This is a genomic window from Centipeda felix (assembly GCF_900186465.1).
Classification (GTDB): domain Bacteria; phylum Bacillota; class Negativicutes; order Selenomonadales; family Selenomonadaceae; genus Centipeda; species Centipeda felix.
The window spans coordinates 344,812-460,154 of the sequence record NZ_LT891958.1; the positions used below are offsets into that span (position 1 = coordinate 344,812).

The 115,343-nt window shown below is 58.1% G+C and carries 95 protein-coding genes and 1 pseudogene (2 of these 96 only partly in view); 26 read left to right on the forward strand and 70 right to left on the reverse strand.

The window, feature by feature from the left end; translation table 11 throughout:
* The 7 genes from rpsG to C1713_RS06180 all read right to left on the reverse strand — a co-directional run.
* Window positions 1-181, reverse strand: partial view of a 30S ribosomal protein S7 gene (gene rpsG, locus C1713_RS06150; RefSeq protein WP_006691183.1) — the beginning only. 290 nt of this gene lie to the left of the window's left edge; only the first 181 of its 471 coding nucleotides appear in the window; its start codon is at window positions 179-181; the stop codon falls past the left edge of the window.
* Window positions 182-209: 28 nt separating this feature from the next.
* Window positions 210-587: a 30S ribosomal protein S12 gene (rpsL, locus tag C1713_RS06155; protein WP_006691184.1), complete on the reverse strand. Its 378-nt coding sequence runs from the start codon at window positions 585-587 to the stop codon at window positions 210-212.
* A 104-nt stretch (window positions 588-691) separates the two neighbouring features.
* Entirely contained in the window at window positions 692-943 is a 252-nt protein-coding gene (locus C1713_RS06160) for a ribosomal L7Ae/L30e/S12e/Gadd45 family protein (RefSeq protein WP_009753870.1), read from the reverse strand.
* Window positions 944-1,070: 127 nt separating this feature from the next.
* Entirely contained in the window at window positions 1,071-3,083 is a 2,013-nt protein-coding gene (locus C1713_RS06165; protein ID WP_102493338.1) for an LTA synthase family protein, read from the reverse strand.
* A 62-nt stretch (window positions 3,084-3,145) separates the two neighbouring features.
* Window positions 3,146-4,330 (reverse strand): FtsW/RodA/SpoVE family cell cycle protein, encoded by a 1,185-nt coding sequence (locus C1713_RS06170; protein ID WP_009753868.1) that lies wholly within the window; start codon window positions 4,328-4,330, stop codon window positions 3,146-3,148.
* Entirely contained in the window at window positions 4,330-4,989 is a 660-nt protein-coding gene (gene trmB / locus C1713_RS06175) for a tRNA (guanosine(46)-N7)-methyltransferase TrmB (RefSeq protein WP_102493339.1), read from the reverse strand. The genes C1713_RS06170 and trmB overlap by 1 nt, the downstream gene beginning before the upstream one ends.
* A gap of 82 nt (window positions 4,990-5,071) precedes the next feature.
* Entirely contained in the window at window positions 5,072-6,736 is a 1,665-nt protein-coding gene (locus C1713_RS06180) for a ShlB/FhaC/HecB family hemolysin secretion/activation protein (RefSeq protein ID WP_102493340.1), read from the reverse strand.
* 245 nt (window positions 6,737-6,981) lie between these two features.
* On the opposite strand from C1713_RS06180, the gene C1713_RS12395 reads away from it, so the two are divergent.
* The 3 genes from C1713_RS12395 to C1713_RS06200 are packed head-to-tail and all read left to right on the forward strand — an operon-like array spanning window position 6,982 to window position 7,889.
* Window positions 6,982-7,107 carry a secretion protein HlyD gene (locus C1713_RS12395; protein ID WP_071586108.1) on the forward strand — a complete coding sequence of 42 codons (126 nt, stop codon included), beginning with the start codon at window positions 6,982-6,984 and terminating at the stop codon, window positions 7,105-7,107.
* 54 nt (window positions 7,108-7,161) lie between these two features.
* Entirely contained in the window at window positions 7,162-7,416 is a 255-nt protein-coding gene (locus tag C1713_RS06195; protein ID WP_170950785.1) for an RpnC/YadD family protein, read from the forward strand.
* Window positions 7,413-7,889, forward strand: a complete 477-nt coding sequence (locus tag C1713_RS06200; RefSeq protein ID WP_102493342.1) for a low molecular weight protein-tyrosine-phosphatase — start codon at window positions 7,413-7,415, stop codon at window positions 7,887-7,889. Before C1713_RS06195 ends, C1713_RS06200 begins: the two co-directional genes overlap by 4 nt.
* 84 nt (window positions 7,890-7,973) lie before the next feature.
* Here C1713_RS06200 and C1713_RS06205 read toward each other — a convergent pair whose 3' ends face one another.
* From C1713_RS06205 to C1713_RS06330, 26 genes and pseudogenes are all read right to left on the reverse strand, one after another.
* Window positions 7,974-8,600 carry a PBECR4 domain-containing protein gene (locus C1713_RS06205; RefSeq protein WP_102493343.1) on the reverse strand — a complete coding sequence of 209 codons (627 nt, stop codon included), beginning with the start codon at window positions 8,598-8,600 and terminating at the stop codon, window positions 7,974-7,976.
* Between the two features lie 350 nt (window positions 8,601-8,950).
* Complete coding sequence (locus C1713_RS06210) at window positions 8,951-20,416, reverse strand: YDG domain-containing protein (protein ID WP_245871007.1); 11,466 nt, start codon at window positions 20,414-20,416, stop codon at window positions 8,951-8,953.
* Between the two features lie 147 nt (window positions 20,417-20,563).
* A complete protein-coding gene (locus C1713_RS06215; RefSeq protein ID WP_102493344.1) occupies window positions 20,564-21,967 on the reverse strand; it encodes a flagellin N-terminal helical domain-containing protein in 1,404 nt (467 codons plus the stop codon).
* Between the two features lie 203 nt (window positions 21,968-22,170).
* The gene (locus tag C1713_RS06220; RefSeq protein WP_212669093.1) at window positions 22,171-22,500 is read right to left on the reverse strand and encodes an RpnC/YadD family protein; all 330 of its coding nucleotides are present in this window, start codon (window positions 22,498-22,500) and stop codon (window positions 22,171-22,173) included.
* Between the two features lie 110 nt (window positions 22,501-22,610).
* Complete coding sequence (locus C1713_RS06225) at window positions 22,611-22,988, reverse strand: biotin/lipoyl-containing protein (protein WP_102493345.1); 378 nt, start codon at window positions 22,986-22,988, stop codon at window positions 22,611-22,613.
* 51 nt (window positions 22,989-23,039) lie between these two features.
* The gene (locus tag C1713_RS12060) at window positions 23,040-23,177 is read right to left on the reverse strand and encodes a hypothetical protein (protein WP_006690222.1); all 138 of its coding nucleotides are present in this window, start codon (window positions 23,175-23,177) and stop codon (window positions 23,040-23,042) included.
* Window positions 23,178-23,195: 18 nt separating this feature from the next.
* Window positions 23,196-24,725: a methylmalonyl-CoA decarboxylase subunit alpha gene (gene mmdA, locus C1713_RS06230; RefSeq protein WP_009753858.1), complete on the reverse strand. Its 1,530-nt coding sequence runs from the start codon at window positions 24,723-24,725 to the stop codon at window positions 23,196-23,198.
* 68 nt (window positions 24,726-24,793) lie between these two features.
* The gene (mce, locus tag C1713_RS06235) at window positions 24,794-25,210 is read right to left on the reverse strand and encodes a methylmalonyl-CoA epimerase (protein ID WP_006690224.1); all 417 of its coding nucleotides are present in this window, start codon (window positions 25,208-25,210) and stop codon (window positions 24,794-24,796) included.
* 42 nt (window positions 25,211-25,252) lie between these two features.
* A complete protein-coding gene (gene meaB / locus C1713_RS06240) occupies window positions 25,253-26,194 on the reverse strand; it encodes a methylmalonyl Co-A mutase-associated GTPase MeaB (RefSeq protein WP_102493346.1) in 942 nt (313 codons plus the stop codon).
* A 129-nt stretch (window positions 26,195-26,323) separates the two neighbouring features.
* Complete coding sequence (locus tag C1713_RS06245) at window positions 26,324-26,719, reverse strand: cobalamin B12-binding domain-containing protein (protein WP_006690226.1); 396 nt, start codon at window positions 26,717-26,719, stop codon at window positions 26,324-26,326.
* An 85-nt stretch (window positions 26,720-26,804) separates the two neighbouring features.
* The gene (locus C1713_RS06250) at window positions 26,805-28,451 is read right to left on the reverse strand and encodes an acyl-CoA mutase large subunit family protein (protein WP_006690227.1); all 1,647 of its coding nucleotides are present in this window, start codon (window positions 28,449-28,451) and stop codon (window positions 26,805-26,807) included.
* Window positions 28,452-28,558: 107 nt separating this feature from the next.
* On the reverse strand, window positions 28,559-30,055 hold the full coding sequence (locus tag C1713_RS06255; RefSeq protein ID WP_102493347.1) for an acetyl-CoA hydrolase/transferase family protein: 1,497 nt from the start codon (window positions 30,053-30,055) through the stop codon (window positions 28,559-28,561).
* Window positions 30,056-30,721: 666 nt separating this feature from the next.
* A complete protein-coding gene (locus tag C1713_RS06265) occupies window positions 30,722-31,405 on the reverse strand; it encodes a redox-sensing transcriptional repressor Rex (RefSeq protein WP_102493348.1) in 684 nt (227 codons plus the stop codon).
* Between the two features lie 2 nt (window positions 31,406-31,407).
* Window positions 31,408-32,751, reverse strand: a complete 1,344-nt coding sequence (locus C1713_RS06270) for an O-antigen ligase family protein (protein WP_102493349.1) — start codon at window positions 32,749-32,751, stop codon at window positions 31,408-31,410.
* 5 nt (window positions 32,752-32,756) lie between these two features.
* The gene (locus C1713_RS06275) at window positions 32,757-34,058 is read right to left on the reverse strand and encodes a bifunctional folylpolyglutamate synthase/dihydrofolate synthase (protein ID WP_102493350.1); all 1,302 of its coding nucleotides are present in this window, start codon (window positions 34,056-34,058) and stop codon (window positions 32,757-32,759) included.
* A gap of 9 nt (window positions 34,059-34,067) precedes the next feature.
* The gene (locus C1713_RS06280) at window positions 34,068-36,731 is read right to left on the reverse strand and encodes a valine--tRNA ligase (RefSeq protein ID WP_102493351.1); all 2,664 of its coding nucleotides are present in this window, start codon (window positions 36,729-36,731) and stop codon (window positions 34,068-34,070) included.
* A 139-nt stretch (window positions 36,732-36,870) separates the two neighbouring features.
* The gene (locus C1713_RS06285; protein WP_245871008.1) at window positions 36,871-39,435 is read right to left on the reverse strand and encodes a sulfatase-like hydrolase/transferase; all 2,565 of its coding nucleotides are present in this window, start codon (window positions 39,433-39,435) and stop codon (window positions 36,871-36,873) included.
* 23 nt (window positions 39,436-39,458) lie between these two features.
* The gene (locus C1713_RS06290; RefSeq protein WP_102493353.1) at window positions 39,459-41,123 is read right to left on the reverse strand and encodes a formate--tetrahydrofolate ligase; all 1,665 of its coding nucleotides are present in this window, start codon (window positions 41,121-41,123) and stop codon (window positions 39,459-39,461) included.
* 12 nt (window positions 41,124-41,135) lie between these two features.
* Window positions 41,136-41,990, reverse strand: a complete 855-nt coding sequence (gene folD / locus C1713_RS06295) for a bifunctional methylenetetrahydrofolate dehydrogenase/methenyltetrahydrofolate cyclohydrolase FolD (protein ID WP_102493354.1) — start codon at window positions 41,988-41,990, stop codon at window positions 41,136-41,138.
* An 11-nt stretch (window positions 41,991-42,001) separates the two neighbouring features.
* Window positions 42,002-42,850, reverse strand: a complete 849-nt coding sequence (locus C1713_RS06300; protein WP_039981342.1) for a 4-hydroxybenzoate octaprenyltransferase — start codon at window positions 42,848-42,850, stop codon at window positions 42,002-42,004.
* 8 nt (window positions 42,851-42,858) lie between these two features.
* Window positions 42,859-44,319 carry a menaquinone biosynthesis decarboxylase gene (locus tag C1713_RS06305; protein ID WP_009753846.1) on the reverse strand — a complete coding sequence of 487 codons (1,461 nt, stop codon included), beginning with the start codon at window positions 44,317-44,319 and terminating at the stop codon, window positions 42,859-42,861.
* 54 nt (window positions 44,320-44,373) lie between these two features.
* Window positions 44,374-45,192 carry a twin-arginine translocase subunit TatC gene (gene tatC, locus C1713_RS06310; RefSeq protein WP_102493355.1) on the reverse strand — a complete coding sequence of 273 codons (819 nt, stop codon included), beginning with the start codon at window positions 45,190-45,192 and terminating at the stop codon, window positions 44,374-44,376.
* A 3-nt stretch (window positions 45,193-45,195) separates the two neighbouring features.
* Window positions 45,196-45,414, reverse strand: a complete 219-nt coding sequence (locus C1713_RS06315; protein WP_009753844.1) for a twin-arginine translocase TatA/TatE family subunit — start codon at window positions 45,412-45,414, stop codon at window positions 45,196-45,198.
* A gap of 81 nt (window positions 45,415-45,495) precedes the next feature.
* Window positions 45,496-45,920: pseudogene (locus C1713_RS12570) on the reverse strand (Sec-independent protein translocase subunit TatA/TatB).
* Between the two features lie 67 nt (window positions 45,921-45,987).
* The gene (locus C1713_RS06325; RefSeq protein WP_009753842.1) at window positions 45,988-46,953 is read right to left on the reverse strand and encodes a polyprenyl synthetase family protein; all 966 of its coding nucleotides are present in this window, start codon (window positions 46,951-46,953) and stop codon (window positions 45,988-45,990) included.
* 313 nt (window positions 46,954-47,266) lie between these two features.
* On the reverse strand, window positions 47,267-48,478 hold the full coding sequence (locus tag C1713_RS06330; RefSeq protein ID WP_212669094.1) for an LL-diaminopimelate aminotransferase: 1,212 nt from the start codon (window positions 48,476-48,478) through the stop codon (window positions 47,267-47,269).
* Window positions 48,479-48,734: 256 nt separating this feature from the next.
* Here C1713_RS06330 and C1713_RS06335 point away from each other — a divergent pair, with 256 nt between their 5' ends.
* From C1713_RS06335 to C1713_RS06345, 3 genes are read left to right on the forward strand one after another with little or no spacing between them, the layout of a single operon-like run.
* The gene (locus C1713_RS06335) at window positions 48,735-49,826 is read left to right on the forward strand and encodes a class II glutamine amidotransferase (RefSeq protein WP_102493357.1); all 1,092 of its coding nucleotides are present in this window, start codon (window positions 48,735-48,737) and stop codon (window positions 49,824-49,826) included.
* 33 nt (window positions 49,827-49,859) lie between these two features.
* A complete protein-coding gene (locus C1713_RS06340; RefSeq protein ID WP_212669096.1) occupies window positions 49,860-51,332 on the forward strand; it encodes a glutamate synthase-related protein in 1,473 nt (490 codons plus the stop codon).
* A 16-nt stretch (window positions 51,333-51,348) separates the two neighbouring features.
* Complete coding sequence (locus C1713_RS06345) at window positions 51,349-52,071, forward strand: GltB/FmdC/FwdC-like GXGXG domain-containing protein (RefSeq protein ID WP_102493358.1); 723 nt, start codon at window positions 51,349-51,351, stop codon at window positions 52,069-52,071.
* Window positions 52,072-52,408: 337 nt separating this feature from the next.
* Here C1713_RS06345 and C1713_RS06350 read toward each other — a convergent pair whose 3' ends face one another.
* From C1713_RS06350 to C1713_RS06390, 9 genes are all read right to left on the reverse strand, one after another.
* Window positions 52,409-53,887, reverse strand: coding sequence for a phosphodiester glycosidase family protein (locus C1713_RS06350; RefSeq protein WP_170950787.1), 1,479 nt, complete (start codon window positions 53,885-53,887; stop codon window positions 52,409-52,411).
* 75 nt (window positions 53,888-53,962) lie between these two features.
* Window positions 53,963-54,409, reverse strand: coding sequence for a rod-binding protein (locus tag C1713_RS06355; RefSeq protein ID WP_102493360.1), 447 nt, complete (start codon window positions 54,407-54,409; stop codon window positions 53,963-53,965).
* 14 nt (window positions 54,410-54,423) lie between these two features.
* Entirely contained in the window at window positions 54,424-55,536 is a 1,113-nt protein-coding gene (locus C1713_RS06360) for a flagellar basal body P-ring protein FlgI (protein WP_009753835.1), read from the reverse strand.
* 15 nt (window positions 55,537-55,551) lie between these two features.
* Entirely contained in the window at window positions 55,552-56,151 is a 600-nt protein-coding gene (locus C1713_RS06365) for a flagellar basal body L-ring protein FlgH (protein ID WP_009753834.1), read from the reverse strand.
* A gap of 39 nt (window positions 56,152-56,190) precedes the next feature.
* The gene (flgA, locus tag C1713_RS06370) at window positions 56,191-56,895 is read right to left on the reverse strand and encodes a flagellar basal body P-ring formation chaperone FlgA (protein WP_245871010.1); all 705 of its coding nucleotides are present in this window, start codon (window positions 56,893-56,895) and stop codon (window positions 56,191-56,193) included.
* Between the two features lie 56 nt (window positions 56,896-56,951).
* Complete coding sequence (gene flgG, locus C1713_RS06375) at window positions 56,952-57,746, reverse strand: flagellar basal-body rod protein FlgG (RefSeq protein ID WP_009753832.1); 795 nt, start codon at window positions 57,744-57,746, stop codon at window positions 56,952-56,954.
* An 82-nt stretch (window positions 57,747-57,828) separates the two neighbouring features.
* Window positions 57,829-58,629 carry a flagellar basal-body rod protein FlgF gene (gene flgF / locus C1713_RS06380; RefSeq protein WP_050341655.1) on the reverse strand — a complete coding sequence of 267 codons (801 nt, stop codon included), beginning with the start codon at window positions 58,627-58,629 and terminating at the stop codon, window positions 57,829-57,831.
* A gap of 79 nt (window positions 58,630-58,708) precedes the next feature.
* Complete coding sequence (mreB, locus tag C1713_RS06385; protein ID WP_102493362.1) at window positions 58,709-59,737, reverse strand: rod shape-determining protein; 1,029 nt, start codon at window positions 59,735-59,737, stop codon at window positions 58,709-58,711.
* Between the two features lie 18 nt (window positions 59,738-59,755).
* Window positions 59,756-60,229, reverse strand: coding sequence for a hypothetical protein (locus tag C1713_RS06390; protein ID WP_009753829.1), 474 nt, complete (start codon window positions 60,227-60,229; stop codon window positions 59,756-59,758).
* A 184-nt stretch (window positions 60,230-60,413) separates the two neighbouring features.
* Here C1713_RS06390 and C1713_RS06395 point away from each other — a divergent pair, with 184 nt between their 5' ends.
* From C1713_RS06395 to C1713_RS06430, 8 genes are all read left to right on the forward strand, one after another.
* Window positions 60,414-60,977 carry a GNAT family N-acetyltransferase gene (locus C1713_RS06395; RefSeq protein WP_102493363.1) on the forward strand — a complete coding sequence of 188 codons (564 nt, stop codon included), beginning with the start codon at window positions 60,414-60,416 and terminating at the stop codon, window positions 60,975-60,977.
* The gene (locus C1713_RS06400; RefSeq protein WP_102493364.1) at window positions 60,964-61,386 is read left to right on the forward strand and encodes a cytidine deaminase; all 423 of its coding nucleotides are present in this window, start codon (window positions 60,964-60,966) and stop codon (window positions 61,384-61,386) included. Before C1713_RS06395 ends, C1713_RS06400 begins: the two co-directional genes overlap by 14 nt.
* Window positions 61,367-61,735: a response regulator transcription factor gene (locus C1713_RS06405; RefSeq protein WP_009753826.1), complete on the forward strand. Its 369-nt coding sequence runs from the start codon at window positions 61,367-61,369 to the stop codon at window positions 61,733-61,735. The genes C1713_RS06400 and C1713_RS06405 overlap by 20 nt, the downstream gene beginning before the upstream one ends.
* The gene (locus tag C1713_RS06410) at window positions 61,732-62,175 is read left to right on the forward strand and encodes a hypothetical protein (protein WP_102493365.1); all 444 of its coding nucleotides are present in this window, start codon (window positions 61,732-61,734) and stop codon (window positions 62,173-62,175) included. The genes C1713_RS06405 and C1713_RS06410 overlap by 4 nt, the downstream gene beginning before the upstream one ends.
* Window positions 62,176-62,209: 34 nt before the next feature.
* The gene (locus C1713_RS06415; protein ID WP_102493366.1) at window positions 62,210-63,307 is read left to right on the forward strand and encodes a mechanosensitive ion channel family protein; all 1,098 of its coding nucleotides are present in this window, start codon (window positions 62,210-62,212) and stop codon (window positions 63,305-63,307) included.
* Between the two features lie 334 nt (window positions 63,308-63,641).
* Entirely contained in the window at window positions 63,642-63,926 is a 285-nt protein-coding gene (gene nrdD, locus C1713_RS06420; RefSeq protein WP_006690262.1) for an anaerobic ribonucleoside-triphosphate reductase, read from the forward strand.
* Complete coding sequence (gene nrdG, locus C1713_RS06425) at window positions 63,898-64,425, forward strand: anaerobic ribonucleoside-triphosphate reductase activating protein (protein WP_009753822.1); 528 nt, start codon at window positions 63,898-63,900, stop codon at window positions 64,423-64,425. Before nrdD ends, nrdG begins: the two co-directional genes overlap by 29 nt.
* A gap of 131 nt (window positions 64,426-64,556) precedes the next feature.
* Window positions 64,557-64,850: a hypothetical protein gene (locus C1713_RS06430; RefSeq protein WP_009753821.1), complete on the forward strand. Its 294-nt coding sequence runs from the start codon at window positions 64,557-64,559 to the stop codon at window positions 64,848-64,850.
* 68 nt (window positions 64,851-64,918) lie between these two features.
* Here the strand turns inward: C1713_RS06430 and C1713_RS06435 are convergent, their stop codons facing one another.
* Window positions 64,919-65,350 (reverse strand): EamA family transporter, encoded by a 432-nt coding sequence (locus C1713_RS06435; protein ID WP_102493367.1) that lies wholly within the window; start codon window positions 65,348-65,350, stop codon window positions 64,919-64,921.
* A 274-nt stretch (window positions 65,351-65,624) separates the two neighbouring features.
* On the opposite strand from C1713_RS06435, the gene C1713_RS06445 reads away from it, so the two are divergent.
* The 4 genes from C1713_RS06445 (at window position 65,625) to C1713_RS06465 (ending at window position 68,537) form a co-directional block, all read left to right on the forward strand.
* Window positions 65,625-66,122: an N-acetyltransferase gene (locus tag C1713_RS06445; protein WP_245871011.1), complete on the forward strand. Its 498-nt coding sequence runs from the start codon at window positions 65,625-65,627 to the stop codon at window positions 66,120-66,122.
* Complete coding sequence (locus C1713_RS06450; RefSeq protein WP_102493369.1) at window positions 66,119-66,745, forward strand: MBL fold metallo-hydrolase; 627 nt, start codon at window positions 66,119-66,121, stop codon at window positions 66,743-66,745. Before C1713_RS06445 ends, C1713_RS06450 begins: the two co-directional genes overlap by 4 nt.
* Window positions 66,742-67,785 carry a DNA polymerase III subunit delta gene (holA, locus tag C1713_RS06455; RefSeq protein WP_102493370.1) on the forward strand — a complete coding sequence of 348 codons (1,044 nt, stop codon included), beginning with the start codon at window positions 66,742-66,744 and terminating at the stop codon, window positions 67,783-67,785. The genes C1713_RS06450 and holA overlap by 4 nt, the downstream gene beginning before the upstream one ends.
* Before the next feature lie 197 nt (window positions 67,786-67,982).
* Window positions 67,983-68,537, forward strand: a complete 555-nt coding sequence (locus C1713_RS06465) for a biotin transporter BioY (protein WP_009753815.1) — start codon at window positions 67,983-67,985, stop codon at window positions 68,535-68,537.
* Between the two features lie 70 nt (window positions 68,538-68,607).
* Here C1713_RS06465 and sstT read toward each other — a convergent pair whose 3' ends face one another.
* From sstT to C1713_RS06485, 4 genes are all read right to left on the reverse strand, one after another.
* Complete coding sequence (gene sstT / locus C1713_RS06470) at window positions 68,608-69,861, reverse strand: serine/threonine transporter SstT (RefSeq protein WP_102493371.1); 1,254 nt, start codon at window positions 69,859-69,861, stop codon at window positions 68,608-68,610.
* Window positions 69,862-69,973: 112 nt separating this feature from the next.
* Complete coding sequence (gene rfbD, locus C1713_RS06475) at window positions 69,974-70,864, reverse strand: dTDP-4-dehydrorhamnose reductase (protein WP_102493507.1); 891 nt, start codon at window positions 70,862-70,864, stop codon at window positions 69,974-69,976.
* Between the two features lie 99 nt (window positions 70,865-70,963).
* Window positions 70,964-72,394, reverse strand: a complete 1,431-nt coding sequence (locus tag C1713_RS06480; RefSeq protein ID WP_039981333.1) for a sensor histidine kinase — start codon at window positions 72,392-72,394, stop codon at window positions 70,964-70,966.
* On the reverse strand, window positions 72,378-73,064 hold the full coding sequence (locus C1713_RS06485; protein WP_102493372.1) for a response regulator transcription factor: 687 nt from the start codon (window positions 73,062-73,064) through the stop codon (window positions 72,378-72,380). Before C1713_RS06485 ends, C1713_RS06480 begins: the two co-directional genes overlap by 17 nt.
* Window positions 73,065-73,271: 207 nt before the next feature.
* On the opposite strand from C1713_RS06485, the gene rsmI reads away from it, so the two are divergent.
* The 4 genes from rsmI to C1713_RS06505 all read left to right on the forward strand — a co-directional run bounded on the left by rsmI (window position 73,272) and on the right by C1713_RS06505 (window position 78,075).
* The gene (rsmI, locus tag C1713_RS06490; RefSeq protein ID WP_102493373.1) at window positions 73,272-74,135 is read left to right on the forward strand and encodes a 16S rRNA (cytidine(1402)-2'-O)-methyltransferase; all 864 of its coding nucleotides are present in this window, start codon (window positions 73,272-73,274) and stop codon (window positions 74,133-74,135) included.
* 101 nt (window positions 74,136-74,236) lie between these two features.
* Window positions 74,237-75,661, forward strand: a complete 1,425-nt coding sequence (locus tag C1713_RS06495) for an ATP-binding protein (protein ID WP_102493374.1) — start codon at window positions 74,237-74,239, stop codon at window positions 75,659-75,661.
* Window positions 75,662-75,742: 81 nt separating this feature from the next.
* Window positions 75,743-77,293, forward strand: coding sequence for a methionine--tRNA ligase (metG, locus tag C1713_RS06500; protein ID WP_102493375.1), 1,551 nt, complete (start codon window positions 75,743-75,745; stop codon window positions 77,291-77,293).
* Entirely contained in the window at window positions 77,290-78,075 is a 786-nt protein-coding gene (locus tag C1713_RS06505; protein WP_102493376.1) for a TatD family hydrolase, read from the forward strand. The genes metG and C1713_RS06505 overlap by 4 nt, the downstream gene beginning before the upstream one ends.
* 50 nt (window positions 78,076-78,125) lie before the next feature.
* Here C1713_RS06505 and C1713_RS06510 read toward each other — a convergent pair whose 3' ends face one another.
* From C1713_RS06510 to C1713_RS06520, 3 genes are read right to left on the reverse strand one after another with little or no spacing between them, the layout of a single operon-like run.
* Complete coding sequence (locus C1713_RS06510) at window positions 78,126-81,029, reverse strand: purple acid phosphatase family protein (RefSeq protein WP_102493377.1); 2,904 nt, start codon at window positions 81,027-81,029, stop codon at window positions 78,126-78,128.
* Window positions 81,030-81,033: 4 nt separating this feature from the next.
* The gene (locus C1713_RS06515; RefSeq protein WP_170950788.1) at window positions 81,034-81,858 is read right to left on the reverse strand and encodes a PI-PLC domain-containing protein; all 825 of its coding nucleotides are present in this window, start codon (window positions 81,856-81,858) and stop codon (window positions 81,034-81,036) included.
* Between the two features lie 2 nt (window positions 81,859-81,860).
* Window positions 81,861-83,249, reverse strand: coding sequence for an MFS transporter (locus C1713_RS06520; protein WP_102493379.1), 1,389 nt, complete (start codon window positions 83,247-83,249; stop codon window positions 81,861-81,863).
* 379 nt (window positions 83,250-83,628) lie between these two features.
* On the opposite strand from C1713_RS06520, the gene C1713_RS06525 reads away from it, so the two are divergent.
* Window positions 83,629-84,354, forward strand: coding sequence for a helix-turn-helix transcriptional regulator (locus tag C1713_RS06525; protein ID WP_138774478.1), 726 nt, complete (start codon window positions 83,629-83,631; stop codon window positions 84,352-84,354).
* Window positions 84,355-84,458: 104 nt separating this feature from the next.
* On the opposite strand, the gene C1713_RS06530 is transcribed toward C1713_RS06525, so the two are convergent.
* From C1713_RS06530 to C1713_RS06590, 12 genes are all read right to left on the reverse strand, one after another.
* A complete protein-coding gene (locus C1713_RS06530; RefSeq protein ID WP_170950789.1) occupies window positions 84,459-86,339 on the reverse strand; it encodes a protein-tyrosine phosphatase family protein in 1,881 nt (626 codons plus the stop codon).
* A 252-nt stretch (window positions 86,340-86,591) separates the two neighbouring features.
* Entirely contained in the window at window positions 86,592-87,551 is a 960-nt protein-coding gene (locus C1713_RS06540; RefSeq protein WP_102493381.1) for a phosphatase domain-containing putative toxin, read from the reverse strand.
* A 261-nt stretch (window positions 87,552-87,812) separates the two neighbouring features.
* Window positions 87,813-90,671 (reverse strand): purple acid phosphatase family protein, encoded by a 2,859-nt coding sequence (locus tag C1713_RS06545; RefSeq protein ID WP_245871013.1) that lies wholly within the window; start codon window positions 90,669-90,671, stop codon window positions 87,813-87,815.
* A gap of 60 nt (window positions 90,672-90,731) precedes the next feature.
* On the reverse strand, window positions 90,732-92,078 hold the full coding sequence (locus C1713_RS06550) for an MFS transporter (RefSeq protein ID WP_102493383.1): 1,347 nt from the start codon (window positions 92,076-92,078) through the stop codon (window positions 90,732-90,734).
* Window positions 92,079-92,269: 191 nt separating this feature from the next.
* A complete protein-coding gene (locus C1713_RS06555; RefSeq protein WP_102493384.1) occupies window positions 92,270-93,169 on the reverse strand; it encodes a DMT family transporter in 900 nt (299 codons plus the stop codon).
* Between the two features lie 50 nt (window positions 93,170-93,219).
* Window positions 93,220-94,635: a GntP family permease gene (locus C1713_RS06560; protein ID WP_102493385.1), complete on the reverse strand. Its 1,416-nt coding sequence runs from the start codon at window positions 94,633-94,635 to the stop codon at window positions 93,220-93,222.
* An 87-nt stretch (window positions 94,636-94,722) separates the two neighbouring features.
* Complete coding sequence (gene iolE / locus C1713_RS06565; RefSeq protein ID WP_102493386.1) at window positions 94,723-95,610, reverse strand: myo-inosose-2 dehydratase; 888 nt, start codon at window positions 95,608-95,610, stop codon at window positions 94,723-94,725.
* Window positions 95,611-95,633: 23 nt separating this feature from the next.
* A complete protein-coding gene (iolD, locus tag C1713_RS06570; protein WP_102493387.1) occupies window positions 95,634-97,586 on the reverse strand; it encodes a 3D-(3,5/4)-trihydroxycyclohexane-1,2-dione acylhydrolase (decyclizing) in 1,953 nt (650 codons plus the stop codon).
* 30 nt (window positions 97,587-97,616) lie between these two features.
* Window positions 97,617-98,408: a 5-deoxy-glucuronate isomerase gene (locus tag C1713_RS06575; RefSeq protein ID WP_102493388.1), complete on the reverse strand. Its 792-nt coding sequence runs from the start codon at window positions 98,406-98,408 to the stop codon at window positions 97,617-97,619.
* Window positions 98,405-99,439 (reverse strand): 5-dehydro-2-deoxygluconokinase, encoded by a 1,035-nt coding sequence (iolC, locus tag C1713_RS06580; protein ID WP_102493389.1) that lies wholly within the window; start codon window positions 99,437-99,439, stop codon window positions 98,405-98,407. Before iolC ends, C1713_RS06575 begins: the two co-directional genes overlap by 4 nt.
* A gap of 11 nt (window positions 99,440-99,450) precedes the next feature.
* Window positions 99,451-100,293: a class II fructose-bisphosphate aldolase gene (locus tag C1713_RS06585; protein WP_102493390.1), complete on the reverse strand. Its 843-nt coding sequence runs from the start codon at window positions 100,291-100,293 to the stop codon at window positions 99,451-99,453.
* 24 nt (window positions 100,294-100,317) lie between these two features.
* Window positions 100,318-101,481, reverse strand: coding sequence for an iron-containing alcohol dehydrogenase (locus C1713_RS06590; protein ID WP_102493391.1), 1,164 nt, complete (start codon window positions 101,479-101,481; stop codon window positions 100,318-100,320).
* Window positions 101,482-101,788: 307 nt separating this feature from the next.
* Here C1713_RS06590 and C1713_RS06595 point away from each other — a divergent pair, with 307 nt between their 5' ends.
* Window positions 101,789-102,583, forward strand: coding sequence for a DeoR/GlpR family DNA-binding transcription regulator (locus C1713_RS06595; RefSeq protein ID WP_102493392.1), 795 nt, complete (start codon window positions 101,789-101,791; stop codon window positions 102,581-102,583).
* On the opposite strand, the gene C1713_RS06600 is transcribed toward C1713_RS06595, so the two are convergent.
* Both C1713_RS06600 and C1713_RS06605 read right to left on the reverse strand, forming a co-directional pair.
* The gene (locus C1713_RS06600) at window positions 102,558-103,262 is read right to left on the reverse strand and encodes a hypothetical protein (protein ID WP_102493393.1); all 705 of its coding nucleotides are present in this window, start codon (window positions 103,260-103,262) and stop codon (window positions 102,558-102,560) included. The genes C1713_RS06595 and C1713_RS06600 overlap by 26 nt on opposite strands.
* Before the next feature lie 107 nt (window positions 103,263-103,369).
* Window positions 103,370-104,308, reverse strand: coding sequence for a YitT family protein (locus C1713_RS06605; protein ID WP_102493394.1), 939 nt, complete (start codon window positions 104,306-104,308; stop codon window positions 103,370-103,372).
* A gap of 172 nt (window positions 104,309-104,480) precedes the next feature.
* On the opposite strand from C1713_RS06605, the gene pfkB reads away from it, so the two are divergent.
* Together pfkB and C1713_RS06615 are read left to right on the forward strand one after the other, a co-directional pair.
* Window positions 104,481-105,389: a 1-phosphofructokinase gene (pfkB, locus tag C1713_RS06610; protein ID WP_040572425.1), complete on the forward strand. Its 909-nt coding sequence runs from the start codon at window positions 104,481-104,483 to the stop codon at window positions 105,387-105,389.
* Between the two features lie 307 nt (window positions 105,390-105,696).
* Complete coding sequence (locus tag C1713_RS06615; protein ID WP_102493395.1) at window positions 105,697-107,598, forward strand: PTS fructose transporter subunit IIABC; 1,902 nt, start codon at window positions 105,697-105,699, stop codon at window positions 107,596-107,598.
* 55 nt (window positions 107,599-107,653) lie between these two features.
* On the opposite strand, the gene C1713_RS06620 is transcribed toward C1713_RS06615, so the two are convergent.
* The 6 genes from C1713_RS06620 to scpA all read right to left on the reverse strand — a co-directional run.
* Entirely contained in the window at window positions 107,654-108,598 is a 945-nt protein-coding gene (locus tag C1713_RS06620) for a Dyp-type peroxidase (protein ID WP_102493396.1), read from the reverse strand.
* An 81-nt stretch (window positions 108,599-108,679) separates the two neighbouring features.
* Window positions 108,680-109,882: a type IV pili methyl-accepting chemotaxis transducer N-terminal domain-containing protein gene (locus C1713_RS06625; protein ID WP_102493397.1), complete on the reverse strand. Its 1,203-nt coding sequence runs from the start codon at window positions 109,880-109,882 to the stop codon at window positions 108,680-108,682.
* Window positions 109,883-110,159: 277 nt separating this feature from the next.
* Window positions 110,160-111,824 carry a methyl-accepting chemotaxis protein gene (locus C1713_RS06630; RefSeq protein ID WP_102493398.1) on the reverse strand — a complete coding sequence of 555 codons (1,665 nt, stop codon included), beginning with the start codon at window positions 111,822-111,824 and terminating at the stop codon, window positions 110,160-110,162.
* A 304-nt stretch (window positions 111,825-112,128) separates the two neighbouring features.
* Window positions 112,129-112,686, reverse strand: coding sequence for a peptide-methionine (S)-S-oxide reductase (locus tag C1713_RS06635; RefSeq protein WP_102493399.1), 558 nt, complete (start codon window positions 112,684-112,686; stop codon window positions 112,129-112,131).
* A 12-nt stretch (window positions 112,687-112,698) separates the two neighbouring features.
* Window positions 112,699-113,877: a methylmalonyl Co-A mutase-associated GTPase MeaB gene (gene meaB, locus C1713_RS06640; RefSeq protein WP_009753794.1), complete on the reverse strand. Its 1,179-nt coding sequence runs from the start codon at window positions 113,875-113,877 to the stop codon at window positions 112,699-112,701.
* Between the two features lie 292 nt (window positions 113,878-114,169).
* Window positions 114,170-115,343 carry the 3' portion of a methylmalonyl-CoA mutase gene (gene scpA, locus C1713_RS06645; protein ID WP_009753793.1) on the reverse strand. 1,025 nt of this gene lie beyond the right edge of the window, so the window shows 1,174 of its 2,199 coding nt (coding positions 1,026-2,199); its start codon lies beyond the right edge, outside the window; it ends in the stop codon at window positions 114,170-114,172.

Sequence of the window (115,343 nt, forward strand, 5' to 3'; positions counted from 1 at the left end):
CCTCGAGCGGATCCTGCCCCGTCTTCTCGCGAATCGTCTCGAACGCATCATAGACGACGCGCTGTGCGACGCTCTTCTTGCCCGAGAGCATAACCTTGTTGATAAACTTCGTCACCGTCTTGGAATGATATACCGGATCCGGCAGAACATCCCTCTTCGGCACAGGGCCCTTACGTGGCATAGCCCAACCTCCTTAACGATATACTGCCTTACTTCTTCTTCGCACGCTTCGCGCCGTACTTTGAACGCGCCTGTGCGCGATCCTGCACACCAGCGGTATCGAGCGACCCGCGAATGATGTGGTAACGGACACCCGGCAGATCCTTGACACGACCGCCGCGAATGAGGACGACGCTGTGCTCCTGCAGATTGTGCCCAATGCCTGGGATATATGCGGTCACCTCGATGCTGTTCGTCAGGCGAACACGAGCAACCTTTCTAAGAGCAGAGTTCGGCTTCTTCGGCGTGGACGTGTAGACACGCGTGCAGACGCCGCGCTTCTGCGGGCTGTTCTTCAGTGCTGGTGCTTTCGATTTCTCCTCAAGGCTCTTCCGGCTCTTGCGAATGAGCTGATTGATCGTTGGCATACTGCACCTCCTTCCTTTGTCGTCATTCCAATTCTTTTTGTATGAAAACGCAGATTCTGCGTTTTTACCGTAGGGACGCCGATACACCAGTCAAACTGGATGCATCAGTGCTTCCGTAAAATCGCCACCGCCGCAGCACTCACGTCAAGGCGGGCATGTTCGCCCAGCTCTGCCCGTGTCGCCGTACGGTTTGGCTCGATGCCCGCCGCCGCACACGCCGCAAGCAGCGCAGCAAGCACGCGATCATCCGCGTCCGATGCGATGAACACCGCCTCTGCCGCGCCGCTCTGCACGGCTTTACACACCTGATGGACGCCCGCAATACAGCGTGCTGTGCGCAATTTCTCCAGAGACATAGTTCACCTCCAAAAAGGGACTTTCACATAATATCATTCACAAAAACCCTTGTCAACGCATATTTTACAAAGTTTTACATTTACACTTTTCCTAGCGTATCTTTCTGCATCGAAAGCAAGAAAAAACTCAAAGATCCTCTTTCCTGATCAGCAGCTCCGGATGCCGCACATAGTACGCTGTCAGTTCGACGTACGCATCGCGCTCCTCCGTAAATCGCGCCGTATCGACCTGCCACGGCAGCGTTCCTGCCGTCACCGTCAGTGCCTGTGCCGTACGATCTTGATAGCGCCCGACCTCCTCCTGCGTCAGCCATGCGTATGGCGTAACGACATGGTCGAGACGCTCCGTCAGCGGTTTTTCAATGGAGTAGTAGGAGAACCCCTGCGGCGCAATCAGTTCGATCAGTGTCGGCAGAATGTTCATGTGCCCGCCGATCATGTTCCCCGCAAAATCCACTTTCGTCAGCTGCGGATGATGCATCGAGAACGAGGTCATCAGCCGCTCGCGCAGCAGCAGCTCTCTGCGTTCTGTCACCCCCGGAATCAACGGGAACTCTCCGCCCACATGATCACCCGTCACGATGAAGAGGCTGTCGGGATAAACCGCCCGCATTTCGTCAATAAAACGACAGAGTGCCTGATCGGCATACCATGCACAGGCAAGACCGCGATACTTCAGTGAGTCCTTCCGTACGCCGCGGTCTGTCAGTCGCCTCGCGTCGAATCCATACTCCTCAAACGGGAGCAGATACGGGCCATGATTCGACGTCGTATAGATGAAGTGAAACGATGGGACATCGTCCTCCGCGCGTATCCGCCGCCCCACCTCCGCGAGGAAAAGATGGTCGTAGACCCCGAGCCATGTGCGTGGTGCACCTGGCGGGCATATATCGGGGCCGCCGTACGCCGCATGGAAGCCAAGCGCCGGGATGAAATGCGTCAAGCTCCCCCAGTTCAGTCCCCCGCCATACCAGAAAGACGTACGATAGCCGAGACGCTTGAGGATGAGCGGCAGAGCTGTCGGCAGCGTGCACTCCCAGAAGAGCACATTTTCGTTCAGCTCCAAGTCCGCATCGTAGACACCGGTAAGCAGACTCGTGAGCGACGGCTGTGAGATCATGCCGCCCGAGAGAAAATTGTCGATGCAGACGGTATGCTCCTCCGCGCGGAATCGCGCCCCTGCCTCCATCAGCCCCAGCGCCGCGTACGATGCATCAAAATGCACCTGCCCGTAGCTCTCTGCGAGCAGAAAGAAAATGCGGCGCGGCGGTGTGATGACTGCGCCCCGTGCCGTCCGCGCAAATGCGCACAGAGGATCGGGCAGAAGCGGTGCATCAGAGGAAATAATGGCGGGCAGGATCGCCGCCGTATCCGCATCCGTGTGCCGCATCGCCGCATGAACAGTGCGCCGCCGCAGCAGTTTCAGTGCAATGAGGTCATCCATCGTCGCCTTGCCGAGGAACACATCCTCCTTGACCGTGACCGGTACCTCGTCCCACTCCGGCTTTTTGCGGTGACGCAGCGTCCCTCCATAGCGCAGCCAGTAAAAAAACACAATCGACAGTACGAATACACACGCGTTCGCTGCATACTGCCCCGTCCCATCCGCCAGTGTCGGATACGCAAACGGCGGCAGTGCCAAAAGAGCATTCCCTGCGGCATAGCAGAACGCCAGATAGGGCAGATAGCTCAGCAGCAGCCACGCGCCGTGGTTCTGATGAAAGAAAATATCCGCCAGATTTCGCTTGTCGGCGTTGCGTCCAAGCAGGAGAATTGGATTGAACGTATCGTGAAAATGTGAATAGAAAATCATCTTCCCGAGAAACGCCGTATAAAGGACAGCGGCGTAGAGGAGAAATACCGCCAGCCGCACGGTATCCCCAACGGCAAAGTACGCAGGAAAAAACGCTCCCGGCAGAGAGACGAGGAGCAGGAGGGCGAGATAGAGATATGCGTTGACATCCATCCCCCACCAGAAACCGTAGCGGAAGCATGTCAGCCATTTCCTCCACTCGCCGTACGGTGACTTCTTCGGACGATAGACCAAGATGAAGATCAGTCGGAATACGGCGCATAGCAGCGGCGGCAGGAGGAACATCTTCACATCCTGCTGCATCCCCAGAACAAAACTACTGAACATCACATCTCCTCGAAAAATGCTGCATGAAGGGTCGCCCCCTTATGCTGCAGCTGCATACTTTCCTATTGCACCACGTGTATCCTGCTCCGCCGCACCTCCGGCGGCTCATGCTTCTTTTTTTTCACGGGCGGTGCATCCTTGCTGCGGTCCGCGATGCCGAGCAGCATCCCCATCCCCGCCATCGTCACGATCAGCGACGAACCGCCGTAGCTGATGAACGGCAGCGGCACACCCACGACAGGGAGCAGTCCCGCGACCATTGCGAGATTGGCGAGTGCCTGTCCGACGACAAGGAAGATGATGCCGAGGGCGAGCACCTGTCCGAACGTATCCTTTGCCCGCGTCGCTACGCGAATGCTCGCGACCAGCAGAACGGCGAACAGGAAGAAGATCAACAGCACACCGAAAAAGCCATGCTCCTGACTGAAAATTGCAAAGGCGAAATCCGTATGCGCCTCAGGAAGGTACTCATATTTACTCACGCCGTCACCGAAGCCCATGCCGAAAATACCGCCCGAGCCGATCGTCGAGAGGGACTGCACCATCTGATAGCCCGCGTTCCGTGCATCCGACCACGGATCGAGCCACACCTCCATGCGCTTCATGCGATAGGGCTGCAGCGTTCCGATCGCAAGCGCCGCCAATGCGACAGGGATCAGGATCAGCACCCAGCGGCGCGGCGGAACGAGCAGGACGAGTGCCATAAAAAGCGGCACACCGAACACGATGCACGCCGTTCCAAAGTCCGGCTCACGATAGACGAGAAACGCCATGAGGAGAATCGCGCCAAACGGAATTGCAACACGCGGCCAGTCGCGGTCCATGCGGAACCGCTCCTTTGCGAGCACCGCCGAGATCGAGAACGAGCCCATGAGCACGCCCATGAGCTTGGCAAACTCCGCCGGCTGAAAGCTCAAGGGGCCAAGGGCGATCCATCGCTGCGCGCCGTTAATCGTCGTCCCCACAAAGAGCACCGCCACGAGCAGGAAGAGATTAATCCCCAGCCCGATGAACATGAGCCCGCGCAGTCGCTGATAGTTCATCCGCCGGCAGAGCCAGCAGGCAATCGTGCCGAGCAAGAGCCATTGGAGATGCCGCTGCAGAAAATAATACGGATTCTCGAAGTTCATCGCCGCCAGCACATAGCTCGAACTGAACACATTGATCGTTCCTGTCACGAGGAGAATCACCATAACAATGACGATTGGCTCCGTCTCGCTCTTAAAGAGCGTATACCGCGTGTGCATCACATATCCCCTGCGGGGCGATGTGCCACGAGCCGCCCGATCTTTGCGCCGCGTGCGCTGAACTTTCGCTCATACTCCGTCATGATATTGTCCGCCTCGCCGAGTGCATGGAGGTCGTGCGTCACATCCGTCAGACGCCACCCCTCACGCTCCATGGTCTCAAGCGAGTAGGCAAAGAGCCCCGTATTATCCGTTTTGAAACGAATCTCGCCGCCCTCCCTGAGCACCGTGCGGTAACGCGCGAGGAACACCTCGTTCGTCAGGCGGCGTTTCGCATGCCGCGCCTTCGGCCACGGATCGGAGAAGTTCAGATAGATGCGATCGACCTCATGCGGGGCAAAAAGCTCCGTCAGACGCGCCGCGTCGAAGACGAGCAGGCGGACATTCGTCAGCTCCCGCTCTGCGGCCTTACGTGCCGCGAAGTAAAGCACGCCCTGCTGCGCCTCGAGTCCGACGTAATTCACCTCGGGATGGCGTGCCGCAAGCTCCGTCAGGAAATCCCCCTTGCCGACACCGATCTCCACGTGAAGAGGCGCACTGCGTCCGAACTGCTCCGCCCAGTGCCCGGCTGAGCCCGTCCAGTCCCCGCCGAGCGGCGTGACAAACGCCGCATAGTCCAAAATCGCCGCGTCAATCCACGGCTTTCTCCTCAGTCTCATATCCCCATCCCGCTCCGCAGAAATAACGCGCCCCCGTCAGCGCAGCAAGCGCGCAGAGGGGGCGCATCGCATCAATCGCTGCTTACCATATCTTGCCCAGCTGGAACCAGACGCGGCCGCGTGCGTTATTCTTCGGTGCGACCGACGAATCCGAACCGATGCGCCGTGCATAGTCGAGACGTGCAAACCAGTCGCCCGGTGCGCTGTACGCTGCGCCGATTCCCCAGCCGCGCAGCGACACGTGGTTGTCTCCCTCGCCCACCGGGCTCTTGCTCACGCGCACGACGCCCGTATCGTAGAACGTGCTGAGCGTCAATCCGCGCACAGGCGTATGGTAGCGCAGCTCCGCTGTGCCGAGCACGCCCTCATCGCCCGAGCCCTCGCCCTGTGCGTAGGCACGCACGCCATTCGGGCCGCCAAGGTAGAACTCCTCCGAGCTGTCGAGATTGCGGCTCGCCTTCTGCCCCGACACCTTCACGAGGAAATCCGTCGCGTGCCCAATCTTCTGCACGGCCGTCAGGTCGGCCTCGAGCTTGGCATACGTCCCCTCGTCGACATTGTTGACCATGCCGAGCACCGTGCTGTAGAACGAATCATAGCTCAACGTGCCAAGCGTCACATTCGTGCTGTAGTCAAGACTCAGCCCGCCCGACTGCTGCGAACCGACCAGCCCCGCGTAGATGCTGTGCGTATGCTTCTTTCCCTCGAGGTCAAACGCCGTAATGTCGTCCTCCAGATCGCGGTAGTTGTACCCATAACGCAGAGCGAGACTGCGGTCCGTCTGATGGAAAATCGGCACGCGTCCAAAGATCGTCACCGTCGTCGACTTGCCCTCTGCGCCGATCTTTGCGAGCTGTCCGCCGACCTCGTAGTTCATGCGCGAAATGCCCACACCGAGGGTCGAGCCGCCGCGTCCGACCACCGTCTCATAGTTCGCGTAGAAATTGCGCAGACTCCCATTGGAGATCAGCCCGCCGACATTCACCTTGTCGCCTGTGCCCGACGGATCGTAGAGCGTCTCCTGCAGACCGTAGCGGTAGCGTCCTGTCGAGGGGCTGCCGTAGTTCTCCACGTAGAAAATCGTATTGGACTCCTTCGAGTCCTCGATGCGCACCGTCAGCTTGCTCGTGCCGAACTCCCTGCCGGGGCTCAGCACACCGACCGCGCGTGCGCCTGTCGCATCCGACACCGAGTAGAGCGCCGTCTCGAGCTTATCCGTCGTGATGATGTCATCCGCCTTCAGCGCCGCAATGATACGCTGTGCCACGGGCGTCTTGAGGCGGCTGCGATTGTCAATCGTGATCTCATCATAGCGTCCCGGGATGATGCGCAGGACGACCGTCCCGTCCGGACTGTCCTGCGGCGGAAGGTACGCCGCCGCGGCGGGATAGCCGTGGGTACGGCAGTATGTCGTCAGCGCATCCACCGTACGGCGCAGATCGGCAATCGTCTTGCCCTTGCCCATCCCCTCCTGCAGGAGCGTGACAAGCGGCGCCTTGTCTAGATTCAGATCGGGCGCCTCCAGAATGAAGTTCTCCACCGTAAACGTCGCATCATAGTGATCCTGCTGATACGTCGGCGTCCGATCCTCCACGCCGATCTCCGGCGCCAGCAGCTCACCTGCAATATCCGCCTCAGGCCGTGCAAGCGACGGTGCGGCATCTGCTGCCGTTCCCGCACAGAGCACCGCCGTGCAGAGCAGCGCCGCTGCGCCCCTATGCGCCTTCTTCCATCTGCGATGATACATTCCACTATGCACGATCGAACTCAACTCCTACATGATGCTGTCGAACACTCTTCCTCATCTGAGGTGCCATTGTACTAGACACACAAATCCATTTGTATTCTAACACCTTCATAAAAACATTTCAACTTTCGCAGTCCCGATTCAATACAGGATTCGTCAATAATATACGAAAGCTTAACATGTTCACGGTAAAACTTGGGAATTAAGGAATCGCTGATAAAATGAAGTCTGCCAGATTGGCGTAGATTTTTTGTCCGAACAAGGAGGAAAACCGGACGCATAGCAAAGGCTATGTGGAGGATTTTCCGCCGAAGTGCGGGCGAAAAAGATGCGTCAAGATGGTAGTGCTGAATTTATCAGTGCTTCCTTAAGCCATAATTTGCTATAATACGTATGGGAATATCTTCCGCCCGAACCCGGCAGAGATGAATTACAAAGAACTCGCTGATCGGACATCATTTTTCAAAGAACAGGAAAAGGGGGTAAGCTCTGTGTGTGAAATCATGGAAGAACTGATGGCAAGAGGTCGTCAGGAGGGACTTAGTAAAGGGCGCACGGAGGAGCGTCGGCATAATATCCTACGTATGCTGTCCAAAGGAAAATCAACAGCAGAGATCGCTGATCTGCTGGATATTCCCCTGCACGAGGTTGAGTCACTGGCACAAGGAAAATCTGCATGACACAAAAAACGAAAGACAAAGTAAATATTCTATTCGTCTGCCACGGCAACATCTGCCGCTCGCCGATGGCGGAGTTCGTGATGAAACATCTCGTTCGCGAAGCGGGACTGGCGGATCGCATCTGTGTCGCATCCAAGGCGCTCCATACGGATGAAATCGGCAGCGACACCCACCATGGCACGCGTGCTGTGCTGGACGCACACACCATCCCATACGAGAAACGCAGTGCGGCGCTCATGACACGCGCCGACTACGACACATACGACATCATCATCGGAATGGACGAGGAAAATATGCGCGACCTCGCCCGCCTCACGGGCGGCGATCCCAAAGGCAAGGTACACCGCCTCCTTTCCTACATCGGCGAAAACCGCGACGTTGCCGACCCGTGGTACACAGGGAACTTTGACGTGACCTACCGCGACGTGGATGCAGGATGCCGCGCACTGCTCGCGGAACTAGGGAAGTCCTGATAAACACCTGATTTTATCAGCGATTCCCTAGCAAAAGGGCGCCCCATCGACACAGTATCGTCGATGGGGCGCTCTTTATCGTATTCATTTCATCGCATCCCGTATATCCTGCGGAAGCACATCTTGATTGATTTCATGCACAATCTTCTCATCAACGTATACGCATACCCACGCTTCTTTTGTTCCAGCGCGCTTAGAATATACTGCATAGACCTTCCTCAGCACATCAACATTGTCCCGTACCGACTGATTCTTTAATGACACAGGAACATCTTTATTGCCTGTCTGGCGAATCCCCAAACTAAGGCGATTCTTTGTATCGCCAACAAAATAATCAGCATTGATGTACACATCGTTATGGAGTGATATACCAATCCAAAACTTATGATACAAAACGTCTGCCAGATAGGGAAGAACAGCCAGTTTCAGATGTGTTACTCCATCTTTTCTGAATTGAACTTTTGTAGGCGACAATCTATTGTTGCAGCACATCTGAAAGAACACCTTCGGCGTCACCTGCTCCGCATAGCAAACTCCCGTCAAATGCGTAAAATTACTCTCCGAAAAAACAATCCGTTTCCACGCCGTCCCCGTTCCTGCAGAAGAATCTTGATAAATGACAGCAAACACTCGTCCCGCGAGTTTCTCACGATAAGCAATACTCGACTCATGTAAAATTTTTACTGTTTCGTCGCGGGTAAATTTCTTCATCTTTGCGAAACCACCTGACTATAGAAATTGGGGGCATCCAAACGAATGCCCCCAACCATACCGATTTTACCGCCGCTCCCCGGCTTCCTAGCCCTCATGTCTAGGTCTTCTGTAGAGTTTTACCGTCGCTCTCCGACTTCTCAGCCCTTATGTCTGAGTCTTAATGTGGAGTTTTTCAGGTGTCGGCTCACCCTTTTCCTATATTATATAGCACACCAAGTCGTTTGACAAGAACGACTTTAGAGAAGCACTGATAAACACCTCATTTTATCAACGATCCCCTAGCAAAAGAACGCCCCATCGACACAGTATCGTCAATGGGGCGCTTTTTATTTTGTGTTTTGTAAATCTCAGCCGAATACCTCGTCAACGATGGTGTAGACCGTATCGTCAAGGACGTTGATATCGCTCCGCGTGATATCCTTTCCATCCCTCATCACATTGACGGCGGGCGGAACGGGATCAACCTGTGCCGACGGCTTGCGGCTATAGTGGTTCGTGCGGTCGAGCGACGCATTCTCATACGCGTATTCGTCCGGCGTCATCTTGCTCACCTGCGTCATCGTCTTATAGTACTCATAGTCGGGGATATAGGGTCCGATATAGAGTGCCGTTTTGTTTGCAGGGTCTTGGATGAAGCGGTAGTTCCGCGACACCGCGTCGCCGTCTTTTGCACCGTTCGGCGCATGGTACGTACCGTTCACGGCATAGTGTCCGACGCGCAGACGCGCATTCGGGGCGTCATAGTCGATCGTTCCCGGGAGCACCTCGCCCTGCAGAACCGCCGGAATGTCGTCATGGCCGAGGTTCGACCCGGACGGCGTTCCCGTGTAGCTTGAGGGAAGGCCCTCGTTGATCCAACGGCTCTGCGGATCTGCCTTCAGCACGATGTCCTTCGGCGTAATTTTGCCCTTGCCGACATACGGGTTCGCGAGGTTCACGGCATTGCCGTTCGCATCGACAATCTCATAGTTATTGGCGCCCGTGCCGCTGATCGCAAGGCTGTAGTTGACGTTCTTATCGCCGACCGTGCCGCGTCCCTGATTCCAGACGTTGCCCTGCCATTTGACATTGGGATCATCGTATACTGCCGTCGTGTCATTGCTGACATCGCCGTCCTTCCGGAACACGGTATCGAGGCCGCCGTCTGGATTTGTCGGTGTTCCGCTGTAGTGATGGAACTTGACGAGGTTATCCCCGCCCGCCGTGATGAGATTCCCCGCCGCGTCGTGCACGACAATCGCTGTCGTCCCGTCGTATTCCTTCGTCAGATAGTTCGTCGGGTCGGCGATCAGCCTGCGCTTTGTGATCTGTCCTGCATCGTCCTTGTCCACGATGCCGTCCCACGAACCGAGGTTAAAGTTCCGATTGTCGATTTTCACCCGATAGTCCACACGCGGATTGCCGGCATTCTTATCGCGATACGTGCCCGTCACCGACGCAACATTCTCATCAGGCAGTGTGCGTGCGACGCCGCCGATGGTAACGGTGCTGGCGGGCAGGAGATTGCCCCTCGGATTGTCAACCGCCGTCGTGCCGTCATACTCCTTCTTCGCCAAGCCAAAGTGAAGATCGAAGTTGGCCGCCGTCACATTCGCCTTATCAATCGACCCCTTTCCGTAGTAGTTCTCCTTAAAGTCGTAGTTGCCCGCATTCGTGCCGAGCTGCGAACGAAGCGCCGCGCCGACATTGCGGTACTGCACATCTTTCTCGCCTGCGTTCGCATCTGCTCTAAAGGTCGCATCCGTGCTGTTGTACCCGTAGTCGCTGTCGACATTCGTGGTCGTGAGGGTCGTAATGCGCCCGTTGATCACACCGACACCATCGTTCAGGAGCGTGCGTTCCGCCGCGGCATCAACGCGTGCCGTGACATGCGTATTATTCGTCGACGTCGTATCGTAGGTCTTTTCAGCACGATCAAACGTGATATTCAGCAGACGCTTCTTGATCGTATTGTCAGTCGTGGTCAGGCCGCCCGCAGGAATCGCATTCCCAAGCACATCCACCAGACGGTAGTTCGCGGCATCTGCCCCGGTAAGCTGCGGATTGTAGATCACGGTCTTGCCCGTGCCCGCATTCTTATCGGCATATTCTGCCGTCGATGCGTTCTGCACATCATCGCCCGCAATCAGACCGCCGTGCTCCAGCTCAACGACGCTGTCCCCGTTCGTGACCTGCGTCCCATGACGTTTGGTCACAGTCTCGGGATGCGCCGCATCATAGACGTAAGACGTCCCGTCATACGTCTTGACGAGCTGACCAAGTCCGGCGACACGGACATCCTTCGGTGTAATCTCACCGACGTCATCCTTGGTAAAGTCGGTAATGTTGAAGTTATTGCCCGTGTACTTCAACCCATAGGTGACAGTCTTGCCCGTACCCGCATTCTTATTGTCATAGTGCGAAGCATTCGGGTCAACGGCAAGATCGTCCTTGATATTGACCGTCTGCGAGCCGACTTGAACTGTCGCGCTCGTGAGATAGTTCCTGAGCGCATCAGAGGTGTTCTTCCCGTTGTACTTGACCGCACGCGTGCCATCATAGATTTTCCTGGCACCCGCCGTGTCAAATATCGTATTGATATTTCCCGGCGTGATCGTCAGCGGATTGATGCGGCCCTTCCCAGCGGCAGCGGTATAGTTCTTGGTGCCGCCATCCACGCGATAGTTCGCGGCAGTCGTATCGCGCGTCGCAAGATCCGCGAGAGCGGCATCCAGCCCCGTGTAGCTGACCGCCTTATCCGTTACGTTGCGGTTCGCATCGCGGCTGACCGTCGGGTCTGCATTTCCTGCGGCGTCGAGATATTTCCCGTTGACCAGCGAGAGCGCTGTCGAATCAAGAGCAAGCGTATCCCCCGCCGCAACACCGCCGAAGACAATATCTCCCGCCGTCAGCCCGGTCACTGCCGCCGTGCCGTCGTAATCTTTTTCCTTGCGCGCGACATCGACCGAGAGCGTCTTCTTGTAGATATCTGCCGCAAGCGTCGTCGGCGAGGTCCCAATCGTGTAGTTGGCGGTTGCCGCAGCGGGCCCCGAGAGGGTCAGCGAGTAGGTGACCGTACGTCCTGCCGTCGCAGAAGTACGTGCCTCCGCATCCGCCTTTGTCTCTGCCGAGGCGTTTTTGCTGTTATACGTCCCCGTCACATTCAGTACGATTCCCTTGTTGCGGTCTGCGGCAACAATTCCCTCCAGATGCTCACGCGTCATCGCATTGACAAAGTCGCGGTTCGTCTGATCGAACGTCGCCGTACCGTCGTACTCCTTGATGAGATGCTGCGGAAGCAGTGTCGCAAGGTCACGTCTGGTGATGGTGTCGCCCGTGTGATGGATGTTCTTGTTGCGCGTTCCCGAGAAATCGAAATTCGTCGTGTTGATGGTCACGTTGTAGTCAACGCTGTTCGCAAGCGCCACGTTCGCATCGTTGTACTGCGCACTGTTCAGGCTGATATCGTCAAGGTTGATCGGCACCGTATTCCCGCCGCCAAGATCCAAGGTACTGGTTTGGAAATGCTTCTTGACATGAGCCATATCCTTGTAGGACTTGCGGGTTACAGGGTCTGTCCATACGACATCTCGTGTGCCGTCGTACATCTTCGCAGCGGGGTCGATACTGAAGCTGAAGTCGTTCGCGGTGACCGTACGCTTGCGGATTGTCCCCTTGCCGTAGGCGGTATCTGCTACTTCATAGTTGCCCGCATACGGCTGAGCCGCAAGGGTATTGGCGAGATTCGAGTACTGCACATCCTTGCCGTTCGTGATGACGTTTCCGTTTGCATCCGTCACAACGTTGGGATTCTGCACGAACGTTCCGTCGGTATTGCCCGCACCGTAGAAACTCTGAACACCCGCCGTATTGAACGACGCGCTCGTGATGCCGTCCGCCGCAAGCGCTGCCGCACCGCGTCCGTCGCTGTTGCCCGCCGTCACGGAGGTAATGTTCTTCGTATTGTTGACTGCGGTCGTATCATACGGCTTCGACACATTGGCAAACCCGAGTGTGATCTTGCGCGGGGAGATCGTACCCGCCGCGTCCATATTGAGACCGTCCTCGGCGTTGGCCGTCGTCATGCCGTCGGAGAGCTGATAGTTGCGCCCGCCGTTCGCGGCATCGATCTTGACATTGTAGGCAATATCCTTCGCTGTCACATTGCCGCCGCCGTCGCGCACGACGTTCTTGTCCGCCGTACGGTTCGTGAGATTATCGACGTAGTTCGCCGTGATCGTCATCTTTGCGCCGTCGTTCACCGCCGCGCCGTTCGACGTCCGTACGAGCTTGTTGTCGTTGGTCGTCCCCGCTGCATAGACGACATTGCCGCGCGCGTCGTCATCGACAAATTTATCATAGTGACGCGATGCCGTATCGATGAGCTTCGCGTTCCCGTCATAGATCTTGTCGATGCCCGAATTCTGTGCAAGCCCCACATTCAGCACACGGCGGTCAATCGTGCCCTGTGCATCCTTGGTAAAGTCATTCGTTCCATTGACCGTGATATTATTGTTGTTCAGATGGAACTTGTACGTCACCGTATCGGGCGTGCCGTTCGTCGCATTGGGGCTGGAGTAACGCGTTCCCCCAAGATCCATCACAACGTCGCTGCTGAGATCAACCCAGTTTCCGTTCAGCATGACACCGATGGTTGTGATGTAGTTCTTCACATCATTCGATGCCGCAGATCCGTTGTACTTCACGGCACGCGTGCCGTCGTAGACCTTCGAGGCATTCCCCGCCGTAAAGGTCACATCGCTTGCATTGATGATTGCCTTGCCGATCGAGCCCTTGCCGTAGCCGTCCGTATCAAAGACGTAGTTCGCCGCATCACTGCCGAGGGTTGTCCCCATCGCTGCAGCGAGGCCTGCGTACTGTACATCCTTGTTCGTGCCCGCATTTGCATCGGGGGTAAACGTGCCGCCCGTCCGCCGTCCATAGTTGCTGACGATGCCGCCCAGATTGGTCAGCTTGTTCGAGCCGTTGACGAGTCCCGCGCTGTCGCGGTTCAGCACTGCTGCATCGGCAGCCGAAACAGACGGTGTAATCGACGTATTCGTCGGTGTACCGTCATAGCTCTTGCTGACATTGCCGAAGGTGACGTTCACCCTGCGTGCCGTGATCGTATTGTTCGTTGTTGTAATCGGTGCCGTGATGGCTGTCCCCATCGCGTCGACGAGGCGGTAGTTCCCGGCATTCATCGGATCGATCTTCACATCGTAGGTGATGGACTTGCTGCCCGCGCCAACATTCTTATCATCATAGGAAGCCGTCGACTGATTCGTCGCACCGTCCCCTGCGATGAGTCCCGTGAGGGAAACCATGTCGTTCGCCGTGCGTATCGTCCCGAGCGAGTTGCGCGCCGCACCGATCACATCGGTCGTTCCATCATAGACCTTCGTCATCGGTCCCTGAATCGCCGCCTTGACATCCTTCGGCGTGATGGTGCCGTCGCCCAATGCGTCAAATGTCGATGCGCCGGGAGCAAGCGCAAAGTTCCCGCTCGTTCCCGTATAGCGCATGTGATAGGTCACGCGGCCGACCGAGGCACCACCTGCCACATTCTTCGTATCATATTCCGCCGACTGCAGGCTGACATCGCCCAGGACACTCAGCGTGTTCCCGCCCACCGTCACCTGCGCATCGGTAATGTAGTTCTTTACATCATTGACGGCCGCCGACCCGTTCGTCCACTTGACCGTCCTCGTTCCGTCATAGACCTTCGTCGCAGGTCCCGTTGTCAGGAGCGTCACCGTCGAGGGGTTCAATTGGAGCGGCGTGATTTCGCCCAGCCCCTTTGCCGTCGCACTGATGGTATAGTTATCCGCATCCGCACCGCCGAGCGAGAGCCCTGAATAGTTGATCCAGTTCTTCTGCACCGCTCCGTCGATGACCGTCGTCGTCCCATCACCGCGCACATTCGGGCTCTGGAATGCCTCCGCATGCCCCGCGAGGCTGACCGAGTCTCCGCTCAGCACGGCGCCTGACGTGAATCCAACAGCGGTCGGATCAACATTTGTCGTGCCGTCATACACCTTCGTGATCTTTGTGAACGCATTGGAAAGATCCTTCGGCGTAATCTTGCCCGTCGCCGAAAGTTTAAGTCCGTTCTCCGCATCGATCGGTGTGCCGCCGTTGGCAAACGCATAGTTGTGTGCATCACCGCCCGAAATGTGAATATCGTACTGTATATCTTTGTCGATGACCGTGCCCGCCGACTTCGCGACATTCTTGTCATTCGCCGTGTTTCCGCTGTTGCGGTAGTTTGACTCAATATGGAAGGACGAGCCGTCATTGACGAGCTCCTTCGATCCCGCCGCGTACTTCACATTGCCGCGTGCATCCGTCTTCGTAAGCGCGTTCCAGTGCTTCGACGCCGTATCGATGAGTCCCGTCTGGCCGTCATAGACCTTGTCAATGCCCGTGTTCTGCACAAGGGCGAGATCGATGGTCCGGCGCGTAATCGTGCCGTCGCCGTAGACCTTCCCGCGGCCTTCTTCGAGTTTCTGCCCGCCGAGGGTATAGTTCTTGATCTTGATTGGGTCTCCGCTCGCCGCGACGTTGTACATGACCTTCGCCGCTTCGAATGCATTTGCCGTCGGGTTTTTCGCCGCCGTGGTGAACTTTGCGCCGCCGCTCGTAAGGCTGAACGTCACATTGTCGCCCGCGACGACGCCCGTCCCGGGACCGCCGCTCGGCACAATCGACCAGCCGGCAGGGACATTGTAGACATCCGTCCCGTCATACTCCTTTGTTGCATTCGCCACGGTGCCAAATGCATCAACGACGTGGAAGTCGTCCGGGTTAAGGTCGCGGCGGTTGATTGTCCCCTTGCCGTAGGCATCCGTGTCCACGGTGTAGTTGCCCGCCGTGGGTGTCCCAAACTCTGTGCCGAACGCATTCTTCATGTTCGTGTACTGCACATCATGCTGTACGCCGTTGCTCGCGTTGGGATTCGGCGTAAACGTCGTCCCCGCGAGGCGGCCGTAATCGCTGTGATAGTTCCCCGGTGACGCACTCATCTGCGTGTTGTACTGTGCGGTGAGGCGCGACGCCGTCACATTGTCGTCGCCCAGAATGGCGCCGATCACGGAGCTGTTCACCGTATCGGTGATCTCTGCTACGGTCGCGGACGTATTGCGCGTATCCCCATCATAGGTCTTTGACACATCAGCCATCTTGATCTTCAGCGCACGCGGCGTAATCGTCCCGGCATTGGCAACGGTCAGCGGCGCATTCAGCGTCACGGTCGTTCCCGCGCCTGTGCCCGCCGCTGAACTGATCACCGTATTCGCCGCATCCACGATCTGATAGTCGTCGGCATACTGTCCCGAAAGCTGCGCCGTGTAGTTGACCGTCTGCGTCGTGATGTTGTGCGAAGGATCATAGGCGACGTTTTTCGAGGCGTACGCCGCCGTCGAGGTGTTCGTGCGCTTCTCCTGCTGTCCGGCATCGTTCGTCTGCCAGCCCGTAAAGGTGACGACAGAATCTCCCTTGACGATATTGCGGCTGCCGTCCGTATGCTCGGCCATGGCATCGTAGACCTTCGTGATATTGTGCGTCGTCGCCGTCAGATTGGCAGGGGTAATAGTCCCCGACGCCGTAACATGGGCGGGGTTCGCGTTCGTGATATTTTCGAGATTCTTCAGCGTCCCGGCGGCCTCTGCCGCCGCCGAACCGAAGGTATAGTTCGACAGCGGATTGGTCGTCCCGTTGCTTGTACGGGCGATGACATCATAGGCAACGTACTGTGCCTCGGAGACATGCGAGGTGAGGTTGTTTCCATCCGGGTCGCTTGCGAAATGCCCCGCCGATCCGCTCTTCAGGTCAAAGGTGATCTTCCCGTAGTCGCGCGTGACAAGGCCCGTCGTTGGAGACGGTGCGACAGGTGTCGTCAGATAGGCACCCGAGGGGAGGGTATAGCGGTCATTGCCGTCGTAGACCTTCGTCGCATTGGCGACCGTTCCATCCGACTTACGCACCTGAAAGCCCGTCGGATCGATGCGGCGGCGCGTGATCGTTCCTGTGCCGTACTGCGTATCGACAATCTTATAGTTGTTGTCCGACAGTGTTCCTGCAAGCCCCGTATACTCCACCGTACGGCTGCCCGCATTGACGTTCGAAGCAAACGATGCCCCCGTACCACTGCCATAGCGGCTGGTCACGCCCGTCATATTGAAGTTCGTCGTGGTGATCCCGTCCGCCGTGACGACAGTGCCGCCGGCACCGTCGTTCAGCGTAGCGAGTTCCTTGTCCGTATTGGTATCCGTGCCGTCATAGATCTTCGTCACGGGGGTAAACGTCATCGTGAGGCTGCGCGGGGTGATGACGCCCGTATAGCTCCCCGCGATTGCCGCGCTGTTTGACACCGTCGTCCCCGTCGGATCGAGCGTATAGTTATCCGACTCCGCCCCCGCAGGGCGCACGAAGGACGCGGTGTAGTCCACCGCTTGTGTCGTGGGGCTGCCAAATGCGTCCAGGACAACATTCTTGGTCGCATACATCGCCGTCGACGTATTCGTACGCGACTCGCCCGTCACAAAGCCCGAGAGCGTGACCAGCGGATCCCCCTTGATGATATGGCGGTTGTCGTCGGTCTGCTCGCGCATGGCATCGTAGACCTTCGTAATATTGCTGTTCACGACAGTCGCCGTGAGAACCTTCGGCGTGATCTTGCCGTCGCCCGTTGCGTCAAACGCACTGCTGAGCGAATGCTTCGTCACACCATCTGCCCCAAGAACATAGTAATCGGACAGCTCGTGTCCGCCGTACGCATCCGTATGGGTATCTGCTACACCATGGACATTGTAGGCGAGCTTCGTCGCCTCGGCAACGTTCTTTGTATCATTTCCGCTGCCGTCCTGGAACCGTCCCCGTCCGCCCGTCAGGGCGAACGTGATGTGCCCATGATCGCGCGCAACGATGCCCGTCGTGCTGCTCGCCGGAGCATTGACCGAGAGATAGGTATTGGGATCCGGGGTATAGAACACGTTCCCGTCGTAGACCTTCTCCGCACTGACCTCAAGCCCTGTCACGCGGTTGTAGACCTTGAAGCTGTCGCGCGTGATCTCACGCCGGACAATATCGCCGTCGAGATAGAGCTTGCTGTTTGTCACAGCGGTCTTTGTCCCGCTCAAAGGAAGTTTGTAGAACAGCTCATAGTTCCCCGCATCAGCACCCGTCAAGCCAACGTTGGTATATTCCAGCTTGTGGATGCCGACATGAATCTGCTCATTGCCCGACGTATCGGTGTACTTCGGATCGGTGACGGACGTGAGATCAATATCGTCGACCGCATTGTTGTCATTGCGCATGATCTCACCATCATGGTGGACGGGAGATGTCGCCGAAGACGGCGGTGCCGTATATGTCTTGTCGAGTGTGACATTCGGCGTAGCACCCGTCTGCTTCATTGCGGCATCGAGTACATTTGATTCGCCGTTGTAGATCTTGTCGTCCGCCTTATACTTATTGATATGGAGATAGACCGGTGCCTTGGTGATGGTCGCACTGCCCGTCAGGTTGCTGAGCGACGTGTTGTCGAAGATGTAGTTTACCGCATCTGCGCCGGTAAAACCGATCGATCCGCTGAACTTGACGGGCTTGTCCGTGCCGACGTTCTTGTCGATATTTGCCCCCGTGGCAGGAAGTGTTCCATTCTTGACCATCACTGCCTTGAATCCGCCCGTGGTGAAATCAAGGCTGACCGTACCCGCTGCAATATCCTCCGTGGTAAAACCCGAGGAGGTGATACTTCCGCTCGTGAGTGCGGCGATAAATGCATCCGTGACGTCGCTCTTGCCGTTATACATGCGTTTCGGCTTGATATTACCGCTGTCGAGGCGGACATCGCGCGGCGTGATTGTGACATTGACCCCGCGCAGATTCGGCCCCTCCTGATCGTCCGTCCAAAGGATCGCCTTCGGCCGAATGTTCGGCATCGTCCCCACCACATTGCGGATGCCGTCCGTCGTGTTCAGATCCTGCCCGCTCACGTAGCCCTTTACCTTCGCGGGATCAACATTTCCGCTGAACGTCACATTCGATACTCCGCCGACGGCATTCGGCGTGTTCTTGTCGACAATCTTCAGGTAGTAGCTGTTGTACTCGGGGCTGATGTCTGCCCCGCTGTGCGGAACAATATTCCCACCCACTAGGGTGCCGTTCGTCTTGACCGTATTCCCGGCTGCGGCAGAGGGCGTGCCGTCCGCCTTAAAGTAGCGGTAGTTGTACGTCGCTGTCGCCGTGCCGTCCATAAACGCCGTCAGCATGGGGAGCGTACGTCCCTCATAGATGCGCCACTTCGCCCCGGGGGCACCGTCATTGTTGATGTTCCAGTTTGTATAGGTGGCAGACGTCTTTGCCTTAGCTGCCGGAGGAGGCGTCGTCAGGCCGTAAAGAGTCGCCTCTCCTGTGTTCTTATTGATCGTATAAGTATCGTTGATCGGCGGAGCCGTTGACGATGTAATAAACGGGTCCGCCGTCGAATAGGCTCTGTTCACCTTAAATCCCGGTGTAAATGCGGACGGATTATCGATACCGTAAACCAGCCCTGCTGCCGGAGAGAGCCCAACCGGTGTCACTTCGCTGTACACATCATTAAACACCGTACCATAATGACGTGCTGCACCAAGAATACCGCCGCTGTTGGTCGTCACCTTGCTGTACGACTCCGAGACTGTGGTGTTTTCCGCACCGCCGATGATGCCGCCGGCGTACCATTGTCTTCCGGTAACGGTGGAATCCGTTACCGACACGCCGCGCAGTACCGTATTGCCTGTCGTATACCCGACAAGTGCTCCTCCATAGTACGGCTTATTCGTTGGCAGCGCAATATTTACGCCCTTGATCCCGATGTTGTCAAAGCGCGCGCCGCTTGCACGTCCAAAGAGACCATTATCAATCCGCCCGTTTACGCTGGGAATGGTATAATTCTTTACCTTATAGAAATTGCCGTCGATCTTCCCCGTAAACGGAGCTGCGCCATTGCCGCCGAGCGGCGTCACCGCTTTCGGCGCAAGAGTCACAGGGTCGGTAAAGTCGATGTCATTCGCGAGCATATAGTTGCCCGCGAGATTGCTGCTGATGTTCTGAAACTCGGTTGTATTGTGAACAAGCTTATAGTAGTTGTCCGCCGCCGTTGCCGCTGTGCCGTTCACCGTATAGGCAGATGCCGCAGGGGGCGTCGCTGTCTGGTAGCCGATATGCGCATAGCCGTCGTTTGCCGCATCGGTATGGAGGACGACAGGGCGTGTTGCCGCACTGACCGTGCCTGCGTCAAGAATACGGATATTCTTGCCGTAGACCTCGACCTTATTCGCCGACACGCTGCCCATATTGACGACATCCGCCTTGCCGACTGCCGTGGTGCTGAGCGGAGCGGTGCCGCTCGTCTCGAAGGCTCCCGCACCAACCGTCGACGTCTCCTGCGTGGAGACGTAGAGATTGCCGACGTTCACGGATGCCGTCTTGCCCATGAGTACGCCGTTCGGGTTGACAAGATAGATATCGCCGCCGCTGTTGTTGATCGTACCGTTGATGGCAGAGGAACTGCCGCCCGTCACGATGTTCAGGTAATTTTTTCCATCATAATTGACCGTCTCACCGGCCTTGACGGAGTAATCGTTCCATTTGATGACGTTGTTCAGTGTGGTGCCGGTGATGCTCGTCGTCACCGCATTCGGGCGTCCAACATTGACCCCTGCAGTCATATCGTGCTCGCCCATCGGCGCGGCGGATGCCATCTGTGGAATCAGGAAGGCTCCTGCCAGTCCTGCCGCCAGCGCATAGCACACACGCCATGACAGTTTGCGTGTCCGATTCGTTCTCATGATTCCATGCTCCCATCCATCGCTTTATCCATCCTCGTATTATCTATGTTATCGTATTTTTACTCCGCTACATAATAGCATGGATACGATAGGAAAACAAGAAAATCCCCTCCAATTGTCCTAGGACTATCGGAGGGGCTTCACTGTTTACTTCAACAGGCTGAGTACCGTGCTCGAGTTCTGGTTCGCCTGCGCAAGCATCGCCTGCGCTGCCTGTGTGAGCACGTTATTCTTTGTATACGCCGTCATTTCCTTCGCCATATCCGCGTCGCGAATGGTCGACTCCGATGCCTGCACGTTCTCCGCCGCAACGATCAGATTATTGCTCGTATACTGGAGACGGTTCTGCACCGCGCCGATATTGACCGCCTCATCCGTCGCCTTGATCAGTGCATTGTCAAATACGTTGATCGCCGCATTTGCCGCCTCACGCGTCGTCAGCTGAACCTTCGGTCCCATACCGACAACCTGCGTATCCGTAAAGTTCGGCGGCAGCGGGATCAGCGGAGGCGGCAGCGGCTGATGATCCCAACCGTTTCCGCTCTGGGACTGAAGTCCGAGTGCCGCGGAGCGCATATCGGTAAAGCCGACCTTGATCTCCTGATTCGCACGCGTTCCCGTCTGGAGAACCAGGGAATTGTCCTCGGACGGGTTCTGCCCGCGGATCGTCTCCTTGAATGCATCGAGGGTGGCGTTGACATCGTTGCGGATCTTCCCCTCGCTGTCGGTCACACAGAAGGTAAGGCCCGCAATCTGTCCATCGACGCCCGGCTTATTTGCCTGCACCGTGATGCCGGGCTTGTTGTCCGGCGTATAGACCGGACGATTGTACTCATCCATGCCGATCAGTTCATTCGTCGGACCAAGCCCCGCATGGGACTCTGTCACAAGACGAATCGCCGCAGCGATGTCCAACGTGTCCCCAATGGGGCTGACCGAGCGCGTATAGGTGACGCCGTCCTTTACCCACGACGCCGTGAGCGTATCGGACGGGAGGATGCCGAGATCATTTCCATCGCGGCGCTTCAGCTCCGTCAGGAAGGTCGAGCCTGTCGTATCCGTAGAGAGGCTCATATTCGTAAAGCAGGTAAACGTCCCCTGCCCCCCCGGGCCGCCGACGAAGCCGTTGCGCGAGCCGTCGATGAGGTACTTTCCGTTATATGTCGTCAGCGCATTCTCATCGATCTGGTCGATCAGCTTATCAACCTCTTTCTGGATGAGTCTGCGGTCCTCGTCCGTATTCGTATCGTTCGCAGCGTTGATCGCCTTTTCCTTCAGCGTCTTCAGAACTTCCACCGTGGACTGCACCGCACCCTCTGCCGTACGCAGGAGCGCCGTGCCGTTCTTTGTATTCTTGTCGTCCTGATCGAGCGAACGCACCTGAACGCGCATCCGCTCGGAGATCGCCATCCCCGAGGCATCGTCGCCGGCGCTGTTGATCTTCATGCCCGAAGAAACCTTTTGCAGGCTCTGTGACAGCGCGCTCTGATTCTTGTTCAACGTGTTGAGCGTATTCACCGCCGACATATTGTTTTTGACCACCATCGCCATAAAGACTGCCTCCCTGACTGTTATCTATGGTTCGTCCATGCCATTCTATGATTGCATAAATAGACGGAATCCGCCGTCCTAATATTTTTATCGACGAAAGGAAGGGACAACTTAAGAATGTACTATTATTTTATTTTCATTCTTTCTTCCGTACGACACGATACACAGGACATCACGCGACTCATCTGATTTTGTCCTGATCATCAGGAGAAAACCATGCCGTTTTCCTGGGCAAACGCGCGCAGTTCATCCTCCGGCACCTCTGCGATCTGAGCTGCTGTATGGAGTGGTGTGCCTGCCCGCATAAAGCGCAATGCGGTATGAAGCGTGCCAGCCTGACGCCCCTCGGCTCGCCCCTCGGCTCGCCCGCGCCGCATTCCCTCTTCGATGCCAGCACGGTGTTGTTTCTGGTATTCCATATAGAGTGTCATGTATTCCCGCCTCATTTCGTCCTGTCGTTTGACACGTTCAACTTCCTGCTCCATTTCCTGTGCGAGTTCGCTCTGTGCCTTCTGTCCATCAACGAATTTCACAATTGGCTTGTATCTTCTGCTCTCATTATAGATAATCCCTTCCCTTCGGTCAACATGAGCATCAAAAAAGGAGCCCCTTGCGGGACTCCCAATGTTTTTGATAAAAGAGCTTAGCCGAGGATCACGAGCGAGTCGCGTACCTTGACAGACTGGCCTGCCGTGACGTTGATCGCCTTGACCGTGCCATCAGCATCTGCAGCAATCTCGTTCTGCATCTTCATCGCCTCGAGGATGAGGAGCGTGTCGCCTGCCTTGACCGACTGACCGACCGAGACTTTGACCTCAACAATCTTGCCCGGCATCGGTGCATCCACCGAGCGCTCACCGGCGGCAGCAGCCTTCGGTGCGGCAGCGGGAGCAGCCGGAGCAGCAGCCTTCGGCGCAGCAGCCGGAGCAGCGGCTTTCGGCGCAGCAGCACCCGCAGCGCGTACTTCCTCAACCTCAACTTCATAAGCAGTGCCGTTGACCGTGATGTTGAACTTTTTCATGTGTGATTCCTCCAACGCTAAAATTGACAATACTCTTATCCCGCAGGACGCTCAGCGCCTGCTGCGGTTGGCAAGCGTCCAGACCTCGGCGGGTTTGACGCTCACAGCAACGACCTTGTTGCCCGTCGTCGCCTGGACGGCGGCGGTGATGGCGGCGATGACCTCGGGCGCCACATTGTTTGCAGCCATTCTATCCCTCCTGCTGAATCAAAGCGGAATGTTCCCGTGCTTCTTCGCGGGGTTGTCCTCACGCTTGCTCGAAAGAGCGTTGAGTGCCGTGATGATGTAGGGGCGCGTCTCGCTCGGCGTGATGACCATGTCGATGTAGCCGCGCTCTGCCGCCTTGTACGGGGTTGCGAACTCCTCGATGTACTCTGCCGTACGTGCCTCCTTGTCGGGATCCTTGCGGAAGATGATGTTTGCCGCACCCGCAGGTCCCATGACGGCGATCTCAGAGGTCGGCCATGCCATGACCTGATCGGCACCCAGCTCACGGTTGCACATGGCGATGTAGGAACCGCCGTACGCCTTGCGCGTGATGACCGTGATCTTGGGTACGGTTGCTTCGCTGTATGCGTAGAGCATCTTCGCGCCGTGACGGATGATGCCGCTGTACTCCTGATCGACGCCCGGCAGGAAGCCCGGTACGTCGACGAGGTTGACGAGCGGGATATTGAATGCATCGCAGAAGCGGATGAAGCGCGAGGACTTGTTCGATGCGTCGACATCGAGACAGCCTGCCATGACGTTCGGCTCGTTCGCAATGATGCCGACGGTACGTCCGTCAAAGCGCGCGAAGCAGCAGATGATGTTCGTTGCGAAGTGCTGATGTACCTCGTAGAACTCGCCGTTGTCGACGAGGCTGCGGATGACATCCTTCATGTCATACGGTGCGTTCGGGTTGTCCGGCACGACCGTGTTGAGGCTCTCATCCTGACGATTCGGATCGTCGCCCGTCTCCACGCGCGGCGTTTCCTCCATGTTGTTGCTCGGGAGGAAGGAGAGCAGGTAGCGGATCTGCTCGATGCAGTCCTCATCGTTCTCCGCCGCGAAGTGTGCGACGCCGGAGCGGGAGTTGTGCGTCATCGCACCGCCAAGCTCCTCCGCCGTGACCTCCTCCGCCGTGACGGACTTGATGACGGCAGGTCCGGTGATGAACATCTGGCTCGTGTTCTTCACCATGAAGATGAAGTCCGTGAGCGCCGGGCTGTAGACCGCGCCGCCCGCGCAGGGTCCCATGATGACGGAGATCTGCGGGATGACACCCGATGCCTTCGTGTTGCGGTAGAAGATGCCGCCGTAGCCCGAGAGCGCATCGACCGCCTCCTGGATGCGTGCGCCGCCCGAATCGTTGATGCCGATGCAGGGTGCGCCCATCTTCATGGCGAGGTCCATGACCTTCCAGATCTTATGTGCGTGCTTTTCGCCGAGCGAGCCGCCCTCGACCGTGAAGTCCTGTGCAAATGCGTAGACGAGGCGGCCGTCAATCGTGCCGTAACCCGTCACAACGCCCTCGCCGGGCAGTTCCTTTTTCTCCTGTCCAAAATTGGTGCAGCGATGGCGCACGAACATATCGAGCTCGACGAAGGTGTCCTCATCGAACAGCAGGTTCAGGCGCTCACGCGCGGTGAGTTTGCCCTTGCTGTGCTGCTTCGCGATGCTCTTTTCACCACCGCCCTGCATGAGATGCTCTTTTTTCGCCAGCATCAGCTCAATTTTTTCCTGGACTGTGGACATTCTATCCCTCCTGTATCTCTGTCAAATCCTCGGGATGCCCGAGGAGATCAACTGCGGCAGTATGCTGCTCAGCGATCCGGATGCTCACAGATTTCGAGGAGAACGCCCTTCGTCGCCTTCGGATGAAGGAAGGCGATCTTTGCGCCGCCCGCACCGATGCGCGGCTTCTCGTCGATCATGCGGACGCCCTTCGCCATGAGGTCAGCAATGGCGTTCTCGATGTTGTCGACGCGCAGGGCAACGTGCTGGATGCCCTCGCCCTTCTTCTCGATGTATTTTGTGATCGGGCTGTCAGGCGCCGTGCCGATCAGCAGCTCAATCTCACTTCCGTTCGGCGTCGGATGGAAGGTCGTCGTGACCTTCTGCTCTGCGACGGTCTCCTGATTCGTGCAGGGAATGCCGATGATGTCCGACCAGAGTTTCTTTCCTTCTTCGAGATCCTGTACGGCAATGCCGATGTGATCTACACCAAGAATTTTGAACATGTCAAACTTCCTCCTTGGAGAAGTGCGTCTCTGCGCACTCACTCACTTCGTTAACATTTCGCTCATGACCCCGCCCACTACGGTGTAAGGGTCGGTCTCATGTGCCTTGATTTGCGCCACATAGTCGTCCAGTCGTCCCGTATCGACGATGAGGCTCTCGATGCTCCGCCGTACGCCCGCATGGAGGATGTCGAGCATCTCATCGCGCGTGCGGCGGGTGCGCCGCTCGGCAAGCACGCCGTTCTCCTCGATGTGGCTGCGGTGCTCCTCGATTGTGTCGACGAGCTCCGTGATGCCTTCGCCGCGGTTCGCGACGACCTTGCGGATGGGCGGACGCCAGTCAGACATGTGATCGTCCAGATCGAGCATCATGTTGATCTCGCGGACGAGCTTGTCTGCCCCGTCGAGATCGGATTTGTTGATCGCGAATACGTCGCCGATCTCCAAAATGCCCGCCTTGATCGCCTGAATGTCATCGCCCATGCCCGGAATCAGCACAACCATCGTCGTGTCCGCCGCCCGCACAATATCCACCTCGGACTGCCCGACGCCGACGGTCTCGACAAAGATGACATCTTTGCCGAACGCATCCATCGCCTTGACTGCATCCGCCGTCTTGTGGGAGAGGCCGCCGAGGCTGCCGCGTGTGCCCATGCTGCGGATGAAGACGCCCTCGTCGAGCGTCAGGTCATTCATACGGATGCGGTCGCCCAGTATGGCGCCGCCGGAAAAGGGGCTTGTGGGGTCGACGGCAATGATGCCGACGGTCTTTCCGCGCTTTCTGTACTCCTTGGCAAGCTTATCCGTCATCGTGCTCTTGCCGGCACCCGGCGGACCTGTGATGCCAAGGACGTAGGCATGACCGGTATGCGGATAGAGCGCCTTCATGATGTCGGTGGCATCCGCCCGCTCATTCTCGATCGCCGTGATGGCGCGCGAGAGTGCAAGGCGGCTGCCCTTCAGCACCTCGGCTGCAATATCCATACGCCCACCTCCTTCGCGCTGTGATTTCATAAGAACATAGGGAATGGATGACCGGACAATCGGATTGCCTGTCATCCATCCTTTCAGGAAAGCACCGCACGAGGCAGTGTCTCCAAGCAAATCAGGCGCTTATGCCTTCACATGTTCCTTGATGAAATTCACAACGTCGCTCGTCGGTGTGCCCGGCGTGAAAACTTCGGCAATGCCCGCCGCCTTCAGTGCAGGGATGTCGCCCTCTGGGATGACGCCGCCGCCGATGACGAGGACGTCATCCATCCCCTTCGCACGGATGAGCTCGACAACCTTCGGGAAAAGATGCGGATGCGCACCCGAGAGGATGCTCAGCGCAACAACGTTGACGTCTTCCTGCAGAGCAGCCTCGGCGATCTCCTCCGGCGTCTGGCGAAGTCCCGTGTAGACGACCTCAAAGCCGGCATCGCGCAGAGCGCGTGCGACGACCTTCGCGCCGCGATCATGACCATCCAGACCCGGTTTTGCAACGAGCACTCTGATTTTTTCTGCCATTTTTCTATTCCTCCTGAACGGAGCCGCCGCACTCCTCGTGCGGCGTCCCCTGTGCATTCATCCAACAGCCGTTCGCGCGTACCGCTTAGAGATTGACGTGTGCCTCGTACTCGCCGAACACCTCACGCATGACACCGCAGATTTCGCCGAGTGTCGCGTAGGTCTTGACCGCTGCGAGGATATGCGGCATGAGGTTCTCGTGCTCGTCGGCGCAGGCCTTCTTGAGCGCGGCAAGGGCTGCCTGAACGGCGGCGTTGTCGCGCTTTGCCTTCATGGCCTCGACCTTTGCCTTCTGCTTCTCGCCGACGGAAGCGTCCACCTTGAGGAGGTTCTTCGGAGCTTCCTCCTCCACTTGGAACTTGTTGACGCCGACGATGACGCGTGCACCGGACTCAACGTCCATCTGCCACTTGTACGCGCTGTCCTGGATCTCTTTCTGGATGTAGCCCTTCTCAATTGCCGCAACCGCGCCGCCGAGATCGTCGATCTTCTTGATGTACTCCCACGCCTCTTTCTCGATGCGGTTCGTCATCGCCTCGACGTAGTAGGAGCCTGCGAGCGGATCAACCACATCAGCAAGTCCGCTCTCGTACGCGACGATCTGCTGCGTACGGAGGGCAACCATGACCGACTCCTCCGTCGGAAGCGCGAGCGCCTCGTCACGGGAGTTCGTATGGAGCGACTGCGTGCCGCCCATGACCGCCGCTGCGGTCTGGAGCGCGACGCGGACGATGTTGTTGTTCGGCTGCTGTGCGGTGAGCATCGAGCCTGCCGTCTGCGTATGGACGCGGAGCATCATGGATTTCGGCTTCTCTGCATGGAAGCGCTCCTTCATGACCTTCGCCCAGATGCGGCGGGAGGCGCGGAACTTCGCGACCTCCTCGAGAACGTTGTTGTGTGCGTTCCAGAAGAAGGAGAGGCGTCCGGCAAACGCATCGACGCTGAGGCCTGCCTTGATCGCAGCCTCAACGTAGGCAATGCCGTCCGCGATGGTGAATGCAATCTCCTGCGATGCCGTGGAACCGGCCTCGCGGATGTGGTAGCCCGAGATGGAGATGGTGTTCCAGTTCGGGACGTTCTTGGAGCAATATTCAAAGATGTTCGTGATGAGGCGCATGGACGGGCGCGGCGGGAAGATGTACGTACCGCGTGCCGCATACTCCTTCAGAATGTCATTCTGGATGGTGCCCTTAAGCTTGTCCGCCGACACACCCTGCTTCTCTGCCACAGCAATATACATTGCGAGCAGGACGGATGCAGGAGCGTTGATCGTCATAGACGTGGAGACCTTGCCGAGATCGATCTGATCAAAGAGGATCTCCATATCGGCAAGGGAGTCGATCGCGACGCCAACCTTGCCGACCTCGCCCTCGGAGATCGGATCCGTGGAGTCGTAGCCGATCTGCGTTGGGAGGTCAAATGCACAGGAAAGTCCCGTCGCACCGCTCTCGATGAGGTAACGATAGCGCTTGTTGGACTCCTCCGCCGTGGAGAATCCTGCGTACATGCGCATCGTCCAGAAGCGTCCGCGGTACATCGTCGGCTGCACGCCGCGCGTGTAAGGATAGACGCCGGGGAAACTGATGTCCTCTGCATAGTCCGTCTCCTGGATATCGAGCGGGGTGTAGAGGCCCTGCTCGGGGATGTGCGGACGTGCCGGGAACTTTGCCGTGGCTTTTTCTACGGCAGCATTGTACTTGTCAAGCTCCGCCTGGATCTTTTCATTGCTCATGAAAGTCTTCTCCTTTACCTTTTACAGTTCTCATTGGGTTATATAATATATACTGTGGACGGGAGCGCAGATGCCGCGCTCCCGAAAGCACCGATGGATACGTCGGATTACTTCTGCATCGAGCCCGTTGCGAGGAAGCGCTGATGGAAGGACAGCGCCTCGTCCAGCAGATGCGGTGTCTGTGCGCCCTTCGTTGCGGCAAGGGCGCGCTCGTAGTAGTCGAGCAAGAGCGGACGGAAGTCCGGGTGTGCGCAGTGGTTGATGATCTCGAGGGCACGCTCACGCGGGCATTTGCCGCGCAGGTCGGCAACGCCCTGCTCCGTAATGACGACGTCCACATCGTGTGCGCTGTGGTCGACGTGCGAACAGAACGGAACGATGGACGAGATCTTGCCGCCCTTTGCCTCGGACTGCGTGTAGAAGATCGTGAGGTAGGCGTTGCGTGCGAAGTCGCCGCTGCCGCCGATGCCGTTCATCATCTTTGAGCCCGTGACGTGCGTGGAGTTGACGTTGCCGTAGATGTCGACCTCGATCGCCGTGTTCATCGCAATGACGCCGAGACGGCGGACAACCTCGGGGTTGTTCGAGATTTCCTGCGGACGGAGCATCATGATCTTCTTGTACTTGTCGATGTCCTTGTAGAAGCGCTGGAGTCCCTCAGGCGACGGTGAGAACGCCGTGCCGGACGCAAATTTCAGCTTGCCCGCATCGGCGAGGTCGAACATGCCGTCCTGAATGACCTCGGTATAGACCTCGAGATCCGTGAAATCGGAGTTCACAAACCCGGCGATAACGGCGTTTGCCACATTGCCGACGCCCGACTGCAGGGGAAGCAGTCCCTTGGGCATGCGTCCCTCGGCGATCTCCTTTTTGAGGAAATCCACCGTAAACGCGCCCATTTTGCGTGCAATATCATCGACCGGCGCAAGAGCGCGGGTCTTGTCCGTGATGTCGCAGGGAACGATGTATTTGATTTTCTCATGCGGACATGGAATGAACGTCGTACCGATGCGGTCGCCCGCCTTTGTGATGGGGATAGGCAGACGGTTCGGCGGATCGAGCGGGATATAGATGTCGTGCATTCCGACGAGTTCCATCGGCTGGCTCGTGTTCACCTCAACGATGACCACATCCGCACTCTGAACGAACGACGGGGTATTGCCGACCGAGGTGGAAGGGATGATGCCCTCGTCTGTGATGGCGACCGCCTCCACGAGGGCAACATCGATCTTGCCGAGGAAGCCTTCGCGCGACTGCTGTGCCACCTCGGAGAGGTGCATGTCGATATAGTTGATCTTGCCGGAGTTGATTGCGCTGCGCAGTGCCGTGTTCGTCTGGTACGGGAGGCGCTGTTTGATCCCCTCTGCCTCTGCGAGTGCACCGTCGAGCTCAGGGCCCGTCGAAGCCCCCGTCCAGATATTTACTTTGAACGGATTCTTCTTCATGCGTTCAGCGATGGCAAGCGGCACTGCCTTCGGATAGCCGGACGGAGTGAAGCCGCTCGCGCCGATGGTCATACCGTTGGCAAAGTACTCCGCTGCCGTCTCCGCGCTCACAATACGATCCGTCAGGGACTTCGGTACGCGATCGGAAATATCGATCATAGAATAACCTCCCTCAGATACAGCGGACAGTACGCGGAACACACGAACTATCACAGCACATGTCTCATGACTGTGATTTTTAGGAAACACTGATAAAATGAGGTCTGCCAGATTGGCGTAGATTTTTTCGTCCGAACGAGGTGGAAAACCGGACGCAGAGTGGTGCTCTGTGGAGGATTTTCCGCCGAAGTGCGGGCAAAAAAGATGCGTCAAGATGGTTGTACCGAATTTATCAGTGCTTCCTTTATTTCATGATTCCCTTACCGCCGTCACCCATGAATACTCTCCTGACGCAGTCGGCATATAATTTTGACAGCAATCTTGAATCCCTCTGTTTTCTCGTAAATCCCCCGTAAATAGGGGCTGTATGGGGTATCCGAAATAACTGTAGATTATCGTACCTCTCTACGCCAATTATATCTTTCCTAAGAATATCACGAAAAAAAAATGCCGTCAAGATTACATTGACGGCATTTTCTGTGAATTTGTGAAAAAAGAGGAAAAGTATTTATTCGTCCTGTAAGGAAGCACTGATAAACTCAGCACCGCCCTCTTAGCGCATCTTTTTTGCCCGCTCAATGCCTGCAAATCCTCCACATAGCTTTGGCTATGCGTCCGGTTTGCCTCCTCAATCGGACGAAAAAATCTACGCCAATCTGACGTACTTCATTTTATCGGCGATTCCTTATAATTTTTTTCAGACAACACGTCATTTTCCGTGCCGCGATGCGTCAGGTAGTAGGAGAGCGCGCTCAGTCCCACCGAGAGATCCTCGCTGACGAAGGGGACGGACGGCGGCACGTGCAGCTTCACGGGAGCAAAATTCCAGATGCCGCGGATGCCCGCCGCGATGAGCTGATCTGCAGCGCTCTGCGCTTGTGCAGCGGGAACAGCAATCACACCGATCTGAATATTCCGCTCGGCGATGATCTCTGAGAGATAGGCAATGTCCTCCACGCGCCGTTCCCCGACACGCGTGCCGATGACGACGGGGTTGCTGTCAAAGATCGCCGCAAGGCGGAAGCCGAGGCGAGCAATGCCCTGATAGTTCGCGAGCGCCGCGCCCAGATGCCCCATGCCGACAATGGCGAGGCTGAGGTGCTGGTCGAGGCCGAGGATGCCGCCGATACTCTCCTTGAGCTCTGCGACGTAGTAACCGACGCCCTTTTTTCCGAACTGTCCGAAGGTGGTGAGATCCTTGCGGATCTGCTCGGGATTGATCGAGAGACGGCGGCCGAGTTCCTCGGAGGAAGCGATGCTGACGCCTTCGTCACTGAGCTGCCGCAGGCAGCGGTAGTAGCGCGGCAGGCGATCGACGGTTGCCTTGGATATCGATGGATGTTCCTGCATAGTTATCCTTCCTTCATCTCCCCCGCCATCGTATGCACGGCCGCAGCCATCGCGGCGAGCATCCAGAGCAGCATAGAGGACGGTATATTAAAGAGAAGATGATCCGTGATCCCGTTCAGGGCAACGGAGAGCATGGCGAGCCCGATGCCGAGGGCAAGGCCCTCCACAAATTTTTTGCTGCGCCATGCCATGAGTGCCTCACGCACATCGGCGACGGCGTGCCACTCGTGTTCGTGTGCCGCGAGCACGTCCGCCCACGGCGGGGTTTTGCGAGGCAGGCGGAAGGCGAGCAGCAGCGAGCCGAAGAAGAACCAGAAGAAGGCGAGCGCCCCCGGGATGCCGATCTCCGCCGCATAGTTCAGATACATATTGTGCGCGTGAACGATCTGCACGGGTGCTCCCTGCAGATAGAAGTCATACTCTGGGTAGACCATGAAGTACATCCCCCAGCCGATGCCGAGGAAGGGATGATCCATAATCATCGCCACGGTGCTCTCCCAGAAGGCAAGCCGCATCTCCGAGGAGGTGTCGATCCGCGTAAAGACGGAGAGCAGGCGATCCGAGAGTACGGGGTCAAAGAAGAGGACCCCCGCGCCAATGGCGACGATGCCGAGGAGCACGCGCCAGTCACGCAGTACACCGTACCCCGCCAAGAGGATACCGATCACGAGGCACGCACCGCGCGCATAGGTCATGCCAAGGCACGCGAGCGCGAGGACGAGGATCGTGAGCGCCAGGCCGCGTCGCCAGCCCGAGAGGCCGACCGCCAGGCCGAGTGCCAGGCAGGCGACGATGTCGAGGTAGCCCGCGAGGATGTTTGGATTCTCCCACGTCGAAAAAACGCGCTTCGACAGTTCCGGAAATGCCGCGCCGTCCACCCATTTCATCGCCGAGATGTCGATGCCGAAGATGAACTGATAGAAGCCGTAGAGAATGACTAGCGCAGCAGACAGGGCCATCGCAATCACAACGCGCTGCACCTCACGGGATGTGCGTACCGTTTGACCGACAAGCAAATAGGTTGAGACATAGATGGGAACGAGATGGGAGAAATTATAAAGACTGAACGAAACATCCGGCGCAATAAACACTGACAGAAAGCTGATGACAAGAAAGAGCAGCGCCGGCGCATCGTACGGCATCCGGCACAGATGGAAATCTCGCTCAATACACAGGCGCAGAAGAATCGCAACACAACCAATCCCCAGTGCCACATGAGCCACAAGCGGCAGGAGCGGGATAAGGAACGCCTCGGCGATGACGGCATACATCATGCAGCGTCCCAGACGCGCCCCCCAACGCTGCCGGCGGTGCCTGCGGCGGCGTTCCTGGATATCCTCTGCCATACGCCTCACCTCCTTGCCGTAAGCATGGCGCGAATGCCGCCCACGAGGTAGAGTGATCCTGCCGCGACGAGCAGCGCATCCGCTGCGTGTGCGCGCGCAATCGCCTCTGAGAGGCCCGCCGCAGGGTCACCTGCTGCATGTGTGACTGCCCCCATGCCCGCCGCCACAGCGGCGACGAGATCCGCGCCCGCAGCGCGCTCCGAGTTGGGGCGTACGGTCACGACCTGATCGCCGGGGCGCAGAAGAATCGCCAGCATGCGGTCGATGTCCTTGTCCTTCAGGATGCCGAGCAGAAAGACGCGCGGCTGCGCAGGAAAATAGGCGTCAAGCCCCGCGCGCAGCGCCTGCATTCCGGCGGGATTATGCGCGCCGTCCACGACGACAGTCTGTCCCCCGCAGGAGAGGATCTCAAAACGTGCGGGATGATGCACTGTACGCAGAGCCGTACGGACAGCGTCCTCGGTGATACGCTCATCCTCAGGAGCCATAAGCTCCGCCGCCATGATGGCGAGCGCGGCGTTCTCCGCCTGATAGGGTCCCGCAAGAGCGATTTCAAAGGGTTCCGGTGCACGAGAGACAACGGAGCGGAACGAAATGCACTGACCGCCGTTCTCCATACGGAGCATCTGCGCAGAAAAGTCCTCCCCATAGACGAAGAGGTCGGCGCCCAGCTCCTCTGCGCGTGCCGCAATGATGGAAAGGGGCTCGCCCGCTGCCGCCGTAATGACGGGCACGCCCTCCTTGATGATGCCTGCCTTATGCTCCGCGATGCCCGCGAGCGTACCGCCGCAGCGGTCGGCATGATCCATTGCCACATTGGTGATGATCGTCAGTTCCGGCAGAACGACATTCGTCGAGTCAAGCAGCCCGCCGAGCCCCGTTTCGACCACGGCGACCTCCGCCTTTTCTTCCGCAAAATAGAGGAAGGCGAGTGCCGTCAGTGCCTCAAACTGCGTGGGATGTTCATGCCCCTCCGCCGTCATGGCATCGGCCGCCGCGCGCACGCGCGTAAGAAGCGCCGCAAACTGCTCCTCTCCGATCTCCTCTCCGCCGACGCTCATGCGCTCCGTATAGGAGACGAGATGCGGCGAAAGGTACCGCCCGGAGCGGATGCCGGACGCGCGGCATACGGCGTCCATCATCTGCGTGACGGAGCCCTTGCCGTTTGTTCCTGCGATATGAATGACGCGATAGCTGCGCTCAGGATGTCCGAGCCGTGCGCACAGCTCCTCCATGCGCGCGAGTCCGAGGCGGATGCCGAAGGTATTCAGTTCATCCAGATAATGCAGTGACTCCTCGTAGTTCATCGAATCACCTCAAAGCTTCTCGAGATCCGTGAGGCGCGTCCGTATGAGGGCGATCTTCTCCTCATAGCCAGCCAGCTTCTCGCGCTCTGCGGCAACGACGGCGGCAGGAGCCTTCGACGTAAATCCCTCATTCGAGAGTTTGCCCGTCAGGCGTGCGATCTCCTTTTCGAGATTCGCACGCTCCTTCGTCAGGCGCGCCGTCTCCTTCTCCACATCAATCAGCCCCGCGAGCGGCAGATAGACCGCCGCGCCCGCGAGTGCCCCCGTCACCACATTCTCCGGATCGGGGGCATCCGCCGCGAGGAAGGAGACCTCCGAAGCGGATGCGAGGGCAAAGAAGTAGTCCTCATGCGCGGCAAACACATCGGCGAGAGCCGCGTCGCGCACGCGCAGGATGAGCGTGCTCTTTTTGCTCGGCGGCGTGCCGAGCTCCGCACGCAGATTGCGCGTCGTCTTAATGACCTCCATGATCGCAGTCATCGACGCCTCTGCCTCCGCGTCGATTTCCGCCTCCGACACCTCGGGCCACGGCGCACGCATAATGCTCTCGCCCTCGTGCGGCAGTTTCTGCCAGATCTCCTCGGTCAGGAACGGCATGAAGGGATGCAAAAGGCGCATCGTACGCTCCAGCACGGTACGCAGAACATAGAGCGCCGTATTCTTTGCGCGGACATTCTCCTTGTCATAGAGGCGTGCCTTCGTCAGCTCGATGTACCAGTCGCAGAACTCGCTCCACAGGAACTCGTAGATCGTGCGTCCCGCCTCACCGAGCTCATAGTGCTCGAGGTTTGCCGTCACGTCGCGCGTCGTCTCCTCCGCGCGCGAGAGGATCCAGCGGTCGGCGAGCGTATAGTCCTCCGCCGTCGGCACAAACGATGCATCCGATCCTTCGAGATTCATCAGCATGTAGCGCGAGGCATTCCAGATCTTGTTCGCAAAATTGCGCGCCGCCTCGACGCGCTCCCAGTAGAAGCGCATGTCGTTGCCGGGCGTATTGCCCGTGATGAGCATGAAGCGGAGCGTATCCGCACCGTACTTTTCAATGACCTCCACGGGGTCAATGCCGTTGCCGAGGGACTTTGACATCTTGCGCCCCTCGCTGTCGCGCACGAGCCCGTGGATAAAGACATCGCGGAACGGCACATCGCCGCCGAAGCGCAGCCCCATCATGACCATGCGCGCCACCCAGAAGAAGATGATGTCATAGCCCGTCACGAGCACTGACGTCGGATAGAAGTGACGCAGATCGACCGTCTGCTCCGGCCAGCCGAGCGTCTCGAACGGCCAGAGGGCGGAGCTGAACCACGTGTCGAGCACGTCCTCGTCCTGGTGAAGGTCCGTACTGCCGCAGTGCGGGCACGCCGTGAGGTCATCGCGCGATACGGAGGTCTCGCCGCAGTGCGCACAGTGCCACGCGGGGATGCGGTGTCCCCACCAGAGCTGGCGCGAGATGCACCAGTCGCGAATATTTTCAAGCCAGTTTTCGTAGATTTTCGTGAAGCGCTCGGGGACAAAGCGGATCCTGCCGTCGCGCACCGCCTCAATCGCGGGCTTCGCGAGGCCCTCCATGCGGACGAACCACTGCTTCGATACGAGCGGCTCGATCGTTGTCTTGCAGCGTGAGCAGTGTCCGACGGCGTGCTCATGCTGTTCCGTGCGCACGAGGGCGCCCGTCTCCTCGAGCTCCTTCACGAGTGCCTTGCGGCACGCATAGCGGTCCATCCCCGCGTAGCGTCCCGCGTTCTCGTTCATCGTACCGTCGGCATGGATGACAACAACCTGCTCGAGATTGTGCCGCTGTCCCATTTCAAAGTCGTTCGGATCGTGTGCGGGCGTCACCTTGACCGCGCCCGTTCCGAAGGCAGGATCGACGTAAGCATCGGCAAAGAGCGGGATGCGGCGTCCCACCACGGGCAGGATCAGCGTCTTGCCGACAAGCGCCTTGTACCGCTCATCATCGGGGTGTACCGCGACGCCCGTATCGCCGAACATCGTCTCGGGGCGCGTCGTCGCGATCTCCACATAGTCATCCGTGCCCTCAATCGGATAGCGCAGATGCCAGAGGTGTCCCGCCTCCGTCTCATGCTCGACCTCGATGTCCGAGATCGCCGTCATGCAGGAGGGGCACCAGTTCGTGATGCGCGTCCCCTGATAGATCAGGCCCTGTTCATAGAGACTGACAAAGACCTCGCGCACAGCGCGGGAACAGCCCTCGTCCATCGTGAACCGCTCACGGTCCCAGTCACAGGACGCGCCGAGCATCCGCAGCTGATACATAATACGGTCGCCGTACTGCTGCTTCCAGTCCCAGACACGCGTAAGGAACTTCTCTCTGCCGAGGTCAAAGCGCGTCGTGCCCTCCTCGCGCAGTGCCGCCTCCACCTTTGCCTGCGTCGCGATCCCCGCATGGTCGCAGCCCGGAATCCAGACCACATTCTTGCCGCGCATGCGCTGATAGCGCACGAGGATGTCCTGCAGCGTATTGTCGAGGGCATGCCCCATGTGGAGCTGGCCCGTCACATTCGGCGGCGGGATCACCACGCTGTACGGCGTACGGCTCTCGTCTGCCTCGTCGTGGAACAGCTTATGCTTCTCCCAGTAATCATACCACTTCCGCTCAAAGCTCTGCGGGTCGTATGTCTTTGGAATATTGGCACCGGATTCCTGACTCATCGATCTATTCCTCCCGAAAGAAACGCCCTCGTCCCGCGGGGACGAAGGCGTCCGCTCATCTATGAATTGCACTCGTTAGAATAGCACAAAACCGCGTTTTTTGCAAGATGCAGACCTAGGTACGGCCTGTTCCGATGATTTACCGACGAAAGCTCTTGGTATAGTTCCACACGATGTCAAGGAACTGCCGCGCCAGTGCATCGTCAAATATCTCACGATAGTCATCATTTCGCTCGTGAATATGGTAGGTATATGAATCCAACGATACCGTCCCATCCTCACGCGTAAATTCCGTCGTCTCGAGATGAAATGCATGCTGCTCCGTGCGCACGCAGATCTTATACGTCTGTCCGGGATAGATGGAGTTGCTGACCGTATAGGCACGCCGCTGTCCGCCGAACACCGCAGGCAAATTCCCGTCAAGATACGGCGCATCAATCGGATAGCCCGCGAGTTTACCGAGGATCTTGTAGATGTCCACCGTACTCGTCAGCTCGTCCACGCGCCCGCGCGCCGGTACCCCCGCACCCCGCGCCATCAGTGCTGCCCCCGTCTGTTCCTCACTGAGGAGATACGGACTGCGTGCATACACAGGCGCACCGTGATCGGAATAGAGCAGGACAATGTACTCATCGTCGTCATAATGTGTGGTAATGTAATCAAAAAGATAGCCGAGCTGGCGGTCCATCGCCTGCACCTCATAGCGATTGACATATTGGCTGAGCGGGTTTGGCTTGAGAAATACCGAAGCACTTGGATCCTGCTCCTGCAGTGCATCTTTGAGCGGCAGATGCGTCTGCGCTTTTGCCGGAGATGGAATATCGCAGTTATTGGGATGTGAATCCCCAACGTGGAGAAAAACAAAATTGTCACATTCATCAAACGCATCCAGATGGCGAATCGTTCGTTCTACACCGTCCACAGCGCGCATAATCCAAGGATTGATGATCAATCGGTCATAACCGCGCGAAGCACCGTTATAAATAAAGGAACTTTCCCCCATCAGATTGACACAGTAATAGCCGAGCTGTTTCATCTGTTCCGACACAGTGACATAGGACGGAGAAAGCACAAACGGCCTGCCGGGCTCTGCAATCTGCGTGTAGTGTTGATACAGCCCCGTTTCGATGGAAGCAAGCGAGGGATAGGTATACTCAGATGCAGAGAAGTTATTGTCAAAGATGACCCCGCGCTGAAAGAATCTCATCAGGTTGGGAACGAGGCGAAATTTTTCCCGCCTCATCTCCTGCCAAGCCAATCCATCCACCAAAAGATTCAACACAATCTTTCTTCGGTGCGCGGCATGATGGAGCACAATGGGTGCCCCCACAGCAAACGGCGCATCGGATTGAATTTGCGTGGGCTGCTCAATACGATAGAACGAAAACTCCCCTCTGCTCAGGATCATGGAGTGCTCGCCCTCGGGGTCCATAAAGTCGACTCTCTGTTTTTCCTTTTTCGCAGCAATCGGAACGAGAAGTGGTTCCCTTCCCTGTGGTGCAATGACCGTCTTTGCTTTTTCCTCCGCTTTGATAAGATCAAAGGTCATGTCGCAAAAAAGACTTGTTCTATCCGCCTCCATCGCTGCATTCATAAGGGACAACAGTCTCGCCCTAACGTGCATCTGACCATAGGGATTATAGATCCCCGCCCAGTAACGAGGAAGATCGTCCGAAAAGCGCAGCACCTCTTCGGCAAGGGGCACAATGAAGGCAGACTGTATCTTCCCGCCAACAAAAGAAGCACGATGCACAAACGGTGCATAGCGTGCATCCGAGTCAGCGACCGTAATGGCGTGTAAACAGGCAGACATTTTCGCAGGATCGCGTGGGAGTCTCAGTTCCGTCTTCTCTGCGGAGAGCACCTGATATTTTACTGCCTGCGCAAACTCCCCCACGGCATGATAGGCACGAGACAGAAAATCACATGCACGCGCACTCATCTTCCGCTTTTCGTATGCCGCTTCTCCATAGGCAATGGCCGCATCCACATCCTGCCGCCATAGTGCTTCCTCCCCACGGAAGAGCTCATATTCCTCTCCCTCGGGACAGAGCTGATGATACTCCTCGGCACAGCGCTGCATCGCCGCACCAAAGTCATTCCGCTGTACCGCATCCATCAGCTGTGCGGCGCATTCCTGCACACGTGCATCGCGGACAGCACGTGAAAAGCGTTCTGCCGCCCGTGTCAGTTCGTCTGCATCACCACGAAAAAAGAGCTGCGCATGATGGAGCATCTGCCAGCCGTCTTCCCGTTCCCCCAGAAGAAAACGTCGGTGCTCCTTTGTAAAGAGCACCGCGTTTGTATTGGATATGGGAAAGCAAAGCACAGGGAGATGATCGTAGTCCGGCAAAGCTGCATCGGGGCGCAGCAGGGCAAATGCACGGCAATTTTCGGCGTAGTTCTCCCGCAGCGCCGCCTCATTAGGCTGATAGACAACGGAAGAGAGCAGCTCAAAGAGGCTCATATTGCCGCGCTCATTGTACGCCGTCATCAAAAGGCGCACGCCCTCCGCATAGCCTTCGGCATCGAAGGACTCTGCCGACAGAGCGAGCAATGTCTCGCCGAGGCGCACGCGCGCCATATAGGCCGTATCCTCGTCCTGTCTCTCTGCATCGAGCGCAAGATATGCCCGTGCTTCCGCACAAAGTTCCCCGTATGCGCCGCACTCTGCCAGTTCCTGCAGTCGCTTTGCGATGTCCATCTCTGCCGTGCCCCCTATCTCACTTAGAACAGTCCCGTGATCACACCGTCCGCCGTGATGTCCATGCCCATCGCGGCGGGCACTTTCGGCAGTCCCGGCATGGTGAGGACATTGCCCGTGAGGGCGACGACGAAGCCCGCTCCGCAGGAGGCGCGCAGCTCGCGCACAGTGATGCGGAAGCCCGACGGACGTCCGAGGAGTTCGGGGTTGTCGGAGAAGGAGTACTGCGTCTTAGCCATGCAGACGGGTGTCTCCGTCATGCCGAGCGCATCCATCTCCACGAGCTGCTTCTTTGCTGCATCGGTAAAGTCCACGCCGTCCGCGCCGTAGATCTCCCGCGCGATGGTCTCGATCTTCTCCGCGATGGGCTTTTCCGCATCGTAGATGGGGTGAAAATGCGCCGGCTGCCGGAGTGCTGCGTCTACTGCATCCGCCATGGCAAGTCCGCCCTCGCCGCCCTTTGCCCAGACCTCGGAGCGCACGGCAGGTGCACCGAGGCGCGCGCAGAGCTCCTCGAGGAGAGCGAGCTCCGCCTCGGTGTCCGTCGGAAATACGTTGACGGCGACGACGGCGGGCACGCCGAACTTTCCGATGTTCTCGATGTGCTTTTCGAGGTTCGCCGCGCCACGCTGCAGGGCGTCCAGATTCTCCGTGCCGAGGTCACTCTTTGCCGCGCCGCCGTTCATCTTGAGCGCACGCACGGTGGCGACAATGACGACGGCATCGGGGGCGAGCCCCGCAAGGCGGCATTTGATGTCAAAGAATTTCTCCGCGCCGAGATCCGCACCGAAGCCTGCCTCCGTGACGACGTAGTCCGCACAGCGCAGTGCTGCCTTGGTCGCTGCGACGCTGCTGCACCCATGGGCGATGTTCGCGAAGGGGCCGCCGTGGATGAGGGCGGGTGTCCCCTCGATGGTCTGCACGAGGTTGGGCTTCACGGCATCCTTAAAGAGGAGGGTCAAGGCCCCCGTCGCACCGATCTCCTCCGCGTGCACGGGACGTCCGCCGCGCGTATAGCCGATGAGGATGCGCCCAAGGCGCCGCTTCATGTCGGCGAGATCCTCCGCCAGACAGAGGATTGCCATCATCTCCGAGGCGACGGTGATGTCAAAGCCGGACTCCCGCGGCACGCCATGGACGCGCCCGCCGAGCCCCGTGACGACGTGACGCAGGGCGCGGTCATTGATGTCGAGAACGCGCTTCCACACGATGCGGTTCACGTCGAGATCGAGTGCGTTGCCCTGAAAGATGTGGTTGTCGATGAGTGCGGCGAGAAGGTTGTGCGCCGTCGTGATGGCGTGAAAGTCTCCCGTAAAGTGGAGGTTGATGTCCTCCATGGGGACGACCTGCGCATAGCCCCCGCCCGCCGCGCCGCCCTTCATGCCGAAGCATGGGCCGAGCGACGGCTCGCGCAGGGCAACGATGGTCTTTTTGCCCTGCCGATGGAGGGCATCGGCAAGCCCGACGCTCGTCGTCGTCTTGCCCTCACCTGCGGGGGTCGGGTTGATCGCCGTGACGAGGATGAGCTTTCCCTGTTTTCCATGGGCGCCCGCAAGGGATTCGCGCGTCAACTTTGCCTTGTACCTGCCGTACGGCTCGATCGTATCCGCATCAATGCCCAGCGTGGCCGCAATTTCTGTAATGGGGCGAAGTTTGGCTTCGCGCGCGATTTCGACATCGGATTTCATGGTGTATCCTCCTTAGGGGTTCTGCGCTTTGGCTGCCTGTACTACATTCTCCATCAGCATGGCGACGGTGAGAAGTCCGACGCCGCCCGGCACGGGCGTGATCGCCCCCGCGACAGCCGCCGCGGCGTCAAAGTCCACGTCGCCGACGAGCTTCTTCGGCGCGATGCGGTTGATGCCGACGTCGATCACCGTCGCGCCCTCCTTCACCATATCCGCCGTGACAAAGCGCGGCCGCCCGACCGCAGCGACGAGGATGTCCGCCGTGCGCGCGATCGCGGCAAGGTTCTGCGTGCGCGAGTGACAGATCGTCACGGTTGCGTTGCGTTCGAGGAGGAGATGCGCCATGGGCTTGCCGACGATGTTGCTGCGCCCGATGATGACGGCGTGCGCCCCCTCGATGGGGATGCCCGCGTAGTCGAGCATGCGGATGCAGCCCGCCGGTGTGCAGGGGCGCGGCCCCGGTGCGCCGAGCACCAGATGTCCGACGTTGACAGGATGGAAGCCGTCCACGTCCTTGCGCGGATCGATATGGGAGAGGATCTCCTCCTCGTCCTCCGCGATCTGCGCGGGCAGCGGCAGCTGTACGAGGATGCCGTGCACCTCCGGATCGACGTTCAGCTCCTCAATGCACGCGAGGAGCTCCTCCTTCGTCGTCTCGGCGGGGAGGGAAATGTGATCCGAACGAATGCCGAGCTCATCACACGTCCGCTGTTTGTTGCGGACGTAGACCTCGGAGGCAGGGTCGCTGCCGACGATGATGACGGCAAGGCGCGGCAAGACGCCCGCCGCCTTCAGCTCTGCGACGCCGCGTGCGGCATCTTCCTTTATCCGTGCGGCAAATTCCTTGCCCGAAAGAATTCGTGCCATCATGCTCTCCTTTATACCATATAGCTGATCCACGTAAAGACAAAAATCGCAATCGAGACGATGCCGTTGCGCATGAAGTACACCTGCGTCACGCGTGAGAAGTCCGTCGGACTCACGATGCGGTGCTGGTAGACGAGGGTCGCTGCTGCAATCGCGACGCCGATGAAGTACGGCCAGTGCAGATGCATCATCGCGCCGAGGGCGATAAAGAGCAGGATCGAGAGGACGTGCATTGCCCGCGCGATCTGGAATGCACCGCGTGCACCGAACGACACCGCGAGGGAGTGAAGTCCCTGACTGCGGTCAAACGCCTCGTCCTGCGCCCCGTACATTGCGTCAAACGCAGCGATCCAGAGGGCGACCGCGAGAAAGAGCACGAGCATCGGCAGCTCGATTTTCCCGCTGACCGCCACCCAGCCGCCCGCCGGCGCCATGCCGATGGCGATGCCGAGGAAGAGATGTACCCATCCCGTCACGCGCTTCATGTACGGGTAGATGAGGAAGGGCACAGCGGCGAACGGCAGGAGACGGATGCAGACCGGATGCACCTGCAGCACGGCGAATATAAGCACAAGGAGGCACACGCCGATAAAGACGAGCGCCTCCTTCTTCGTGACGCGCCCCTGCACCATCGCACGGTAGGCGAGGCGGGGCTGCTGCTTGTCATACTTTAGATCGGCGAGGTTGTCGAGGGCGAGTGCCGCCGACCGTGCCGCCGTGATGGCGAGCACGACCCAGCCGAGCGTCCCGAGCGGCGGATCACCGCCTGCGGCGAGGAGTGCCCCCATGAGGGCGAACGGCAGAGAGAACACGGTATGGTGAAACGCTGTGTTGTTCATATGCGCCCGCAGGCGCTCCATCCACCAGCTCAATCCAGACCGAACTCCTTCCACCGCGCCGTCACGCGCTCCGTGATCTCCTTCGACATCGTGATCTCATCCGGCCACTCACGCGCATGGCCTTCCTCCGGCCACGTCTTCGTCGCGTCGATGCCGAGCTTCGACCCCCACTTTGCCATGGGCGAGGAGTGGTCGAGCACATCGAGCGGTCCCTGCACGATCTCGAGGTCATATTTCGCGTCGATGTTGTTGAAGACACGCCACCAGACTTCCTTCATGTTCTGCACATCGACGTGGGCATCCACGACGATAATCATCTTCACGTTCATCATCTGTCCCATGCCCCAGAGTGCGTGCATGACCTTGCGCGCGTGCATCGGGAACTGTTTCTTGATGGAGACGACGACGCAGTCGTGGAACACACCCTCGAGCGGCATGTTGACATCGACGACCTCGGGCAGCATCTGCTTCAAGAGCGGCAGGAAGATGCGCTCCGTCGCCTTCGCGAGGAAGCAGTCCTCCATCGGCGGGCGTCCGACAACCGTCGCGGCGTAGATGGGATCCTTACGGTGCGTGATCGCCGTGATGTGAAAGACGGGATAGTCGTCTGCGAGGGAGTAGTAGCCCGTGTGGTCGCCGAACGGTCCCTCGCGGCGCATCTCGTCCGTATCGACATAGCCTTCGAGGATGATCTCCGCCGTCGCGGGCACCTCAAGATCGACCGTAACGCACTTCACGAGCTCGACCGATTTATGCCGGAGGAAGCCCGCAAAGACCATCTCGTCGATGTCGCGCGGCAGCGGTGCCGTCGCCGCATAGGTCACGACGGGATCCGTGCCGATGGCGACTGCCGCCTCGATGCGTTTGCCGCCCTGTGCCTTCATTGCGCGGAAGTTCTCCGCTCCGTTCTTGTGGATATGCCAGTGCATCCCTGTCGTACGGCTGTCGTACTTCTGCAGGCGGTACATGCCGACGTTGCGCTTGCCCGTCTCAGGATTCTTCGTAAAGACGAGCGGCAGCGTCACAAAGGGGCCGCCGTCATCCGGCCAGCACTTCAGAATGGGGATCTCGTCAAGATTTGGGTTCTCCGTCTCGATGACTTCCTGACATGGTGCATTTTTCACGTACTTCGGGAAATTGATCGCCTTGCGCGCCATCGGGATGAGCGTCATGAGGTTCATCTTGTTCTGCAGGGAGATGTGCGGGATCTTGAGGAGCTCCGTCAGCTCATCGGCCACGTCGTCGAGCTTCTCCACGCCGAAGGCGAGTGCCATGCGCTCGTAGCTGCCGAACGCATTCATGAGGACGGGCATCTTCGAGCCCTTTACATTCTCAAAGAGCAGGGCAACGTTCTCCGCGCCCTCGCGCTTCGAGATGCGGTCCGTGATCTCCGTGATCTCGAGCTCGGGGTCAACCTCCGCCGTGATGCGGCGGAGCAGTCCACGCTCCTCAAGTGCCGCGATGTATTCGCGCAGATCCTTATATGCCAAGGTATTCCCTCCTAATATATCGTGTTTCTTCTGCGTAACGTGTCCGTCAATCCCCTATTTTCGGAGGATAAAGCGGACGATCAAATACCCCACGCCGTAGAGCGCAATCATCGGCACAGCGATCATCGACTGCGTGAACACATCGGGTGTCGGTGAGATCACAGCCGCGATGACGAACGAGAGAAAGATGACGATGCGCGCGTACTTGCTCAGGAATTTTGACGTGATAAAGCCCAGTTTCCCAAGAATCGTAATGACGAGCGGCAGCTCAAAGACAAAGCCGAACGGCAGGACGAACATGATGACGAACTCAAAATACCGATTGACGGAAAAGAGTGCCTCGAGTTCATCGTTGCCAAACCCCTTGAAGAACATGATTGCCGCAGGGAAGACGAGGAAGAACGAGAATGCCAGCCCGAGGAAGAAGAGCACCACCGAGACGGGAACAACGATGGCGAGCACCATGCGTTCTGACGGTGTGAGCGCGGGCAGAAAAAAGCGCCAGACGTGATAGAAGATCACGGGCAGCGCAAGAAGGAAGCCCACGACGACGGCGATCTTGATGTAGGTAAAAAACGCCTCGGCGGGCTGCATATAGTAGAGTTTTCCGACCGGCAGGGTCAGATAGTGCATGATGTCGCCGATGAAGTAGTAGCCGACCGCCGAGCCGACAGCGACGGCGAGCAGGCACTTGATGAGCCGCGAACGCAGCTCGGTCAGATGCGCGATGAGCGACATGCTGCCGTCGTCATCCTGCGGCGTGTCCACGTCCTCCGGCGGCAGCGGCTTGACCCCTGTTTCCTGCACCGCAGGCACCGACGTCTCTTCGGCCGAGGCCTCCCCCGCGCCGTCCGCTTTCATTTCCTCTGCCATGGATCAGATCTTTTCCTCTTTTTTTGCATTCTCGGGCAGCTGCTTCGTCTCATGCGTCACGTTGATCTCCGCCGGCGGCTCGTCCTTTGCACTATTTGCCGACTTAAACTCCTTGATGCTCTTGCCGAGCGCCTTCCCGATGTCGGGGAGACGGCCGGGGCCAAAGACAACGAGGCCGATGATCAAAATAAGTACGAGTTCGGGAACGCCCAATCCAAACATAATATCCTCCTAAACCATGCCGTTCGGCACAATATCATCGTGATGTTCTGCGCAGCCGTGTTAGAAAAGCTCAGTGATTCCTTAGGACTGCTTCGTCTCTGCGGCCTTCTGCTCGGCGCGGTGTGCCTCGACCGCAGCAGCTGCGGTCTCCGTCGTCGGCGAGGTCGCCGCCGGCGCGGGAGCACTCTGCTGTGCCGCCGGTGCAGCCGGCTCTGCTGCCACTACTGGTGCAGCTGCTGTGCCGCCGGTGCAGCCGGCTCTGCTGCCACTACTGGTGCAGCCTGCTGCGCCGTCGGTGCTGCGGCAGGCTGCGTCTGTGCCGCTGCATTCTGTGCAGGCGGTGGATCAGGTGTGTTGATCGCCGTCGTCAGCGCGTTTGACGCCTTGCGGAACTCGCGCAGGCCCTTGCCCAGCGTCCGCCCCATCTCGGGCAGCTTCCCCGGGCCGAAGACAATCAGCCCCACGATCAAAATCAATACCAGCTCCGGTGCACCGATGCCGAACATAATACATCCTCCTGTATGCGTACATCGAGGTACGCGTTATGGAACCCCTAACGCTGTCAGGACTTCCTCAAAACTCTCTCCGACCGATAAAATCCGCCGCCATGAGGCAGGTCTCACGAATCCGCGGGTCAAGGCTCGCAGGCAGCGCCGCCTTAGCACGCACCAGATAGGCATCCGCCTGTTCCTGCGCATAGTCCAGCCCATCCGAGGCACGCACGAGCGCAAGCGCACGCGCGACCTCCTCTACGGGTTTCTTCGGATTCGTAATGAGTGCCGCGAGCTCCTCCCGCTCCCCCGCGCCAAGCACGGAGAGTGCACGGATGACGGGCAGCGTCACATAGCCCTGTGCGAGGTCATGTCCCGCGGGTTTTCCGATGTCCTCGGAGCTGCGGCGGAAGTCGAGCAGATCGTCCGTGATCTGGAACGCCATGCCGATATCACGGCCGTACTCCGCCATCTGTGCCGTATCGGCAGGGCTCATCCCGCCGATGAAGCCGCCGAGCTCACAGCAGATCTCAAGGAAGTCCGCCGTTTTCTTGCGGATGCGCTCATAGTAGGCATCCTCCCCCGTGGGGATCTGATAGACCGTATGATCCTGCAGGATCTCTCCCTCGCTCAGCGTGCAGACCAGATGCGCCAGCTTGACATAGACGGATGAGTCATAGCCCTCCTCCGCGACGAGCTTGAACGCGCGCGCAAAGATATAGTCTCCGCTCAGGATGGCAATCTGGTTGCCCCACTTCGCATTCGTCGTCTCAGCACCGCGCCGCGTATCCGCCTCGTCGATCACATCGTCGTGTACGAGGGATGCCGTGTGGATGAGCTCGAGCGCCACGGCCACGGGCATCGCACGCGCACGGTCAAACGACGCTCCGCCGCGCGCTGCCAGCAGGAAGAGGGCGGGACGCAGTCGCTTGCCGCCCGAGGAGACAAGGTGCATCCCAACATCCGTGATGAGCGGCGTCTCGGAGACAATCGCCTCCTCCAGCGCAGGCTCAAGTGCTGCGAGATCCTCCTGTATGACATCAAACATGTCGCTTTTCAACGTTCTACCACCTACATTCGACGCCGCACAGAGCGTCGCTTTCCATCCATTGTGACACAGACAAATCTCCTCACATTTTAACATATTGCATCTATAGCGTCAAAATTATTTCTGTCATGAAAAAAGGCGCAGTTGCATATATCCCCCCCATCGGCTCGCTGCGCTCGCCACTTCCCCCGTAAACGGGGGAAGCTATTATGCTGTTATTGTAGGAAAGGAGCACAAAGAAAAGGACTTTGGTACGAAGTTTATAGCTTCGTGCAACAGTCCTTTAGATAATGATAAAACAATCCGTTCTTTTTTACTTCCCCAGCAGGGCGACCAGACGCCGCGCTGCCTCCTCGGTGTCCTCGGGCGAGCCGAAGGTCGAGAATCGGAAATAACCCTCGCCTGCGCTGCCGAAGCCCTCACCCGGCGTGCCGATGACCTGAATCTCATGCAGGAGATAGTCGAAGAATGCCCAGCTTCCCATGTTCTTCGGGCACTGCATCCATATGTAGGGTGCATTCTTGCCGCCGCAGTACCATATCCCGAGCGTATCGAGCGCCGCCATCAGATGCGCTGCGTTCTTTTTGTAGACGCGGATATTCTCGTGGATCTCGCGCTGGCCTTCCTCCGTAAAGACCGCCGCCGCGCCCTTCTGAAGGATGTAGGAGACACCGTTCGTCTTGGTCGTGCGGTTGCGCACCCACATTGCATTCAGTGCGAGCCCGCCTCGCATGAGTTCCTGCGGGATGACGGTGTAGCCGAAGCGCGTCCCCGTAAATCCTGCCGTCTTGGAGAGCGAGCAGATCTCAATGGCGCAGGTCTTTGCTCCCTCGATCTCAAAGATGCTGTGCGGGATCTCCGCATCCTCGATGAACGCCTCGTAGGCGGCATCAAAGAGGATGATCGCATCGGTTTTGTTCGCGTAATCCACCCATGCCCTCAGATGTGCGCGCGAGAAGACTGCACCCGTCGGATTGTTCGGCGAGCAGATGTAGATGATGTCGGCATGTACGGACGGATCGGGCAGTGCCAAAAAGCCGTCCTCGCGGCTCGATGCGGCATGGATGATCTCATTTCCTGCGATGATGTTCGCATCGACGTAGGCAGGATACGCGGGCTCCATGATGAGAACGCGCTGATCTCTGCCGAGGATGTCGAGGATGTCGCCCAGCTCATCGCTTGCACCGCTCGAAACGAACACATCCTCGGGAGCAAGCTGCACACCGCGCCGCGCATAGTACGCCGCAATCGTCGTGCGCAGCTCCGGTGCGCCGCATTCGGGCATATAGCCGTGAAAGCTCTCCTGCACCGCCTGATCATTCACGGCGTGATGTAGCGCGTCGATAACCGTGCGGCAGAGCGGCAGGGACACATCGCCGATGCCCATGCGGTAGAGATGCGTGCCGGGATGTTCGGCAAGATACGTCTTGGTCTTCTGCGCGATGTTGTAGAACAGGTAGGAGTCCTTCAGCCTGCTGTAGTTCATATTCGGTGTCATGCTATCCCTCTTTCCATACGTTTCCATGCGTACCGATTCTACTCGCTTTTTCCCTGTTGCGCAAGTGTCATGCCTGATTCATGGAAGCGCTGTGAAATGACATCGTACACACAAGGACGAGGATTTGTCCATAACTTTTGTCACAGAATCGTCACCTCCGCATGTATACAGGTGTGCAAATCGACTTCTCACTTCATCTATGATAGTCTATGCCCCACGTCCATCACAGTGCAGGACATTTCTCCTATACAATAGGAATCGTTTTCAGAAAGGGTTGTTGGATATGGAACGGGAAGGATCGGTCAGGATCCCCGCAGGCTGTGCGATTGCCGCACTCATCTCCAAGGAGGGGTGCATGATCGCGGGCGATGTCATCATCCGCGGAATCGCGACGATGCATGACCGCTCCAACGGGCTCGGCGGCGGGTTCGCGGCATACGGCATCTATCCGGAGCATCGGGATCAGTACGCCCTGCACATCTTCTTTGACAACAAGGATCGCCGCAGCGTCTGCGAGGGGATTTTGCGTGAACGCTTTGAGGTCGTACGTGCCGAGCGCATCCCCACGCGCAGGATTCCTGCCATTACGGACGAGCCGCTGATCTGGCGGTACTTCGTCTCCCCTCTGCGCTCGGTACTCGCCGCCGCGCAGCAGGATGAGGAGGAATACATGGTGCGCACGGTCACGAAGCTCAATGCAGAGCTTTCGGGCTGCTACGTCTTTTCCTGCGGGAAGAACATGGGCATCTTCAAGGCGGTCGGCTTCCCCGAGGATGTCGGCACGTTCTACCGCCTCGATACGTACGAGGCCTACTCCTGGACGGTGCACGGCAGATATCCGACCAATACGCCGGGCTGGTGGGGCGGCGCGCATCCCTTTGGCCTTCTCGACCGCACGATCGTGCACAACGGCGAGATCTCGTCCTATGATGCCAACCGCCGCTTTATTGAGATGTACGGCTACAAATGCACCCTGCAGACGGACACGGAGGTCATCACCTACATCGCCGACTTCCTACTCCGCCGCCAGAAGCTCTCACCCCATGAGCTCGCGGCTGTCATCGCCGCGCCGTTCTGGGATACAATCGCGCGCAAAGACCCGGCCGCGCAGAAGATCCACACGTATCTGCGCACAGTCTTTGCGGGGCTGCTCATCACGGGCCCCTTCTCCATCATCCTCGGCTACACGGGCGGCATGATGGCGCTGAACGACCGCCTGAAGCTGCGCTCGATGGTGACCGGCAGCAAGGATGACTGCGTCTGCATCGCGAGTGAGGAGGCCGCCATTCGCGCCATGGAGCCGGATGCCGAGAATATCTACGCGCCCGCCGGCGGCGAGCCGTTTATCGTCAACGTAAAAGAGGGGTGTTTCTAAATAAGTCTGAACTATCTGTACCCCGAGTTTGAAGTGCTGCGTCACCCCCGCTGCACGAAGTGCCGCCTCTGCGAAAAGGAGTGCTCCAACAAGGTGCACCACTACGATGCGACACAAAAAATAATGGTCGCCGACGACGAGAAATGTGTGAACTGCCATCGCTGCGTCTCGATCTGCCCCGTCAAGGCACTCAAGATTGCGCGCACCAACTGCACCTACCGCGACGATGACAACTGGACGAATCAAACCATCAAGGAGATCTACAAGCAGGCGGAGAGCGGCGGCATCCTGCTGTCCTCCATGGGCAGCCCGAAGCGCATGCCGATCTACTGGGATCGCCTTCTCATCAACGCCTCGCAAGTGACGAATCCCCCCATCGATCCGCTGCGCGAGCCGATGGAGACACGTGTGTTCCTCGGGAAAAAGCCGAACGCCATCGTCCGCGACGCCGCGGGGCGCATCGACACGTCGAACCTCGCCCCGCAGCTTGAGCTGTCCATGCCCGTTATGTTTGCGGCGATGAGCTACGGTGCCATCAGCTACAACGCGCACAAGAGCCTTGCGATGGCGGCGCAGCAGCTCGGCATCTACTACAACACGGGCGAGGGCGGTCTGCACGAGGATTTCTACGCCTACGGCGACAACACGATCGTACAGGTCGCGTCGGGACGCTTCGGCGTGCACGAGCGCTACCTCAACGCGGGTGCCGCCATCGAGGTCAAGATGGGACAGGGCGCAAAGCCCGGCATCGGCGGACATCTGCCCGGTACAAAGAGCATCGGCGACGTGTCACGTACGCGCATGATCCCCGAGGGCTCGGACGCGATCTCGCCCGCACCGCATCACGACATTTACTCGATCGAGGATCTGCGCCAGCTCGTTTACTCCCTGAAGGAGGCGACCAACTACACCGTGCCGATCATCGTCAAGGTCGCAGCGGTGCACAACATCGCTGCCATCACGAGCGGCATCGCGCGCAGCGGCGCGGACATCATTGCCATCGACGGGTTCCGCGGCGGCACGGGGGCTGCGCCGACACGCATCCGCGACAATGTCGGCATCCCCATCGAGCTTGCCCTCGCGGCGTGCGACAAGCGTCTGCGCGAGGAGGGCATCCGCAACGATGTCTCCCTCGTCGTCGGCGGAAGCATCCGCTCGGCGGCCGATGTCATCAAGGCGATTGCGCTCGGCGCTGACGCCTGCTATGTCGCCACGGCGGCACTCATGGCGCTCGGCTGCCACCTCTGCCGCAGCTGCCAGATCGGCCGCTGCAACTGGGGCATCGCTACACAGGATCCTGCGCTCGTCAAGCGACTCAATCCCGACGAAGGCAGTCAGCGTCTCGTCAATCTCATGACCGCATGGCGGCACGAGATCAAGGAGATGCTCGGCGGCATGGGCATCAACTCTATCGAGGCGCTGCGCGGCAACCGCCTCATGCTGCGCGGCATCGGTCTCACGGAGAAGGAACTTGAGATTCTCGGCGTCGCGCACGCAGGCGAATGAGGGGAGGGAGAACGATATGATTTCTATTGATGCAGACCATCTGGATCACAAGGCACTCAACGACCGCCTGCGCGGCATCAAGGCGCCGGTGCAGCTGACGAACTGCTGCGGGCAGCGGTTCATCGCAGCGGGCATGGCGCCCGTCTCCCTCTCGATCACGGGCGTGCCCGGCAACGCGCTGGGCGCGTATCTGAACGGCGGAAAGATCGTCGTGCACGGCAACGCACAGGACGCCGTCGGCGACACGATGAACGACGGCACGATCATCGTCCACGGCAGCATCGGCGACACGGCGGGCTACGCCATGCGCGGCGGAAAGATCTACGTCAAGGGGAACGCGGGCTACCGCGCGGGCATCCACATCAAGGCGTATGAGGACAAGTCGCCGACCATGATCATCGGCGGTACGTGCGGCAGCTTCCTCGGCGAGTATCAGGCGGGCGGCACGATCATCGTTCTCGGTCTGACGGCACAGGAAAGGCCTATCGTCAGCAATTTCCCCTGCACGGGGATGCACGGCGGGACGATGTTCCTGCGCGGCAGCTGTGACGCGATCCGCTTCCCTCAGAGCGTTGAGGTGTCACGGGCGGACGCAGAGGACATCGCCGCAATCGACAAGCGGCTGACGGAGTTCTGCACGATCTTCAGCTACGACAAGAACGTGGTCATGGAGGAGGGTTTCACGAAGATCGTTCCGAGCAGCAGCAATCCATATAAGGCACTCTATGTGACGAACTAAGGAAGCACTGATAAAATGAGCTATGCCGGATTGGCGTAGATTTTTGTTGATTGAGGCAGCAAACCAGACGCACGGCAGGGGTATATGGTTGTGCCGAATGTATCAGTGCTTTCCTAAAATATAAAAAAGACGTTGTACGGAGCTAAAAACTTCGTACAACGTCTTTTTTGTGCTCCTTCCACCGCTTGCGCGGTCCCCCTTCCCCGTGATAACGGGGAAGGCTTACAAGATAACGGCATAAAAGCTTCCCCCGTTTACGGGGGAAGTGGCGAGCACAGCGAGCCGATAGGGGGACGTGCAGCAGTCCCCTTTTTATTGCAATCTCCTCGTCTATAATTTACTTCTTCTGCAATATCAGCGCACTCCCCACGGCGCGCTCCGACCCATCCGAGGGGGAGTTCAGCACATCCCCATCCACATAGATCTCCGAGGAGCCGCCGCCGTCCAGATTGATCGCGTCGCGCACGCCGAACTGCACGAGCAGATCGGCGAACTCGGTCAGTGTCAGCCCATGACTGTGCGACTGCCGCCCATCGACGACGGCGAAGAGGATGTTCCCCTTCTGCGTCACACCGACCGCTGTACGCGGTGCACGCCCGTAGCGAATGTCACCCGGGAACTGCTCCTCGCCCGCCGTCACGTGGACACTGCCATTCTCGACAAGGCGCGGCCCCGCACCGAGCACCTGCACAGCGCGATTCCACGGCTCACCCAGATCCTCCGTCAGCACGGCGGGATCGCCCACGCGCACGCCCGCCGCGGCAAACGCATCCATCGACGTGCCGTGCACCGAGACGACATAGCCATCGGGCGGAATCAGCGAGTCATTCGTATTGATCTCCGCTACGCGCCCATTGCGGATGACGTATTCGAGCCCATACGGATTCGTCCCCGTCGATCGCCCATAGGCGCGGTTGTAGATGATGAGGTTGTCCGCGCCGCGCTCGGCGTTGACGCCCGAGACGGGCAGGCTCGTCCGGTCGAGCTTCACCGTGCCGTTATAGGACACTGTACCGAACACAAAGGAGTTATCGGGCATCACGCCGAAGGCACTGCGGTCAAAATACGTACTGCTCACGACTGTCCCGTCGATCTTCGTGATGCCGATGAGCTCTCCGCTGAGTGCAAAGTAGGAGGCGTTGATCGCCGCCGCCGCATTCGTATCCTGTGCGATGCCGCTCACTGTCTGCCGCCCCGGAATAATGCCGCGGGCAAGCGCGGGGCGCACGCGATAACGTGCGGGATTCGCCTCGATAAAGTACGCCGTCACCTGCCCATCCTCGTCCTCATAGACGTACTCCCGCTGCGTCAGCCCCGCGGCGAGCTGTTTCTCCTCCATGCGGGGCAGCTCTGCCTTTGCGGGGGATGTGTCCGTATCCGTAGACGATACGGACGGACGCGGCATGCTCGCATGCCGCTGCGCAGTCAATGCGCCTTTCGGTGCAACATCGACGAAGATACGGAATGGATTCGTCAGATTCCCAATGGAATAATCCATCCCCTTCGCCAGCGCAACGGTCACATAGAAATGCCCGTGATGCCGCTCGTAGGAAATCGCCTCAATGCGAGATGTCCGCACAGCGATACGCTTGAAGAGTGCCGTATCCACATCGGCAAAATCGAGGGTGAGGGAACGCCCGTCGTCGGAGGGACGCGCCTGATAGAGCGGCATCTCCGAGAGATCGAAGACGATGCGGTCACGCGCCGCCGTGCTCGAGGAACGCAGTCCCGTCAGGGATGCTGCTGCCGCCACATAGGAGGACAGCGCCACGAGGACGACGACGGCGAGGACAGAGACTTTCTTAAAAATTTTCATTGATCGCTCCACATTCATTCCAATGAATACAACAGAAAAGGGGATGCTGTTCCAGCTCCCCCTTTTTTTACTCTTTCATCTCTTGCGGATGGTCGGCGACAGCTGTTTCATCATCATGTCTGCAAGACCGATGCCGCCGCTCTTTGCGGCCTGATTCATCAGCTCCGTGTCGCGCATATCCTCGAAAATCTTGATCGCGTTTGACTTCTTCCCAAAGAGATCGCTCTCGGGTACAGTCGCGCGCATCTGCTTATACATCATACTGAGGAACATTGCCTCGAACCCTTCGCACGCCTCGCGCAGCTTCTTCTGCTGCAGCTCGTCCGCCGTCATGGGATTCTTTGGCACGTAGCCCGTCTGCGCGGTCTCGCTCGTGCGGCTCTGCACAGCATCTGCCTTGCGCTGCAGCTCATCGAGCGTCGCCTTGAACGACTTTCCCTCGGCACTCATGCGCGCCGCATCATAGGAGGTCTGTGCCGCGTTGCTGAGCAGTGAACCATCTCCGATTGGCTGTATGGTCATATCACTGTCTCCCTTTATACAATATCCAGCTCAGCGTGCAGTGCGCCTGCCGCCTTCATCGCCTGTAAAATCGAAATCGTGTCGCGCGGTGTCGCACCGACCGTGTTGAGTGCGCCGACGATGTCGCTGACGTTTGTCGTCGCCGGCAGAACAATCGTATTCCCCTTTGTCTCCGACGCCTGAATGTCAGGACTGTCTGTCACGACGGTATTGCCGTAGCTGAACGGTCCCGGCTGCGAGACATCGGGGTTTCCCTGGATGCGGATGGTCAGCCCACCCTGCGTGATCGCACACGCATCAACGGAGACATCGCCTCCCATGATGATCGTTCCCGTACGCTCGTTGACCACAACGCGCGCAATGTTGTCGGGACGTACCGGCAGATCCTCGATCGAGGCAACAAAGCCGACCACGTTGCCGCGATAGTACGAGGGCACGGCAACATCCACACGTCCCGGGTTCGTCGCCTGGGCAATGTTCCCGTACTGCGCATTGATGGCACCTGCGACGCGTGCCGCCGTCGTGAAGTCCGACTTTGCGATGGAGAGCGCAATATGCCCATCCGTGCCGATGTCATCCTCCACTGTGCGCTCGACGATGCCCGCATTCACGGCGATACCGACTGTCGGGAATGCCTTCGTCGTGCTGCTGCCGCCGCTCGATGCAGAGAAGCCACCCGTAGAGACTGCGCCCTGTGCCACGACGTAGACCTCGCCATTGCCCGCACGCAGCGGTGTCTGGAGGAGCGTTCCGCCGCGCAGGCTCTTCGCGTCACCGATGGAGGAGACCGTCACATCGAGGCTGTCGCCCTCGCGTACGAACGGCGGAAGCGTCGCCGTCACCATGACGGCAGCCACGTTCTTCAGCTTGATGGACGACGCATTGACATTGATGCCGTAGCTGACAAGCATATTGGCGATGGACTGCACCGTCTCGCCCGAGCTCGAGCCGTCGCCCGTCCCCTCAAGTCCGACGACAAGACCATAGCCCATGAGCTGGTTGCTGCGCACGCCCTGCACTTTCGTGATGTCCTTGATGCGCGTCACGGCGGAATCCGCCGCGGCAACGCCCGGCAGAGCCCCGATGAGGAGCGCAAGGAGGAGCAGAAGGACGGATATTTTCTTCATAAAGAGCGCCTCCCGTCAGAAGAGAATATTGAAGATCTGCGTGAGGATGCCCTGCCGCTGCTTCGCGTTGAGCGGTCCCTTGCCGTCAAAGCGCACGGTGGCATCCGCGACACGCGTCGAGAGCACCGTATTCGATGCGGAGATGTCCTCGGGGCGGCAGATGCCGCGGAACGTGATCTTGTGCTCGTTGCGGTTCTGCCATATCGACTGCGTTCCCTCGAGGACGAAGTTGCCCGCCGGCGTGATCTCTGAGATCGTGACGGTGACATTGCCCGCGACACGATTCGTCGCCGAGGCGGATCCCTTTGCGGTGAACTTATCCGAGCCGCTCGCCGATGCCGCCTGGAGGAAATCAAAGATGCCGATACCGCCGCCGAGCTTCACCGAGCCGCTCTTCTCGTTCGAGCTGTTGCGCGTCGCCGAGGTCGTCGTCGACTCGCTGATGACGATGGTCACAATGTCGCCGACGTTCGATGCCCGGTGGTCGGTAAACACGGACTTCGTCGTATAGCCGTTGGCGTTTTTCCACAGGGATTCCGCCGCTGCGGTCGGTGCAAAACTTGCCACCGCAAGCGTGGCGGCGAGCACGCCCGCTAGCCATTTTTCTTTACGCATGATGAACTCCTTATGGAACTCTCTCTATCCTGCTGCAGATCATGCAATAATCTGAACCGTCTTCTCGTCGACTACACGCCCGCGCATGATCTTCCCCGATCGTGCATTGCGCACGCGGATCACATAGCCGATGCGTCCCGCCTCCAGTGCTACGCCCTCTGCGCGGATCGTGATGCCGCCATTCTCCGCGACGAGCGTCACAGGACTGCCCGCAGTCAAGACGCGCGGCATCGCGAGGAGGGTTGGCGTGATAACCGTGCCCTTGCGGATGTAGCGTCCCGCGACGCGTCCCGCGAGACGGTCAAAGTCCGTGACCGTCGTCTCAGGCAGGGTATCCACCGCGCTCTCCTCGACGTGCGCATTGGCAGGCGTGATCGCCTCGTCCATGCGAATGTCCGTCATCGCGACGAGCACATGGTCATAGACCGTGACCTGATAGTAGCACGCGGCGCGCCGCTGCAGTACACCGTCCACATAGACGGTAATGGCGGCGGGGAACTCCCGCCCGTAGGGAACGCCGCGCGGGAAGGCGACAACGGCTGTCACCTCGCCTGCCGGCAGACGCATCGTCCCCGCCCGGTGCTGGAGATGCACCTCGTGGCGGCGCGTCTCACCGACCGCGGCGAGCTGCTCCTCGATCTTCTGCTGCGCGAGCTCCGCAAGCTGTGCGGCGGAAAGGACGTTCGGGAAGCGGACGGCCTGCCCGTACCCATAGGAGGCAGCAAGCCCCGTACCCGTCCACAAAAAAGCGAATAAGCCACTCCATAGGAATAGAATGGCTGTAAAAATTCTGTGCCGAATCAACGCTTCAGCTGGTTCGCGATCTCCAACATCGAGTCGGAGGTCGTGATCGCCTTGGAGTTGGACTCGTACGCACGCTGGGAGACGATCATGTTGACCATTTCCTCCACGATCTGCACGTTGCTCATCTCGAGCGTGCCCTGCGTCAGCGTCCCTGCACCGTCCTCGCCCGGGTTCGACTCAATCGCCTCGCCCGATGCATCGGAGACGACGAAGAGATTCTTGCCGACGGACGTCAGCCCTGCGGGGTTGACAAAGCGGGCAAGCGTGATCTGTCCCGCCTCCTGCTGCTGGTTCTGCCCTGCCTCACGGTAGGAGACACGGCCATCGCCGGAGATCGTGATGGAGTCCAGCGGTGCATTCTGCCCGATCGTAATGCCGTCGGCGAGCAGGTAGCCGTCCGTCGTGACCATGCGGCGGTCGCTGTCGAGCTTCCATGTGCCGTCACGCGTGTATGCGGTCGTCCCGTCGGGCATCGTGACGCGGAAGAATCCCTCGCCTTGGATGCCGATGTCGGTCGGGTTATCCGTCGTCTGAAGTGCGCCCTGTGTAAAGACGCGCTGGGTCGCCGCCAGGCGTGTTCCAAGACCGATCTGCAGTGCCGTCGGGTACTGCGAATCCGCGCCGTTTCGTGCGCCCGCCTCACGGAGCGTCTGGTAGACAAGATCCTGGAACTCGGCACGTACCTTCTTGCCGCCGTAGGTGTTGACGTTGGCAATATTGTGCGCGACGACATCCATCTGGGACTGCTGCGCCTTCATGCCGGACGCCGCAGACCAAAGTGCTCGCATCATAGTCGATGTCCCCCTCCAAGAATTTTGGATGACAGTTTACTCACTTTTATATCGGAAGTTTTGATGAATTTCTTAAGTATTTTTAACTCGTACGTCCGACATCGTTGACTGCCTTGTCGAGCAGGGCATCCTGCGTCTGCACAGCCTTTGAGCCCGCCTCATAAACGCGGTAGTTGTTGATGAGCTCGACCATCTCCGTGACGACGCTCGTGTTCGACATCTCGAGCATCCCCTGCTCAATGACGCCCGTCGCCTGCTGCGGCTGTGCCCCGGGCTGAGGTTTATAGAGGTTGTCGCCCTCCTTGATGACCGCCTTTTCCTCATCGAACTGGACGAAGCCGAGCTGCGCGATCTGTCTGCCGTTCGCATAGATGCGCCCGTCGCTCGACACCGTCACGTTTCGCGCATCGGCGGGAATCGTGATCGGCTGTCCCTGCGGCGAGAGCACGGCCTGTCCGCGCACATTCTGAAGCTGCCCCGTGGAGGAGCGGTAGAAGCTGCCGTCGCGCGTGTAGCGCTGTCCCTGCGGCGTATCAATGATGAAATACCCCTGCCCCGAGATGCCGAAGTCGTAGGTGTTCCCCGTCGTCTGGAGCGCACCCTGAATGTGGTCGGTCGCGATCTCATCCACGGCGGAGCCGAGGCCAAGCGTGCCGACGATCGGCGCACCCGAGCGGATGCGGAACCCCTTAAAGCTCGTCACATCCGTGTCTGCCGCGTGGTCATTGATGCGGCGCAGCAGCATCGGCTCGAACTCACGCACCGCCATATCGTCGCGCTTGTAGCCCGTCGTCGCGGCGTTGGCGAGGTTATTCGCGATCATATCCGTGTGCTTCGTCTCTGTAATCATGCCGGAGGCGGCGATATAGAGTCCTCTCCACATAGCGTTTCCCTCTTTTCCCGAACGAAATATACTCTCCTAGTGTTAATTTCGCTGTAAATTTCGTTTTCCCTCTATTTATTTATTTCTTACGTCCAAACGATGTGTTCGTCGCCTTGCCGTCGAATTTATCGAAAATATCGAGAGCCTTGCCGCAGCCGAGGGCAACGCAGGACATGGGGTCATCGGCGACAATCGTCGGCGTCCCCGTCTCGCGCAGGATGAGCTCTGCCATGCCATAGAGCAGAGCGCCGCCGCCCGTCAGAACGATGCCGCGATCCATGATGTCGGCAGCGAGCTCCGGCGGTGTCTCCTCGAGCACCTTTTTCACGCAGTCCACAATGCGCATGACCGAGTTCTCGATGGCGGACGACGCCTGCGCCGTGGAGATGGTAATGTTCTTCGGCAGCCCCGAGAGGAGGTCGCGGCCGCGGATCTCCATCTGCTCGCGCCGCGCCGCCGTATATGCCGCGCCGACGCGGATCTTGATCTCCTCCGCCGTGCGCTCGCCGATGAGCAGATTGAACTCGCGCTTGACATAGTCGATGATGTCCTCATCGAAGGTATCGCCCGCGACGCGGATACTCGCGCTCGTCACAACGCCGCCGAGACTGATGACGGCGATGTCTGAGGTGCCGCCGCCGATGTCGACGACCATCGAGCCCTGTGCCTCCACGATATCAAGGCCCGCGCCCATCGCCGCTGCGAGCGGCTCCTCGATGAGCTGGATGTGGCGCGCGCCCGCCTGCTCAGCGGCTTCCTGTACGGCACGCTGCTCCACCATCGTCACCCCCGAGGGGATGCAGATCATGATGCGCGGACGAAAGACTATGCTGCGTCCAACCACCTTGTCGATGAAGAAGCGCAGCATGCTCTCCGTGATGTCATAGTCCGCAATCACGCCGTCGCGCAGCGGGCGGATGGCGATGATATTGCCGGGCGTACGCCCGATCATCTGCCGTGCCTCCTCGCCGATGGCGAGCACCTGATTCGTATCACGGTTGACCGCCACGACCGACGGTTCCTTCAGGACAACCCCCTTCCGCTTCACATAGACGAGCACATTTGCCGTCCCCAGATCAATTCCTATGTCCATTGACATACCAAACATGTATGGAAATCCCCCTAATCAACGATCCTCCTTAGAATCGTCCTGCTTTTCTTCTTCCGGAACCAGCGACTGGCGGATCGCATTCAGCGACTGCTTGAGTGCATCCGTGTACGGGCCGCGCAGGTCCCTGTCGTCCCATGTACTCTGCGTGACATAGGCGATGATCGTATCCAAAAAGGAGACGACCATCTCCGCGACATACGCCTGCGAGACCTCGTTGGTCTTGAGATAAACCTCCTTGCTGCGCAGTTCAAAGGCAATGCGGTCGATGTAGTGCTCGCCCTCAATGAGATAGCCGAGCGCGCGCAGCCGCAGCCCAAGTTCCCTCGCCTGCGCGGCGTCCTTCGCCGACGATGTGCGGTCATTGGCGAGCTTCTCTACCACAGCCCACGCCTCTTCGCACAATTTCCCCACGGCATCGAGCACCTTGTCCCGCGCGTGTTTTTTGCGCCACAGCACATCGCGTACCGACAGTTTTTTCTGCTCCTCCATGGTTGCCCTCCGCTTCTATTTACATTCCCTAAGCTGTTTACATTCCCTAAGCTGTAATCTTCATTATATGTTTTTCATTCCGTATCGTCAACATCATTCCCTGCTCATGAGGAAAGATTTGCATTTCCCCCTCCCTTCCATGTAAAATAGAGGAACATTATTGTCACGAGTGGGAGGATATACTATGGCTGAACTACTAAGAGAGGGGCCGCGCCTCATCCTGCGCCGCGCCGCCGAGGAGGACATCGACTATATATGTGCCCTGCAGGAGGACGCGGACAACAGGAACTACATCGTTCCGTTCACGCGCGAAGAGCACACGATCATTATCACGCAGGCAAAGGCCGCCCTCGACATCATTGTCGAAGAGCGCGGCAGCGGGGAGCGCGTTGGCTATCTGCACGTCGGCGGGCTGCTGCTCCCGTCCAAGGAACAGGAGTGGACGCACGTCGTCATCGCAAAGAAGGGGCTCGGCTACGGGCACGAGACGATGAAGCTCCTCAAGGCATGGGCGTTTGAGGACATGGGCGCGCACCGCGCATGGCTCGACTGCAAGGACTACAACGCGCGTGCCCTCCACCTCTATGAGAGCGAGGGCATGGTGCGCGAGGCACTCATCCGCGAGACCATTCTCTATCAGAATACCTACGAAAACCTCGTCATTCTCGGCATCCTCAACCGCGAGTATGCCGCGCGCAAGCGTGAGGGGCTTGAGCTAGAGGGAGGGCAGCCGCATGACGGACGATGAACTCATCGCGCGTGCCGCTGCCGCACGCGCACGCGCCTACGCTCCGTACTCCGGCTTTGCCGTCGGTGCGGCACTCCTCACCGAGAACGGCAGCGTCTACGAGGGCGTCAACGTCGAGAACGCCTCCTACCCCGTCGGCATCTGTGCCGAGCGCGCCGCCCTCGCGGCAGCGGTCAGCCATGGCGAGCGGCGTTTTGCAGCACTCGCCGTCATCGCGGACAGCCCCGACGTCTGTGCGCCCTGCGGCATGTGCCGGCAGATGCTTATGGAGTTCCCCATCCGCCGCATCCTGCTTGCAAACACGGCGGGTGCGGTGCGCGTCATGACCCCCACCGAGCTATTGCCCTGCGCCTTCGGGGCGGCGGCACTGCCTGCAAAGGAGGAACACGATGAAATTTCTCATCGTTGACGACTCGCGCCTCGTGCGCATGAAGCTCAAAGCGGAGCTCTGTGACCGCGGCCACAGCGTCGTCGAGGCACGCGACGGAGAGGAGGCGCTCGCGCGCGTCGACGCCGACGCACCCGATGCAGTATTCCTCGACCTCATCCTGCCGAAGCTCGACGGCATCAGCGTTCTGCGGCGCCTGCACGCTGCGCGGCCGCAGCTGCCCGTCACCATCCTCTCCACCGCCGCCACGGAGGAGAACATCGCCGCCGCAGAGGAGTGCGGCGCGCTCCTCTTTATCCGAAAGCCATACGCGGACAGCGAGATCACCGCCGCCATCGGCAAGATGCGGCGGCGCCTGGAGGACGTATGACCGAGCTGCATGCAACGTATATGGAGAGCTTTCTCGCGGGGCTGTCCGCCTATGCCCACATCACGGCGACGGCGGAACAGGCAGCGGAAGATCCGCCCTACATCACCATATCCCAGCATCTCACGATGAACGGCAGTCCGCTCATCGTCGCGCTCGCCGCCTCGCTCGACACATTTTACGCGCTCGCCTCGGGGTACAGCGGCATCTCCCTCAGCGGCATGGGTGACCTCGCCGTCGATGCTGCCTGCGAGCTGTTCAACGTCATCAACGGACATTTCTCCTCACAAATGCGCGCGCACGGCTCTGCCGTCTCCATCATCGACCCGCCACGCCATGCGCTCGGCAGCGCTGTGCCCGCCGCGCCTCTGTTCAGTCTCTCCATCGCGTGTCCGTCCGGCACGATGCAGCTCATGGCATCGTGCGAAGAGTTTCTTACATAACTATTGATTGCTTCTCTCATGAAAGGAGTCCCTCTTGTTTACATCTCTGCAGTCCCTTGACGTCAAGGCACTCGTCGCGCTCCTTCTCGTCCCGACCTGCATCGTCCTCGGCGCACTCACGGTCGGCATCATCACCGACCGCCTCATCCGCCGCTACATCAACCATCACCTTGCGGTCGATGAGAGCACGTGGAAATACGTCTTTATCCGCTCCATGCACGGCGTGCCGATCTTCTTCAGCTTCATCATCGGCCTCTACTGGGCGATCGATGCCGTCGAGATCTCGCCGACCCTGACGAAAATGCTGTCCTATCTGCTCTTCACGAGCAACGTCATCACCATTACGCGTGTCCTTGCGCGTACGGTGGACGGCGTCGTCACCATGTACTTTGAGCGGTCGAACAAGGATCTCCCGAAGACCACGCTGCTCAACAACATCCTCATCGGCGTCATCTACGTCATGGGTGTCCTCGTCATCCTCCAGTACTACGGCATCTCCATCGCGCCCATCCTCACGGCCGCTGGCGTCGGCGGCATGGCGGTCGCCCTCGCCCTGCAGGAGACGCTCGCCAACATCTTCGCGGGGCTGCACCTCATTCTCTCGAAGCAGATCCGCATCGGCGACTACATCCGTCTCGGCACAGGCGAGGAGGGACGTGTCACTGACATCGCATGGCGTTTCACCACCATCGTCCCCGTCGGCGCAAGCAACACCGTCGTCATTCCGAACAAGACCATTGCAGGCGCGAACATCACGAACTTCAGCCTGCCCACGCGCAGCCTCAACATCAGCGTCCCCGTCGGTGTCGCCTATGACAGTGATCTCGCGCTGGTCGAGCGCGTCACCATCGAGACGGCAAAGGAAGTGCTCGCGCGCGTTGACAACAACCCCAACGCCGAGCCGCTCGTGCGCTATACGAAATTTAACGACTCCTCCATCGACTTCGCCGTGATCCTGCCGTCGAGCCAGTTCGACCAGCAGGGACTCATCATCCACGATTTCATCAAGGCACTCACCGATCGCTACCGTATCGAGGGCATCGACATCCCCTACCCCATCCGCACAGTCATCCAGGAACAGGAGGATGCACCCGCAGAGACACCTGCCCCGACAAAGGCACAAAATGCATGACGCGTTGTCCATGCGAAGCAGCTGCTCATAGTATCTAATGGAACATCACACATCCGTCCACTCTTATCCACAGGATGCACAGCTTTTCCCTAGGGAAACTGTGGATAACTACAACCTGTTGTCATGCCCCCTCAAGCCGCATGACAGCGGGTTTTTTTATGAAAGTCCCATGCTGTTCCTAAAAATCCTTGTGGATAACTTTGTGTACAAACAACTATATATAGATTTTCTATTGACGTTCATACACAAGATGTTGTATAATTCTACTCGCAGCGGCACAGAGCCGCAAACGCTAACAAAGACCCGCCGCCGCGCGGGAAAAGGAGAATGAAGCATGATCGTCAACGACATCAACGTCACCGTCAACGGACTTTCGGACATCACCCCGCACGAGGTTGAGAACTACATCGCCTACATCGAGGGGCAGACCAACGAGAAGCTCGACCGTCTCTCCATTACGGGAGCGGACGACGGCCGCGTCACCCTCGGCTACGAGATGCGTCAGCCGAAGTTCGAGCGCATCCGCCGCATCACGGGCTACCTCGTTGGCACGACGGATCGCTGGAACAACGCAAAGCAGGCAGAAGAGCATGAGCGTGTCAAGCACGGACTCCACTGAGATCCGTATCGCAGGGATTGCGCGCGACTCCATCGTCGACGGTGAGGGGATACGGCTAACCGTCTTTACCCAAGGCTGCCCGCGCCGCTGTCCCGGCTGTCACAACCCTGATACACAGCCGACGGACGGCGGACGGGTCACCACCGTCGGCGCGGTGCTTCAAGACCTCGACGCCAATCCTCTTCTCACAGGGCTCACCCTCAGCGGCGGTGAGCCCTTTCTGCAGCCCGCAGCACTGCTTCCTCTCGCACGCGCGGCGCACGAACGGGGTCTCGATGTCTGGAGCTACACAGGCTACACCCTTGAGGAGCTGCGTGCACAGAAAAACCCCGCCGTGGATGCCCTCCTCGACGAGCTCGACGTCCTCGTCGACGGCGACTACCGCGAGGAGGAGCGCGACCTCACCCTCCATTTTCGCGGCTCGCGCAACCAGCGCGTCATCGATCTCGCTGCAACGCGCGCGACGGGGCGGCTGACCCTGCGGTACACAGATGAATAATGGCCATACGGAATACCCCGCATAGGAACAGAACGCTTCCACGCGGGGTATTTCCTATAAAAAACATTGCAATTCCTCCAAAAATTGGTATGATGAACAGGAGAGAATGAATTTATCGGGAGGAAATAAGTATGGCAACAAAGACAACACGAGCGCAAAACCTGAAAAAGGCACAGGATTTTGCGCTGAGCATCGACGCGACCACGGAGATCGGAATGCTCGAGATCTCAGCAACGCAGGCGATCCGCGTCTCGATCATCCGCTCGCGCGGGCGGCGCTATACTGCCATCACACCATTCTGGCGCAAGAAGAGCGATGATATGTGGAAACCGAAGGCTCCCGTTTGGGTGCCCGCAGAGCACACGGGCGAAATCGCAGACTATTTGGCACGCGCTGCAAAAAAGATTCATGAAAAAGAGGAATAAAGTCGCCCCACATGCAAAAGATCGGCATGTGGGGTTCTTTTTTTGTGTACAAATACAGATGATATTTCTCAGGGAAATATCGCCAAGATGAGTCCGCCTGCCGCGATCAGCGCAATGGCGACGCCGTGCAGGACGCTGATCTTGTCGCCGAAGATCAGGATCGCAAGGAGGACGGCAAAGACGACACTGAGTTTGTCGATCGGCGCGACCTGTGAGACAGCTCCCTCCTTGAGTGCCATGAAGTAGAAGAGCCACGAGAGCGCGCCCGCGATGCCGCTGAGCGCGACAAAGCCAAGTGCCTTCGTGTCGGCGAAGACCTGCGGCAGGCTGCCCGCATGTCCCTCGGCGATGACCACGCCGATGAGGAACAGTGCCATGATGACGGCGCGCACCGCCGTCGCGGCACTGCTGTCGAGCCCCGCAAGCCCAACCTTGCCGAAGATCGAGACAAACGCCGCGCACAGCGCCGAGAGCAGTGCATAGATGAGCCATAAGCGCATGGATTTCCCCTCCCTGCGAGGAATTTAAGGAATCTCTGATAAAACAGTGTCTCAGATTGGCGTAGATTTTTTCCGATGGAGGCAGCAAACCGGACGCACAGCAGAGGCTATGCGGAGGATTTGCCGGCACAGGGCGAAAAAGATGGACGAAGACGGCGGTGCTGAATTGATCCCTGCTTCCTTAACCTTGACAGTATAGCACACATCGACAAACATGGCTTTCAAAATCCCTCCCGATCGTGTAAAATAAGGGAAAAATATGGGGGGAAATTTCATGATACGACAGGCAGCAGTACAGGACATCCCGGAGATGCTGCGCATCTACGACGCGGCACGCGCAGCGATGCGCGCGGTGGGCAACCCTACGCAGTGGAGCGGCGGCTATCCCGCAGAGGAGCTCCTCCGCGCGGACATCGCGCGCGGCGTGAGCTACGTTCTCCACGATGCGGGCGCCGCTCCCTACGCCGCCTTTGTCCTCATCGCGGGTGATGATCCGACATACGCGCACATCGAGAACGGAGCGTGGCGCGACGATACGCCGTACGCCACGCTCCACCGCGTGGGCAGCGACGGCTCGCACCGCGGCACATTCCGCGCCGTATTGGACTTTGCACGCACACAGCACAGCCATCTGCGTGCCGATACACACGAGGACAATCACCCCATGCAGCATCTATTGTGCGCGGGCGGCTTCGTCTTCTGCGGCACGATCTATGTCGCGGACGGCACACCGCGCCGTGCCTACGAATGGACAAAGGAGTCTCACCCATGATCGAATGCGTCACCGTCGGCGATATGATCCCGACCAATTCCTATTTCTACATCGACGACGCGTCAAAGCACGGCTTTCTCATCGACGCGGGCGCGGAGGGCGGTCGACTCGCCGCACACGCCGCAGAGCGCGGCTGGACGATCGAGCAGCTGCTCCTCACGCACTGTCACTTCGACCATATCGGCGGCGTGGACGACTTCCGTGCACACATTCCCTGTCCCGTCTGTGCCGCTGCGGAGAGCCCGCGCTACTGCAGCGACCCGAACTGGAATCTCTCCACATGGGGCGGTGCGCCCGTGACGCTCGCCGATGTGGAGACGTTCGCCAACGGCGCGCACATCGCACTCGCAGCAAATCCTGCGCTGTCACTTGAGGTGCGCTATACGCCGGGGCATACGACGGACTCCTGCATCTTTTACAGCGCACACGACGGTATCGCGTTCGTCGGCGACACGATCTTTTTCGCGAGCGTCGGGCGCACAGACTTCCCGGGCGGCGACACGTCGGCACTCTGGGAGAGCATTCGGACGCAGGTCTTTACCCTGCCGCCCGATACAGTGCTCTACTCGGGGCACACGGAGCCGACGACGGTCGGCGATGAGCTGGCACGCTATCGCCGATGAACGCTCATGAGTTTATGGCGTCGCTCGCACAGGGCACGCCGCCGCAGATCTACCTCCTCGCCGGGGAGGAACCGTACTACATCCGCCGCGCCGAGGAGGCGATCCTGCGCCGTCTCCTGCCCGATGCCGCCGAGCGTGCAGACGCGCTCATCCGCTATGAGGAGATGCCCGCCATCGACGCGCTGGCCGAGTCACTGGAGACCGCCCCCTTTTTCACGGACAAGATCGTCGTCCTCGTCCATGACGCCGCCGTCTTTCGCGCGGGGAAAAAGGCGGCGGAGGGCGATACACCTGCGCCGAAGGACGCTGCGGCGGAGCGTCTTCTCGCCCTCCTGACGAACCTCCTGCCGACGACCTATGTCGTATTTACCCTCAATGCAAAGCCCGACAAGCGGCGCAAACTCTATCAGACAGTGCAGAAGACGGGGCGCATCCTCGAGAGCGAGGCCGTGCGTCCGTGGAATGTCGAGGGATGGCTGAACGAGCGTCTGCGCGAGATGGGGCGCTCCATGCAGCGCGAGGCGCGCACATTCTTTCTGAATGTCGTCGGCATGATGCAGACGATCTCACTGGAGTTTCTCGACCGGCAGCTGGAAAAGCTCACGCTCTACACCGACAACAAACAGTTCACGGAGGCGGATCTGCGCGCGGCGTTCTCGGAGATGCCCGAGGTCTCCGTCTTTGCGCTCATGAATGCCATCAGCGCGCGCGACGTGCGGCGCGCCATGGATCTCCTCGCTCGCTGCCGCGCAGACGGCGTGCACTTCACCGTACTGCTCGCCCTCCTGACGCGGCACGTCCGCCAGCTCTGGCAGGCGCGGCGCCTCCTCGCGAGCGGAACACCACCCAAGGGGCTCGGCAAGATCATGGGGCTGCACCCCTTCATCGCCGAAAAACTCGGCGGGCACGCGCGCGGCTTTCGAGAATCCGCGCTGCGGGATGCCGTCCTCGCCCTCGCCGATGCCGACTACCTGCTGAAGACGGGACAGGCGGGCGACGAACTGCTCGAGGACATCATCATCCGCCTGTGCCGCAAATAATTTCTCCATATAAGGGAATCACTGATAAATTCGGTACAACCATCTTGACGCATCTTTTTTGCCCGTACTTCGGCGGAAAATCCTCCACAGAGCACCACTCTGCGTCCGGTTTTCCACCTCGTTCGGACGAAAAAATCTACGCCAATCTGGCAGACCTCATTTTATCAGTGTTTCCTTAGAAAGAAGGCATTATTGTTATGATATCGTACGATGATCGTTTTTTCTCCGTCCGGAATACCACGCGGATGGCGCTCTGCATCGCGCTGATCTGCGTGAGTGCCTATATCGCCATTCCCGTCCCCTTCATGGCACCGCTGACGATGCAGACCTTCGTCATGTGCCTCGCGGCACTCGTCCTGACCCCGCGCCAGACCGCCGTCGTGCTCATCGGCTACACACTGATCGGCGCGATTGGCCTGCCCGTCTTTGCGGGCGGTGTCGGCGGACTCGGCATCATCATGGGACCGCGCGGTGGCTTTTTCATCGGGTTTCTTGTCGCCTATACACTGATGAGCCTCCTCAAGGGACATACGCCGTCCTTTCCACGCTACGCCCTCGTCGGCGCGCTCATCAGCGTCCCCATCACATATCTCTTTGCGACGCTGTGGCTGACCATTCTCTTCGGCGATAAATTCGTCGGCATTAGCGCCGCCTTCATGGCGCTCGTCCAGTTCATCCCGGGCGATCTCATCAAAGCCGTTGCTGCAGCAGCGCTCGGCGTGACACTTAATCGGCGGCTTCGCTATTTCTAAAAAGATACAGGCAAAAAGAACCTGCCATAGGTCATAAAATCTATGGCAGGTTCTTGTCTTACCGGGAGGATCAGGTCTCGTCTTTCGGTACCATGTCCTCATCCTTGAGTGTGCCCGCACGCGCACGGTCGGCAAACTCTGCCGTCGCGGTAAAGAGCACGTCGGTCGAGCTGTTGAGCGCCGTCTCACAGGAATCCTGCAGAACGCCGATGATAAAGCCGACGCCGACGACCTGCATCGCAATGTCGTTGCTGATGCCGAACGAGGAGCAGGCAACGGGGATGAGGAGCAGCGATCCGCCCGCAACGCCCGATGCGCCGCACGCGCCGACGGTGGCGACAAGGCAGAGCAGAAGTGCCGTCGGCAGATCGACCGCGATGTTCAGCGTATATGCTGCTGCGAGGGAAAGGACGGCGATCGTGATCGCCGCGCCGCTCATGTTGATGGTTGCGCCGAGCGGAATGGAGATGGAGTAGATATCAGGGTTCAGTCCGAGGCGCTTGCACAGCTGCATATTGACGGGGATATTTGCCGCCGAGCTGCGCGTAAAGAATGCGTAGATGCCGCTCTCGCGCAGCGTCGTGATAACAAGCGGGAACGGGTTGCGGCGAATGTGCAGCCAGACGATGATCGGGTTCATGATAAGCGCAACAGAGAAGAATGCCCCGAGGAGGACGGCGAGCAGATGCAGATAGCTGACAATCGCATCCGTGCCATTCGTGCCGACCGCGTCCGCCACGAGTCCCATGATGCCGAACGGGGCAAAGCGGATGACCCAGAGGACGATCTGCGTCATGACGACGGCAAAGTCGCGCACGGTATTCTTTGTCGTTGCATTTGCCTTCTGCAGGGCGACGCCTGCAAGAATACTCCACGCGAGGATGCCGATGTAGTTCGCGTTTGCAATGGCGTGGAGTGGATTGTCAACGACGTTGAGGATCAGATTGTGAACAACCTCGACGATGCCGCTCGGCGGTGTAACCGACGCCTCTGCCACGACGAGGTGGAGAGACGAGGGAAAGGCAAACGAGAACGCTACGGCGACGATGGACGCAAGGAACGTCGCGATAACGTAGAGGCGCACAATGGGCTTGAGCGCTGATCCCGCACCGACCGTGCGCTGCGCCATGGCATTCATAACGAGCACAAAGACGAGGATCGGTGCGACGCCCTTCAGGGCACGCACGAACACGTCGCCGAGCACGGCGACGAGTGGGATTGCGGCGGGCGCATAGAGCGCGATGAGGATACCGATGATAAGTCCGACCGCGATGAGCTTGATGAGTGCCGTCTCACGGTATTTGCGGCTGATACTTCTGAACAAAAAATCTCCTCCTTAGGGAATCGATGATGGGATATAAAAAAACATCCGTTATTATAGCAGAATGGGCGTGTCTTGTCACGCCCCCGTCAACATCAGACCTACTGTATTCTGATTAGGCTTCTGCATTCTGCATCATGGACGGAGATCCTCCATCCTCCTCCTGCCGCAGCTCCTCGATGTACCGCGCCACGGCATTCTGCCACGGGGGCAGGCGGCGGAACCCCGCCGCATCGAGACTCTTCTTGCTGAGGCGCGAGTTCAGCGGGCGCACCGCCTTTGTCGGATAGCTGTGCGTGGGCACAGAGGTGACGCTCACCGCCTTCCCTGCCGCACGGAAGACCTCAGCAGCGAACTGCGCCCACGAGCAGAAGCCCTCGTTGGTCGCGTGGTAGATGCCGTACTTCTCCGATGCAATCATATCGGCGAGCAGCGAAGCGAGGTCATGTGTATAGGTCGGTGAGCCAACCTGATCGCCGACGACGGAGAGACTCTTGTGCTCCTGCGCGAGGGTCAGCATGGTCTTGACAAAATTCTTGCCGTGGATGCCGAACACCCACGAAATGCGGACGATGAAGTACTGGGAGAGATGCGCCATGACCGCCTCCTCGCCCATGAGCTTCGACGCACCGTAGACGTTGCGCGGTCCCGTCATATCATCCGTCTCATACGGCGTCGTGCCCGTCCCGGGGAAAACGTAGTCCGTACTGATGTAGAGGAGCCTGATCCCGCGCTCCGCGGCAAGACGTGCGAGGATCTCCGTCCCCGCCGCATTGATGAGACGGCAGCGAGCAGGCTCGTCCTCTGCCTTGTCCACGGCGGTGTATGCGGCTGCATGGAGGATGGCGTCCGGCTCGGTCGCCTCGATGACGGCACGCATGACATTCTCGTCCGACAGCGGAAAGAGCTCCGAGGAGACGCCGTGTACCTCGTGCCCGCGCGCACGGAACTCCTTCACGCAGTCATAGCCGAGCTGTCCCGTCGCTCCCGTGATGAGGATTTTCATCGCAATCCGTCCTTTCTTTTCCATGCGTATTATCCGTGATTTCTTGCTCTTATTGTATCACAAAGGCGCCGCCCATGGGCGACGCCTTTTCAGTATACACTATGATTTAAGTGTCGGCATCACAAGGGAGATGGCAGTCCCCTGCCCCTCTGCGCTCTTCACCGCGATGCGGATGCCATGCTGCTCGGCGATCCATCGGGCGATCGAGAGACCCAGCCCAGAGCCGCCCGTCTCCTTCGTACGCGAGGAGTCCACGCGGTAGAACCGCTCGAAGATATGCGCCTGATGTTCCGGCGCGATACCGATGCCGTCGTCCGAGAGCGTCACCGTGACGGATTTGCCGTCCGCGGCCATGATGGACGACGCACGGATGTGGCCTCCGGCAGGCGTGTACTTTCGGCTGTTTTCGAGGAAGATGCGGAAGAGCTGACGCAGGAGAACGGGATCGGCGCTGACCACCGCTTCGTCGTTCCTATCCAGAACCACCTCGTGCGAGCTCGTCACCATCTGCATCTTTTCCATCGTATCCGAGAGAATCTCCGCAAGAAGCACCGTCTCCTTGTGCACTGCCTGACGCTTCTGGTCGGCACGCGCGAGGAAGAGCAGTTTCTCGATGAGCTGCTGCATATTCTCCGCCTCAGAGCGGATCGCCGTGATGCCCTCCTCGAGGATCTCCTTATCCTCACGCCCCCAGCGCGAGAGCATGTCGGAGTATCCGAGGATGACCGTCAGCGGCGTGCGCAGCTCATGGGAGGCATCCGAGACAAACCTCTGCTGCTGGACAAAGCCCTCCTGCAGACGCTCAAGCATTCGGTTGAACGTACGCGCCAGCTCCGAGAGCTCATCGCGCGCGCGCGGGATCGTGAGACGCTGTCCGAGGCGCTCCACCTCGATGCTGCCCGCCGTCCGCGTGATCGCGCGAATCGGTGTCAGAATGCGCCGACTGATGAAATGCCCTGCGATGAGCGCGAGCACAAAGCAGATCGCAACGGTATAGAAGAGCAGCCGCTGCAGCGAGTAGAAAAAATCCTTTTCCGTCGTAATCGTGCGTAAAAAATGAATCCGATAGGTGGTGCCGCCGTACTCGATCGTACGCTGAGCATGATAGACCGAGCCGTTGCGGAACTCGGAGACCTCCATCTCGGGGTTTGCCCAGAACGGCGTCTGCACTCGGCCCTGCTCGATCGCCGCATTCGACGGAAAGTGCGGATCCGTATCGAGAACAACGCGCCCCGCATCATCCGTTATCCGCACGATCACGCCGGGGATCACGGGTCCCTCAAACCAGAACTTCGCTTCGGCCGCATTTCCGCTCTCGATGTTGTTCATCACATGACGGATACTGCGGTCGAGATCGACCTCTGCCTGCCGATAAAAAAAGATGTATGCGCCCATCCCCAGAATCGTCGTAGAAAGAATAAGCACGAAAAAGAGGATGGCGGCATACATCAACGTGATCTTGGTTGAGATGCGGATATAGAGACAGCGGTCAGCCCAGTCCGACAGGCGTCTCCTAATCGCGCACCACATAGCCGACGCCCCGCACCGTATAAATGTACTTCTTATGGAAGCGGTCATCCAGCTTGGCGCGCAGATAGCGAATGTAGACATCGACGACATTGGTCTCGCCCGTGTAGTCGAAGCCCCATACCTCCTGCAGAATTTGATCGCGGGTCAGCACTGTACGCTTGTTGCGCAGGAGATACTCCAGGAGGTCATACTCGCGCTTTGTAAGCGCGACCGTCTCCCCATCCACCTGCACCTCATAGCGCGAGAGGAACATGATGAGATTTTTCACCGTCAGGCGGTCGGATGCATCGTCCGTCGAGATATCGCGGCGGCGGAGCGCGTTGCGGATGCGTGCGATCAGCTCAGGCACGGCAAACGGCTTCGTGATGTAGTCGTCCGCACCGATGTCGAGTCCCTCGACCCTGTCCTCCACCGCATCGCGCGCCGTCAGCATGATGATGGGCACGTTTGACACCGTGCGCACACGGCGGCAAATCTCGATCCCGTCCATGCCGGGCAACATCACATCGAGCAGGATAATGTCGAAATTCTCCTGAATGATGCGCTCATAGGCACGCGTACCGTTCCCCTCGATCTCGGCCGTAAAGCCCTCGTGCTCTAATTCCATCTGCAAAAAACGGGCAATTCGCGTCTCATCCTCCACGATGAGGATATGTGTCTTCTCTTCCATCTGAAACACCTCACATCATTTCCCTATTGATGTATTTAATGCCTATACTATATATGAATGCAGGAAGAATTAAAAGCGAAAACAGCAAAATATAATCGAAATTTTAAGGACATGACGATTTCCCCCGGTTTTCTTTTGGTTTCCCTTGACAATAGTGCATCCGTCCCGTATAAAACAGGGTAGGAATGACAAAATGGAGGAACAGCAGTGAACGAAAACGGACGGCTCTATCTCTGTGCAACGCCCATCGGCAACCTCGGCGACATCACCTACCGCGCCGTTGAGATGCTGCGCACGGCGGATCTCATCGCCGCCGAGGACACGCGCCATACGCGCGGACTCCTCGCGCACTACGACATCCATACGCCCATGACCAGCTACCATGAGCACAACAAGGATGCCAAGGGCCCCGAACTCATCGCACGGATGCAGGCAGGGGAGACCATCGTCTGCGTCAGCGATGCGGGGCTCCCGGGCATCGCCGATCCCGGCGGGGATCTTGTGCGCCGCGCCGTCACCGCCGGCATCTCCGTCACCCCGCTGCCGGGCGCGAACGCCGCACTATCCGCACTCATCTGTGCGGGACTCCCACTCGAAGGATTCACCTTCGTCGGCTTTCTCCCGCGCAAGGAAAAGAAACGGCGCGAGGTGCTGGCACGCGTCGCCGCCTCCCCCGAGACGCTCATCTTCTACGAGGCGCCGCATCGTCTGCGTGAAACGCTTGACGCTCTCACAGAGTGCCTTGGAAGGGAGCGGCAGGCGTGCGCCGCACGCGAACTGACGAAGAAGTTCGAAGAGTTCCGCCGTGCGCCGCTCGGCGAGCTCTCAGACTACTACCGGGAGAACGAGCCGCGCGGCGAGTTCGTGATCGTCGTCGCGGGCGCAGATGAGAATGTCGCTGCGGATGATGGGGAGGAGATGTCCCTCATAGAGCACTATGCAGCACATATCGCCGCAGGCCTCGACAAGAAGGAAGCCATGCGCCGCACCGCGCAGGAACTCGGCATCTCGCGGCGGGATGTGTATCAGGCCGTGCTGGCGGAGGAGGATAAAAGATCCACACCCATCTGAAGGACTATTTTATCCGCGTTTCCCTTGCTGTTTTCTCAGTGCCGTTGTATAATCTTTCTAATCACGATTATAATAATCGTGATTAGAAAGATGGTGATATTGTGTTTATCGGTCGTGAACGTGAGCTAGATTTTTTACAGGAGCGCTATGACTCGGAACGCGCCGAGCTCATCGTGCTCTATGGACGGCGGCGCATTGGAAAAACAGAGCTGCTGCAGCAGTTCGCACGGGATAAGTCTGCCGTATTCTACGCCTGTACGGAGTGTACCGATCAGGAGCAACTTGCCCGCTTTTCAAAGCGCATCCTGCAGGCGGGCATCCCTGCGGCGCATTTTCTGACCTCGTTTTCGGATTGGGAGACAGCGCTCAGGAGCATACAGGATGTCCCATCTGAGGGGAAGAAACTGCTCATCATCGACGAGTTCCCCTATATGTGCGCGAGCCATCCAGAGCTGCCGTCCATCCTGCAAAATCTCTGGGATCATGAGCTCTCGCATGCAAACGTCATGCTCATCCTCTGCGGCAGTGCGATGAGCTTTATCGAGAACGAGCTGCTCGCCGAGCGCAATCCGCTGTATGGCAGGGCGACGGGCATCTACAAGCTGCCGCCGCTGCCCTTTGTAAACGTGCGGGAGTTTTTCCCACAGTACAGCGTGGAGGATCAGGTCGCAGTCTATGCGATTCTCGGTGGTATTCCCTACTATTTAATTCAGTTTCAACCCCAGAAATCCCTCGAAGAAAATATCTGCACGAACATCCTGCAAAGGGGCTGTGTCCTCTACAGCGAAGTGGAGTTCTTGCTGCGGCAGGAGCTGCGCGAGACGAGCGTCTACAACGCCATCATCGAGGCGGTGGCACTCGGCAACAATACGCTCGCCCTCATCCACAGCAAGACGCAGATCGAAAAGACGAAAATCAGCGTCTACCTAAAGAACCTTATGGAGATCGGCATCGTCACGCGGGAGTTTTCTGTGCTCTCCACGGTAAAGGAGCGGGCGGGCAGCGGACGTGGACTGTATCAGCTGACGGACGCATACTTCCGTTTCTGGTACGCATTTCTCTACGGCAGCCACTCGGAGCTTGAGGCGGGCGACGCGGCAGGCGTATGGGAGCATCTCATTTCACCCCAGCTGCACGAGTTCACCTCTCGCGCCTACGAACAAATCTGCATCGAATATCTACGCCGCCGCAATCGTGCAAATGACCTGCCGTTTCACTTTGTTAAGATTGGCCGCTGGTGGGAGAAGGTCACGCATACCGCCGAGGGGAAAAGGCGCACGGTATCGGAGGAGATCGACATTGTCGCCGCAGATCGCGCGGAGCGGAACTTTCTGCTCGCAGAATGTAAATTTCGCCATACGCCCGCCGATCTTGACGTACTCCGGCAGCTGAAGAACAAAATGCCGCAAGAGAAACACCCGGGAAACTATCACTATATGATCTTTTCCTTCTATGGTTTCACCGAGCGACTGCGTGATGCCGCCGCACAGGAGAATGTGTGCCTCGTGTCCGGAGAGAACTTGTAGATTAGAACGGCGCCGCAGTTGTCACCCCGCACACTCTGTGCTACTATATACAGGAAATTATATCGAAACGAGGCATGATTTATGAGTGAAAAGACTCCATTTTACATCACCACCCCCATCTACTACCCGAGCGCGAAGCTGCACATCGGTCACGCCTACTGCACGACGGTTGCGGATACCATTGCGCGCTACAAGCGGCTCGCGGGCTTCGACGTGTTCTTCCTGACCGGCTCGGATGAGCACGGGCAGAAGATCCAGCAGGCGGCGGAGAAGGAGGGCATCACGCCCATCCAGTACGTTGACCGCATCGTTGCGAGCTTTCAGGAGCTGTGGCGGCTGCTCGGCATCTCCTACGACGACTTCATCCGTACGACGCAGCCGCGCCACCATGAGCTCGTGCAGGACATCTTCCAGCGCATCTACGATCAGAGCGACATCTACAAGGGCGCGTACACAGGGCTCTACTGCACACCGTGCGAGAGCTACTGGACGAAGCTGCAGCTCGACGAGAACGGCTGCTGCCCCGACTGCCACCGCCCCGTGCAGGAGGTCTCCGAGGAGGCGTACTTCTTCCGCATGAGCAAGTATGCGGATCGTCTGCTCGCCTACATCAACGAGCATCCCGACTTCATCCAGCCCGTCTCACGCCGCAACGAGATGATCGCCTTCATCGAGCAGGGACTGGAGGATCTGTGCGTCTCGCGCACCTCGTTCGACTGGGGCATCCCCGTTCCGTTTGACCCGAAGCACGTCGTCTACGTCTGGTTCGACGCACTGACGAACTATCTCACGCCGATCGGCTACCTCCATGACAAGAAAATGTTCCATAAATACTGGCCGGCGGACGTGCATCTCGTCGGCAAGGAAATCGTGCGCTTTCACACGATCATCTGGGGCTGTATGCTCATGGCGCTCGGACTTGACCTGCCGAAGAAAGTCTACGGGCACGGCTGGCTCATCGTCAACGGCGCCAAGATGTCGAAGTCGGTCGGCAACGTCGTCGACCCCGTCGCCCTCATCGAGGAGTTCGGCGCGGACGCCATCCGCTACTTTCTCCTGCGTGAGATCGCACTCGGACAGGACGGCAATATCTCGCGCGATGCACTCATCGGACGCATCAACTCCGATCTGGCGAACGATCTCGGCAACCTGCTTCACCGTACGCTCTCCATGGCAAAAAAATATCGGAAGGGCGTTATCCCAAAGGGGGAAGGGCGCACGGACTTCGACGCGGCACTCGAAACGATGACGGCGGCGACGGTGCGCGACTATACGGAGCAGATGGACGCGCTGGAACTCTCCGCCGCAGTAAAGACCGTCTGGGCACTGATCTCGCGCACGAACAAGTACATCGACGAGACCGCGCCGTGGACGCTCGCCAAGAACGAGGCGAAGACGGCAGAGCTTGACGCTGTACTCTATCACCTCGTCGAGACGCTGCACATCGTCAGCGTCCTCATCGCGCCGTTTATGCCGACGACGGCACGCCGCATCCACGAACAGCTCGGTTTTACGTCAGACTTTGACGCCGTACAGCTGGCGGACATCGCCGCATGGGGCACGACACCTGACGGACATACGGTCGGCACGGCAGAGCAGCTCTTCCCGCGCATCGAGGTCGAGAAGGCATGACGCTCATCGACACGCACGCCCACCTCTGCGATGAAAAATTCGACGATGACCGCAGCGACGTGATCGCACGCGCGCGTGAGGCAGGCGTAACGAAGATCATCAGCATGGGCGACACGATGGCAGCATCTGCGCAGGCGGTGCAGGATGCGGAGGAATATCCCGCACTCTATGCCGCCGTCGGCATCCATCCCGAGAGCGCGTGTGTGCTGACGGACGAAATGCGCCGTCAGCTCCTCACGTGGGCCCAGCATCCGAAGGTCGTCGCCATCGGCGAGATCGGACTCGACTACTACTGGGAAAAGGACGCATCACGCCGCGCCTTGCAGCGCGACCTCCTTGCAGCGCAGCTTGACCTCGCACGCGAGGCGGGGCTTCCCGTCTGCATCCATGACCGCGAGGCGCACGGCGACACGCTCGCCATGCTGCGCGCCGAGGGGGCGGGGCTCACGGGCGTCCTCCACTGCTACTCGGGCAGTCTTGAGATGGCTCGTGAGCTGTGGAAGATGGGCTGGTACATTGGCATTGACGGGCCGCTCACGTACAAGAATGCGGCGAAACTGCCCGACATCGTCCGCGAAGCCCCTGCGGATAAACTCCTCGTCGAGACGGACTGCCCCTACCTCGCTCCCGTACCCCTGCGCGGCAAGCGCAACGAGCCCGCCTACGTCACGTATATCGCCGCCAAGATCGCCGAGATTCGCGGCGAGACCATCGAGGACGTCGCACGCTATACGACGGAGAACGCAGAGCGGCTCTATCCAAAGCTGCAGAATGGTACATAATTATCGCTCAAAAAAACGAGGAAACGTATCGTATACGCTTCCTCGTTTTTTCAGCCATGAATGATGTCCGTATAGGCAGGATAGTCACGCAGACGATCCACCGGAGCAAAGCCTACGGCTCCGCTAAAGGTTCCACGCTCCCAGTCAGGACGCGTTGCCCACAGCATATCTGCAGAATCGACTTCATTCTCTGCTGTAATCTGATACTCATAGAGTACGGGCACGAATGTCCCCCGCTCTCCGACGGACGCCGAAAAATCTGTGACAATGCGCAGATACTGGGCCTCCGGGAGTTGGGAAAGTTCGATATAGTTTGTCCCGTCCTTCAGGACAATTTTCATATATGCCTTGACAGAGAGCTTATCATCCGACACCTCCACATTCGCCCGAAGCGCTGCCTGTGGAGGCAACTTCGTCTTTGCTCGAAGCTGACAGAACCGCCAATATTTTTTTTGTGTCTTGAAGGCGGGATCATATATCGCCGGGTGGCGCCACTCCGTCGTATGTGTACCGACGGTCAAAATGTGACGAAAATCAAGCCATACGGCAAGATGCCCATGATCCGGCCCCTTCTCCTCCGGTGCATCGAGCACGGCACGCAGTGACTCTCCCGTCAACCCTTTGCGGTAGAAGCGCACATGTGCCACGCGTCCCGGCAGATGCGTAAAATACTTTGGTTTCCCGAGCTCCGGAATCACATGACCGATGTGAGAATACCCGATAAAGATCGGCTGATCCTCCCACTGGCGAATCTCTGCTTTTGCGGGAATGCCCGGCACATGCGCTGCAACCGTCCCATCACAGTAGGAGGTGCCGCCACGCCTCTTGTCGAACGAGATGGCATAGTCTGCCCATGTTCCGACGTTGGCTGCCCCGCCCTGCCACTGATACTCGGTCACATCATAGCACGTCCCCCACTTGAGACTGCCGCTGCGGTCCACGACCATGCGCAGCATATAGGCCGCCCCCCATCCGACAGAGATCCCCCGCATCATGAGAGGGTTATGCCCCATCTCATCCTCATGGGCAAGACGGTCGACACAGGCCCTGACAATGCCGGTGAACCCCTGTGGAGCAACAAGCCCCGGGAAGGGCGGGATCTCGATATAGTCCCCATAGGATTCCAAACGTACTTCACGCTGCCCGTTCACCTCTACAAGCTTAGGGGATCCCTGCAGCAGCGCATAATGCCCATTCCCGGATTTATCCAGTACGCGGGGAATGATGCGGATACTGCCCTCAATGCAGATCTCCTCAGGCAGCTGATCGGCGATGCTGATCTGATAGCTGCCCCCCCGGCGAAAGCTGTGACAAAAACGCAGTAACCGCCGCTCGTGTGCACGGAAGAAACAACTCTGCGTGGCTGCAATACGCTGATCGATGTAGAGAGGTACCGTCGTATAGATCTCTCGATCGAGATTGTTGACGGCCTCAATCGCTGCATAGATACAGTCCGCCTTGTCCCCCTGCAGCGGAACAATTCGCATATGAGAAAAAGAAAGTTCTTTCGGTTCAAAGACGAAAATCTCTTCCTCAGCATCACCGCACTCGATGCGATGCGCCCCTGGTGTACGTGCCTGATACACAGCGGACACATTTCGTTGCTCTCCGGGGGCCAGCAGGACGATCCGACTCTGCCGCGGCTCGCCGAAAAGATTCAGCTTTTTTTTGCATCCATTGTCCGAGAGTTCCATGACAACGGCTGCAAGCACCGTCCCAGTATTTGATGCGTCTGCCCGAATCTCAACATGACCATCGTTATCGAGGCGACGCAGATGAATATTTTCAAAGACGAACTGTAACTCGCCATGCTCGAGATGAACTGTATCGACGAGCGTACGCGAGCCATCGGGGCGAAAGCCGAAGAATCGACAGTCCAGTGCATCCGCCGAAATATCCAAAATGCCGTAGTTGTTCCTGCCCATGGCAACGACCTCGGGGAACTCCTCCAGCAGGCGGCACTCCGGCACCCCCTCATCGTATCCCTCTGCGGGATCCTGTAGACTGCCCTGCATAACGTAGACGGTCCGCGCACCGATATCCGGATTGACCGATACCGCCTTGACATAACGATGGAGATGTCCGCCAAGAACAAGATCTACACCGCATCGTTCAGCAATGGGGACAATATGACGGTTGTTGAACACATCCGTATAGGGATGGTGCATCATGAGAATCCGCCACCGCGCTTGCTGAGACGAGGCACTCATCAGATCTGCCTCCACCCAAGCAAGCGTCTCCCGTATCCGCTGCCGATTTTCTGCATCCAGCGTGCCACCGGCATTTTCCGCATTCATTTCGAAGAGGCCCCACGGCGTGCTGTCCACCATGACAATATGCGCAATGCCGTAGTCCATGGAAAAACTGTGCCCGTCCGGTGCTGCATTCAGATACTTCGCCTGTGGCCGTAAAAACAACGTCTCAAAGAACGGACCATCATCGTGGTTGCCTCGTGCATAGAACACAGGTGCCGCGGCGAGCACCTCCGGAATCCTCTGGAACCAATTCGCTTCATACTGCTCGTGCTGATAGCCTGTGCCAAAGGAAATATCTCCGCCGTGCAGAATGAAGTCCGGCTGCTCCTGTGCAACCATTTCAGCAAAACGATCACTCAGGTGAAAGAGCTGTGTATCCGATACCGTCACCAGGTGAAGCCGCTCCGGTGCTGCTGCGAGTGTCCGAAACGAGCCCTCATAGAGCCTCTCCTCTCCGACACAGACAGCATAACGATACACAGTACCCTCCGTCAGCGCTGTCAGACGCACGGTATAGAGCCATCGCTGTATCTCGCGGCTCACGCACTGCCGCTTCGCCGCAGCCGTGCAACATAAGGTCTCCGTTCCGCAGCGCACAATGGCATCCAGCTCTTCTGACATCTCCCATGCAATAGTGATTGCATCCGCTGCCGGACTGAGCAAATAGGGCCCATTGCTGAGCGGCCTTTTTCTTGTCATCGTTCTATCCTTCCATGTGGTTCTTGGCGAAAACCTCCCTGCAAATCTCAGGTGTGATAAAATCATAGATCAGCACACCGCGCGTCTTCGAGTATTCGTCAAGGAGCGCAAGGCTGTATGGGTTTAATGCATCGGCAAATGCATCTGGAAACCCCGGCTCCCCATTGGTTGCACTGATATGGCTCAACGAGAGAACGCTCTCCGGCAGACGGCATGCGGTATCCATCTGCGCGCGGATGGCCGCCTGCTTCTCCGCAATCGTCGGTCCGTCCCAGAGATCCTGAAGAGAGACCGCTTCATTCTCATGCCAGTTCTCTGCCCATTTGCGTCCATGGTGTCGACCAAACGCCATCACAGGAGGAGAGCACTCGATGGCCACGATCTTACCGGCACATGCCCCCAAGGACATCCATGCAGGTGCTCCATCCTCCCAATGGTAAAACAGCTCCTCCCATGATTCAATTTTTTCTTTCAGTGCGGCACCATACGCCTCGTAATCATCCTTTTTCTCATTGGCATTCTGGATGCGCACAAGCAGCATCTCTCTCGGGTAACGGGAGAGGAACTCCGCACAGGCCGAAAAGATCTGATCTGCATCAATATCACTGATCCACTCCCGATGTGCCGCCTTCATCTCCCGCCGCAGCCGCAAATCGAGAAACCGAACCCCAGCCATCAGCTGTTCCTCCAGACTCATGATCTGCGTATGATAGTACCGCTCAGGACAGGACGCCGTCATCGTATCATGAGTTCCCGGCAGGAGGAGTTGGGTGATCATCGTCTCGGGGGCGCAATACGACATCCACGACGTGCCTTGAACCGCATTCATCATCATTCCTCCGCAGCTGCATGGTCTGGCTGATTCTCCCGCAGGCGAATCAAGCAGTGCGACATAACGACCGCAACAAGCGCGAGCGCGGCCAGTCCCCAGAACGCCATGGCCAGGACATGGGTATCGGTCAGATAGGAACGCACAATCTGCCCCGCCGCATCCTTTTCCGGTGACCGCACCAAGCCGCCCAGGACAATCGGCGCAATCAGTGCCGGCAGGTATCCAATGGTAATCGCAAAGGACATCGCCGCAGAGGAATGTTTTTTGGGAACATTTGCCTCACCGATGGGCGCATAGTAGACGCCGCGTACCATAAAGACACAGGCCGATGCAGCAAGAAGAAGAATGAGAAGGAGATAGAATGTGGAAGAAGAGATCAGCCCCTCCGGGGTCTCACCGGGCGCATAGCCCGCTGCATACAGAGTGACATCGGGATGATTGAAGAAGAAAATACCGCCGATTACCGTCAGCAGAACAACGAGCACACACTCCATCGTACGCATGAAATGCGCCGTCGACGGAAACACTTTTTCCACAAGGACCGTCGATACAAGAGGCAGCATACGAAGCCCGATGACCACCGTCGCAAAAACTGCTGCTGCCACGGCACTCGTACCATAGCCGCCCTGCAGAAAGCGCGCAAAATAGGTTCCGGCAGCAACAAAGGCACCGTAAATACAGAACACATTGATCCCTGCAATCCAGACGACAGGCAGACGTGCAACCTTACCGATGCCCTTGATCGCCTCTGCATTCGTCTTGGTCTGCGTATCGCCATCGCCCACCTTCGCCCCTTTGGGGACAGCGAAGAATACCGCAATTCCCGCGATGATGATAATGGCGCAGGCCGTCGCCATCATTGTGCGCGGACCTGCCTCAAAGTAGAGCATCGCCGTCCAGAGCATCGAGACGAGGAAGGCAAGGACGCCGCGCCCAAACTCGAAGAGACCAAAGGCAGCCCCCTGATGATCCTTTGTTGTTGAAAGCCGAAGCGCCTTGAAGTTCGCTGGTTTGAACAAGACCTCACTGAAGAACAGCATAGAGAAAAAGCAGGTGAGCAGAACCGGCATGCTCAGTCCTGGCGAATTTAATGTCAGGAACAGTGAAATACCACCCACACCAATGGTGGACAGCATCATGATGGCACGAATGGAAAAGCGATCACCGACCCAGCCCAGAGCGATCGTCCCCAAGAGAATGACCAGCCCCTGCATCGAATACAAATAACCGGCCTCCTGATCGGTCACCCCGAGCGCCGCCGGAAATCCGCCCGGCACACTGTTGCGAATATCCCAGAACGCATAGATCAACTGCGCATTGATCGTAATGAGGATCAGCTGAAAAAATGCTGCCTCCGAAAATCCATACTTCGCTAAGAAACCTTTCATAATATTTGCTCTCCTTTCACGGTCGAAACACTGGATTTTATCTCCTTTTGCCTGTATAATGGTGATATGACGTATTTTTTCGGCAAGAGGAATTTATTGAGCCAGTATTGAACCATCTTTCTGAATATTATTATATAAGAATGTGTTCGGAGCATTCTCCATTTTCTTGTTCCGTCACAAGGAAAAACTATATTATTTTGTTTTTCCATTCTTTTACAAGTAATCTTCGGAAGGAGGTTTTCTTGTGTCCTCGTTTCCATTCGGTGCCCCCGACCAATCTGCCTTAGAGCCCGGCAGTTCTCCTTATCTGGAATCCGTAGAACACCTGACAGATACGAGTCATCCTGACATACAAAATATACATTACGGGGTTGTCGAGGTGATCCTCATTGAGAAGGGAACCTGTCGACTGATCACAAAAGATGAGGCTGTGCACCCTCTGCGAAAGGACAGCCTTGTTCTGATTGGAAGCGGCATGCTTCACCGATGGAAGGACAGAAAAGACCTAAATGCGCTCATCATCCGCATGGGCAACGTACATCTGCGGGGGCTGTTGCCGGCACAGCTTTCCCCCGCAGAGGATCCTGTCCTGTTCGTGCCGGAATCTGCCGCAGTCAGAGGAATGCTCTTCACACTTTTACAGAGCATTAAGCTGCTCGCACTCGACCAGGAGCGCAGATACCGCTCTGAGATCGGTTCAGGTCTGGCTCATTCACTGATCCTTATGCTTGCTTCTGCCCTAGAGGAGCACCGATGCCGACCTGCCCAAAACACCACGGAAGCCATGAGCACTCGCATTAAGGACTACATTGACGCCCACTACCTTGAGGATTTGAAGCTCCCTGATATTGCCGCAGCGCTTCACATCAATCCATATTATCTCTCCCACACATTCAAGGCACTGACCGGGGTTTCCCCCATGTCCTATATCATCCAGCGTCGCATCGATGAGGCTCAGAGTCTCCTGCTGACAACGAATCTGACCATCACCGCCATCGCCATCGAGTGCGGCTACAACAATTCCAACTACTTTCAGTCTGTCTTCAAGAACATTGTCGGTATGACGCCGGGAAAATATCGGAAGATGTGGAAACAGGATCCCTAGAACCTCATGAATCCGAAAATAGAAAACGCCTCCAAAGCCGCAGACTTCACGGTTCTTCTCGTAACACAGAGGAGAACCGTGAATGCGTCTTCAGAGGCGTTTTCTTACTTGTGGTTCTTCAGCCACACACTCCACGGCGTAACATAGTTGTTGGCATGGTTCTGTTGAACGTATTCGTAGAACTTCGCCACCATGCGCGCTTTGACGTGATCGTAGTCATCCTTCCAGTTCTTGGTCGGATAGGGCATAGACGGGTCGTAGGCAATGTACGAGCCGCCCAAGAGGTACTGACGATGGAGAATATCCTTCAGCGAGACAGAGGGGTTCTTCATCATGTCGTACATTACCATGAAGCTTGTCGTACGCCCCTTGCCCGCCTGGCAGTGGAAGTGCATCCAGCTGTTGGAAGGAACCTTCTTCACGAAATCAATGAATGCATCGATCGTCTCCGGCTTTGCCCACGTGTGATCGGTAACGGCAAAGCGCACATAATGGAGACCCGCACCCTCGACCAGTTCACGCTCGGTCATCGCGCTGTCGATGCGAACAGTCTTCGGATCAATCGGCATTTTATCCTTGTCCAGTTCCGCAAGGATGAGGCTCTGACCTTTTGCCGCGTGAATGCGCGCATTCTCATCGCGGATGACTTCATTCTGTGTCTTATTGAGGTTACCCCAGTTGCGGTCACCGTACCAGCTGACCGCCATATCGTTCATAAAGCCATGCGACTCCTGACGCAGATCGACGATGTAGATATCGCCCGTGGCCTTGGCACGCAGAGCCGGCAGCATCGCACGGAAGGAGTGCACTGAGAACGCTGCACTCGCGGAGATCGGGAGGTTGTTGAGTCCTGCACGCGAGGGAACATAGTTCGGGTCGACACCGACCTTCTTCATATCGTCCATCTGTTTGAATGCAGAATCTGCCATGCGGAAGTTGCGCGGGAGAGCCTTCGAATCCCCAGCAGGGGCATCAATTCTCCAAATATGACCGCTATAGTCGGGCTCCCACGTCTCGACCTTGTTCTTCTTCGCCCACTCGCTGTACGGGACATCGAGGTTCGGATTTTCCTTTACATAGTCATAGAAGTGGCGTACAAACTGATAGCGCTCGATATACGCCTTGCGCCCGTAATTCTTCTTCTTATCGGGGATATCGCTCAGATCGACAATGCCGATGAGCTTCTGACGCTGAATGATATCATTAAAACTGACCTTCGATGCGTTCTTCAGGATGTCGTGCATAACCATGAAGATCGTCGTACGCCCCATGCCGGCATAGCAGTGATAATGGAGCCAAGCATCTTTCGGCAGCTGCTTGTAGAACGCGACAAAGCGATCCACATCCGGATCATCGGGACGGAAATGATCCATCAGCGCGAGACGGAAATACTTCGCACCATGTGCACGAACGACCTCTTCCTCCGAGCGCACCTGCTTATAGGGGAGCGTGATCGGCGTCAAGATGATATTCTTCGAATCATCATAGCGGAAGATACTGATCTCTGGTTCATTGCGAAGACTGGCGAGCTGCTCCTGCTCGAGCGGCAGGATGATCTCCTCCGGGCGTCCGTCGTTGCCCCAGTCATGGTTCGCAAACCATGAAATTGCCGTACCATCAAGATAACCATGGGACTCACCGCGCAGATCGATGTCATAGAACTGCTCTGGTTTCACAGGAACAGTTTTCAAGATTTCCTCGAGTTCCTTCTCTGAGAAACAGCTCGAAGCCGACGAATTCATCGTCGCCATCCCTTCGCGACTGGGAATAATACCTGTCTTAGTCACCCCCTTGTAGTCGTCTTTGCCCATACGGAAGTTGCGTGGTAACTGTGCCACGTCGGCACGGTCTATCTTGAGTGACAGTATGGGCGGGTCGGCGACCGGCTCGGCAGGTTTGACCTCGTCCGCAGCGACATTCACGCTCTGCACAATGAGGAACGTGAACAAGATTGCGGACAGAATCCACTGTCTGTACTCTCGCATTGGAATACCTCCTTATGTTAATTGATAAAAGCTCTCCTCCCTGTCAAACAGCCCCTCGTTAAAGAACTGTTCGACAGGGTATTAAGGAAGCACTGATAAAATCGGCACAACCATCTTGACGCATCTTTTTCGCCCGCTTTTCGTTAGCAAATCCTCCACATAGCCCTCGCTATGCGTCCGGTTTGCTGCCTCAATCGGACAAAAAATCTACGCCAATCTGGCAGACCTCATTTTATCAGCGATTTCTTAATTTTAGAATTCGTAGCCTTTTTCTTTGACCCACTGGGTATAACTCTTTGACAGTGTCGGATTTTCCTTTGCATACTCGTAGATATGCTGCGTGAAAAGGGCTCTCTTTGGGTAATTCATCTTCTTATACTCATCCTTACCCGTCTGCGCCTTCTCTGCCGACTTACGCATATCCTGTCCGCCAAGAAGGACTTCACGTGTCATGATGTCGTCATAACTGAGTTTATTGGCATTCTTGATCATGTCCATAAATGTGAGGAACATGGTCGTACGGCCAATGCCCGCCTCACAGTGTACATGGATCCATGCCGTTTTTGGCAGTTTCTTGTAAATCGCCAAGAAGTCATCCACATTTTGCGGGGTCGGCGCGGAGTAGTCCATGATCGGGACGCGGTAGTACTTCACGCCTTGCGATTTCAGAAATTCGCCTTCCGTCTGGACGGAATTCACCTTTTCCTGAACCTGATTTTCGATATCCTTATCTGACTTGAGTGTTGCAATGTCCATTGTACCATTCATCAGTGCGGTCTGTAGCATTGCTTTTTCGCGGCGATCAACCTCCTGCGCAGACTGCCCCTTGTTGAAGGTTTTGTAACGCGAATACCAGCTCACACCGTTATCATTGATATAGCCATGCGATTCCGCACGCAGGTCAATCACAACGAGATCTTTCTTCGGCACGTGCTTCAACATCTCCAAGAACTCATTCTTAGAGAAGAAGCTGCTGCCGGACATACGCAGTTCGTTCAGACCCTCGCGGCTCGGATACACACCGCTCTCGACTGTTTTGTAGTCGCTCTGTGCCGTGCGGAAATTTGCCGGAAGCTGCACTGCGTCATGCCGATCATATTTCAGAATCTGAACGCCTGGAACCGGCTCGGCTGCAAACAGATGAGATGATACAAACAGCGATGAGACAAGGAGCATACCTGTCGCTTTTTTTAGAATTTTTTGTGTTTTCATGGTGCTGGCACCTTTCTCCTCATAAAGTGATAATACATCGACGAGTCATAACTCATCGATGTATTTTTTGAATTACGGATCTAATAGAATCCGCCTAGTTGGTACATTTTTCTTGTCACGGAGCCCCCCCCTTCCTCAACAACAAACACTGTGGGGGAGATTTTCAGCAAAAAAAGGATTGAAACATCACGATGCATGATTGGACTCTACCCGCACTTCTTTTACACTGCCGATCATACAGAGACAAGATAAGCAAGAACGTCATCCATGAATGATATCCGTATACTCGGGATAGTCACGCAGACGATCCACGGGCGGGAAATCCGCAGCACCGGTGAATGTGCCGCACTCCCACTGGGCACGCGTCGACCAGACGAGGTTTGCACGCAGCGTACCATACGCAGCAGAGACTTCGTAAGAACAAAGTTCGGGGACAAAGGTACCCGCTGCACCGACCGTCCCCTGCAGTTCCGTCTCGATGCGCAGATACTGTGCGGGAGCAAGCTCCGTAAGGTCAATGATATTTCTTCCGTCCTGCAGAGCAATTTCTTTCCGATCCTTGATGGAAACCCCATCGTCCGAGACTTCGATCACGCTGCGAATTGCCGTGTGCGCGGGGATGTGTACCTCCGCCTCGAATGTCTGGAACGTCCAGCGAATCTTTTCTGCGAGGTATGCAGGTGCATAGACGGCAGGATGACGCCATTCCGTCGTATGCGTGCCCGTGCTCTCGATTCGGCGGAAGTCAAGCCAGACACCAAGCGCGTCACTTCGTGGTCCCAGTGCATCGGGATTCTCATAGACGGCGCGCATCTCCTCCTCCGTCAGCCCCTCGGTGTAAAAGCGCACCTCAGAGACATTTGCGGGCAGATGGGTAAAATACTTGGGCTTGCCCAGCTCCGGAATGACGTGACCGATGTAGGAGTAGCCGACGAAGATCGGCTGATCCGCCCACTGCCGCAGCTCGCTCGCCGGGCTGATTCCCCCGACGCGCCCGCGCCGGACGCCGTCGATGAAGGATGCGCCGCCGCGCTCCTTGTCAAAGGTCATGGCGTACTGGTGGCGGACATCGACTTCGGCAGATCCGCCCTGCCAGAAGTATTCCTCAACACCGTGGCAGATGCCCCATTTGATCGTACCGTTGCGCTCGACTGCCATGCGCAGTGCGTAGCCTGCGCCCCAGCCGATGGACTTGCCGCGGATCATGAGGGGGCTGTGCCCCATCTCGTCCGCACGCGCGAAGCGGTACATATCTGCAGTCACCACGCCCGTGAGTCCGTTGGGCGTCGCAAGATCCGCGCGCGGCAGGATCTCGATATAGTCGCCGTATTCCGCAAGCGCAACCTCCATGCGGCCGTTCTTTTCCAGAACCTTTGGCGTTCCATGGAGGAGTGCCGTGTGCCCCTTGCCCGACTTGTCATGGATGCGCGGAACGATGCGAATGGCGCCTTCGATGGTCACTTCCTTCGGTGGGAGATCGGCGACGCCGACCCAGTAGGTGCCGGCGCGCTCGAAGCGATGACAGAACGTCACGGAGCGCCGCTCATGCGCGGCAAAGCGGAAGCGCTGAACCGCGACGGTCGTGCCGTCCATCACAAGAGGGATTTCGACATCGGCGGCACGATCCAGATGATTCGTCACCTCTGCGCGTGCAAAGAGGCAGTCGATATCCGCGCCTGCGCCAATCTGAAGGAAGAGATGCGCGTATGAGAAGGCCTGCGGTTCACGCGTGTCAAGCGTGAGCTGGGCACCTGCCGTGCGGAGGCTGTGTGCCCCCACGGCATCCGCACAGTAGTATGCGGTAAACGATCTCTTCTCACCGGGATTCAGAACGATGAGCTGTGTGTCCGCGCCCGTACCAAACATATTGATGAGATGCTCCGCGCCATTGTCCGCGATGGGCAGGACGGCGGCGGCAATCCCTGTGCCGACATTTTCGGCAGTACCCGTGATCTCGACGTTCCCGTTTTCATCGAGCGCACGCAGACGGACGTCGGCAAAGACGATGTCCGGTTCATCCTTGGTGATATGGATGGCATCGATTTCCTGCTCCGTGCCATCCGGCAAAAAGCCGTAGAGTTTGTAGTCGATGGCGTCCTTTGTGATATCGAGGATACCGTAGTTGTTGTTGCCCACCGCCACGGATTCAGGGAACTCGGTGAGGAGTCGCTTCGATCCGTCCAGTTCCTCGTAGCCCGCCGCAGGATCCTGCGTGCTTCCCTGACAGATATAGACAGTGCGCGCCCCGACGGTCGGCTGTGCCGAGACGGATTTGATGTAGTAGTGGAGATGCCCGCTGAGGACGAGATCCACGCCGCACCGCTCCGCAATCGGTACAACATACCGGTTGTTGAACGCATCCGTATAGGGATGATGTGTGACGAGGATGCGCCACACAGCCTGCTTCGCGTTCTCGCTTACGAGATCCGCCTCCATCCATGAGAGGATGGACTCGATCCGTGCGCGCAGAGGCGCATCTGCCGCGATGCCCGCGTTGATGCCGTTCATCTCGAGAAGTCCCCACGGATTGCTGTCCACGATGGTGAAATGCGCCATGCCGTAGTCAAAAGAGAAGGCTTCCCCGCTCTCCATCCCGTGCAGTCCCTTCATCTGAGGGACGCCGATAAAGGCATCGAAGAAGGGACCGTCGTCGTGGTTGCCGTGTGCATAGAAGACAGGCATACGTGCAAGCAGTTCCGGAATCTTCTCGAACCAGTTGTCCGGATACTGGTCGTGCTGATAGCCCGTCCCAAACGAGATGTCCCCCGCATGCAGCAGGAACTCGGGCTGCTCACGCTCTGCCGCGCGCCGAAACGCCTCCGATGCGTGAAAGAGATGCGAATCCGAAATGGTCATGAGATGGAGCGCCTGCGGCGCCTCCTTCAGTGTGCGGAACGACGCCTGTGCACAGCACTCCTCTCCGGAGCAGACCGCGTAGGCATACTCCGTATCCGGTGACAGCGCCGTCAAAACTGCGGTGTAAATCAGCGCTCCGTCGAGATGTTCGGGACAAGCAGGCTCACGCGCTGCCTCCGCCTCCCGGCGCAGTTCCGTGCCATCCGAGGCTCTGCAAGTGACGTAGAAGCTTGCAGGCTCTTCCGTCTCCCACGCGACAGTCATCTGCCGCGGGCCGGGAGACAGCAGGTATGGGCCATTGCAAATTCTTCCGCTCGTCATGGCTTACCCTTCCTCTTCTTCCTTGACCTTCTTCGCCCACAGGGTCGGGACGATGAGGAGCGTCATGAGTGCAACGCTGCCGATCCAAAACGCCATGATGGTTTCAAAATGATAGGTGGTCACACCGTCCACAACGACCTTCGCATGATCCATGAGAAACCCGTTGACGATATCCTGCGCCGCCGCACCGCCGTATGCCAGCAGACCGATGACACCCATCGCCGCGCCCGTCGCCTTGCGCGGGCAGAGGTCAACCGCGAGCAGACCTCCGACGAAGCAGAGGATAACGCCCAGACCGAAACCGAAGATGGAAATAAATGCCGTTGTGAGCGCGAGCGATCCCGCAGGAACGAAGCAAATGCCAACGATGCCGACAAGCATAACAATACCAAAGAAAATCGTGGTGACGGAGTGACGTGATTTGAACACCTTGTCGGAGATCATGCCTGAGAAGAACGAGCCGACACCGCCGAGAATTGGAGACAGTGCCATGATGCTGCCCGCCGTCACAAGATCCAGCCCCTTTGCCTCCTGCAGGAAGATCACGCCCCAGCTGCTGATGGAGTAACGCGAGATGCCAAGGCAGATTGCGGCAACCGTGAGCAACCAGACGTATGGATTGCGAAGAACCATGAGCTGGGCTTCCTTGGTGGAAACCGTCTGCTCCTTCTTCTCCTGCGCAACCTCGCCCTCAAACTCGTTGGCAGAGGGGAGACCGTATGTCTCGGGGCGGTCACGCATGAAACGGTACATGATGAAGGCGAGCACGATACAGGCAACGCCCGGGAGGAAGAATGCCGCGTGCCAGCCGAACGCGACAATGATCATCGCCGTGCCGAGATAGGTAGCGCCCTCACCGATGTAGTGCGCGATACTGAAAACGCCGTAGTAGGTCGCAAGCTGACTCTTTGAGAACCACTGGGCAAGGGACACAATACACGGTGCCGATCCCATACTCTGGAACACGCCGTTGACGCCCCACAGGACAAGGAACACCCAGTAGGCATCACTGAAGCCAAGAATGACGTTGACGATTGCGGCACCAAGAAGTCCGATGGGAACAATTTTCTTGATGTTACAGTGGTCGGCAATAAATCCATTCGCACATTTTCCGATGGCGATGGCGACCATCATCGCCGCGCCCATCGCACCGAGTTCGGTCGGGGTAAAGCCCGCCTCGATCATCGGCTTTTTCGCAACGCCTAGCGTCATGCGCATCACATAGTACATACCGTAGCCGATGATCATTGCCGTAACGGCCTGCACGCGTGCAGAATGATACATCTTCTTGACGGTATTCGGATCCTCAATACGGGGTTTGTCCGGATTCGTCAGAAACCATTTGAGCATTTTCAGCACCTTCCTTTGCTACTCCTAAAAACACGGCAGATCGAAGTTGTTCGCCTCCTCTGTCAAATAATAAGAAATCAGAACCAAGGTATTGATTACGAGATCATTATACCAAGGTTCTGATTTCTTATTCTCTGAATTTTTGTTTTTATGCGAATTAGTAACTCAAATTTGTTGCTTTTTGATGCGGATTACTTCTCTGCAAAATTACTGTGTGTTGTGAGATACACACCGCCGAAGATGGCGGCTGCGCCAAGAATTTGGAGCATACCGATCTGCTCGGCAAAGAGGAGCATACCGCCGATCATGCCGACGACGGGGGTGACGTTCTGAAAGATGGAGGTAACGGAGGGACCGACGCGGCGCACGCCGAGGTTCCAGAAGAGCATTGCCATGACCCCGCCAAAGACGACGGTGTAGAGAAACGCGGCGAGGAGCGGCGTGGAGAGCGCAGTCGGATGAAAGTCATCGGTGAGGACGCCGTAGAGGATCGTCGCAAGCGCCCCGAATACGCCCGCCCATCCCGTGCAAAGCGCGGCGGAGATGCACTGCATGACGCGCACAGCGAGGATGGAGTACATCGTCCATGCGACCTGCGCGAGCAGGAAGAGGATGTCGCCGTAGTTGAACGAAAACCCGACGAGTACCTGCCACGAGCCGTGGCTGACGACGGCGAGCGCACCGAGGAAGGAGACGGCAATGCCGCCCCAAGCGATTGCGTTCAGTCGCTCGCGCAGAAAGACGGCGGCAAAGAACGCGGTGATGGCAGGCGAGGCGGCAGCGATCAGGGTGCAGTTCGTCACCGTTGAGTGCTGAAGCCCCGTGAACTGCATACAGCCGTTCATCAGGATGCCGGTCATTCCCATTGCCATGAGCGCCGGCACGGTATGACGCGGCGGCAGGAGTGTCTCACCGCACCGCACGGCAATCACGAGGAGTGTAGCAGAGATGAAGATGTACCGCATGGCGGAAATGGTCACGGGCGACCATTCCGCAACGAGCCACTTGATGCACAGCGGTTGAATGCCCCAGATCACCGCCGTGAGGGCGAGCAGGAGATACATCCTGCGCTTTGCCGCTGTGTCTTCCATCGATGCGCGACCTCCTGTCCTGTTGTATGATGTCCCACGCAAACACCTCGTTACGCAAGTCCCGTCAAGAGGAACAGACCGAGGCAGATAAAGACGACGGCGGACTTCAGCAGGGTGAGAACGATGACATCATAATAGGACTCCTTGTGCGTCAGCCCGCACACGGCCATGAGTGTGACGAGCGCGCCCGACTGCGGCCCCGTATCGATGCACTCCGAGGCGAGACAGATGATGCGGTGGAGAACATCGGCGCTGATGCCGACCTGCTGCGCCCACGCGAGCCATTCCGAGCCGAGCATACCAAGGGCAATGGTCATACCGCCCGAGGACGATCCCGTGACGCCCGTCATGATGTTCGTGGTGATGATCGCGCTCATCAGGGGGCTGTCGCCGACGGAGAATCCGAGCAGTGCCTCTTTGATGATGGCAAAGGCGGGCAGCGCGGCAATGACGCAGCCGTATGCGTAGCCGGAGGCGACGTTGAGGACGGCAGTGGTCGAACCGACTGCTCCCGTGTTGACAGGATTCGATAGTCCCCCCTTGAGCCGCAGACGCTTGCGTCCGATGACGGCGGCGGCGACGGTCGAGAGGAGGAGGGCGACATTGATCGACCAGATGGCCTGTACCTTGTCAATGCCGCTCGCCATCAGACTGAGTTTCATCGGGAGCAGACTCTCCAGGCTGTCCGCCGCCCACGCATACGCCCACGCCCAATGAAACGGGTTGCTGATGACGAGGTTGAGGACGATGACCATGACGAGCGGGAGCGCGGAAAGACGCCAGTCGGGCAGAGCCTCCGTCGATTCCTCCGGCTCGTTGAGGACATGATGTCCATAGCCCTCGCCCTTAGCGTTGAGCGTCCTCTGCCGATAGCCGATCCACCCCCACGCGATGAGGAAGTAGAGGACGGCGCCGACGATGCCGAGTACCGGTCCCGACCATGTGGTTGTGCCGAAGAAGGAGGTCGGGATGATGTTCTGGATCTGCGGCGTGCCGGGGATGGCGACCATGCTGTAGGTAAAAATGCCCATCCAGAGCAGTCCCGGCAGAAGTTTTTTCGGAATGTCCGCCTGCCGGAAGAGGATTGCCGCAAACGGATACATAACGAACGCCACCACAAATACAGAGAGTCCGCCATACGTCAATACGCCGCAGCCGATAAGGACGGCAAGAACCGCCTTGTCCTGCCCGAGCGTCTTCACGATCTTATCCGCGACAGCGGCGGCAAGACCGCCCTGTTCCATGATCTTTGCAAAGACTGCACCGAGGAGAAAAACAGGATAGTAGGTCTTGATGTACTCTGCCGCCTTGGTCATGTAGATCTCGCTGTAGACCGGCATGAGAGAATGTCCGCTGCCGAGGGCGGCGACGACGGCGAAGATCGGCGCGATGAAGATAATAGAGTAGCCGCGGTAGGCGAAGACCATGAGCAGGATGAGACTGATGAAGATCATGGAGAGTTCCATGCCATTCTCCCCTTTCATTCGTTCATAAAAGAAGGCTGCTGCAAGCCTCTTGCAGCAGCCTTCATGTGCCGGCAGTACCGGCGTATGTCAGATATGCGCCTTTTCCTTGATGTACTTGCGTGCCTTAATGGCATACTCAAGCGGATTCGCCTTCGCAGGATCCTGCTCTGCTTCGACAATATACCATCCGTCATAGTTCGACGCATTGACAATGTCAAAGACAGGGGCAAAATCCACGTCGCCATCCCCGGGGACAGTGAACATTCCGGCGCGCACACCATCCAGGAAGCTCATTTTTTCCGCCTTGACCTTCTTCAAAACATCAGTACGAACATCCTTGAGATGAATGTGACGGATACGCGGCAGATACTTTTTCAGAATGGCAATGTGATCCTCACCGGAGCAGACAAGATGTCCCGTGTCATAAAGCAGCCACACGAGCGTCGGATCCGTCATCTCCATCAGGCGATCGATTTCCTCTGTGGTCTGAACCCCCGTACCCATGTGATGATGGTAGGTCATCGTAAGGCCAATCTTCTTTGCAACTGCACCGAGTTTGTTCAGTCCCTCGGTGAGCAGCTTCCACTGCTCCTCCGTATTGTAGGGCTTTCCGTCGAACACAGGGACATCCAATTTCCCCTGCACGCTGTTGCCCTGCTCTGCAACATTGCAGAACTCTGCGCCCATCGTCTTCAGGAACTCGCAGTGCGCGATGAAGTCCTTCTCTACCTCTTCATACGGCTGCGTGAGGAGGAAGGAACTGAACCACGCGCTGGCAATGCTCATGCCGCGCAGGTCAAGAGCCTTCTTCAACACGGTCGTATCCTTCGGATACTTTCCCCCGACCTCACAGCCCGTGAATCCGGCGAGTGCCATCTCACTGACACACTGCTCAAAGGTGTTTTCCTTGCCGAGATCCGGCATATCGTCATTGGTCCACGCAATGGGAGCAATCCCCAAACGAATCTTTGCCATCTTTTTTCCTCCGTCCACTTCTCTTAATACTTACGTGCAGCGTCAAGATGCGGAATCATACGCTCACGATGAATGCGGTTGACCTCTTCCATCGTGCTGACCTCTGCCGTACCGACACGCCACCAGTTGCCGTATCCATGTACCATGGACTTGGGGAGAACCTTGCAGTCAATGAGCGTCGAGACCGTCTGCTTCTTCGCATCTTCGAGCGCCGCCTTCAGCTCCTCCGCCGTTTTTACCTTGTAGGTCTTCAGTCCGAAGGACGCCGCGTTCATCGCAAAGTCCACGGGGACGAAGCCGCCATCAAGCTGGCCGGTCTTCGGGTTGCGGAAGCGGAGCTCCGTACCGTAGCTGCCTTGTCCATGACCTATTTCGAGGTTGTTGATGCAGCCGTTCGTCATGTTGTCGAAGAGAATGATGTTGACCTTGATGCCCTCGGCAATCGCTGTGGCAAGCTCGGAGTTGAGCATCATGTAGCCCGCGTCGCCGACGAGTGCATAGACCTCGCGGTTTGGAGCGGCGAGGCGCACACCGAGGGAGGCGTTCAGCTCGTAGCCCATGCAGGAGAAGCCGTACTCGACATGGTAGCCGTCGACTTCCTTCGTGCGCCATGCGCGCTGGAGGTCGCCCGGGAGACTGCCCGCTGCACAGACGACGATGGCGTTCTTGTCGATTGTCTCATCGAGCACACCGAGCACGCGCGTCTGGAGGAGGGACGAACCCGTCAGTTCGATAAACTCCTTGCTCGCCTTCTTGAAGTCAAACGCATCGTTGACCTCGGGCACGAAGTCCTCACCCGTGTACTCAAGATGATAGATGCGGTCGACTTCGGCGTCGGTCTTTGCCTTGGCATCCTTCACGGCTGCCGCATAGTCCGCGCTGACCTTCCATCCCGTCTTTTCAAGAGCGGCATCCAGTGCCTTGAGCCCCTCCTGCGCATCCGCGACGACCTGCACGGCGTCCATCTTGTACGCGTGGAAGCGCGAGATGTTGATGTTGAGATACTCCACCTCGGGGTTCTGATAGAGCCACTTCGAGGAGGTCGTAAAGTCCGTATAGCGCGTGCCGACACCGATGACGAGATCCGCGTCCGCGCCGATGAGGTTCGCGCCGAGGCTGCCCGTCTCGCCGATGCCGCCGAGGTTCAGCGGGTGATCCCAGACGATCGTGCCCTTGCCCGCCTGCGTCTCGCCGAATGGGATGCCGTACTTCTCCGCGAATGCGCGGAACGTATCCTCCGCCTCGGAGTAGCGCACGCCGCCGCCGAAGATCATGATTGGCTTCTTCTTGCGCGTGATGAGCTGTACCGCCTCCTCAATCGCATACGGGGAGGGCGCAGGACGCTCGATACGATGGACGCGCTTCTTGAAGAAATGCACGGGGTAGTCATACGCCTCACCCTCGACATCCTGCGGAAGCGCGATGCAGACTGCACCCGTCTCCGCCGGATCGGTGAGGACGCGCATGGCGTTGATGCACGCCGTCATGAGGATCTCGGGGCGCGTCACGCGATCCCAGTATTTGCAGACTGCCTTGAAGGCATCGTTGCTCGTGATGGAAAGGCTCGACGGCTGCTCCATCTGCTGCAGCACGGGATCCGGCTGGCGATCCGCATAGGTATCGCCGGGCAGGAAGAGGACGGGAATGCAGTTCGCCGTCGCCGTTGCCGCCGCTGTCACCATGTTGAGCGCGCCGGGACCGACGGACGAGGTGCAGGCGTAGAGCTGCTTGCGGCGCTTCTGCTTTGCAAAGCCCATTGCTGCGTGCGCCATGCCCTGCTCGTTGCGCCCCATGCGCATGATGAGATTTCCCGCATCCTGCTCAAGCGCCTGTCCGATGCCGACCACGTTGCCATGGCCGAAGATGCCGAAGATGCCCTCGAACATCGGATTCTGCTTGCCATCGAATTCAATGTACTGGTTGTTGAGGAACTTCACGAGTGCCTGTGCGACTGTAAGGCGAATCGTCTTTTCCATGTGCTCTCCTCCACTCATATTCCTGAAACCTTAGCGGTTTGGCTGCCAAATCTTCGCGTTCTCGTCGAGCAGCCACGTATGCTCGGGCAGATCCGTGCGCGTCTTCTTCCACGGGTCGCCGGGCAGATGACGGATCATCCAGCTATACCACATGGCGTAGCCGGGCGCTGCGACCTGCGGGTGCATATAGCCGCCCGTGATCTCCGACCAGCTGTTGTGCTCGATCTTAAAGGCATTGTCGCCGATGAACGCTGCGCCGAAGCCCTGCGGTTTGTCGAACTGGTAGGTGTATACCTCCGGCTGCGGATGGTTGTGCGGGATGTAGCCCGACCAGCAGCCCGGCGTATTCACGACCTCGCCGTTGACCATGTTGGAGTACGGCGCATTCTCATAGTCGAAGATCGTGCGCACCGTGCGCTCCGCCGTGCGGTGCCACATGCCGCTGCCAAAGACGGGCGACTGGATGTCTGCCGGGCGATAGAAGACCGGCGCAAAGTCACGGTCATTCTCCGTCTTCTGCACAAGCACCGTCGAGCGTTTCAGCGCCTTCAGCACCACCTTTTTCCCACGCGGAACATGAAGGCAGTAGGGAGCCTCATCAAAGAGCGATGTGCGGTGCATGATTTCCTTTTTGCCGTCCCACTGCACCTCGACATCCCCTGTGAGAATGACAAACGCCGTCTCCTGCAGGACATCCTCGAACTCCACGACCTCATTTTCATCCATCAACTGATAGCCGATATCCATCAGCATATCACTCTCGCGCGTTGTCATAGCATTGTAGCCATGCTTTAACTCTGCGCCAAGACGTCCGAATCTCATAGTGCCGCCTCCCACGCGATCTCCGTAATAACTTTCTCCGCCTTGTGCTCCGTCATAAAGGCATCGATCTGCTCGACCGTCTGCATCGCATTCGAGCAGCTATGACTTGCAACAACCATTGCCGCATGTGCCGTGCCGTGCTGCAGCGAATCCGCTACAGACCATCCTTCAAGGAGTCCATAGACGAAGGCACTGCCATAGGCATCGCCACCACCGAAAGACTTCAGCAGCTTGATGTTGTAAGACGACACCTTGTATGCCTTCTTATCCGCCGTATAGGCAATCGAGCCCGCCTTGCCATGCTTGATGACGACGATCTTCGTCCCCTGTGCAATGTACTTGTCCGCGATGAGGTGATCCGCCGGCTCCGTCGCATCCTCGTCGTAGCCCTCGGTGAGGTTGATCTCGTCACGCGAGCCGATGATGACATCCGCCATCGACGCTACGAGCGAGTAGTAGATCTGGATGTCCTTCTTCGTGCGCCAGCTGTACGGGCGGTAGTCCACGTCGAAGATGATGCGCGTGCCATGCTTCTTCGCATACTGCGCGGCGATGAGACACGCCTCGCGCGACGGACTTGCCGAGAGTGCCGTGCCCGAGATGATGAGGATCTTCGTGTCAGCGATGTACTGCTCATCCACATCCTCGGGCGCAATCGTGAGATCCGCCACATCGTCACGGTACATGAGGATGCTCGACTCCGTCGGACTCTTGATCTCCGTGAACGTCAGCCCGATGCGCTCGCCGTTTTTCGCGCGCACCATCTGACTCGTGTCGATATCCCTCTCCTTGAAGTAGTTCAGCACAAAATCACCGAACTGATCGTTTGAGACAGCGCCGATGAAGCCGACCTTCTTGCCGAGCTTGTTGATGCCGACCGCCATATTACCCGGCGAGCCGCCGAGATACATAGAGAACGTCTCCACCTTGTCCAGCGTGCGGTTCAGCTCGTTCGGGTTGAAGTCCAGCGTCACGCGTCCGATCAGAACCACGTCGCGCTTCTTGTTTGCATCAAAGGTAATGAGTGCCATCGTTCCTCTCCTTATGCCTTATCCTTCATGCCAAAGATCTCCATGTGCTTCTTGACGTTCTCGTACGTCCCCTCCACGATTGCCTCGCTGAAGTCGAAGTAGCGGGCGTCGGGCTTCTCCGCCGCCACCTTGCGGATGCGGTTCGCCGAGGAGTCGTAGGATGCCGTCGCAATGTTGATCTTCTGAATCCCATTTGCAATGCACTGCCGGAAATCCTCATGCGTCAGACCCGTGCCGCCGTGGAGAACGAGCGGGGTCTTGACGGCCGCTGCGATCTCCTTGAGGCGGTCGATGCGCAGGACGGGCTGCTCCTTGTAGTTCCCGTGCGCCGTACCGATGGCGACGGCGAGCGCGTCGACCTCCGTCTCCGCGGCAAAGCGCTTCGCCTCCTCCACACTCGTGACGAGGATGTCCACACTCTTGTAGTCGCCCTCGGCGCCGCCCACGCGACCGATCTCCGCCTCGACATCCGCACCGTAGCTCTTCGCGAGCTTCACGACTTCGCGCGTGCGTGCGATGTTCTCATCGAGGGGATACTTCGAGCCATCGAACATGACCGAGGTAAAGCCGAGGTCGAGCGCAAGCTGGATCGTCTCCATCGTGCCGCCGTGATCGAGGTGCACCGCTGTCGGCATCTTGCACTTCTTCGCCGCCGCGACCATCACAGGCCCCAGGAGGTCAAGCGGGGAATAGCGCAGCCGCCCCTCTGCCACCTGCAGGATGAGCGGTGCGTTCATCTCCTCGGCGGCTCTGATCGCGCCCATCGCCATCTCCATGTCGGAGACGTTGAACGCGCCCACCGCATACGTGTGATCCGGCTTCGTCACCAGATCGGACAATTTGACAAGTGGCATGGCATTCCCTCCTGTATATGCTCGTTAGAACAGCTCGTTGTAAATCGCGATGATCTCTTCCTTCGTCGGAACGCGCATCGTGTTCTGGGGGCTGCCGCTCTCAAGTGCATCTGCCGCCATCTTGTCCGTCTGCGCGAGGAAGTCCTCCTTCGTGAAGCCGCGCTGCGCAAGGCACTCCTCCGTCGTTGGGATACCAACCTCCTTGCAGAAGCGCGCCACCTCTGCAACAAACGCAACGGCTGCATCATGGTCGGGCGTCGTGTCGTCCGCAACCTCCATAATGCGTGCAATCGTCGCAAAGCGATCCGTGTTCTCCTCAATCGCAAATTTCATGCACGCGGGCAGGAGAATCGCGTTTGAAACGCCGTGCGCGATGTGGAAGAGGGCGCCGATGGGGCGGCTCATGCCGTGGACAATCGTGACCGACGCGTTGTTGAACGCAATGCCCGCCTCCGTCGCCGCAATCGACATGGCAAGGCGCGCCTCGACATTTTTGCCGTCCGCATAGCAGAGCGGGAGATTCTTGTAAATCTTCTTGATGGCGGAGAGTGCAAACGTATCCGTCAGCGGCTGTGCGCGGCGCGACGTGTACGCCTCAATCGCATGGCAGAGGGCATCCACGCCCGTCGCTGCCGTCACGGCGGGCGGCGCCGTCATCGTAAACGAGGGATCGACCACCGCGAGTGCAGGGATGATCGAGGGACCGCCGAGCAGCATCTTGACATTGTTCTCCGTGTCCGTGATGATCGTGTTCTTCGTCACCTCGGAGCCCGTGCCCGCCGTCGTTGGAATCGCCACGAGATAGGGAACCTGCATATCGATGCTGACGTGCATATAGTCGCTGATCTTCCCTTTGGAGACAGACATAAAGGCAATCGCTTTTGCTGCATCCATCGGAGAACCACCGCCGAGTGCAATGATGAAATCGCAGTTCTCTTTCTTATAGACACTCAAGCCATCGTAAACAATCGTATCGGTCGGTTCGGCACTTGCCCCATCATAGATGACATAGGGGATGCCCGCCTTCGTCAGCGCAGATTCCACCTTTGCCGCATTGCCAAACTTCACCATGAACGGATCTGTGACAATCAGTGCTTTGGTACCCTTGCCGCGGATGTGCTCCCCCAATTCCTCGATCACATTCGTACCGGAAATAATCTTGGCAGGAACCATAAATGTGTAACCCATATTGTCCACTCTCCTATCCTGATCACCATTTACATTTTGATAATGTTTTGATTATCTCATGGAAATAATTTACACCTTTTTCATCACGTTGTCAACTATTAAAGATTCTTTTTTATCCTGTCAATAGGGGGGCTTCCTCCTACACTTAAAAAGCACCACATGCCTTTTTCAATACGGCAAAGAAGGCAATTACTTGTATATCTTGTAAAATCGTGATATGATAGAATCGTTGGATTTGAACAAAAGTTGGGTATGTTGCCCTTCTTACTTTGACGCTGATGAACGCGTCTGATTCAGGGGATCATATATGAAAATAGATCGCAGACGAAAAATACACGAAGCACTAAAAGAAGCCCATAACATCTCCATCAATGACCTTTGTGATATGTTCGGCGTCTCCAAGAACACCATTCGACGCGATATCGCCGACCTGCAGGAAAAAGGCATCATTGAGAAGGTATATGGCGGTATCGTCCTCGCCGACCCACCTGCAAATGCGCCCGAACCATTTGCCTTTCGTGAAGGGCGCAACGCTGAGGCAAAAAAACTCATTGGTCATCTTGCTGCAGATCTCGTGGACGACGGTGATGTCATCTACATTGACTCTGGCACCACCACGATGCACATGGTGCCCTACTTGCTCGACAAGCAACGGCTGACCATCGTTACCGCCAGTGTCCACGTGATTAACATGGCCGTGACATACACCCGTCTGAACGTCATCTCTACCGGCGGCACATTCTATGCCCCGTCGAAGGCATTTATCGGACCTCAGGCCGTCGAGTGTCTGCGGCGCTATAACGTCACAAAAGCATTTCTCGCCAGCACAGGCATCTCCATTGAACATGGAGCGACCAACACCTCCCCACTGGAATGTGAGCTCAAACAGAGCCTAATGAAAAAGAACTGTCCTCATATTCTTCTCGTAGATGATTCAAAATTCGACCATGCGACTCTCATGAGTTACTGCGCCCTGAAGGATCTCGAATATGTTGTGACCAACAAGCGTCCATCTGATGCCTATCTCCGTTACTTTGACGAAAACGGGGTTAAACTCATCGCGCCGACACAAACGATCATAAACGGCCAAGGGAAGCTCTGACCAGCGATTCCTCCGTATACAAAGAGAGAGGCGGTATAACCGCCTCTCTCTTTTTGTGGTATGACACCCCTCGCGCCGTCTCGCGCAGGTTGCACAGGTGTGCACGGAGATTAGCCGCGGCGAGGACGTTACGCACCACCTCGCCCGCGAGGACATACGCCCTGCCGCTCGGCTGATCCTCATCCGCGTATGAGCGCGCATCGCGGCGGTCAATGATCTCCCCCGCTGCGCGGTCATAGACGAGTAGGCGGACGGCGGCACCGCTGTGCAGAAAATTCTCCTCATAGAAGATACTCGTGTAATATATCTCCTCATAGTAGGTCGTGAGGATTGGCAGAACGACGAGGTCTGCCTCCACGGCATCTGCCGTCGCACGCAGGACAGCAGGATAGTCATAGCCGCGCCGCGTGGCATACTGCCCACAGGCACTATCATACGCATCGAGCAGCGCACGTTCATCGACATAGGTGAGCCAGCCCATCGTATCGTTCAGCGGCATGTGGAGATCGCGCGCGACCATATCCTCGAGCGCATCCACCGTCTCCGCATCAACGTCTGCCGCACCGCCCTCCACCACGAGCGGCAGCTGTGCGATACGCGCAGCGCCAAGCGCAGGTGCCGTGGGCAGGAGCAGAAGAAAGAAGCTCAGCAGAGCCGTATATCTGAGAAACTGTTTCATCACCGATCAATCTCCCCCAAGAAAGCACGGATACATTGCAGACGATGCCCCTTCCCCCGCTTCGCGGCCCCCTCCCCCGCGTGTACGGGGGAGGCTTTGGGGAATCCTTAGTGAATCGCCTTTTTCTTGAAACGTCCGCCCACGATGTCATGCACGGCATTGATGGTCACAAAGGCGCGCTCGTCCTTGTCAAGGACGATCTCCTTCAGCTTGTCCAGTTCGAGGCGTGTGACGACACAGTAAAGGATCTCCTTTGCATCGCCCGTGTAGCCGCCCGCGCCGTGCAGCAGTGTCACACCGCGCCCGAGGCGTTCGTTGAGCGCTTCGGTCATCTCCTCATGCTCGCTCGTGACGATCATGACGGCATACGACTCATCGAGCCCTTTCAGCACGACGTCAATCATCTTTGCGATGACGAAGTAGGCAAAAAGCGAGTACATCGCCTTGTCCCAGCCGTAGAGCAGGCCCGCCGAGGAGAGGATAAAGAGGTTGATGAACATGACCACCTCGCCGACGGAGAACTGCGTCCGCGCATCCATGATGATCGCGACGATCTCTGTCCCGTCGAAGCAGCCGCCCGTACGCATGACGATACCGACGCCGAGCCCCGTCACGACGCCGCCGAAGATCGCGGCAAGGAAGGGATCGTTCGTCACCTGCGGTACGTCGTGAAGCACACTCGACCAGATCGAGAGCATGATGATGGCAAAGACCGTCGAGAGCGCGAAACTCTTGCCGATCTGTTTGTACCCCATAAAGACAAAGGGAATATTATAGAGCACGAGGAACACGCCGAGGCTCATGCCCGTGATCGTCTGCGACATGATCGACAAACCGACGACGCCGCCGTCGATGACATTGTTCGGGATGAGGAAAAGATCGAGTCCTACGGCAGTGATGAAGGCACCGATAATGAGCCGCAGGCATTTTTTGATGTAGAAAAATGCCCCCTTCGGAGCTGCCTTCTTGGGGTGCGGCGTCGGTGCCGGCTTTTCCTGTGCCTCCACAATAATCTGCTCAGTACTGCTGTCTACGATTTCGTTCATACGTCCTCCCATTCCCCAAAAACGCTGTACCTTTCTTTTTTATTATAGAGGAAAGAAAATCCGCTGACAAGTCCACCGCTATGAGAACGACTTCCTTGACTTTACTGTGCCTGCATTATATGATGGCAATATTGGAAAGAGATTCATCTGTAATGGGACAGGAGGGATGTATATGATCTACACGGTCACCTTCAATCCGTCGATTGACTACATCGTCCGATTGGAGCAGTTCACCCCGGGCGAGATCAACCGCGTGAACTATGAGCAGATCCTGCCGGGAGGCAAGGGCATCAACGTCGCCATCGTACTGAAAAATCTCGGACATGATGCAACGGCACTCGGCTTCCTCGCGGGATTCACAGGTACAGCGATGCAGCAGCAGCTCCGCTCATTCAATGTGACGGAGGACTTCGTACATCTCGACGAAGGGTTCTCACGCATCAACGTCAAGATCAAGGCGGAGCGTGAGACGGAGATCAACGGGCAGGGGCCGAAGATTCCGCCCGAAGCGCAGCGCGCGCTGTTTGAAAAGCTCGATCGTCTCTCACACGGTGACACCCTCGTCCTCGCAGGGTCGATTCCGAATACCCTGCCCGACGATATCTATGAACGCATCATGGAACACCTCGACGGGCGCGGCATCCGCATTGTCGTGGATGCGACGAAGAACCTTCTGCGGCGTGTGCTGAAGTATCATCCGTTTCTCATCAAGCCAAACAATCACGAGCTTGGCGAGATGTTCGGCGTGACATTGAACACAGACGACGAGATCATCGAGCATGCGAAACGCCTGCAGGACGAGGGCGCGACAAACGTCCTCATCTCCATGGCGGGCGACGGTGCGATCCTCCTCACCGAGGAGGGCGTATTCTATCGCTCTGCCGCGCCGAAGGGCACACTCGTCAACTCTGTCGGCGCAGGCGACTCAATGGTCGCAGGCTTCCTCGCAGGCTATATGGAGTCGGACGGCGACTACGAGCGCGCCTTCTACATGGGCGTTGCGACCGGCTCCGCCTCGGCATTCTCCGAGAACCTTGCCACGCGCGAGGAGGCTCTCGCGCTGCTGAAAACAATCGCGTGATGTAAGAGCGGCGTGCGTCCTGCGTGTATGAACGTAAACCTATCGCAGCTGTGCAATCCCATGTGGCGTGTGTCCTGCGCAGAATCCTCGTTACGCAAGCGGTCGTGTGCTCGTCCGCCAAAATACCTGCGGATTCCAAACGCGCTGCGCTTGAACGATTAAAATCCGCAGGGGGCGGGCCGCACACTCTGTGCCGGTTGCTCCACCAGGGTTTGCTAAAGGACTGCACGCCACGCCAAACAATGCGGATATTTTCAAGGAATATTGCACAGCAGATACAATACAATGAAAAAGGAGGGTTTTCCCTTTGCATATCAACGACCTTCTTAACCCTAAGAGCATAGCCCTCGGCGTCTCCGCCCCCGCCTCCAAGGAGGCAGCCATCCGCCTGCTCGCGGACTGCATGGAAAAGGGTGGAAACCTCAGTAACAAGGAACAGTACGTCAAGGACGTACTCGCACGTGAGGCGAGCGGCACGACGGGCCTCGGCGACGGCATTGCAACCCCGCACGCCAAGAGCGACGGCGTAAAGGCAGCAGGTCTCGCCGCCATGACCATCCCCGACGGCATGGACTTTGCCGCGATGGACGGCAACCCGAGCCGCCTCTTCTTCATGATTGCCGCACCGAACGGCGCAAACGACGAGCACCTCACCATTCTCTCCAGCCTTGCGACCATGATTATGGATCCCGACTTCAAGGAAGCACTCATCGCCGCCAAGACCGTCGAGGAATTCCGCGGCCTCATCGACGCGAAGGAAAACGGCACCTTCACCGCGCCGAGAGCCGCGGAGGAGAGCACGGAGAGCGCACCTGCCGCCGACCACATCCAGATCCTCGCCGTTACCGCCTGCCCCACGGGCATCGCGCACACCTTCATGGCGGCGGAGAGCCTGGAACAGCACGCGAAGAAGCGCGGCATCTCCATCAAGGTCGAGACGAACGGCTCGGCGGGCGCAAAGAACGTCCTCACACCGGAGGAGATCGCGGCCGCCGATGGCATCATCGTCGCGGCGGACAAGAACGTCGCCATGTCGCGCTTTGACGGACACCGCGTCGTCATCACGAAGGTCGCGGACGGCATCAACAAGGCAGACGAGCTCATCGACCGTGCCCTCGCGGGCTCCGCGCCCGTCTATCACGCGAGCGGCGCGGATACGGCAGAGGGGGCGGATGCATCCGAGGAGGAGAGCCTCGGACGCCAGATCTACAAGCACCTCATGAACGGCGTCTCGCACATGCTCCCGTTCGTCGTCGGCGGCGGCATCCTCATCGCCCTCGCCTTCCTCTTTGACGACTACACGATTGACCCGTCGCATTTCGGCTCGAACACCCCGCTCGCCAAATTCTTCATGGATGTCGGCGGCGCATCGTTCGGCTTTATGCTTCCCGTTCTCGCGGGCTTCATCGCCATGTCCATCGCTGACCGCCCCGGTCTCGCCGTCGGCTTCGTCGGCGGCGCACTCGCGGGTGCACACGGCACGGGCTTCCTCGGTGCACTCCTCGCAGGATTTATCGGCGGCTATGCCGTCAACTTGCTGAAGAAGGGCTTTGCGGGACTGCCCGCCGCACTCGACGGCATCAAGCCTGTCCTGCTCTATCCGTTCTTCGGCATCCTCATCATCGGCTTTATCACCCTTTTCATCATCACGCCGCCCGTCGCCGCCATCAACACATGGATGGTCGCGACACTCGGCAGCATGGATCCCTCAGCGCGCGTCCTTATGGGCATTGTTGTCGGCGGCATGATGGCGATCGACATGGGCGGCCCAATCAACAAGGCGGCGTATGTCACGGGCACGGGGCTCCTCGCCTCGGGCGAGTATCACGTCATGGCGGCAGTCATGGCCGGCGGCATGGTTCCGCCGCTCGCGATTGCCCTAGCGACTACCCTCTTTAAGAACCGCTTCACCGAGAGCCAGCGCAAGGCGGGCATCACGAACTACGTCATGGGGCTCTCCTTCATTACGGAGGGTGCCATTCCCTTTGCTGCCGCCGATCCCGTCCGCGTCATCCCCTCGATGGTCGTCGGCTCGGCACTTGCGGGCGCACTCACCATGGTCTTTGACTGCACGCTGCGTGCGCCCCACGGCGGCATCTTCGTCGTCCCGACCATCGGCAACCCGCTCATGTACCTCGTGAGCATCATCATCGGCGCCATCGTCGGTGCTGTCATCCTGTCGATGCTCAAAAAACCGATCAAAGAATAACGGCATAGAAAAATACCGCCGCACCGAGATCCTCGGCACGGCGGTATTTTGCGTTTTAGAACAATTCACCCTCGGCGATGCGCCCCATGAGCTCCTTCGACGGGATGAAGAAGAGCTGTCCCTTCAGTGCCGTCGAGTACTCGAGCAGGCGATCGTCCTGCGTGAACATATTGATGACCATCGTGCGCGTCACATCCCAGTGGCGTGCATAGCCGATAAAGTAGGTGCCGCGCACGCCCTCGCCCGGATTCGCATAGACGACGTTCATGCGCACGATCTTGTGTTCCTCGTCGTCGCGGTTGTCCTGCGAGATGATGTTGTGTGCGCGCGGGTCCTTCTCGTCATCGTCGAGCTCCAGATCGCTGTACTTCCGACGGCCGATGTACTTTTCCTGCACCTCGGTCGGCAGGGCGCGCCACGCATCGAGATCGTGAACATACTTCTGTGCGAAGGCATAGGAGCCATTGATGAAGTCGGGATCCTCCGCGCCAATGATCGCCCACTCCTTCGCCTCCTCACCGACGGGATTCTCCGTCCCGTCGATAAAGTCGATGATGGCACGACCCTCACGATAGTGAAAACCGTGCGTCTCATCCACAACATCCACGATGGGGCGCAGGAAGCCCATGATCTGATCGACGACGAGATAGGTCGTCGATGCCTCATCTGCACGTACGTGCAGGAAAAGATCGGCAGGCGTCGTCGGGGCCTGATGGTTCTTCCCATTGACGCCCTTGAAATCCTCAAGTTCCTTTGGTTTCGCGGCATGCGGGAAGAGATACTCCCATGCGCGGTTGCTGAACCCAAAGGTGAGCTTTACCATCTCCGGTGCAACGCGGATGTTCATCGAACGCTGAATTGCTTCGATGCGGTCCGCCATATCGGCGATGATCTCCCGTTCCTTCTCGATGTCCTCACGCTTCAACGAGAGCATGACAAAAATGACGCTCTCCCCCGCATCCTTGAACACATCCTGCGCAAGATCTGCCTTGACCTCCATGGTATACCTCCTATTTCATACACATCCAAATCCCGATCCTATGGTACGGCATTGCTCCATGCGAGGCAAGAATCCACCGTGCTACACCTTGAACTTGCCAACCAGCTCATCCAGCTCGGCAGCGTGGCCCTTGAGATGCTCGGCCGTTGCGGCAAAGGCATCGAGAGAGGCGGTTTCCTGCTCGATTGCGGCCGCCGCATCCGTTGTATGTCCCGCGATCTCACGTGAGGCCTTGGCGACCTCCTCCGATGCCGCTGCTGCGACCTGTGCGCAGGCGCGTACCGCTTCAATAGAGGTGAGGAGCGCCGTACGGTTCACGTTCTCCGCCTGTGTAAGTACCTGCATCTCCTCCAGATGTGCAGAGATGCCGGTCACACTCGACGCGAGCATCTGGACATTCTCATCCTGCTCGCTGGTGTGCGCGGCAACATGGGTGATGGCAAGCGCATTGTACTCGACTGCCTTGCTGTTCTCAACACTCGCCCGCCACATCGTATCCGACAGCCCCGCGACCTCGGCTGCGCAAGTCTGCGCACGCTGCATGATCCGGCGCAGCTCGCTGACAAAGGTGTTGAAGGACTGCACAATGCGCCCGATCTCGTCAAATCGTCTGGTGGTGAGCTGCTGGGTGAGATCCGCCTCCTTGCCCGCGACCTCGCGGAACGATGCAGTCAGTGCCGCAATCGGCCGCAGTACCTCCATGATGATGCAGTAGGAGGACACGGCAAAGACAAGGAACGCAAGGACGATCACGCCCACGCCGATCTGCTTGGAAACGCCGATCTTTGCCTGGCTGGCATTGTCATACGCCGTGACGAGCTTGTCCACCTCGGTCACATAGCCGTCAACTTCGGCAGCAACGACGGCATTCGCCTCGTGCTTTTCCTCCGTCCCCACAGCCCCCGTGACGGCGAACACATTTGTGCGGTACTCCTCCCAGAGAGGCTGCAGCGTGCGCAGCTGTTCCTTGATCGCCTCATCCGATGCCGGACGAAGGCCGAGCTCGGCATCTCCCCTGCGCAGCCCCGCAAGGATGCGGTCATACATCTCGATCTGCACCATCATCATACTACGGAGCTCCGCTGCCTCCGCTGCATCGGCGGAGACCATACGTGCCGAGAGCCATGCAAGCTGATAGGCACGCATGCGCAGCGAGCCGGAGGCATTGACGGCGGGAGCGTCCCCGTCCAGCTGGGCAAAGGTGGCAAAGTTCAGCCCGACCAGCCCGATAATGAAGACGAAAAGGGCGACGAGTGTGATTCGCAGTTTATTATGAATGGACATAGTTCCCCTCTCGTTTCAACAGAAAAGTCCTTTCCGCTGGTATATCGCAGGAAGAACGCGGCGCAATCCCCCATCTGATACATCCGCATAAGAAATCGCTGATAAAATAACAGCCGATCGATCGGTGCAGATTTTCCCTTCCAAGGAAAGCGACCGACGCCCAGCAAAGGCTGTGCGGAAGATTGTTGACACAGGCCGGACGAAAAAAGATGCGCCAAGGAGCACACACGAATTTTATCCGCCCCCATAAACATGGCATAACGGCGTCTCACTGGAGTCAGGTCTTGAACTTTCCGACGAGGCCGTCCAGCTTCGCCGACAAACCGGACAAGCGCTCTGCAGTAGCGACGACCTGTTCCATGGTCGCGCTCTGCTCCTCGATGGCAGCTGCCGAGTCCTCGGTGAGCCCCGCAATCTGTTTTGCCGCTGATGCGACATTCCCCGACGTGCCCACAACGTTCTGTGCGCCTGTCGATGCCGTCTGATTCAGCTGCACGATCTCAGCTGCCGCACGGCGGCTCTCCTCGGAGCTCGCAGCGATGGCATTCAGCGAGGCACGCACTGCAGCAACCGCCTCCGTGATCTTCTCGAGCTCGCTGACCAGCTCCTGATTTGCACTGCGCGTCTCATGCACCTGCTGACGAATGCCGGTCATCTTTTCCGTGACATCGTCCGCCGCAAGGCTCGAGCTCTCAGCGAGCTTGCGCACCTCCTCCGCGACGACAGCAAAACCACGTCCGCTCTCCCCCGCACGTGCAGCTTCGATCGCAGCGTTGAGCGCGAGCAGATTCGTCTGCCCCGAGATGCCCTTAATGAGATCGATGATCTGATTGATGTCCTCCGCATACTGCGTGAGCGTCTGCACATTCCGATCCATCGTCATGACAATATCGCGCAGGCCATCGGTCTGGGATGCAACACGTGCCGCACCGTCCCTTCCATCCGCTGCCTTTCCCTCAGAATCCGCCGAGAGGGCAGCAGAGCGTTTGGCAGCCGCGAGCATCTGCGCCATGTGTTCCGCGATCTGTTCCACATGGTCCGCGAGGGCCTGCATATCCGTATTCTGTTCATTCGCCCGCCCTGCGACATCGGTGACGGAGCCGGCGACCACTTCGACGGCCTTGCTGCTCTCACCGCTTGCCTGCGAGAGTGCACCGGAGAGCTGTGCAACCTCCGCTGCACTCTCCTGTGCGCCGCGTATGATCGTACGCAGTTTCCCGACGAAGGTGTTGAAGTAGAGGACGATCCGTCCGATTTCATCATCGCGCGCTGCGTGAAGCTGCTGCGTCAGATCCCCCTCGCCCTCAGAAATGCCGCGAAACGAATCCGTCAGCGCCGCCAGGGGGCGCAGAATCTGTGTGAGAATCAGCCAGAGTGCACCGCCCACCACAAGAACAGCAAGCAGAATCACGCCGAGCTGGATGTCCTTGGACCTTTCGATCTTCGCCTGTCCGGCGGCATCGTAGGCAGCGACCAACTTGTTGACCTCTGCCACAAAGGGCGCAACCTCTTTTGCTGTCTTTGCCTCTGCGGTGCGGCGCGCCTCCTCATCCGTTCCCTCGGCAGCGGCACGGATATCAGCACGATACGCCTCCCACAGCGGCTTCACAACGCCGAGCTGTCGCTGGACCGCCTCATCCGAGGGTGCCGTCAGCCCCATCGCCGCATCGCCCTGCTCCAGCCCCTTCAGAATACGATCGTAGTCCTCCAGATTCTTCTGCATCGCCGCGCGCAGCGTCTGTGCGTCGCCCTCATCTGCCGACACGAGCCGTGCTGCCCCCCACGAAAGCTGATAGGCGCGCATCCGCAGCGAGCCGGAAGCGTTGACCGCAGGCGCATCCCCCTTGAGTTCATTGAACGTAAAGAAGTTCAGCCCAACTAATCCCACGATGAATACAAACAGCAGAATAAGAATCGACTGTAGTTTCGTGCGTATGCTCATACTCGTCTCCCCTTTGGTTTCCCCGTCCATTCTGCACACTGTCGCAAGATCCGGCACATGCGCGTATGGAACGACACTATAGAACTTTTTTATTCTTTTGATTATAGCATAAAATAATTCTGTATAAAAATAAAAATCGTCTATGATCCAAAAAAAGACCACTGGTCCCACGGGCCAATGGTCTTTTGGGGGAATCGCTGATAAAATAAAATCTGTCAGATTAGCGCAGATTTTTGCCCAATTTGCCGACACAGTGCGGGCAAAAAATGCGCTAAGACGGCAGTGCTGGATTTATCAGTACTTCCTATAGTTTAACAAGTTCGCGCAGACGTGCAAGGTCGATGTAGGTCTCCGTCTCGGGATGCCGCGTGAGATAGCCTTGATGCTCGTCCGCTGCCGGCTGAAACGAGATCAGCCGCTCCATCGTAGCGTGCATAACGCGCCGTGCTGCCGCACTGCTGTTCGGATCATTGAGTGTCAGGTGCTCCCCCGTCGCGGGGCAGCGTCCCTTGCCTGCGAGAAAGGTGAGGTAGAGCGCAATCTGCGGCTCGTCCTCCGCACTCTCGTAGAAGATGCCCGCGCGATACACGGCACCGCGCACATAGCCCTGCCCGTCGATGCTGTACGGCGTAACGACGGAAAAATGCAGATCGAGCAGCTGTGAGATGTCCGTCTTTTTGGGATCGTAAACGATCTCAACGCCCACACGACCGCCCGACGCGCCTGTCAGCGCATCCTCGTGCGCGGTCTGCGGCGCAGCGTTGATGTAGCCCGTGCGGACGGAGACGATGCCGCGCCGTCCGCGAAACACCTCCTCGAGCTCGTACATATCCGCACCCGAAAGGCAGATGCGTTTCGTCATGGGTACACCTCCTCAATTCGTAAAGAGGTCGACCTGCCGTCCCGCCGCACGGTGCACATCGAATACACTGAGCAGCTCCGCAACTGCCTGGGTCGGTGAGATGCCGCCCGAGAGGACCGCATCCTTTACCTCGGGCATGCGCCCGCGCACAACGGCATCATCGAAGAACAGGTTGTGCAGATGCTCGTCGATCATACTGTTCATCCAGTCGAGCAGCTGCCCGTCGCGCCGCTTCTTCCACACGCCGCTCTTCGTGGTCTTCTCGCGAAAGATGCGGATGATCTCCCACAGCTCGGCAAGTCCTGTCTTCTCGATCGCGGAGGCAAGGTAAGCGTGCGTCTCCCAGCCCGGTGTCGCGGGGCGGATAAACTCGATCATGCGCTCGTACTGCCCGCGTGCGACCTTCGCCTTGATGAGGTTGTCCCCGTCCGCCTTGTTGATGACGATCGCATCCGCAAGCTCCATGATGCCCTTCTTGATGCCTTGGAGTTCATCGCCCGCGCCCGTCAGCACGACGAGCAGGAAAAAGTCAACCATGGAGCGCACCGTCGTCTCGGACTGCCCGACGCCGACGGTCTCGATGATGATAACGTCGTAGCCGGCCGCCTCGCAGAGCAGCATGGTCTCACGGCTCTTGCGCGCGACGCCGCCGAGTGTGCCGCCTGCAGGAGAGGGGCGGATGAACGCCTCGGGACGGCGCGAGAGGGTTCCCATACGTGTCTTGTCGCCGAGGATCGAGCCCTTCGTGACAGAACTTGTGGGGTCAACGGTGAGCACAGCGACACGATGTCCCGCATCGCAGAGCATATTGCCGAACGCCTCGATCATCGTGGACTTGCCTGCCCCCGGCACGCCCGTGATACCGATGCGCAGAGCATTGCCCGTCTTCGGCAGCAGGCGCTGAAGCACGCGCTGGGCACGCTTGAAGTGCTTGCTGCTGTTGCTCTCGATGAGCGTGATCGCACGAGATAGCGTCATGCGGTCGCCGCGGGCCACGCCCTCAACATAGTCATCTTCACTGAGGACAAGTTTGCGGTGGGACATCCCTGTCCCGTTCAGCAATTTCGGGTTGATGTTGCCGACGGTCAGATCCTTGATGCCCTCGATGCCGCCCATGACGCTCGTCGTAAACTTCGCGTCGGCGTCCTCGGGTACCCAGTCGGGCCGTTCTGTGGTATATTTTTCGCTCATAAAGCCTCCTTTCCTACTAGGAAAAATTATGGCGTTGATATTTTCTGTATTGTATAGACGTGCAGTTCCCCTGAGCAAACCCTAGAGAAGCAAGCGGAAAAGAGGACACGTTCTGCCCCCTGCGGATTTTAACCGTTCAAGCGGAGCGCGTTTGGAATCCGCAGGTGTTTTGGCAGATAAGTGTCCGACCGCTTGCGTAACGAGGGTTCTGCGAAGGGGCACGCACGGCAACCATTCTGTTGTATGGCGGCAAAACGCCGCCCTCATGCAGAGAGCGGCGCCGCTATTTGCCTTATCCTGCGGCTTCTTCCTTCGCGCGTGCGATGAGAAGGGTCAGGAGCTTGATGCCCGCCTCGGGGATGTTCGTACCCGGTGCGAAGATCGCAACCGCGCCGTGCTCGTAGAGGTTGTCATAGTCCTGCACGGGGATGACGCCGCCGATGCAGACCATGATGTCGTCACGTCCGAGCTTCTTCAGTTCATCGACGAGCTGCGGCAGGAGCGTGTTGTGTCCCGCTGCGAGGGAGCTGAACCCGACCATGTGCACGTCGTTGTCGACCGCGTCCTGCGCTGTCTCTGCGGGCGTCTGGAACAGGGGCCCCACGTCGACGTCCCAGCCCATGTCGGCGAAGGAGGACGCGATGACCTTCTGCCCGCGGTCGTGTCCGTCCTGTCCCATCTTCGCGACGAAGATACGCGGACGGCGGCCCGTGAGTTCCTCGAACTCGTCCGCCATCTCACGGGCGCGGTCAAGCTCGGTCTTGTCCGTAAACTCGGAGGAGTAAACGCCAGAGATCGTATGAATGACCGCCTGGAAGCGTCCCGAGACCTTCTCCACCGCATCGGAGATCTCGCCGAGCGAGGCGCGTGCGCGCGCCGCATCGACGGCCGCCTCGAGGAGGTTGCCGTTGTCGCGGCTCTCTGCCGCCTTCGTGATGCCCTCAAGGCAGCGGCGCACGTCGTCTGCGTTGCGCTCTGCGCGCAGTTTTTCGAGACGTTCCACCTGTGCCTGGCGCACCGCTGTATTGTCGATCGCGAGGATCTGCAGGGGATCTTCCTTTTCGAGGCGATACTTGTTCACGCCGACAATGCTCTCCAGCCCAGAGTCGATCTGCGCCTGACGGCGTGCCGCCGCCTCCTCAATGCGCATCTTCGGCAGTCCCGTCGAGATCGCCTTTGCCATGCCGCCGAGGGACTCGACCTCCTGGATGTGTGCCCAAGCACGGCGAATGATCTCGTTTGTGAGTGACTCGACGTAGTAGGAGCCGCCCCATGGGTCGATGATCTTGCAGACGCTCGTCTCGTCCTGAATGTAAAGCTGCGTGTTTCGTGCGATGCGTGCCGAGAAGTCCGTCGGCAGGGCGATCGCCTCATCGAGCGCATTCGTATGGAGCGACTGTGTGTGCCCGAGTGCCGCTCCCATCGCCTCCATCGCCGTGCGCGCGATATTGTTGAACGGATCCTGC

Excerpts from the sequence above, each read along its gene's own strand:
- rpsL (WP_006691184.1), bottom strand. The coding sequence starts at position 587 with ATGCCAACGATCAATCAGCTCATTCGCAAGAGCCGGAAGAGCCTTGAG.
- C1713_RS06160 (WP_009753870.1), bottom strand. The coding sequence starts at position 943 with ATGTCTCTGGAGAAATTGCGCACAGCACGCTGTATTGCGGGCGTCCAT.
- C1713_RS06165 (WP_102493338.1), bottom strand. The coding sequence starts at position 3,083 with ATGTTCAGTAGTTTTGTTCTGGGGATGCAGCAGGATGTGAAGATGTTC.
- C1713_RS06170 (WP_009753868.1), bottom strand. The coding sequence starts at position 4,330 with ATGCACACGCGGTATACGCTCTTTAAGAGCGAGACGGAGCCAATCGTC.
- trmB (WP_102493339.1), bottom strand. The coding sequence starts at position 4,989 with ATGAGACTGAGGAGAAAGCCGTGGATTGACGCGGCGATTTTGGACTAT.
- C1713_RS06180 (WP_102493340.1), bottom strand. The coding sequence starts at position 6,736 with ATGTATCATCGCAGATGGAAGAAGGCGCATAGGGGCGCAGCGGCGCTG.
- C1713_RS06195 (WP_170950785.1), top strand. The coding sequence starts at position 7,162 with ATGAATTACAAAGAACTCGCTGATCGGACATCATTTTTCAAAGAACAG.
- C1713_RS06200 (WP_102493342.1), top strand. The coding sequence starts at position 7,413 with ATGACACAAAAAACGAAAGACAAAGTAAATATTCTATTCGTCTGCCAC.
- C1713_RS06205 (WP_102493343.1), bottom strand. The coding sequence starts at position 8,600 with ATGAAGAAATTTACCCGCGACGAAACAGTAAAAATTTTACATGAGTCG.
- C1713_RS06210 (WP_245871007.1), bottom strand. The coding sequence starts at position 20,416 with ATGAGAACGAATCGGACACGCAAACTGTCATGGCGTGTGTGCTATGCG.
- C1713_RS06215 (WP_102493344.1), bottom strand. The coding sequence starts at position 21,967 with ATGGCGATGGTGGTCAAAAACAATATGTCGGCGGTGAATACGCTCAAC.
- C1713_RS06225 (WP_102493345.1), bottom strand. The coding sequence starts at position 22,988 with ATGAAAAAGTTCAACATCACGGTCAACGGCACTGCTTATGAAGTTGAG.
- C1713_RS12060 (WP_006690222.1), bottom strand. The coding sequence starts at position 23,177 with ATGGCTGCAAACAATGTGGCGCCCGAGGTCATCGCCGCCATCACCGCC.
- mmdA (WP_009753858.1), bottom strand. The coding sequence starts at position 24,725 with ATGTCCACAGTCCAGGAAAAAATTGAGCTGATGCTGGCGAAAAAAGAG.
- mce (WP_006690224.1), bottom strand. The coding sequence starts at position 25,210 with ATGTTCAAAATTCTTGGTGTAGATCACATCGGCATTGCCGTACAGGAT.
- meaB (WP_102493346.1), bottom strand. The coding sequence starts at position 26,194 with ATGGATATTGCAGCCGAGGTGCTGAAGGGCAGCCGCCTTGCACTCTCG.
- C1713_RS06245 (WP_006690226.1), bottom strand. The coding sequence starts at position 26,719 with ATGGCAGAAAAAATCAGAGTGCTCGTTGCAAAACCGGGTCTGGATGGT.
- C1713_RS06250 (WP_006690227.1), bottom strand. The coding sequence starts at position 28,451 with ATGAGCAATGAAAAGATCCAGGCGGAGCTTGACAAGTACAATGCTGCC.
- C1713_RS06255 (WP_102493347.1), bottom strand. The coding sequence starts at position 30,055 with ATGATCGATATTTCCGATCGCGTACCGAAGTCCCTGACGGATCGTATT.
- C1713_RS06265 (WP_102493348.1), bottom strand. The coding sequence starts at position 31,405 with ATGCAGGAACATCCATCGATATCCAAGGCAACCGTCGATCGCCTGCCG.
- C1713_RS06270 (WP_102493349.1), bottom strand. The coding sequence starts at position 32,751 with ATGGCAGAGGATATCCAGGAACGCCGCCGCAGGCACCGCCGGCAGCGT.
- C1713_RS06275 (WP_102493350.1), bottom strand. The coding sequence starts at position 34,058 with ATGAACTACGAGGAGTCACTGCATTATCTGGATGAACTGAATACCTTC.
- C1713_RS06280 (WP_102493351.1), bottom strand. The coding sequence starts at position 36,731 with ATGAGTCAGGAATCCGGTGCCAATATTCCAAAGACATACGACCCGCAG.
- C1713_RS06285 (WP_245871008.1), bottom strand. The coding sequence starts at position 39,435 with ATGGACATCGCAAAGCGACTGCAGGAACTGGCAGAGTGCGGCGCATAC.
- C1713_RS06290 (WP_102493353.1), bottom strand. The coding sequence starts at position 41,123 with ATGAAATCCGATGTCGAAATCGCGCGCGAAGCCAAACTTCGCCCCATT.
- folD (WP_102493354.1), bottom strand. The coding sequence starts at position 41,990 with ATGGCACGAATTCTTTCGGGCAAGGAATTTGCCGCACGGATAAAGGAA.
- C1713_RS06300 (WP_039981342.1), bottom strand. The coding sequence starts at position 42,850 with ATGGAGCGCCTGCGGGCGCATATGAACAACACAGCGTTTCACCATACC.
- tatC (WP_102493355.1), bottom strand. The coding sequence starts at position 45,192 with ATGGCAGAGGAAATGAAAGCGGACGGCGCGGGGGAGGCCTCGGCCGAA.
- C1713_RS06315 (WP_009753844.1), bottom strand. The coding sequence starts at position 45,414 with ATGTTTGGATTGGGCGTTCCCGAACTCGTACTTATTTTGATCATCGGC.
- C1713_RS06325 (WP_009753842.1), bottom strand. The coding sequence starts at position 46,953 with ATGTTTGATGTCATACAGGAGGATCTCGCAGCACTTGAGCCTGCGCTG.
- C1713_RS06330 (WP_212669094.1), bottom strand. The coding sequence starts at position 48,478 with ATGGAAACGTATGGAAAGAGGGATAGCATGACACCGAATATGAACTAC.
- C1713_RS06335 (WP_102493357.1), top strand. The coding sequence starts at position 48,735 with ATGGAACGGGAAGGATCGGTCAGGATCCCCGCAGGCTGTGCGATTGCC.
- C1713_RS06345 (WP_102493358.1), top strand. The coding sequence starts at position 51,349 with ATGATTTCTATTGATGCAGACCATCTGGATCACAAGGCACTCAACGAC.
- C1713_RS06350 (WP_170950787.1), bottom strand. The coding sequence starts at position 53,887 with ATGAAAATTTTTAAGAAAGTCTCTGTCCTCGCCGTCGTCGTCCTCGTG.
- C1713_RS06355 (WP_102493360.1), bottom strand. The coding sequence starts at position 54,409 with ATGACCATACAGCCAATCGGAGATGGTTCACTGCTCAGCAACGCGGCA.
- C1713_RS06360 (WP_009753835.1), bottom strand. The coding sequence starts at position 55,536 with ATGAAGAAAATATCCGTCCTTCTGCTCCTCCTTGCGCTCCTCATCGGG.
- C1713_RS06365 (WP_009753834.1), bottom strand. The coding sequence starts at position 56,151 with ATGCGTAAAGAAAAATGGCTAGCGGGCGTGCTCGCCGCCACGCTTGCG.
- flgG (WP_009753832.1), bottom strand. The coding sequence starts at position 57,746 with ATGATGCGAGCACTTTGGTCTGCGGCGTCCGGCATGAAGGCGCAGCAG.
- flgF (WP_050341655.1), bottom strand. The coding sequence starts at position 58,629 with ATGTGGAGAGGACTCTATATCGCCGCCTCCGGCATGATTACAGAGACG.
- mreB (WP_102493362.1), bottom strand. The coding sequence starts at position 59,737 with ATGTTTGGTATGTCAATGGACATAGGAATTGATCTGGGGACGGCAAAT.
- C1713_RS06390 (WP_009753829.1), bottom strand. The coding sequence starts at position 60,229 with ATGGAGGAGCAGAAAAAACTGTCGGTACGCGATGTGCTGTGGCGCAAA.
- C1713_RS06395 (WP_102493363.1), top strand. The coding sequence starts at position 60,414 with ATGGCTGAACTACTAAGAGAGGGGCCGCGCCTCATCCTGCGCCGCGCC.
- C1713_RS06400 (WP_102493364.1), top strand. The coding sequence starts at position 60,964 with ATGACGGACGATGAACTCATCGCGCGTGCCGCTGCCGCACGCGCACGC.
- C1713_RS06405 (WP_009753826.1), top strand. The coding sequence starts at position 61,367 with ATGAAATTTCTCATCGTTGACGACTCGCGCCTCGTGCGCATGAAGCTC.
- C1713_RS06410 (WP_102493365.1), top strand. The coding sequence starts at position 61,732 with ATGACCGAGCTGCATGCAACGTATATGGAGAGCTTTCTCGCGGGGCTG.
- nrdD (WP_006690262.1), top strand. The coding sequence starts at position 63,642 with ATGATCGTCAACGACATCAACGTCACCGTCAACGGACTTTCGGACATC.
- nrdG (WP_009753822.1), top strand. The coding sequence starts at position 63,898 with ATGAGCGTGTCAAGCACGGACTCCACTGAGATCCGTATCGCAGGGATT.
- C1713_RS06430 (WP_009753821.1), top strand. The coding sequence starts at position 64,557 with ATGGCAACAAAGACAACACGAGCGCAAAACCTGAAAAAGGCACAGGAT.
- C1713_RS06435 (WP_102493367.1), bottom strand. The coding sequence starts at position 65,350 with ATGCGCTTATGGCTCATCTATGCACTGCTCTCGGCGCTGTGCGCGGCG.
- C1713_RS06445 (WP_245871011.1), top strand. The coding sequence starts at position 65,625 with ATGATACGACAGGCAGCAGTACAGGACATCCCGGAGATGCTGCGCATC.
- C1713_RS06450 (WP_102493369.1), top strand. The coding sequence starts at position 66,119 with ATGATCGAATGCGTCACCGTCGGCGATATGATCCCGACCAATTCCTAT.
- holA (WP_102493370.1), top strand. The coding sequence starts at position 66,742 with ATGAACGCTCATGAGTTTATGGCGTCGCTCGCACAGGGCACGCCGCCG.
- C1713_RS06465 (WP_009753815.1), top strand. The coding sequence starts at position 67,983 with ATGATATCGTACGATGATCGTTTTTTCTCCGTCCGGAATACCACGCGG.
- rfbD (WP_102493507.1), bottom strand. The coding sequence starts at position 70,864 with ATGAAAATCCTCATCACGGGAGCGACGGGACAGCTCGGCTATGACTGC.
- C1713_RS06480 (WP_039981333.1), bottom strand. The coding sequence starts at position 72,394 with ATGTGGTGCGCGATTAGGAGACGCCTGTCGGACTGGGCTGACCGCTGT.
- C1713_RS06485 (WP_102493372.1), bottom strand. The coding sequence starts at position 73,064 with ATGGAAGAGAAGACACATATCCTCATCGTGGAGGATGAGACGCGAATT.
- metG (WP_102493375.1), top strand. The coding sequence starts at position 75,743 with ATGAGTGAAAAGACTCCATTTTACATCACCACCCCCATCTACTACCCG.
- C1713_RS06505 (WP_102493376.1), top strand. The coding sequence starts at position 77,290 with ATGACGCTCATCGACACGCACGCCCACCTCTGCGATGAAAAATTCGAC.
- C1713_RS06510 (WP_102493377.1), bottom strand. The coding sequence starts at position 81,029 with ATGACAAGAAAAAGGCCGCTCAGCAATGGGCCCTATTTGCTCAGTCCG.
- C1713_RS06515 (WP_170950788.1), bottom strand. The coding sequence starts at position 81,858 with ATGAATGCGGTTCAAGGCACGTCGTGGATGTCGTATTGCGCCCCCGAG.
- C1713_RS06520 (WP_102493379.1), bottom strand. The coding sequence starts at position 83,249 with ATGAAAGGTTTCTTAGCGAAGTATGGATTTTCGGAGGCAGCATTTTTT.
- C1713_RS06530 (WP_170950789.1), bottom strand. The coding sequence starts at position 86,339 with ATGCGAGAGTACAGACAGTGGATTCTGTCCGCAATCTTGTTCACGTTC.
- C1713_RS06540 (WP_102493381.1), bottom strand. The coding sequence starts at position 87,551 with ATGAAAACACAAAAAATTCTAAAAAAAGCGACAGGTATGCTCCTTGTC.
- C1713_RS06545 (WP_245871013.1), bottom strand. The coding sequence starts at position 90,671 with ATGACTGTCGCGTGGGAGACGGAAGAGCCTGCAAGCTTCTACGTCACT.
- C1713_RS06550 (WP_102493383.1), bottom strand. The coding sequence starts at position 92,078 with ATGCTCAAATGGTTTCTGACGAATCCGGACAAACCCCGTATTGAGGAT.
- C1713_RS06555 (WP_102493384.1), bottom strand. The coding sequence starts at position 93,169 with ATGGAAGACACAGCGGCAAAGCGCAGGATGTATCTCCTGCTCGCCCTC.
- C1713_RS06560 (WP_102493385.1), bottom strand. The coding sequence starts at position 94,635 with ATGGAACTCTCCATGATCTTCATCAGTCTCATCCTGCTCATGGTCTTC.
- iolE (WP_102493386.1), bottom strand. The coding sequence starts at position 95,610 with ATGGCAAAGATTCGTTTGGGGATTGCTCCCATTGCGTGGACCAATGAC.
- iolD (WP_102493387.1), bottom strand. The coding sequence starts at position 97,586 with ATGGAAAAGACGATTCGCCTTACAGTCGCACAGGCACTCGTGAAGTTC.
- C1713_RS06575 (WP_102493388.1), bottom strand. The coding sequence starts at position 98,408 with ATGAGATTCGGACGTCTTGGCGCAGAGTTAAAGCATGGCTACAATGCT.
- iolC (WP_102493389.1), bottom strand. The coding sequence starts at position 99,439 with ATGGCACTCATTACCTTTGATGCAAACAAGAAGCGCGACGTGGTTCTG.
- C1713_RS06585 (WP_102493390.1), bottom strand. The coding sequence starts at position 100,293 with ATGCCACTTGTCAAATTGTCCGATCTGGTGACGAAGCCGGATCACACG.
- C1713_RS06590 (WP_102493391.1), bottom strand. The coding sequence starts at position 101,481 with ATGGGTTACACATTTATGGTTCCTGCCAAGATTATTTCCGGTACGAAT.
- C1713_RS06595 (WP_102493392.1), top strand. The coding sequence starts at position 101,789 with ATGAAAATAGATCGCAGACGAAAAATACACGAAGCACTAAAAGAAGCC.
- C1713_RS06600 (WP_102493393.1), bottom strand. The coding sequence starts at position 103,262 with ATGAAACAGTTTCTCAGATATACGGCTCTGCTGAGCTTCTTTCTTCTG.
- C1713_RS06605 (WP_102493394.1), bottom strand. The coding sequence starts at position 104,308 with ATGAACGAAATCGTAGACAGCAGTACTGAGCAGATTATTGTGGAGGCA.
- pfkB (WP_040572425.1), top strand. The coding sequence starts at position 104,481 with ATGATCTACACGGTCACCTTCAATCCGTCGATTGACTACATCGTCCGA.
- C1713_RS06620 (WP_102493396.1), bottom strand. The coding sequence starts at position 108,598 with ATGGAGGTCAAGGCAGATCTTGCGCAGGATGTGTTCAAGGATGCGGGG.
- C1713_RS06625 (WP_102493397.1), bottom strand. The coding sequence starts at position 109,882 with ATGTCCATTCATAATAAACTGCGAATCACACTCGTCGCCCTTTTCGTC.
- C1713_RS06630 (WP_102493398.1), bottom strand. The coding sequence starts at position 111,824 with ATGAGCATACGCACGAAACTACAGTCGATTCTTATTCTGCTGTTTGTA.
- C1713_RS06635 (WP_102493399.1), bottom strand. The coding sequence starts at position 112,686 with ATGACGAAACGCATCTGCCTTTCGGGTGCGGATATGTACGAGCTCGAG.
- meaB (WP_009753794.1), bottom strand. The coding sequence starts at position 113,877 with ATGAGCGAAAAATATACCACAGAACGGCCCGACTGGGTACCCGAGGAC.